Here is a 112,333-nt window from a genome sequence, read left to right on the forward strand (position 1 = left end):
GGTGCGGGCGAACGTCGGCATGCTCATGTTCGGCGCCTACGTGGCCTTCCAGTTCGTTCTGACGCTCTATTACGAGGGCACGCTGGGCTGGTCACCGCTACAGACGGCGCTGTCCTTCCTGCTCGGCGGCCTGCTCACCGGCACCACCGCCAGATACTGGGCGGCGGCGGTGACCAGGTTCGGCGCCTGGCCGGTCGCCACCGCCGGGCTGTTCCTGCTCGCCGCCGGCTACGCGGTCTGGGCCGTGCTGATCGGCCGAGCCGAACCGCTGGCGGTCCTGCTCATCCAGCAGGTGCTGGGCGGGCTCGGGTTCCCCGCCGCCTACTCGGCGCTCAACATCGCCGCCGTGGCGGGCGCGGGACAGCAGGAGCAGGGCCTGGCGTCGGGCCTGTTCAACGCCAGCGCCCAACTCGGTACCAGCCTGATCACCGCCGTCACCGCCACCATGCTGGTCGCCAATGGCGGCGCGATGGTGGGCGGCTACCGGGCCGGACTCTGGACAGTCGTCGCCGTGTCCCTGGCCATCACACTGCTGTCGGCCCTGGGCACGAGAACTCCACAACCATGAAGGGAAATCGCATGCGCATCTACACTGCCACCGCCACCTCGGAAGGCCGCGACGGCCGGGCGGTCTCCTCAGACGGCCGGCTGGACGTCCAGCTCGCCCTGCAGAAAGAGCTGGGCGGCGACGGCGCCGGCACCAACCCCGAGCAACTCTTCGCCGCCGGGTACGCCGCCTGTTTCGCCACGTCCATGAAACTCGTGGCGGGCAGTCAGGACCTCGACGTGTCCGATGCCTCGGTCACCGCGGAGGTCGGCCTGTCACCCAACGGCAAGGGCGGCTACGAGCTGGACGCCGTCCTGCGCGTGAAACTGCCCGACACCCTCACCGCGGAGCAGGCACGAACCCTCCTGGACGCCACCCACCAGGTGTGCCCCTACTCCAACGCCACCCGCGGCAACATGCCCGTCGAACTGCTCCTCGACTGACGAGTACGACGCCCACCCCAACACGCATGGTTGGGGTGGGCGGTTTCGGTACTTCAGCTTGCCTCGCGATCCACGAACCCAGCCGCGGCCGCGCAGACGGTCACCAGACCTGTAGCTTGGCGCCGAACTCCAGGTCCACGTCCCAGACGCGGGAGAAGATGATCACAGAGCCGCCGTCGGCGCCGCCGCAGTACACCTTCTTGCTGCGGGCCGAGGTGATGCCCTGGGCCGCGACCTCGTCGAACCAGTTGGTGTACGAATAGACCGGGCCGCCGCTGTCACCCGCCGCGGTGGCGCAGCCGCCTACGACGCTTTTGGCGCGGACCATGTGCTTGACGTACTGGCCGTTGGTGTACGTGCCGCTCCAGCCGGTTTCGGTCACCTTGATGAGGCAGTTCTCACCCAGGGTGGCCCCGGAGTTGCAGACGAAGTTGCCGACGTACGCCTTCCACAGCGCCACCACCTTGTTGCTGGTGGAGGCGGTGTTGCTGCCGTCGAAGACGTTGGCCGTCGCGTCGCCGAGCACGATCGCGGCGTCACGTTTGGCGACGCGCCAGGACAACTCGCCCATGTAGTTCGCCGGGTTGCCGACGCCGCCGCCGTCGTAGAACTGGTCCCAGACGTTGCCGCAGTGAGCGGCGGTGAGGAACCCGGGCGTGCCGTACTTGTCACGAACAGCGAAGCCCGAGCTACAGCCCGCCCCCGACTGCTGGTTCCAGGTCCGGCCACCCGCGTAGTAGCTGGGCACGTCGTCCTGCCTGCTCCAGGTGGGACTGAATTCCTCTCCCCTTTCCAGTGTGATGGGCGCGGTCGTGCCGCTGGGCCGCTGCAGCTGCTGCGGGTCGGTGTCCTCCCCGGAGACCGAGAGCCGGATGCCGCTGCCGTCCGGCTGCGGCACCGCGCCGCTCGCCTGGCCGGCCTCGGCCCACCGCTCGGCCTCCTGCAGGAGCTGCGCGTTGGTGTAGGCGGCCGGCAGTACGGCTACCGGAGCCGTCTGCCGTCCCTGGTCGATCGTGGTCTGTACGGCAGGCGGCACCGTGCCCCGCCAGTACAGGCGTACCTCGTGGTTCTCCGGAGCGACGACGATTCCCCCGAATCCTTCGGCGCTCTCGGCCGACTCGGTGATGCGGTCGGCCACCCCGTTCAGCCGAGTCTGCTCCGAAAACAGCGCCTTCCAGTCGGCGAACCCGCTGGGCACCGCCCCGCGTGGGCCGCTCTCGTCCCTGGTCGGCGTCTTGCCGCCCGGGTCGTCGATGGCCCGCACCGTACGGCCCGGGTCGTCGATGGCGGTCTGCGCTGTGGCTGCCCCCGCGCCCAGAAAGGGCAGCAGCGCACAGGCGGTCCCCAGGACTGTCAGGCGTAAGCGGACGTTCTTCTGCATTGGTTAACCCCCGTGTTTGGCAATTGCGGGAGTTATCACAGCATGTGAAGAGCGTCGCTTTCTGCGGCCAATTACGAGTACGGTCTGTGGCCTCGGACCTTGCGCCTACCTGGTCAGCCAACGGAGCCAGCCTCCGTGCATTGCGCTGAACGCGACCGGCTGTTGATCGAGCGCGAGGACGTTGGTGGAGGTGTGCGCCGGTGGCTGCTGGGGGAGGCGGGCGGCGATGCTCGGCAGGACGCCCGGCCCTTCTTGGGAGATCCAATGGGCGTCGAGCTGTTCGACCTGCCGTACGAAAGTGGTGCGGTCGGCGTCTGGCAGGTAGTAGAGCACCGCGGTGTGGAAGACGACGAGTGTGGCGTACGAGGGTGCCTGAGCGGCCACCTCGCCGAGGCGCGCGTTGAGGTCTCCGGGCACGATGCGGGGCGGATCGGCTTGTGCCAGGGCGATCGCGGTGTTCAGGCGCTCCAGCCGGTCATGTTGTTCGGGCCAGACCAGGGTCCGCAGCCACCGGATGTCGGCCGGATCGGTGACGTCGAGAGGATTGAGGTCGATGCCGGCCCGCCAGGCGACGGTCACCGTCCCCGGCTCGTCGAATCGCGGCTGCGGGTCGCCCTCGACGTGGCAGCGCAGCCTCAACGGGCTGTCCACCGCCCCGGCCAGGCTTCCGTCGTAGTCGTAGCCGTAGCGATCGGGTAGCAGGCACAGGCCGGCTGAGGCGCCGACCTCCAGCAGGGCCAGCGGCTGGGGAAGCGCGGCCAGCAGGGGATACAGCGCGGCGCACCGAGCCGGTTCGTTGGTCTGGGTGCGGTGGGTGAGCATCGTCGCGACGACCGCGTCGCGGTTGTCGAGGACGGACTGCCGGAACTGCTGGTAGTCGGCCGGTGTTCCGCTGACGTGCCGGGCGGCGGCGAGGAGCAGGTTGGGCTGCCGCCTGTCCGGGGGAAGGTCGGACAACAACTCGATCAGGTCGCGGTCAGCTGCCACTCCGAGGGCGAGCTGCTCGTACAACGGCGATCTGCCATGGGCCTCCATGGACGCGAAGCGCCGGTACTGCTCTGCGATCGGCATGATCGGACTCTAACGCCGGCCTGCGAGAGAGCGTGGCGGGACATTCCAGGTCTTTCTCGTCAACCTGGGGTGGGGCTCAGGGAGTGTCAGGGGTGGCTTTCACCGACGAGAGGAGACCGGGTGGACGCGGATTTCGTGGACTTCGTCCGGCACCGGGGAGACCACCATCTGAGAACGGCGGTCCTGCTCACCGGGGATTGGCACACGGCTGAGGATCTGGTGCAGTCCTGCCTCGGCAAGTTGTACCGCGTGTGGCATCGGCTGGACACCCGTAGTGAGCCCGACGCGTACCTGCGCCGCATCCTGGTCAACACCTATCGATCATGGTGGCGGGCCCGGTGGCGTCGTGAGATCCCCCGCGCCGAACTGCCCGATCTGCCAGGTCCCGCGGACCTGGGGGAGGCCCGGGCGGTGGCGGAGGACGTTCGGAAGGCGCTGGCGAAGCTGCCGGTCAGACAGCGGACCGCTTTGGTGCTGCGGTTCTTCGCGGACCTGCCCGAATCGGAGGTCGCCGATCTGATGGGCTGCTCGGCGGGGACGGTCAAAACCCATACGCATCGCGGTCTGCAGGCGATGCGGCGACTGATCTCGCCCGGCACGGTGGTCAACCGAAACGAGGCGGAGGGGAGTGGGATCCGGTGAGACACCAACACGAGGAGCCGTCCATGAACGAGAAAGAACTCCGCTCCCTGCTCGTCAAAGCCACCGAGGACCGGCCCGCGGGCATCGACCTCATGCCGACGCCGCCGAAGCGCGGGCTGGCCCGGGTTCTGGTCCCGATCGCCTCGCTGGCCGCCGCGGTTGTGCTGGGCGCGTTCGTGCTGATACTGCCTTCGAGCCAGTCTTCGGCGCAGGCCCAGGTGGCCGCCGCCGTCGAGAACACCGGCCAGGAGAGCTACCGTCTGCACTGCGTCAGCGGCGCCAAGACCTTCGATGGCGCCTTCGACCCCGTCCAGCGGGTGGGCGTGATCACGAGGGTTGGGGACGGGGCCGAGACCCGGTTCGTCGGCGATCTGATGTACAGCCGGGAGCCGGGCGAGGCGAAATGGATGGTCTCTCCGCGCGTCGACGAGGAGTTGAAGAAGGCGCCGGCGGCCGTCGGCCTGGTCAAGCTCGCTCCGCTGGACCCCCAGGCGGCTCTGCAGCGGCTTCGTTCGGCCACTGACATCCGTGAGAGCGGCTCCGCCGCCGGTCAGGGCTGGACGGGCCGGCGGTTCGCGTTCTCGCTGGGCGACGCCGAGGACCTCACCGGATCCGTGGACGTGGATGACCAGGGACGGGTCCGGCGGCTGGAGTTCGTCTTCGGCGACACCGGTCACCGGAACGTCATGGACTTCAACGACTTCGGCGCCTCGGTGACGGTCACGGCCCCGCCCGCCGACCAGGTGGAGCCGCTGCCGGCCGACAAGCAGATGGGCAAGCCGATCCACAAGCCGACCTGACCGATCAATCCAGCACCCCTCAACCGTGTGCCTGGGCCGGAGCGGATGTGGCTCCGGTCCAGGCACACCGCGTGTGACATTAACGACCGGTCGGTCTTATTTCTGCTAGAGTCATGGCTGTGGAAGATGGAAGGAAGGCTCGCGGGCAGCGCAGCCGGGAGGCGATCCTGACGCACGCCGTGTCCCTGGCCTCGATTGACGGGCTCGGCGGGCTGAGTCTCGGGCGGCTGGCTGAGGCAGCAGGTGTCAGTAAGTCCGGATTTTTCGCTCACTGGCGTGACAAGGAGCAACTCCAGCTCGACACCATCGACTGGGCCCGCCGCCAGTGGGTCGAACACGTGGTCACCCCGGCCTTTCAGCACCCTGCGGGCGTGCGGCGGCTGTACGCCCTGCACCAGAGCCGGCTGCGGTTCTACGCCGACGGGGTGCTGCCCGGTGGGTGCTTCTTCTTCGTCGCCCAGGTCGAGTTCGACGACCGGCCGGGGCCGGTCCAGGCCCAGGTGGCCAAGGCCATGGCCGACTGGCTCGCCGTGCTCCGTACCCAGGCGGAAAAGGCGATCGAGCTGGGCGAGCTGACCGGTGTCGACCCCGCGCAGCTCGCGTACGAGATCGAGGCGCTCGGTGAGGCGGCCGTCACCCATGCCCGGCTGCTGGACCACGACACCGCCTTCACCTACGCCCGCCGCGCGGTCCTGCAACGGCTGCGCGCGCACGCCACCGACCCCTCGCTGCTCCCGGAGGACTGACCGTTGACCCTTGCGCAAGGCTGCCGCTTGCCCGTCCAGGTGCACTTCGACGACCTCGACGCCATGGGCCTGCTGCACAACTCCCGCTACGCCCTGCTGGTCGAACGCGCCATCTCCGTCTACTGGACCGAGCTGGGCTGGAACTTCGACCCGGCGTTGTCGGCGTTCCAGGACGTGTTCATGGCCGTACGGGAATTCAAGATCACCTATCACACGCCGATCGTGGGTGCGTGCGAGCCCGTCGTGCACTTCTGGATGGAGCGGCTGGGCCGTACGAGCGGGGTGTACGGCTTCCGCGTGCTGTCGCCCGATGAGTCCGTGGTGCACGCCGAAGGGCACCGCGTGAACGTCAACCTCGATCCGGCGACCTTCCGCCCGACCCCGTTCAGTCCCGAGATCCGCCAGGCGGCGGGGCTCCTGCTCAGAGAGCCGGTGGCCAGTTGAGATCCCGTTGGATCGCCGGTCCGGAGCCGCGTGGCGACGATCCGGTGCTGGTCAGCCGTACCGACTTCCGGGTGAACCATCGGACCGACCTGCCGCGCGCGGCCTTCGCCGGCTGGCGGCTGGCCCGGCTGTGGCCGGAGTTGGACGGGGCGATCGGGCTGTGGTTGTGGACCGACGTGAAGGACCGCCGATGCGGGTCAGTGTCGGTCTGGCGGGATGAGGCCGCCTTGCGGGGGTTCGTACGGCTGGCCGCACACGTGCGCATCATGCGCGCCTACCGAGGCCGCGGCGTACTGACCTCGACCTCGATCCGAACCTCCGCCGAAGACCTGTGGACAGCGAGCTTCTCCCCGGTCGGGACTCCAGATTCCTGACTCGGTCACCGACTTCTTCACCCGCCCACGGTGATCACGGGGCGTGGATAAGCTCCGAGGCGTGAATCGAGTTTGCCTGGTCACCGGGGCCAATCGGGGCATTGGGCTGGAGGTCGCCCGCCGGCTCGCGCGGGCGGGCGACACCGTCGTCCTGACCGCCAGGGATCTGGGAAACGCCGAGAAGGCGGCGCGCGGGCTGCGGGGGACCGTGGTGCCGCGGCAACTGGATGTCGGTGATCCGGAGTCGGTGCGCCGGTTGGTCGAGGGGCTGGCTTACGACAGGCTGGATGTGCTGGTCAACAATGCCGCCATCCACTACGACACCTGGCAGCGGGCCGAGAACGCCGATCTCGACGTCGTGCGTGAGGCGCTGGAGACGAATTTGCTGGGGGCCTGGCGGGTGACGTTGGCGTTACTGCCGTTGTTGCGGGCCGGTGGCCATGGCCGGGTGGTGAACGTCTCCAGCGAGGCCGGGTCGCTGGCCGTCATGGGCGGTGGCACTCCGGCGTACACCGTGTCGAAGACCGCGCTCAACGCGCTGACCAAGATGCTGGCCGCGGAGCTGCGCGGTGATCGGATCCTGGTGAACGCCGTCTGTCCCGGGTGGGTGGCGACCGACATGGGCGGGCCCGGCGGGCGGCCGGTCGGCGAGGGGGCCCGTAGCGTGCTGTGGGCGGTGGATCTGCCTGATGGCGGGCCGACCGGGGGGTTCTTCCGTGACGGCAAGCCTCTGGCCTGGTGATCAGCCGGTGGCTCGGCGGCGGTGGGCCTTCTGCCTGCAGGCGCCTCCGCAGAAGCGGGCTGGGCGGCCGGTGCGGGAGGTGGGGATGGCGGCGCCGCACTCCTCACAGCGGGCGGTGGGACCGGGCTGCTCCTCGCCGCGAGCCGTGGAATCGGGCAGCTCCTCGCGGGTTTCGTTACGGTGGCCGGGTTTCGTGACAGGTTTCGTTACGGTGGGCAGCGGTGAATGTCCGGCGCGGAGGCCGTCCAGGACGAGGGTGGTGGCCCTGCCGGGGGTGGCGCTGTTGGCCTCCATCGCGACACATCCCGCCATAAGTGCCATGACATCTGTTATCTGGACATCCGGCCGTACGGCGCCGGCATGGTGGGCCTGGTCGAGCAGGGCGGCGAGGGCGATTCCGTAGCGTCGCCGTGCCTGCGGCGCCACCTCGGCCTTGGGGGTGGAGACGAAGGACTCGCAGAGCGCCTTGTTGAATCCGGCCTGTTCGACGGTCGAGGTGAAAGCGGTGAAGAACGCCGCTCCGGTCGCCGCTTCGGTGGTGGCCAGCAGGGCGGTGAGTTCGTCGGCCAGACGTTCGATCCGGTCGTGGACCACCGCCTCGAACAGGGCCTCCTTGCTGGGGAAGTGCCGGTAGACGGTGCCCGCGCCGACGCCCGCGCGCCGGGCGATCACGTCGAGCGGCACGGACAGGCCCTCCGCCGCGAACGCCTCCTGGGCGGCCTCCAGCACGCGGGCGCGGTTGTGCCGGGCGTCCGCGCGTGCGGCGATCGTCATGCGGCCTCCCATGTGCCTGGTTCGGTGCCCGGATTGACAACCGGAACGCTCGTTCCGTAGCGTCTAAGCGGGTTGGACGTTCCGATTCTACCGAACCTGGGAGTTCGCATGACCGTACCTACACAACCGACCGCCCGCGAGGTCGTCGAACAGTTCCTGCGGGCCTCCGTGGACGGCGGGCTGGCCGACCTGTACGCCCCCGACGTCGTGATCGAGATACCGTTCGCCCCGGCCGGCATCCCCCGGCGCTCGCAGGGGCGGGAGGAGCTGCGGGCCAGGTTCGAGGCCGCCGCCGGTGTGCTGCGCTGGGAGCGGACGGACAACGCGCTGGTCCACGAGACCGCTGACCCCGAGGTGGTCATCGTGGAGTACGACCTCCACGGCTCGCTCGTCGCCTCGGGGCGGCCCATCGTCATGTCCTACATCATGGTCGTCCAGGTGCGGGACGGCCTGATCGTCCACTCCCGGGACTACGGAAACCCCCAGGCCATGGACGATTACCGCGAGGAGTTGCTGAGCGCGATCAACTCCTAGCGCTCGTACGTCATGAGGACCGTGCCGTTGCCGAACGTGCGCGTCGCGGTCAGGTTGAACAGGGTCGGGCGGAACTCGCCGTCGAAGGCGGCGATGCCCGACCCCGCCACCACCGGATAGGCCTTGATGATCAGCTCGTCGATCTCCGGCAGCAGTGTGCCCGCCAGCTTGCCGCCGCCGCACAGCCAGATGTCGAGGCCGCCCTCCTCTTTCTTCAGGTGGCGGACCAGCGCGAGGGGATCGCTGGAGACGAGCTCCACGGCCGGGTCGGGGATCTCCGGGATCGTGGTGGAGACGACGTACTGCCGCAGGTGCGCATACGGGCTGGTCATGCCGACGTCGAGGCCCGGCTGGTAGGTGCCCCGGCCCATGAGCACAGTGTCGAAGCGCCTGTTGGGGGCGTCGAAGCCGAGCTGCTTCCGGATGTGGGTGGGGACGGTTTCGGGGACCTCCTCGTTCCAGTACGCGGCCAGCTCGTCGGACACGGGATAGAAGTCGAAGTCGCCGTTCGGGCCGGCGATGTAGCCGTCGATGGAAATCCCCACGTAGTAGGTGAGCTTTCGCATATGCACTCCAGATGTAGTACTTAGCTCGAAGTGATTTCACCGTAGTACTACAACTAGAGTGGTGTCAAGGCTGCGACCATGGAACGCATGAGGCTTGCGAAAGAGACGGACAGGGGCGCGGTCGAGGAGCTGGTACAGGCGGCCTACCAGCCATGGGTGGCGGTCATCGGCACGCGGCCCCTCCCCATGGAGGCCGACTACGCCGCGCTCATCGCCGAGGGCCGGGTGCACGTGACCGGCGATGACTTCGACGGGCTCATCGTGCTGATCCCCGAGGACGGCGTGCTCTACATCGACAACGTGGCGGTACGCCCCGGCCTGCACGGCAAGGGCATCGGCCGGAGCCTGATGGCCTATGCCGAGCAGGAGGCGCGGCGGCTCGGCCTGCCCGCCCTGCGCCTCTACACCAACGTCAAAATGGCCAGGAACATCGCCCTGTACGAGTCGCTCGGCTACGTCGTCACCGGGCACAAGGAGCTCGACGGCCGGTCGGCCGTGGCCATGCGCAAACAGCTCAGCCCGTGAGGACGCCCAGCAGGTGGGTCACCTCGCGGGCCACCGCGTCGCGGCCCGCCCGCAGGTACTTGCGCGAGTCGACCACCTTCGCGTCCCCGGCGAGGTAGTCGCGTACCGCGCCGGTGAACGCCTTGTTCAGGTGCGTAGCGATGTTGATCTTCTTCATGCCGTGCCGTACGGCCTCGCGCAGGATGTCGTCGGGCACCCCCGACGAGCCGTGCAGCACCAGCGGGACCGGTACGACGGCGCGCAGCTCGGTGATGAGGTCCAGGTCGAGCACGGCGTCCTTGGTGGTCATGGCGTGCGAGGTGCCCACGGCGACGGCCAGCGCGTCGACGCCGGTGCGCGCCACATACTCCACCGCCTCGTGCGGCTTGGTCCGCGCGCCGGGCGCGTGCACGCCGTCCTTGCCGCCCACCTCGCCCAGCTCGGCCTCCACCCACACACCGCGTTCGTGGCACCAGGCGGCCACGTCGGCGGTGGCGGCCACGTTCTCCTCGTCGGGCAGCGCCGACGCGTCGAACATCACCGAGCCGACCCCCAGCTCCACCGCCTCCTCGACCAGAGCGCGGCCGGTGGCGTGGTCGAGATGCACCGCCACCGGCACCGCGGCGCCCCTGGCGACCGCCAGGCAGGCGAGCGCGATGGGTTCCAGGGCGCCGTGGTAGCGGACGCAGTTCTCGCTGATCTGCAGGACCACCGGCAGGCCCAGGGCCTCGGCGCCCGCGACGATGGCGGTGGCGTGCTCCAGCTGGATCACATTGAACGCGCCCACCCCCGCGGGTGATTCGCGGACGATGTCGCCGATTCGGGCGAGGGGCATGACGACTCCTTGGACGATTCCTCAGACGATGACGATGCGTGGGTGGATGTCGGCGTAGACGTCGCGGTCGAAGTCGCCCGCCACGGGCGCCGCGACCGCCGCGGCGCCCAGCGCCGCCGCCCTGGTGAGCCGCTCGGGCCACGGGGACCGCTCCACGAGCCCCAGCGCCAGCCCCGCGACCAGCGAGTCACCGGCGCCGGTCGGGTTGCCTTCCACCTTGTACGGCATGCGCGCCCGGAAGATCCCCTCGGGCGTGACGGCCAGCAGCCCTTCGGCGCCCATCGACACGACCACCGACTCGGCCCCGCGACCGCGCAACGCCTGCGCGCCCTCCTCGGGACCGCCTTCCGGCACGGCCCGCGCGAGCTCCTGGGCGTTCGGCTTGACGATCGAGGGGCGGCCACCGGGGGCGTGCCGCAGCGGTTCGCCGTCGGCGTCCACGATGGCGGGCACGCCGTGCTCGGCGGCGATGGCGGCCAGCGTCGCGTACGCGTCGAGCGGCACGCCCCTGGGCAGGCTGCCGGAGATGACGACGGCCTCCGCCGTGGCCATCAGGTCGGTGAAACGGCCGGTCATGCGCCCGAACTCGGCCGCCGTGACCTCAGGCCCCGGCTCGTTGAACAGCGCTGTTCGCGGGGAAGCTGTTCGCGGGGAGTTCGCGACGCCCGGCTCGGTCCGGCCGGGGTCCGCGACGACCAGCGTGGTGCGCGAGTCGGCCGCGATCCCCACGAAGGCGTGCGGCAGTCCGGCCCGCTGGAGGTCGGCCTCGATGGCCTGGCCGGTCGGGCCGCCCGCGAGGCCGGTGACCAGCACGTCCTGGCCGAGCGCGGCCAGGACGCGGGCCACGTTGACGCCCTTGCCGCCGGCCCGCCGGTGTACGGTGGCGACCCGGTTGACCCCGTCCCAGTCGACGCAGGGCACCTGGTAGGTGACGTCGAGGGCGGCGTTGAGCGTCACGGTGAGGATCATCAGGGCTCCACGATCCAGGCCCCGCGCTTCATCACGCCCGCGACCTCCAACTCGTCGGACAGGACCACCAGATCGGCCGCCTTGCCCACGGCGATCGAGCCGGTGGTGTCGGCGACGCCCAGCACGCGGGCGGGCGTCAGGGAGGTGAGCTGGACCGCCTCGGGCAGCGTCAGGCCCACCTCCTGGACAGTGCGGCGGAAGGCCACGTCCATGGTGAGCGTGCTGCCCGCGATCGAGCCGCCCTCGGCCAGCCGGGCGACCCCGTCGGTGACGATCACGTCCATGGAGCCCAGCACGTACGTGCCGTCGCCCATGCCGGCGGCGGCCATCGCGTCCGTGATCAGCGCGGTCCTCGCGGGCCCGGCCACCTCGTAGGCCAGCCGCAGCATGGCCGGGTGCACGTGCACGCCGTCGTTGATGAGCTCGATCGTGATCCGCTCGTCCTCCAGCAGCGCGGCGACGGGGCCCGGGGTGCGGTGGCCGAGCGGCGGCAGAGCGTTGTAGAGGTGCGTGGCCACGGTCGCGCCGGCCTCGATGCCCGCCAGCGTCTGCTCGTAGGTGGCGTCGCTGTGGCCGAGCGCGGCGATCACGCCCTCGGCGGCGGCCGCGCGGATCGTGTCGAGGGCGCCGGGCAGCTCCGGGGCGATGGTCAGCATCCGTACGTGCCCGCGGCCGGCCGCGAGCAGCCCGGCGAACTCCTGCGGCGACGGATCGCGCAGCAGCCCGGGATTGTGGGCACCGCAACGGGCCCGGGAGATGTACGGGCCTTCGAAGTGGATGCCGGCCAGCAGACCGTCGTCGCAGAGCTCGGCCAGCGACGACGTGGCGCGGGCCAGGTCGTCCAGCGCACCGGTCACAAGGCTGGCCACCATCGTCGTGGTGCCGTGGCGTTCGTGCAGCGCCACCGCCTCACGCGCGCTGTCATGCTCGCCGGTCGGGAACGAGCCGCCGGCTCCGCCATGGTTGTGTATGTCGACGAAGCCGGGCACCACGTGCCGACCGCCCAGGCTGTGGCCCGCGCGGGGCGCGGCTCCGTGCCCGACATGCGTGATGCGGCCGTCTTCGATGGTCAACCACCCGTCGTGAACTCCCTCGGCGGTCACGATGCGGGCGTCGGCAAGAGTAAGGCTCATGAAGAAAGAATCACAGATCGAGTGAGGTGCAAGGGCTCGTCCGGGTCGAGGCCACGGGCGAACGCCCTGGCGACCGCCACCCGCTGCGCCCTGATCAGCTCGGCCATCGGGTCGAGACCGGTCTGGAAGAACGTGCCGCCGGTCTCCACGACCTGCTCGCGCAGGCCCTCGGGGGCGGTGCCGAGCATCCAGGTGACGCGACCGGGGCCGGCGATGCTGATCGGGCCGTGACGGTATTCCATCGCCGGGTACGCCTCGGTCCACGAGCGTGACGCCTCGCGCATCTTCAGCGCGGCCTCCTGGGCCAGGCCCACCGACCAGCCGGTGCCTAGGAAGCTGAACTGCTCGGCGGCGACGAGCTCGTCGGGGAGCGAGGCCGACACGGCCTGCTCGGCGTCGTCGATCGCCTGGGTGAGGTCCTCGCCGAGGCTGGCGCGGAGCATGGCGAGCTGGGTGGTGGCGAACCGGGTCTGCACGACCGACTGCTCGTCCGCGTAGTCGAGCACGATGACGTCGTCGGCGGCCGTCATGACCGGCGTGGTGGGGTCGGCGGTGATGGCCGTGGTCCTGGCGCCGGTTCTGCGCAGGAGCTCTAGCACCTCCGTCGTGGTGCCGGAGCGCGTCAGGGCCAGCACGCGGTCGTACGCGCGTCCGGCCGGGGCCTCGGAGGCGGCGAACGCGTCGGTCTCGCCCTGCCCCGCCTGCTCCCGCAGCGTGGCGTAGGCCATCGCGATGAACCACGACGTCCCGCAGCCGACCACGGCGACCCGCTCTCCGGGGCGGGGCAGCGCGTCGGCGGGCACGTTGTCGACGGCGCGACGCCAGCACTCGGGCTGGGAGCCGATCTCGGCCTCGGTGTGGGTGGTCACCACTTGCCTCCCCGGGATTGATTGTTTCTGCTTTTTTTATATCAGAACAGAGCATAAATGTGCACTGGTAGCCTGACCTGCCAGGTTGTGCAACGCTTGCTCCCGACGGATCTCAAAGGGGAGGCATCGTGTCCCGCTACGATCGTTGGAACGCGATTCTCGAGCTGCTCGCGCAGGAAGGACGGCTCTCCGTCGAGGAGGCCGCCCAGTCGCTCGACGTCTCCACCGCCACGATCCGCCGTGATTTCGACCAGCTCGCGCAGCAACAGATGCTCATGCGCACGCGGGGCGGCGCGGTCGCCCAGAGCGTCAGCTACGACCTCCCGCTGCGCTACAAGACGGCGCGGCACGCCGACGAGAAGCACCGCATCGCCTCCGCCGCGGCCGAACTCGTCTCGCCGGGCGCCGTGATCGGGCTCAACGGCGGCACCACGACCTCCGAGCTGGCCCGCACGCTGGCGACCAGCCCGGCGCTGGAGCCGGGCTTCACCATCGTCACGAACGCCCTGAACATCGCCTCCGAGCTCACCGTCCGGCAGCACGTCAAGATCGTGGTCACGGGCGGGGTGGCCCGGCCGCAGTCCTACGAGCTCATCGGGCCGCTGGCCTCGGGCGTGCTCGAACAGGTGACCCTGGACGTGGCCTTCCTCGGCGTGGACGCGCTCGACGTGGAGCTGGGCGCCTCGGCTCACCACGAGGGGGAGGCGAGCGTCAACTACCTGCTCATCAGCCGCGCCTCGCAGGTCGTGGTGGTGGCGGACTCCTCGAAGATCGGCAAGCGGGCGTTCTCCCGCATCTGTCCCACCAACCAGATCGACACCCTCGTCACCGACGCCCAGCTCTCCGACAGCCTTGCCAATGAGCTGACGGACGCGGGCGTCAAGGTCATCCGCGCCTGATCGGGTCCCGCCTCGGTCGCCGTCCTCGCCACTGGTGCCGGGTGGCGGGTAACCCATGCGTGCCGTACAAGAAGAGAGAGCGGTTTGTCGCACGACGGGCTGCGGCGGGTAAGAGGAGGGTCATGGCGGGAAGGGGAATCGCCCGGCTTGGGCCTGGAGAGCGGACCGCGGCGCTGGACCGGATGGCGGAGCGGGAGCTGGACCTGGTCGTGGTCGGCGGCGGCGTGGTCGGCGCGGGGGTCGCGCTCGACGCCGTCACCCGAGGGCTCGACGTGGGCCTGGTGGAGGCGCGCGACTTCGCCTCCGGTACGTCATCGCGTTCCTCCAAGCTGATCCACGGCGGCCTGCGTTACCTGGAGCAGCTCAACTTCGAGCTGGTCAGAGAGGCGCTCCAGGAGCGGGCGCTGCTGTTGCAGCGGCTCGCGCCGCATCTGGTGCGGCCCGTGCCGTTCCTGTTTCCGATGACCCACTTCGGGTGGGAGCGGCCGTACGTGGGGGCGGGGGTGGCCCTGTACGACGCGCTGGGGTTCGCCTCGGGGTTGACGCGCGGGGTGCCGGGGCATCGGCACCTGTCCAGGAGCAGGGCGTTGCGGCTGGCGCCGGCGTTGAAGCGGACCGCGTTCACCGGCGCGGTGCAGTACTGGGACGCGCAGGTCGATGACGCGCGCTACGTGATGATGATGCTGCGGACGGCCGCCACCTACGGCGCGCACGTGGCGCCGCGGGCGCAGGTCGTGGGGTTCCTGCGCGAGGGGGAGCGGGTCACCGGCGTACGGGTGCGCGACCTGGAGACCGGCGCCGAGCTGGAGGTACGCGCCCGGCAGGTGGTCAACGCCACGGGCGTGTGGACCGACGACATCCAGGAGCTGGTCGGCGGCCGGGGCCAGATCCACGTGCGCGCGTCGAAGGGGATCCACCTGCTGGTGCCGCGCGACCGGATCCACTCGCTCACCGGGATCATCCTTCGCACCGAAAAATCGGTACTTTTCGTGATTCCGTGGGGACGGCACTGGATCATCGGCACCACCGACACCGAGTGGAGGCTGGACAAGGCGCATCCCGTGGCGTCGAGGGTCGACATCGACTACCTGCTCGACCACGTCAACGCCGTGCTGTCCGTGCCGCTGACGCGTGACGACGTCGAGGGGGTCTACGCGGGGCTGCGCCCGCTGCTGTCGGGGGAGTCGGAGGAGACATCGAAGCTGTCGCGCGAGCACGTGGTGGCGCATCCGGTCCCCGGCCTGGTGATGATCGCCGGCGGAAAATATACGACTTATCGGGTTATGGCGAAGGATGCCGTCGATGCCGTCGCCCACGGGCTCGACCAGCGCGTGCCGCGGTCGTGCACGGACCGCATCCCGCTCGTGGGCGCCGAGGGCTACCAGGCCCGCTGGAACGCCCGCCACCGGCTCGCCGACACCTCCGGCCTGCACGTGGCCCGCATCGAGCACCTGCTCCAGCGCTACGGCTCGCTCGTCGACGAGGTCCTGGAGCTGATCGACCGCGACAGGTCGCTGGCCCGGCCGCTCGGCGGGGCCGACGACTACCTGCGCGCGGAGATCGTCTACGCGGCCACCCACGAGGGCGCCCGGCATCTCAACGACGTGCTGAGCAGGCGTACGCACATCTCGATCGAGACCTTCCACCGCGGCCTGGGCAGCGCCCGCGAGGCCGCCGAACTGCTCGCCGAGCCGCTCGGCTGGGACGGCGAGCAGGTCAAGCGCGAGGTCGAGTACTTCACCAAGCGGGTCGAGGCCGAACGCCTGTCCCAGGAGCAGGACACCGACCAGGAGGCCGACGCGATCCGGCTCGGCGCCCCCGAGATCGTGCCCGTCGCGACGCCGGAGCAATGATGGACGAGCCGTCCAAGGACCTCGCAGATCCGCGGGAACTGCTCGCGGGCTACCTCGACTACTACCGCGACGTCATCCTGCGCAAGCTCGACGGGCTGCCGGAGCCCGAGGTCAGCCGGGTGCCCTCCGGGTGGACGCCGGTGGCGCTGCTCAAGCACCTCGCCTACATGGAGCGACGCTGGTTCTGCTGGGACTTCGCGGGTCAGGAGATCGACGACCCCTACGGCGACGACGGCCCCGATGGACGCTGGTCGGCCACCGAGCCGTATGACGAGGTCAGGGCGTTCTTCCTGGAGCAGTGCGAGCGGTCCAGGCGCGTCGTGGCCGAGGCGGGTGAGCTGGCCGACCTGGCCGCGACGATCGGGCGCTTCCAGCCGCCCAGAAGGCCGCCGACGCTCGCCTGGATCATGTTCCACGTGCTGCAGGAGTACGCCAGGCACGCCGGGCACCTCGACATCGCCCGCGAACTGGCCGACGGCGCGACCGGTGAGTGAGCCGGGGCGCCGGCCGGGGTGGCCGGCGCCCCCTCCGCGGGAGGACTGGCTCAGTGGAGCGGGATGTAGGCCTGCTCGGCCAGCGTGTTCATGTCGTTGACCTGGACGCCGTCCGTGGAGACGGTCCAGATCGAGTCGCCGATGACCATGGCGCGCTGGATGCTCGGCTGGTACGTGGCGTCCTTCTGCTTCTGGACCGGATGCTTGATCATGCCGAGCTTCGTCACCGCGGTGTCGTCGATCTTCAGGACCATGGCGCCGATCTCCTCGTTCTTCTCCGAGTAGGTGTTCAGCGGGATCACCGACAGGCCGGTCTTGGGCCAGTACAGGAACGCGTGCGGGTCCCACTCGGCCTCGGAGCCCGAGTCCTTCTGGAACAGCTGCGACAGCCGACGCGGGCTCGCCGGGTTACTGACGTCGAAGAGCGAGATCTGCGTTCCGAGCGTCCGGCCCTTGTCGCTCGCCTCCTGCCCGATGCCGATCAGCCGGCCGTCGTTGCCGGGGTGCAGGTACGCGGAGTAGCCGGTGATCTTCAGCTCGCCGGTCACCTTGGGGGCGGCCGGGTCGCGCAGGTCGAGCGTGTAGAGCGGGTCCACCTGCTTGAACGTGACGCAGTAACCGACCGGGCCGATGAACCTGACCGAGTAGATGCGCTCACCCTCGCCCAGGCCGCCTACTTCGCCCACCTTGTCCAGGGTGTCGGCCTTGAGCACCGTCACGCTGCTGACACTGCTGTCGCTGGTCTTCTCGGTCTCGGAGGTGAGCGTGGTGGCGACGCGCAGGTTGCCCTCGTACTCCGACAGCGAGTACTGGTTCAGCAGCCGTCCCGGCACCTTGCCCGAGGCGACGTAGGAGGGCGGGCCCGGCTTGCCGATGTCGAACCGGTGTACCTCGGTCTCCTCGGGCGGGGCGGTCGGGGTGGGCTCGGGGCTCTCGGGGCTGAGGGTGACCTTGGCCGACGGGCTGGGCTCGGCCGGGTCGGGCTCGGTGGCGGGGGCCTGGGGCGTGTCCTCCACTGCCGCCATCGGGACCGGCCACCACCAGCGCGGGTTGCTGGTCACGTAGAGGCTCTGGCCGGTGCCGTAGACCGTGTCGCCGTCGGCCGCGAGGCTGATCGGGTCGGTGCCCGCCTCCGTGAGCCCCTGGGCCAGGTCGATGGTGTGCACGGTCAGCAGCGAGGTGCCGGTGTAGTCGGCCGGATGGCTGACCCGCGCACAGTCGACCGCCTTCTTGGTGACGGTCCCGGCCGCGTCGGTGATCTCGATCTTGGGCAGCCAGGCGTCGAGCGGCGCCCGGCGTACCGCCGCCTCGTTCGCCTGCTTCATCTCGGCCTCGGAGGCGTTCTCCTTCGGCTGCGGGAACGTGATCTCGGGCTGGCTGCGGGTGACGAGCCGCACGGTCGAGCCGACCATCCTGGCGTCCACGTACGTGCCCTGCGGCTTGATCGTGCCGAGCAGCTTGGGCTCCGCCCCGGCCAGGTCCACGAGCAGGTATCTGGTCTGGCCGACGGGGGCGAACGTCTTGTACATGATGTCGCCCCCTCTGAAGAGCACCAGCGCGCGGTCGCCCGAGACGAGCAGGTCGGCGGGGGCGTAGGCAGGCTCGTCGGCCTTGGTGAGCTTGAGGGACCCGGTGACCTTCCTGGTGGCCGTGTCGATGATCCGCAGCGTGCCGCCCGTGACCGTGATGACCCGGTTGCCGTCGGTCTTGACCAGGTCGGGCTCGTCCACACCCGCCTCGTGGGTGTTGGTCGTGGAGTGCTCCGGGGCGGCGTCGGCGGTCGCCGACTTCTCCCGGGTCATGAACATGGGCACCGCCCCGCCGAAGCCCCACTGGCTGACGTTGCTCGCCGCGTGCTCGCGGAGTCCGGCGAGCATGTCGTCGCAACCGTTGTAGGAGACCAGGCGTATGGCCGGCAGGCGCTGCTTCGTGGGCGCCGTGCCCCCCGGAGCGGAGGTGCAGGCGGAGATGGCCGTAGCGAGGGCCGCGCCGGCCACGACGGTACGGATCAGCGTCTTCATGACCTCATTGACGGATCCGCGGGCCGGGTGGTTCAGGATCATCCACCGGGATTGACGGTGAAGACAGGACTGAAGTCAAGGTTCTCGGGGATGTCGAGCAGCTTGCGGACCAGCTTGCCCTTGAAGTCCACCACCTGGATCTCGTCCCTGACGGAGTTGTCCTGTTCCCAGCAGTAGAGGTGGGTCTCGTCGTACCAGCCGAGGACCTTGTCGCAGTCGGAGGTGAACCGGCGGATCCGATCGCCGCTGCGCGCGTCCCAGACGCAGTGGTCGCCGTCGCCGCCCTTGGGGCAGTTCGTGATGAAGACTTTGCCGGAGGGGGAGAAGATGTCCTGCGTGCCGGAGGCCAGCGTGCCGATGTTCGCCAGGGTGCGGGTGGCCTTGCCCGTGGTGTCGAAGAAGCGCAGCCCCTGCCCGGTGGACATGTTGACCACGCCCTCCTCGTCGCCGTCCCAGCCGTAGGCGGTCTTGCGGACCGAGGTGTCGGCCACGGTGACCACCTTGGCGTCCTCCGCTTCCACGTCCACGATGACGAAGCCGAGGTAGAGCCAGTCCTTGCCGGTCTCCTTCTCGATGTTGAGCAGGATCTTCGAGCCGTCCTTCGACCAGGCGCGGATGCTGCTGATCAGCGGCTTGCGCACGGTCTTGATCGAGGTTTTCTCGCCCGACTGCCGGTCGGTGATGATCACCGAGTCGTAGTTGTCGGAGGTGTAGTTCCGGCCGCGGCCGGCCAGCGAGTGGCCGTCGGGGGAGACCAGCGACTCCCAGTTGCGGGAGTACTTCGTGAACGTGCCGCGTAGGGAGTTGCGGGCGTAGTCGATCCAGTCGTCGGCCTTCTTGTTGTAGACCTCGTACGAGGTCAGCGTGCTCGGGTCGGCCGCGTTCTCGTACACCGAGATGGAGCCGCCCGGCAGCTGTCTCTTCGTGCCCGTCCGCGGTACGCCCGTTGGTGTGGCGCTGGGTTTCCTGGCGGACGCCGAGGCCGCCACGCGGTCGGTGGGTGTGAGGGAGGCCGGGGGCCTGGTCTGGCTGATGATCACGGCGACACCGGCGAGTACGAGCAGTGCGACGGTCACGGTCGCGCCGATGACGATGGGGGCCCGGCTCTTCTTCGGGCCGTAGCGGGGGTCGTACGAGTTCGGGCGCGTCGAGCGGTGGTCGTTCGTGGGCGGGTGTCCACCCCCGAGGGGCTGGCCATGGTGACCAGGCATCGACGGCGGCCCGCCAGGCATCGAGGGTTGCCCGCCGCCCATGGACGGCGGTCCGTAGTGACCAGGCGCCGAAGGCGGTCCGCCGGGCATCGAGGAAGGCCCGCCGGGCATGGAGGGCTGGCTGTGATGGCTGCCCATGGCGGGCTGGCCCAGCGGAGAGGGCGGGCCGGACAGCTGACCGGTCACGGGCGGCTGGCTGTGCTGCGGGCGCCAGGGCTCCGCCGGGGCGGCCGCCGCCGCTGCCTGGGCGAGCATGCCGGAGTTGGGCACCGGGTGCTGCAGCAGGCGCATGATCACCTGCTCGGCAGTCGGCCGCTGCGCCGGATCCTTGGCCAGGCACGCCGCCACCACGTCGAGCAGCGGACCCTGCAGCACGCCGAGGTCCGGCTGGTGGTTCAGCACCCGGTTGATCACCGCGGGCATCGTGTCGCTGCCGAACGGTGACCGTCCGGAGGCGGCGAACACCATCGTGCTGCCCCACGAGAACAGGTCGGCGGCCGGCCCGACGGTGTGCCCCATCACCTGCTCGGGCGGCATGTACGAAGGCGTGCCCACCGGCATGCTGCTGATCGTCGAGGTGGCGTTGAGCGCCCGGGCGATGCCGAAGTCGATCACCCGCGGCCCGTCGGCCCCGATGATCACGTTGGCCGGTTTGAAGTCGCGGTGCACGATCCCGGCCTGGTGGATCGCGGCCAGCGCGGTCGCCGTGCCGATGGCCAGGCGGTGCAGGGACGTGCCGGTGCGCGGGCCCTCCTCCTGGACGACCTTCTGGAGGGAGGGGCCTTCGATGAACTCGCTGACGATGTACGGGCGGTCGTGCTCGATGCCCGTGCCGAGCACCGCGGCGGTACAGAACGGCGCGACCTGCTGGGCGACCTGGACCTCGCGCAGGAACCGGCCCACGCTCACCTCGTCGCCGGCCTGGTCGGGGCGCAGCCACTTGACGGCCACGTGCGTGCCCGCGGGGTCTCTGGCCAGGTAGACGACACCCTGGCCGCCTTCGCCCAGCCGGCCTAGGAGGGGCAGACCGCCCAGCCTCTCGGGGTCTCCCGGTCTGAGTGGCGCGAAGGTTGGCATGAAGGGATTCTGTCCCCATGCCACGGATTGGCAAAAACTACCCGCCAGTAGCGATCCGGAATACCCTGCTTCCTATGCACGTGACGTCCAGCGGCAAGACCACCGAGATCACCGCACCGTTCACCGGCGAACCCCTCGCTCAACTGCCCGTTTCCGGGCCGGATGACGTACGTGCGGCATATGAGAAGGCCAGGTCGGCACAGGCGGAGTGGGCCGCGCGGCCGATCGCGGAGCGGGCGCGGCCGTTCCTGCTCCTGCACGACGCGATCCTGGACCGCAGGGACGAGATCCTCGACATCGTCCAGAACGAGACCGGCAAGGCCCGTAAGCACGCCTTCGAAGAGGTGCTGGACGTGGCGGGCTGCAGCCTCTACTTCGCCCGGCGCGCCCCCGGCCTCCTCGCCCCGCGCCGGCGGGCCGGCATCTTCCCCGTGGCCACCCGGGTGATGGAGCTGCGCCAGCCCAAGGGCGTGGTCGCGCTGATCACGCCGTGGAACTACCCACTCTCCCTGGGCGTCACCGACGCCGTGCCCGCGCTGCTGGCGGGCAACGCCATCGTGCACAAGCCCGACACCCAGACCGCCCTGTCGACGCTGTGGACCATCGACCTGCTGGCCGAGCTGGGGCTGCCCCGCGAGGTCTGGCAGGTCGTGCTCGGCGAGCCCGCCGAGGTCGGCGACGCGCTGCTCGACGGCGCCGACTACGTGGCCTTCACCGGCTCCACCCGGGGCGGCAGGAAGATCGCCGAGGAGGCCGCCAAGCGGCTCATCGGCTGCTCGCTGGAGCTCGGCGGCAAGAACCCGATGGTGGTGCTCGACGACGCCGACCTGGACCTCGCCGTCCAGGGCGCGATCCGCGCCTGCTTCACCAACGCGGGCCAGCTCTGCCTGTCGATCGAGCGCCTGTACGTGCACACCGCCGTGTTCGACGCCTTCGCGGCGCGCTTCGCCGAGCAGACGGCCGGACTGAAGCTGGGCACGGGCCACGACTGGTCGGTCCAGATGGGCTCGCTCACCTCACAGCGTCAGCTGGACGCGGTCAGCGCGCATGTGGACGACGCCGTGGCCAACGGCGCCACGGTGCTGACCGGCGGCAAGGCCAGGCCCGACCTCGGCCCGCTGTTCTACGAGCCGACCGTGCTCACCGGGATCACCGAGGACATGCGGCTCTGCCGCAACGAGACGTTCGGGCCGGTGGTCGGCCTCTACCGGTTCTCCTCGGACGACGAGGCGGTCGCGCTGGCCAACGACACCATCTATGGGCTCAACGCCTCCGTCTGGACCTCCGACCTGGCGCGCGGGCGCGCGCTCGCCACCAGGATCAAGGCGGGCACGGTCAACATCAACGAGGGGTACGGCTCGGCGTACGCCTCCTATGACGCGCCCATGGGCGGCATGAAGGCGTCCGGGCTGGGCCGCAGGCACGGCGCCGAGGGTCTGCTGCGCTACACCGAGGCGCAGACCGTCGCCGCGCAGGCCACTTGGCTGGGCTTCGAGCCACCCTTCGCGATGACGTACGACAAATGGGCGAACGTCCTGGTCACCACCCTGAAGACCATGAAGAGGCTCCACCTGAAGTAGGTATACGTTGTATACGTGAAGGAGCAGGGAACGGCCGCCCGCATCGCGGACGTCGCGCGGCGGATCCTCGTCGAGCAGGGCGCCGAGGCGGTGAGCATGCGCCGGGTCGGCGAGGCCGTCGGCGTCACCGCGATGGCCATCTACCGCCACTACCCGAACCGCGAGGCGCTGCTGCGGGCCGTCGCCACCGCCAGCGGTCGCGAACTGGCCTCGGAATGGGCGCGACTCCCAAGGTCCGGCACCCTTGAGGAGCGGATCGACGTACTGCTCGACGGCTTCCTCGACTTCGCGCTCGGCCGGCCGCACCTGTACACGTTCCTGATGTCGGACGCCTGGGCGCAGGCGCGGCGTTTCCCCGAGGACTTCCGCGACGGGCAGGGGCCGCCGTTCACCGTGGTCGTCGAGTTCGTCGAGGAGGGGATGCGTACCGGCATGCTGCGTCGCGACGACCCGCTGGAGGTGGCGCTGGCCGTCACGTCGTGTGCGCAGGGGCTGGTCCAGCAGTACCTGAGCGGACGCGTCGCGATGGACGAGGCCGGGTTCCGCGCGCTCTGCCACCGGACCATGCGGCGGATCATCGACGGCCTGCGCGCGTGAGCGGAATATCGCGTCCGGCGCGGGTGTCGTGATCTCCATGGAGATTCGTTACGTGGGTGGCCCGACCGCGGTTCTGGAGATCGGTGGGGTGCGGCTGCTGACCGACCCCACATTCGACCCGCCGGGTGACTACCCGATCGGGAACCGGGCGCTGGTCAAGACGGCCGGACCGGCGTTCGGGCCCGGCGACGCCGGGACCGTGGACGCCGTGCTGCTCTCACACGACCAGCATCCCGACAATCTCGACAAGGCCGGACGCGCCTTCCTGCCCTCAGCGCCGGTGGTGCTGTCGACGGGGTCGGCGGCCGAGCGGATCGGCGAGCCGGTCCGGGCGCTGCCGAACTGGACGCACACCGATCTCGTACGTCCCGGCGGCGGTGCGCTGCGGGTGACCGGCGTGCCCGCGCAGCACGGGCCCGACGGGAGCGAGCACCTGGTGGGCGAGGTGACCGGGTTCGTGCTGAGCGGCGAGGGGCTGCCGACCGTGTACGTGAGCGGGGACAACGCCTCGCTGGACGTGGTCAGGGACATCGCGGGGCGCGTCGGGGCGGTGGATGTGGCGGTGCTGTTCGCCGGAGGCGCGCGGACGCCGCTGGTGGGTGACGCGTACCTCACGCTGACCAGCGACGACGTGGCGGAGGCGGCCGAGATCCTGGGCGCCCGTCACGTGGTGCCGCTGCACTTTGAGCATTGGGGGCATTTCACGCAGGGCCGGGACACGCTGGTCAAGTCCCTCGCCGCGCTCGGCGACCGCGCGCACCTGCTGGAGCCGGGCGAAGGGGTGACTCTCTCTTAGAGCGGATGGCTGACCCAGACGTTCGGCTCGACGTAGACGGCGTGGTCGTGCGCCACGTCGCAGTGCACGGGGTTGAGCGCGCCAGGGACCTCGACCGGACCGGGCCGGTCGAACGGCAGGCCGGTCCACCCGCGCCACTCGTCGAGCGTGCCCGGGATCACCATCGAGCGCGGCGCGACCTTGACGATCTTCGCCCCGGCCCGCACGTGCACGCGCAGCCAGGCGTCATGCGGCAGGCCGTCGTCCCGGGACCTGAAGGCGTACTCCGTCATGGGCGTGTGCGGTTCGAGGTGCTTCTGGTTCGGCCGGACTGGCGCCACCAGCTCGCCGAACCCCAGCCGCGCGGCCTGGTCGCGCATCGCGGCCAGCATCAGCGGTGACAGCCCCGAGCCCAGCAGGTCGCTCCTGACGGTGATCTCCAGCGCGGAGACGGCGTCCAGGGGGCGGTCCCGCTTGACGGCCAGCCATCCGTGGCGGATCACCCCGTCCCAGCCGTCGTCGGGCAGCTCGGCGCCCCTGGTCGCGAAGGGGATCATGCACGCTCTGGCCACCATCCGGCCGGGTTCGGCGTCGTCATCGGCCACCAGCACGTATTCGGCGTAGTCCGTCGCGGCGACCGGGTAGAACAGGTCGGCGATCGGGTCGTTGAGCATGAAGACGCGCCATGAGCTGTCCATCTCCCATAACGTGGGCGCGAACTCGGGACGCTCGGCGAGCGTGGTGATCCGGAGCGACATGCGGATCATTGTCACATCTCCCGCGACCGGCTCTCATCACATTTCCAACGGCCGCTGGACGGGCCTCGCTGTACTGCTCTCGCTGGACTCCTCAAGATCAAGTACGTGCGCTAGCGTCGGCGGCATGACGGAACTCGACCCCAGGCTCCGTGCCATCACAGATCTGAACGTGGCCGAAGCGCGCGAAACGGGCGGCAGGCACGAGTACGACGGCAGGATCCAGGACCTGTCGCCGGAAGGCGTACGGGCTGGACTGGCGCGGCTTGGCGAAGGCGCCGCACCGGCCGACCCGTACGACTCGGCGCATCTCCGGATCTTCGAGGACGGCCTGCGCACCCAGTTCGGCGAGCTGGAGCTGCATCGCAGCAACCCGCTGCCCCACCTGTCGAACCTCGACCTGGCCTGCTACGACCGCGACTACGCGCCGGAGGCCGAGCGCGCGGCCGCCAGGGCCGCGCACCTGGCGCTCTGGCCGGAGGCGGTGACGAACGCGATCGCCGCGCTCGACCGGGTCAGCGCGCCCGTCGCGAGATCGCTGGTCACAGTCGTCCAGGGGCTGTCCGCCGGTGTCACGGATGCGGCCGCGCTCGACGCGCACGGCCTGCTGGTCGCGCACGTCGAACGGGCGGCGGCGGTCGGCGATCCCGACGCGTCGCTCGGCGGTGACGCGCTGGCCCGGCTGATGGGCGCCACCGAGGGGCTCCCCGTCGACCTCGGCCGGCTGGCCGAGCGCGCCGACGCCGAGCGTGACCGGCTCATGGCCCTGCTCACCGAGTCCTGCGCCAAGCTGGGGCGCCGGGGCGAGCCGCCGCTCGACGTCGTACGCGAGCTGGTCAAGCAGCACCCCGACGCCGACGGCGTCATCGAGGCGGCCAGGATCGGCACCGAGAAGGCCATCGCGTTCACCCGCGAGAAGGACCTGGTGCCCTACCACGACGGTGAGTGCCTGGTCGGCCTGGCGCCCCCGTCGCGCCGCTGGGCGATGGCGATGATGTCGTGGAACTCTCCCGGCGAGCCGGAGGGCCCCTCCTACTACCACATCACCCCGCCCGACCCCTCCTGGCCCGCGCGGGACATCGAGGAGTGGCTGGAGGTCTTCAGCGACACCACGCTGCCCGCGATCAACGTGCACGAGGTCGCCCCCGGGCACTTCTCGCACGGCCGCGCCCTGCGTCGCGCCGGATCAGACGTCCGGCGGCTGCTGCAGTCGATGTCGTTCACCGAGGGCTGGGCGCACTACGCCGAGGAGCTGTGCGTCGAGGAGGGGTTCGAGGCCGAGGACCCGCGCTTCGAGATCGGCGTCTGGATGGAGGCGCTGATCCGCGTCACCCGGCTGGCCTGCGCCATCGGCGTGCACACCGGCCAGATGACGGTCGAGGACGGTGCCCGGCGCTTCGAGTCCGACACGAACCTGGCCGGACCGGCCGCGCTGTCGGAGGCGAGGCGGGCCACGTTCGACCCCACCTATGGCCGCTACACCTGGGGCAAGCTGCTCATCCTCGACCTACGCGAGCAGGCGCGCAAGGAGTGGGGCGCGGGCTTCACGCTGCAGCGCTTCCACAAGGCCCTGTTCGACCTGGGCTCGCCGCCGTTGGGGCTGATCGGCAGCATCCTCTAGGTTCACCCCCCGATACACTTGGAGCACCGCATTCGCCTTTGGGGGGTCCTCTCGGTGTCTGAGTTCGACACAGTGCTCGTCGTCGACTTCGGCGCGCAGTACGCGCAGCTGATCGCCAGGCGGGTGCGTGAGTGCCATGTCTACTCCGAGATCGTCCCCTCGACGATGCCGGTCGAGGAGATGCTGGCCAAGAAGCCCAAGGCGATCATCCTGTCCGGCGGGCCCTCCTCGGTCTACGCCGAGGGCGCGCCCGCCGTGCCCCACGGGCTGTTCTCGACGGGCGTGCCGACGTTCGGCATCTGCTACGGCTTCCAGGCCATGGCCCAGGCACTGGGCGGCGAGGTCGCCCAGACGGGCGTCGCCGAGTACGGCGGCACCGACCTCGACGTGCTCAGCGAGGGCGTGATCTTCGCCGGGCTGCCCATCGCGCAGAAGGTCTGGATGTCCCACGGCGACAGCGTGGCCGCCGCCCCCGACGGCTTCACCGTGACCGCCTCGACCAATCAGACCCCCGTCGCCGCCTTCGAGGACGCCGGGCGCGGGCTCTACGGCGTGCAGTTCCACCCTGAGGTGCTCCACTCCGAGCACGGCCAGGCGGTGCTCAAGCACTTCCTCGACGCGGCCGGCTGCCGACCCACCTGGACCATGCTCAACATCGTCGAAGACGCTGTCGAGGCGGTCCGCCAGCAGGTCGGCGACGGCCGCGCGATCTGCGCGCTGTCCGGCGGCGTCGACTCGGCGGTGGCCGCCGCGATGGTCCAGCGGGCCATCGGCGACCGGCTGACCTGCGTGTTCGTCGACCACGGCCTGCTGCGCAAGGGCGAGGCCGAGCAGGTCGAACGCGACTTCGTCCGCGCCACGGGCGTCAAGCTCCGCGTCGTCGACGCCGCCGACCGCTTCCTCAAGGCGCTCGACGGCGTCAGCGACCCGGAGGACAAGCGCAAGATCATCGGTCGCGAGTTCATCCGGGTCTTCGAGGACGAGCAGCGCGCGATCATGGCCGACGGTCCCGTCGACTTCCTGGTGCAGGGCACGCTCTACCCCGACGTGGTGGAGTCCGGCGGCGGCACGGGCACCGCCAACATCAAGTCGCACCACAATGTCGGCGGCCTGCCCGAGGACCTGCAGTTCAAGCTGGTGGAGCCGTTGCGGACGCTGTTCAAGGACGAGGTGCGGCGGGCGGGCGAGGAGCTCGGGCTGCCGGCGGCGATGGTGTGGCGCCAGCCGTTCCCCGGCCCGGGGCTGGGCATCCGCATCGTCGGCGAGGTCACGCGGGAGCGCCTCGACCTGCTGCGCGAGGCCGACGCGATCGCCCGCGAGGAGCTGTCGCGCGCTGGGCTCGACCGGGAGATCTGGCAGTGCCCGGTGGTGCTGCTGGCCGACGTGCGGTCGGTGGGGGTGCAGGGGGATGGGCGTACGTACGGGCATCCGGTGGTGCTGCGGCCGGTGACTTCCGAGGACGCGATGACGGCCGACTGGTCGCGGGTGCCCTATGACGTGCTGTCCCGGATCTCCACTCGCATCACCAACGAGGTCCGTGACGTGAACCGGGTGGTGCTCGATGTGACGAGCAAGCCGCCGGGCACCATCGAGTGGGAGTGACGTCCCGACGGTCAGATCCCAGGCCACAAGCTGGCACCCCAATCGCTTGTGTGCCTTGTTGACCTGAGAGCGTGGGTTGGGCACGACGGTGACCGGCCAAAACATGAAGGTTCCTCTGGTTGCGGTCGTCCAGTTTGCGGCTTCTTGACAAGTTTTTGTCATGTTCATGGTGACAGATGGTCAACTTGCGCTCATTCTTTGTTATGGTCGCTTCTTGTCCCGCTTTTGGGACAACCTTTACCTAAGGAGGACCATGAGGAACACTGCGCGGATCATCGCTGTCACCACGGCGCTCGCGGCTGCCACGGCTCCGTTGCTGGCGCTCTCGTCTCCGGCTCTCGCCGAGCGGTCCGCCAAGACCGTCCAGTCCGTCCAGAACCTGCCGCTGGACTGGCTCTCCCTCCAGGGACTCACCGAGACCGCGCACCTGCAGCGCATCAAGCAGTTGCTGGGGAAGGGCTACGTTCCCTCGGCGTTGAGCGTGACCAACGCGGCCAACCCGGAGTACACCTCCGTATGGGTCAAGGACGCCACCCGCAAGGTGAACGTCCTGCAGGACCTGTCGGTCACCGACCTGCCGAAGCGCGTCACCGAACAGCAGAAGCTGGGCTTCCAGCCCACGCTGATCACTGGTACGGGTACGGGCGCGGGCGCCGTCTTCGCGGCGGTCTTCGAGAAGACCACTCGCAAGCTCCAGTCCAGGACCGACCTGACCAAGGACACCTTGGCGACCGTCAATACCCAGCTCAGCGCCGCCGGTTACACCATTGCCTCGCTGGACGTGTACGGCACGGCCGAGAAGCCGCTCTACGCGGCCGTTTGGGCTGCCGGCGCCGTCGCGGGAACCGTCCAGGTGACCACCGGCCAGACCGTGGAGCAGCGCGGCAAGGAGCTCCTGGCGCGGGCGAAGCAGGGGCTGAGCCCCATCGCCATGGCCGTCGAGCCCGGCAAGCTCTACTCCACCGTGTGGGGCAAGGTCGGTTCGACCGGCCTGAAGGAGTACCTGCAGCTGTCCCGTGTGACCTACAAGCTCAAGTCCATCGAGTTGAAGGGGCTGGGTTACCACCCCACGGTGGTGAACGTCGAGGACAATGTCTACGCGGCGATCTGGAGCAAGAGCTAAGAGCTCGGATCGAGAATTTCGTCACCCGGGGTGCTTCCGCGTTCTGGGAGACGGCCGTAGCTCCTCGTCCGGAGGCATCGCCCGGACGCTGCCTCCGGACGCTGCGCCACGGTGGGGCGCCGCCTGACGGGATGTCGACCCGCAGTCTCTGAACGAGTGCCACCGCACGCCGGGAAACTCCGCGTGCAATGCGGTGATGTCCGTGTGCACCGGGCTGTCCTCGAAGCTCTGCAACATGTCGGCGATCTCGTCACCCGCCCACTGGCGTACCAGCGGGATGGGGATGCTCTCGTACGGCAGGTCCTTGCCGATGGCCTCGGCCAGAATCTCCGCGGCCTCCAGGCTGGTCACACTGTCGGAGACGATGTCGATCGAACGTCCGCCCAGCGCCTCGGGGTTCTCGATCGCGTGCACCGCCAGTCCGGCGATGTCGAGCACCGTGACCTGGTCGAGCTTGCGATGGGCGGAGAGTGGGAATGCGTAGACGCCCGCGTTCAGCCGGTTGAAGCCCACGTTGAGCGCGCTCTCCATGAAGTACACCGGCTGAAGACCGGTGAAATGCACACCCTGCTCGGTGATGTAGCGCTGGACGACCTGCTTCGCGGAGGCGTGGTCGACCGTGAAGTCCGCATCACTCGCGGCGCCCCTGACCGAGGAGTAGATCAGGTGCGCGCCTGCCTCGGCCGCCGCGTCGGTGAGGGCGCGACCCTGGGAGATCTCCTCGGCGGCGCCGTTCTCACCGATCGGAACGGTGATGCCGAAGACGGCGTCCATGCCCTTCGCCGCGCGGGTGAGAGCTCCGGTGTCGGCGAGGTCGCCGGTCGCGAGCCGGGCGCCCTTGGCGGCGAGTGCCTTCGCCGCCTCTGTGCCAGGGTCGCGGACATAGGCGACGTCGCTTCCCACAGGTTCGGCTGTACGCCCATCAACGAGAACAACTGCCTGCTCACCCGTTCCCGGTACTCGGCTGACAGCGGGTCCACCCCATAGATCGCGCGGCGCGAAGGCCAGGAGGAAGGAGAGCAACGCCAGGAACTCCGGCGCATTGCCCGGCTGACCATCGACCGGCATGGCGGATGCGGTGAACCCAGGCACGTTCCCGTTCCCGCATCTTGCGATCAAGTTGCGCGACAGGCAATTGGGTCGCCCAATGGGCCAAGAACGCTCGCAGGGCGGCGATGATCGCGCGATGATGGCCCCGTGAGCAGATCACCCTCCCGCTCGCGAGTCTTCCTGGCGGTGCTGGCCATCACCATGCTGGTGATGTCGATATCAGCATTGGCCCTGCTCTCGGTGGATTGGACACAGCAGGCTCATCCGCTTGACCTCTACGCAGGGATCCTGGCCACCGTTGGACTCATCGCCGCACTGGTGGGATGGGTCAAGGGTCGTACGCCTACGTCCGAGACCCCCCTCGTCCCCGACGTGAAGGCCGCCGCCGAGACTCTCGTCGCGCTCGTCAAAGACCAGTGGCACGACGAGGCCCGTCACCGCGGGACGGAGGGCCCGCATCCGATGCCGGTGCGATGGCAGTTCACTGCGAGCAAGGCGCTGATGGGCCCCCGTCACCTGATCGCCCCCGAGGGCTTCGTCTTCGACGGCCGCAGCGACCAGATCAAGGCCCTGGCCGACCAGTTCCGTGCGCTCAAGCGCCAACGCCTGATCATCAGCGGCGGACCCGGCACCGGCAAGACCACGCTGGCTGTCCATCTGCTGCAACACCTGCTATCCGTCTGGGCTGCCGACCAGGCTGCGGCGAGCCCCAGCGAGATCGTCCCAGTGCCGGTGCTGCTGCCGGTCAGCCGCTGGAATACCGATACCCATCCCAGACTCCAGCTCTGGCTTGCCGAGCAGCTCGAACAGGACTACCCGGCGCTGAAGGCACCGCAGTTCGGCCCCGGTGCCGCTGCCGCCCTGGCCCGCGGCGGGCACGTCCTGCCTGTCCTGGACGGCTTGGACGAGGTCGGCCATGACCAGCGCGCCCGCGTCATGGCCGCGCTCAACGCCTCGCTGGGCGAACGGCAGCAGTTCATCCTGACCAGCCGCAAGGAGGAACTGGAGCGGGCACAGGCCGGTCAACCGGTGTCCCGCACAGCCGTCATTGCCCCTAGCGCACTCACTTCAATCCAAGCAGCCAGCTACCTACGCGCCCGTTTGTCCGATCCGCCGCCCCATGCCTGGGGAAAGGTCCTGGACGCCCTGACCGGCGGCACGGCTCCTGGACTCGCCGCGGTGGCCGCCGTCCCGCTCGGGCTGTGGCTGATCCGCACCGTCTATCTCGACGCCCGAGCCGATCCCAGTCCGCTCGCGGGCCCATTGGGCACCGATGACGCCGCTCTACGCGCTCATCTGCTGGATCAAATCATCCCAGCCGTCATCAACAACGAAATGGCCGGTCGCTCCCGTTCTCGCCGCCGCTGGGATGCCGAGACCACCCGCCGCTACCTGGACTACTTGGCCCGCATCTTCCCGCCTGCCGAGGGCCGTGACATCTCCTGGTGGCGCATCGCAGCCGCCACCCCGCACATGCGACGCGACCTCAGGCTCATCGTCGGGCTCGTGGTCACACTTCTTGCCTCGCTCTCGGTCATATTCACGCTCGCGCTCACGGTCGTTCCCGAAATAGCGGTCGGGTTCGGAATTGCGTCCCTCTCGCTCGGGTTCATCGCCTGGCGCGAAAGCCGCACCTGGCCCGACAACGTTCCCGCCTATGCCGACTTCCGTCTGCACGGACGCGTGATCTCCCTCCTCAACTCCATCGCGCAAAGAATGAGCTATGGGTTCATGGCGGGGTTGTCGGTCATGGTCGGGGTCCAGTTCCTGCCCGGGCCCGGGCGCGAGCTCCGGGTCGCGCTTGCGATCGGGCTGTCTGTCGCGCTCGCGGTCGCGCTCGGGGCCGGTCTGACGGCGTGGGCGGAGTCGCCGAGTCTCATGTCGATCAGCACTCCCGGCTCCAGTTATCGCTCCGACAAGGCCCGTACCCTTGCTCGTGCGCTCGCCGTCGGGCTCCCGCTGGGACTCGCGATCGGGTTCGCTGTCGGAATCGGGCTCGGATTCGGGACCGCGGCCGGGATCGTGTGCGGGCTGGCGACGGGATTCACGGTATGGCTCACCGCTGGTTGGCATCATGCGTGGCTGGCCTGCATCATCGCGACCGGCAAGCTCGCCCTCGCGGGACAGCTTCCCTGGCAGCTCATGAAGTTCCTCGACGATGCCCACCGTCTGGAACTCCTACGCGCTGTCGGGCCAATCTACCAATTCCGTCACGCCGCTCTGCACGACCATCTCGCCGCCAAGCCGTCCCAGCGATCAGATTGACCTCGCAAGGAATGAACGAGTGCACCAATGGGCCCATTGGGTCGCCGCCCGTGCACTTGCGGCCCGCGCCGTCACCTGCAGCCATCTACATTCGGGACACGTTCGGTTGCGAGAAGTCCTCTGTCAGGGATTGTTCAGGTAGGTGAGAACGGCGAGCACGCGGCGGTTGTTGTTGTCGTCATCGGTGATGCCGAGCTTGCCGAACAGGGAGGTGGTGTACTTGCTGATGGCGCTCTCACTGAGGAAGAGCCGCTGGCCGATGGCCTGATTGGACAGTCCTTCCGCCATGAGGCTGAGCACGGAGTGTTCGCGTTCGGTGAGCTGTCCGAGTCGTCGGTTAGAGGAGCCGCTGGACAGCAGTTTGGCGATGACGGCCGGGTCCATGGCGGTCCCGCCACCGGCGACGCGTTCCAGGGCGTCGATGAACTGGTCGGCGTCGAACACGCTGTCCTTGAGGAAGTAGCCGATGCCACCGGAGCCGTCGGCCAGGAGTTCGCGGGCGTACAGCTGTTCGACGTGCTGAGAAAGGATCAGGATCGGCAGCCCGGGGACCTCGCCGCGGGCGGCGAGAGCGGCCCGCAGGCCCTCGTCCGACTGGGTCGGCGGCATGCGGACATCGACGATGGACACGTCCGGCCGCCACGTCAGCAGTGCGTCGAGCGTCTCGGGTCCGGTGGACGCGGTCGCCACCACCTGGTGTCCGTACGCCTGGAGGAGGCGGACCATCCCGTCACGCAGGAGGTAGAGGTCTTCGGCTACAACGATGCGCATGGCACCACCATTCTCGCGCGGGTCGGACCGCCTTCCGGACTGGTGACCTCCAGGGCACCGTCGAAGACCGCGAGGCGGTGGTGCAGCCCCGCGAGTCCGCCGCCGGGTAGCACGTCGGCCCCGCCCCGGCCGTTGTCTTCGACCTCGACGACGACGCCGGTGTCGTCCCGGGCGATGGAGATGCGGGCCCGGGTCGCGTGGGCGTGTTTGACCGCGTTGGTCAGCAGTTCGGCGACTCCGAAGTACAGGGCGGACTCGATCGGCGGGTCCAGTCGTAGCTGAACGTCGGTGCTGACAGCCGTTTCGAGCGGACTGTCCAGCGCGAGTGCGCGGACGGCGTCGACGAGCCCTCGTTCGGTCAGCACCGGCGGGTTGATTCCCTTGACCAGTTCGCGGAGCTCGGTCAGTGACGTGGTGGCGCCGGCTCGCGCTTCCCGCATAAGCGCCTTGGCCTGGTCGGGGTCGGTTTCCATCAGTTTCTCCGCGGTCGCCAGAGAGAGGCCGAGCGCGACCAGGCGGGCCTGCGCCCCGTCGTGCAGGTCCCGCTCGATCCGGCGGATCTCGGCGGCCTGCGCGATCGTGGTGTCGGCGCGCTGGGCCGTCAGCTCATCCACCCGGTCGGCCAGCGTCATCGCGTTCATCCCGGTCGACGGGCGCAGGAATCGGACGGCTACCGGCTCGACGGCCCGCCAGGCGTACGGGGCACTGGCGACGGCCACGACCGCGCCGGCAACAAAGATGGTGGGCGACGACTGAAACAGCCCGAAAACCGCTGCCGCGGCTCCGGCCGGCGGGACCGCGGCGATCACGCCCGCGGTGACCGGCGCGATCGCGGTGAATCGCAGGTCACGCCAGAGGGCGGGATCGCGCCACCGGGTTCGCCACTGCTGATCGAGGCGGGCGTCGCGGCTGGTGCGCTCGTAGGAGTAGCCGTTCCACCAGTACCCGGTCGACATCTGTGTCACCGGACCGGGCTGCCGGTATACGGCGGGAATGACGGTGCCCATCCACTTCGCGACGAGGGAGCGGATCATCCGGCACACCGGGCGGGACAGGGCGAACGTGCCGATACATGCCCACAAGAACGGCGCTATCCCCGACCACGGGTTCCCGCCCCACCACCAGATCCACAGCGCCACGGCACCGGCCCACACGGCCGGGATCAGCATGCTGACGACCATCACTACGCAAGCGCGCACGAACCCCACGGCGACACTAGCCACCCACTGTCGCATGACTCTTCCTTCTCGCTTCGGTGCTTTCACTGTGCACCGCACAGAGCCGTGTCCCCGCCAGATCGGCTGTGAAGTGGGTCTAGCCCCACCCACCTGTACGTCCAGCCGCATACCGCATCACCCGTCGCGCTTCCTAACGTCGACACCAGTCCAGACAACACGAGGAAGAATCCGACATGGAAACCCCCAACCGCACCACGGCCGAGGTCGGCCACGTCAACCACCCGCACACCCAACAGGCCTTCGGCAAGGTGAAGAGATTCGTCGCTGCCTACGGCGCGCTCAGTGTCGCCGTCCTCATCGTGGTCGTCGTCCTCTCGGTCCTGGGTCGCGAGGTGACTTCGTTCATGTGGGGCCGGACCGGTGGGATGTTCGCGAGCGCCGTGGTGACCTACTGGCTGACCGTCCTCGCCTCACGGGGAGCACGATGGGCTTACGTACGCGTGCGCATCATCTCCGTCATCGTGCCGATCGCGATCGTCGCGATCGACGGCATCCCTGGCGCCCTCCCGCTGTGGTTCGTCGCGATGCAGGTCGCAGGTGCGCTCGCCCTCGTACCAGCCGCGTTCATCGTCAACCGGTCCGAACTGCGCGCCGCCTTCCCCAAGGCGCACTGACCACCTCAGGAGCGGGTGGCGTAAGTAGCCTTCAGCTGTCGCTGGCCATCCTCCCAACTACAAGTCATTTTTAGTTTGGCGTACCAGATCTACGTCAAACTAAAAATTTCTGTTAGGACCTAAACTGGCACAGTGGAGTCACGTGAAGACACGCCTCGTATGCGGCTCTGGCGACGGGCAGCGCACCAACGCGGCTACTTCACCGCAAGCCAGGCCCTTGAGGACGGCTACTCCTACCAGTCGCAGTACTTTCAGGTCCGCCAGGGTCACTGGATGCGCATCGATCGCGGCCTCTATCGCTTCCGGGAGTTCGTTGATCTCCCTCCAGGCGAACATGATCATCTCGTACGCTGGGCGCTGTGGAGCCAGGGACGCGCGGTCGTCTCCCACGCCACCGCGCTCGCTGTTCACGATCTGGGCATCGCCAATCCTGCCCGGATCCATCTGACGGTCCCGCCCGATTTCCGTCGGCGAAATTCCTCGGTGGTCCTCCACCGAGGAGAGCTGACGAGTGACGAGGTGGAAGAGCACGAAGGATTTCGGGTGACCAGACCCGTACGCGCCATCGCGGAGTCCGCTGCGGACAGCGTGGATCAGGATGTGATCGACTCCGCGGTCGTCGAGCTGCTCGATCGTGGTGCCGCGACCAAGGGACAACTTCTGAGGGCTGCACAGCAAGCCGGATCGAGGGCCGAGCTGGCGGTAGAGCGAGCCATTCGCACGGAGCTCACATGAGCCGCTATTCGACCCCGGTGGATCTCCGACGCGCCTCGCCCAGTTCCCCGTGCCGACCGCCTGGCCGGAAGGTGGCGACGTGATGAACGAGCGTACCGATTCCGTGGAGATAATCAGCCCGAACAACGTGCTGGTGAACGCGATGCGAGCCCGCGAGATGAATCTCTACCGCCGCTACTTCGATCTGGTCGCCACCGGCCGCAAAACAATCGAGGTCCGCGTCCAGTGCCCCAACCTTCGCACCCTGACGGCCGGCGACCACATCCGCTTTGTCTGCGGCCGCGACGACGTCCTCACCCGCGTCAAACGCGTCGCTCGCTACGCCTCGTTCGAGGAGATGCTCGACACCGAAGGCCCCGCCAACGTCAACCCCGACAGCCCCCGCGACCAGCAACTCGTCAACATCCGCCGCATCTATGGCCCGGAGAAAGAAGCCCTCGGCGTTCTGGCCATCGAGATCGAACTCCTCGACCCACCCGCGAACCCCTAACACCGAAACCTCCAGCTATGGGAATCAATCCCAGGCGTCTGGGGAGGATCGTCGGGCTTCTTGATCTACATCTCGGGATCGGTTCCCGACGGTGTGGCAGGGGTCACCGAAGGCGCGGGCGCTCTTTCCCAGTAGGTCTTGTTGAGGGCGAGGCGTCAGCTCTATTTGAGGACAATAAATCGACGCTAGGCTAGATCGTCGAACTCGCCCGCCATAACTCCTCGACGGAAAGCTGCGAACTCGCTTCGAGTGAAGTACAGCTTGTGGCCATCGGGATCTTTGGAGTCCCGTAGCGCAATCAAAGATCCCATACCGGCTTTGTGCTGTGCACCGACGAGCGCTTCATTTCCGGCACCATCAAAGCCTTCGTCCACTAGCGCTACTTCGACGCAGTCTCCGCCCGTTCCATTGGAAAAACTGGACTTGCGCCATGTCGTGTCGGCAGACTGCTCCAGGTCTTCGTCTCTTCCATGGTTCACTAGGTCGCTCCTGCTGCCTGCTTGATCAGGCGTCGGGTCTGATCGGGCCCAAGTGCTCGTGCGCGAAGATGATCGAATAGGCGATTGTAGGCGTTTACGTCATCTGGGGCTTCGAGGTAGATACCGCCTCTCCAGTAATCAAGGTACACGATGTCTGGATCCGACAGCTTTGGGAACTTGAGGATACGGAACCCGCCGTTCATGGCTGGATGGGCTCCGCTGTCGAAGGCAAGTATCTGGATGTTGATGAAGTTCTGCGATGACAGCTCAAGGAGGCGCTCAAGCTGTCGACGCATGACGCCCTCGTCGCCTATCTCTCGTCGGATGACGGCCTCATTCAGCACCATCCACATCTCGGGCGGTTCCGCAGACGCTAGACGCTCTTGACGCTTCATCCGGATTGAGAGACCGCGTTCCAGCTCCTCCTCGGAGGGCAGGGTCGGCTCTGCTCCCATGATGGCCTGTGCGTACTCCTCCGTTTGGAATAGACCAGGTATGTACTCGCTCTCATATCCGGAGATGAGCGATGCGTCCTCTTCAAGCCCCACATAGCTCTGGAAGTGCTCGGGGATCGAGTCGGATATCTTGTCCCACCAGCCCCGTTTTCGTGCGTCACGGGCCAGTTGGAGAAGCACCTCTTTGCTGTGGGCCGGCACATCGTAGATCTCCAGCAACATGGTCACGTCGGCTATGCGGGCGCTGGTCTGGGCCGCTTCGATGCGGGTGATCGTTGGTGGCGAACAACCCAGCCGCTCTGCGACCATCTCGCGGGACATGCCTTTGTCCTTGCGCAAGTCGCGCAAGATGGCGGCCAGGCGTCGCTGGCGGGCTGACGGGCTGCGCTGGGCTGTCATTTCACCTCCGTGAGTACGGCAAGTCTCTTAGATTGATCTTGATTCCACAACTTGTACTAAGTTCACTCTGCGAAATCTGTTGCGCAGAGAGTAGCGGGCAATGCACACTCTGTGTGGAAGCGATGCAGCCTCTGGGTTATCTACCTGCATCGTTATGAATGGGTCAGCTCGGCTGTCGGTGTAACTGACGCGCTCATCAATCAGTGAACTAAGTACAGAGTGGCGTGTCTCTGTTCCGGTTCCAGCGCTTGAAAGGTGGTTCGAGCGATGCGTCGCACGCGGAAGCAAGATGAGTGGACACGATCGGATTCAACGGGGCCGACTCACGAGCAGGTGCAGTTCCTCCATCTGACCCGGCTGGCATGGGCTTTGCGGGTGCGGGGTTTGACCGTTTCGGTTCAGCTACCGCGGCGTGCCGAACCGTGTATCTGCGTCCGGCGGGCGTCGGGGCCGCTGCTCGTCCGGGCTGCGCTACAGGGCGAGCGGTGGGTCTTCACCTGGGGCCGGGGACGTGATCGGTGGGTGGATGCGCTTGACGAGCGCGCACTGCGGGGGGTCGCGCAGTGAGCGATCGGACATTGGTGAAGATGACATTTCCGGGGATTGCGCGCTCCGCCTCGCTGGCCCGTCGCTGGGTCGCGGATGTGCTGACCGCAGCCGGGCATCAGGATGTGGACGGTGCGCGGCTCATCACGAGCGAGCTGTTTGCGAACGCCGTGCTGCACACCGGCTCGGGACGAGCGGGCGGCCTGGTCACGATTGAGGTCTTCGAGATCGGTCACGCCCTGGCCAGGATCGAAGTGATCGACGAGGTTCCCCCTCTCCGTGAGCCCAGCAACGGCGACTGCGGCGGGCGCGGGTTGCGGCTGGTCCACGAGAGCTCGATACGGTGGGGGATTCGCGCCATGCCCCCGAGACGGAATTCGGTGTGGGTCGAGGTGTCCACGTTGATGGTCCTCGGCGCGTCGGAGTATTCGGGCTGGTCCGATGGCGCTGCGGCAAGCGCGCGCGAGGCGCCGTCGGCGAACGTCCACTCTTAACGGTCACGTCGGCTGCGTGCCGTGACGTTTAGTAACGAATAGTCCGCAGCCCGGTGCGGTGATCAGAGACCTTCGTTCTTGAGCGCCAGCCATGGCCTAGTTGCTCAACATGCCTTTTAGACCTCAGCTCCCAGCCCTTCCATCGGGAACGAGGAGGCATCGCACCATGACCGAACTGCCTGACTTCCACGGCCCTCACATCGGTTCCCCGCTGCCCGACGCTGAAGCTGTCGATTGGAGTGAGCAGGTGCCGCGCTTCACGCGCGTACGGGTCCTGCGGCACACCTGCGAGTGCAAACCGTACGTCTACGAGCTGTGTGCTGCTGGTGGACTCGCGTGGGTGCGAAGGACCAGCCGGCTCGGCTCTGCCCCGAGCGTCACTGAGAGCGACCCGGCTTCGTTCAGCAGGGCCGAAGCGCTATGGGAAAAGCTCTTGAACGGGGCGGCTGCATAGCGGAGTTATCGATCGCAGGTGAAGTGGCTGCGAAGTGCCCTGAACGCGACGAGAGTGGACCGGGTGCTCAGGATGAGCCCCGTGAGCCCCACGCCACCGCCACGAACAGCCAGGGATTCTTGGTTTCCAGGACCTGCGACAGGGCCAGACCGATGCCGGCGGGGACCGTGACGAGGGTGAACACGACGACGGCGCTGTGGACGTGCTGGTTCTCGTCGTCGCGGGCGAACTGGTTGAAGTCGCTGATCTCGGTGAGGAGCTGCTCGAAGCGTTCCTGGAGGACGTGCTGACGCTGATAGGCGGACAGGAGCCGGTCGGGGATCCCGTGTGAAGTCAGGTGCGGCGATTACGGCAGGTCGTACTGCCTGGTGAGGGCTATCGCCTGCTTCTCATCCACCTGCTGCGGTGTGCGGGCTATCTGCTCGCGCAGGTCTTGCAGGATGTTGTCGCCCGCGCGGGAGACGCGGGAGCGGAGGAGTTCCGGCTGCTGCGATCGGCGGGCGCGCAGCCGGGACAGCTCGCCCGGGCGGTGGGTTGGGAGTCCCTGATCGTGACGTGCGCGGGGGCGCTGCTCGGGACGGGAATCGCCGCCGCCTCACTGACCGCCATGGGCAAGGCGGTCACGGGCGAGCTGTGGTTCGCCTACTCGCTGCCGCAGTACCTGGGACTCGTGGCGGTCTGCGCCGTGAGCGGCCTGGTCGCCGGGCTGGTCTCGACGAGGAAGGCACGGAACGGACCGCTGGTCTCCTGACACAGACTCGTCCACTTCATCCGAGTTAAAGCAGGATGAAAAGCCCCATAGGGGATGTCTTGTAACAGTGGTCATGATGTGTGACCATCAAGGTCCTATGGAGGACGTTGTACCGCCGCGCGAGCTCCTCGACCGCATCGCCGGCAAGTGGGCGATCGAGATTCTGGTGGCGGCGTCTGACGGGCCGATCAGGTTCACCGAGTTGGAGCGGCTCGTCGAGGGCAGCCGCCGGATGCTCACCCTGACGCTGCGCAGCCTGGAACGTGACGGCCTGCTCCAGCGTACGGTCTACGCCACGGTCCCACCCAAGGTCGAGTACGCGGCCACGCCGATGGCGCTGGAGCTCCGCGAGGCGCTGCTGACGCTCACCGACTGGTCGGCCAGGCACGGGAAGTCCGTGGCGAAGTCCCGCGAGAGCTACGACGCCCGCCACGCGGCCGCGAGTTAGCCCGCACGCGGCCGCGAGTCAGACGGCCGCCTCCTCGCGCTCGGCCGACGCCGGTCCGCGCGGGGGCAGGCCGCGGACGAGCCGTACGACGGAGGCGACGAGCAGCGGCACCAGCAGGACGCTGATGAGGATCGGCGAGGCCATGTAGCGGAAGTCCTGGGCGGAGATGTTGGCCAGGATGGCGAGCTGTTGCCCGGCCACCGGCGCCGCCACGGCGATCACATAGCGGTTGCGCAGCGCCAGCGCGCCCACGGCCACGGCCAGGTAGGACAGATAGCACCAGAACGCCCCCCGCCACAGCACCCAGTCGTACTGCGGTTCCTCGGCGGTGGCCAGCCACGAGCTCGCCGCCTGGTAGAGGTTCTGCGACATGGGCCTGAGCGAGTAGACCCACCGGCCCTGGAAGTCGGGCACCTTGCCGGGGCCCACGTAGGTGTCGGCGTTCGGACGCAGCGAGAAGCGGTAGGTCCGCCCGCCGGGAGCCGTGTCGTCCCCGGACACCTTCCAGGCGATCGCGCCCCGGCACAGCCTGGCGTCGACCACCATCGCCGGCCGTTCGACCAGCAGGCGTTTCCAGAGGTCGAGCAGTTCGGTGGCGTGCGCGTCGGCCTGCGGCCAGTTGAAGTCACCCCGCCAGATCAACGGGTTGATCGTGTAGCAGGTGCCGCCCAAGGTCCACCTGTTCAGCGGCGCGACGGCTGACATGAGCGCCTTGTCCTGCTCGGTGAACAGCTCGGGATGGTCCCGGTAGGCGACGGCGATGTCGCCGAAGGCCGTGTGGTAGACGTACGTCTTCGACGGGGCCGCGATGCCGAGCTGGGGGAAGAGCAGGTTGCTGAGCAGTAACGGGATGGCCGCCGCCACCGTGCCGACCAGCGCCAGCCGTACCCGCATGACCGAGACGACCACGAGCAGCACGACGATGGCGACGCCCACCACGAGGAAGCCGTTCGCCCGGAACAGCCCCAGCGCGGTCATCAGCAGGCCCAGCCCGAGCAGCCTGCGGTTGGTGACGGTACGGTCGGCGGCCATCGCGGCGCAGGCGGCCGCGATCGCGACCGCGCAGATCGTGAACGGCACGTCCTTCCAGAGCGTGACCGTGAACGCCCCGGCCGTGGGCACCAGCGGCAGGAGCACCGCCACCACCGTCGTCGTCTTGCGCGGCGCGCCGAGCGCCTTGAGCGCTTCCGTCAGGTACGTGAGCGCGGCCGCCATCGCCGTGGTCTGCAGGAACGTGACGGTGCCGAGGTCACCGGTGGTCCTGAAGCTGAGCCACAGCAGCGAGTCGTAGAGAACCGAGTGGTCGCCCACCCACGGGCCGACGATGGTGTGACTCAGATAGAGGACCGAATCGCGGCTGAACAGGCCGGGATAGAAGGCCGCCCACCAGCAGGCGAGAACGGCCTGAATAGCAACGAATGTCCCGAGTGGCACCCATCGCCGGCGCTTGGCGATTTCGATCTGCATGGCTCCCGATCCAGGCGGTCTAGGGGTAGCTCACCCCGGCCTCCATCCCCTTACCGCGCAGCAGCGTCGGCACCGTGACGAGGTGGTAGCCGTGTTTTTTGAGCTCCTTGATGATCGCCGGCATGGCTTGTACGGTCTGCGGCACCACGTCGTGCATGAGGATCACGCCGTCGCGCTTGGCCAGCCTGAACACGGCCGCCTTGATCTTCTCTACATTACGCAGCTTCCAGTCGAGCGTCGTACCCGTCCATAACACCTGTGACATGTCCTGCGAGCCCGCCAAGCCCAGCACCCGGTCGTCGGTGGCCCCGTACGGTGGCCGGAACATCGTCGGCAGCTTGCCCGTCTGCTTCTGGATGAGCTCCTGGGTGGTGTGGATCTCGTCGAGGATCTCGTTGTCCAGCAGTGTGGGCAGCGACGGGTGCGAATAGGTGTGGTTGCCGATGGCGTGGCCCTCGGCGGCTTCCCGCCTGACGATGCTCGGATATTTCTCCACCTGCTCGCCCACCAGGAAGAAGGTGGCTTTGACACGTTCCTTCTTGAACAGGTCGAGCAGCTTCGGCGTGTAGACGCTCGGGCCGTCGTCGAAGGTCAGGGCCAGGCATTTGACCTGGCTGCAATTGATCTCCGCCGATGCCTGAACGTCGGTCGCGGGGAGCGCGGTCATCACCAATGACGCCGCCAGTAAGCCGTGAATCACCACAAGCGCTAGCCTATGGCCAAAGACGCCTGCGGAAGACTCTTAGATCGTTCCCATATATGACGCGGTGCGCCGTACGGGAGACCTCCAGGGCGAGCCGGTTCTCCGCGGCCCAGTTCTCGATCGTGGTGATCGGCACCGGCTGGATCCACTCGCGGGCGATGATCAGATCGTGGATCCGGCAGGCGGCGTTGCGCCACAGGGGCCGCGCGCTCATGTCCTTGTAGACGAGCAGGCCGCCGGGCCGTACCGCCGCGCAGGCCCGGTCGAACACGACCCGCTGCGCCGGAATCGGCACGTGGTGGATGACGTCCTGCATGTGGACCACGTCGTAGGAACGGTCCGGCCACGGCGAGCGGGCGTCGCGGTGCTCGAAGCGGAGCGTCGAGCCGCTGTCGCGGAGCCGGACGGCCATCCGCCCGGCCAGCCCGATCGCGACCGGGCACGGGTCGAAGCCGTGGCCCCGGACGCGCTTCCCGCGCGCCGCCATGAGACCGAGCGTCAGCCCTGAGCCGCACCCGATGTCGAGCACGCTCGCGCCCTCCGGCACGAACCCGATCGTCACCTCGAACGGGCAGGCCAGCACCCGCAGCCGCTGCTTGATCCGCAGGGTCCGGGGCGCGTCCGCGTACAGCCGCCACGCGTCGTCGAGCAGCACGCTCCGGTCGAGCGGCACGCGGGTCTCCTAACTCTCGCGGCGGGCGCACAGGAACAGCGTCACACCCCTGAGCGAACGGACCGGGAGACGCCGCTCCAGCATGACGACCGCGCTCAGTCCCGCGTTGATCAGCGGGTGCACCCGCTCCAGGTCACTGCCCATGGACGAACGCCGACGCCGGGCGACCAGCGGGCGAAGGAGCACGTTCCAGCTCCACAGCCGCTCGACCCGCAGGCCCGCCTTCTCGACCACGCCGGTCAGCGAATCGCGGCAGTAGCGGCGCACGTGGCCGACGGCCTCGTCGTGGGCGGACCACAGCGACATGTCGCAGGGGACCGCGATCAGCGCCCGCCCACCCGGCCGCAGCACCCGGGCGATCTGCTCGGTGGCCAGATAGTCCTCCTCGATGTGCTCCAGCACATCGAGGGCGGTGACCAGATCCACGCTCCCGGACTCGATCGGCAGGTCACGCGCGTCAGCCTGTACGGCCCGGAGCCCCCGATCTCTGGCCACCTCCACCGCGAACCCGGAGCAGTCGGTCGCGGTCGCGTCCCAGCCCTCCTCGACCAGCACCCGGGTGTTGCCCCCACCGCCCGCGCCGATGTCGAGCGCCCGGCCCGGCCGCAGACGGCGCAGCTCGGCGCGGAGGACGGCCCGGCGCTCCCGGTACCACCAGTGGCCGTCTTCGAGCGCGGTCATGCGGCGGATCTCTTGTGTGCGCATCTCTGTCATCTCTTGGGGACCCACCGATCCAGCGCGACGAAGCGCAGCAGGGTGAGCAGGCAGTACGTGCCGGCGGCGGTGGCCACCTCGGACAGGCGATCGCCCGGCGGCAGGCCGTGCAGCGCCATGGTGGTGATGGCGTAGTCGGTCAGGAAGACCAGCGCGGCCCGGGCCTGCGGGGTCCTGCGGTGGCCGCCGAGCAGGTTGACCGTCCAGCGGCGGGCCTCGGCGTTCGCGAAGCCGGTGAGCGCCAGCGCGACGAGGTTGGCCACGGCGGGCGACCAGAGGCCGCGCGACGAGAGATAGAGCAGCGCGTAGAGGACCGCTGAGGCCACGCCGAGCACGGCGAACGACGCGAACCTGGCCGGCGGGCGGGCGACGACCGCGTCCGGGTGCGTGGGTGTGAGTTCGGTCTCCTTCCGCACCTTGAGCGCGGCCGTGCCGGTGGACATCGACCGCGCGACCCTGGCCAGCCCCCGGAGGTCCTCGACCGCCGTCCTGACGATGCGGACGCGCGAGTCCAGGTCTTCGACCCAGTCAACGGGCACTTCGTGTACGCGCAGGCCGTTGTGCTCGGCCAGCAGGAGCAGCTCGGTGTCGAAGAACCAGCCGTCATCCTTGACGCGGTCCATGAGCGGCCGGATCACGTCCGTTCTGGCGGCCTTGAAGCCGCACTGGGCGTCGCTGAAGCCGGCGCCGAACCCGTACCGGAGCAGGGTGTTGTAGCCGCGCGAGACCAGCTCCCGCCGCAGTGACCGGCGGGTGCGGGCGCCGTGGGCGAGCCGGGTGCCGATCGCGAGCTCGGAATGGCCGCTGGCCAGCGAGGCCACCATCGGGAACAGCGCGCCGAGCCCGGTCGACAGGTCGACGTCCATGTACGCGACGATGTCGGCCGGGCTGTCGCGCCAGGCGGCCTTCAACGCCGCACCTCGGCCCCTGGTCTCCAGCCTGCGGGCGTACACCTGCGGGAACTCTCGGGACAGGCCCCTGGCGACCCGCCAGGTGCCGTCGATGCTGCCGTTGTCGACGATCGTGATGCGCCACGGCAGCGGGAAGGAATCGCCGAGGAACGCGTTGAGCGTCCTGATGCAGCCGGGCAGGGCCCGCTGCTCGTTGAGCACCGGAATGACGATGTCCACAGTCGCCAGGGTGACCGGTCCGTCGAGAACGGCCATGGCGGAACGCGTGTCCATACGGGAATGCTGCTGGGGCCGTCCATTGATGCGCGGGCTGTTTCTCCGCACCATTCTTCGGCTAGGGCAGACTTTTACCCCAGCTGATAGACGGAACACCGCCCGCTGCGGAAACGCAATGTCGCGAACCCATCAAGAGCCGTGCCATTCTCCGTGAACGCCCATTTGACGCCATATTCATGTACGAGCCGCGCGATGTTCTCCGCCGACGGCTGCCGGAACACCTCGTCGTTCGCCGCCAGCCGCGCCTGGTCCGCGAACGGCACGGCCAGGAACGACGTGCCGAACGGCTGGCTCCGCGACAGCGTGCTCTGGGCGTACGCCCAGCTCTCCACCAGCACCCGGCGCTCGCTGTAGCCGGACACCCAGAAGCGGCGGCTGTCGCACCTCTTCCCCGCGATGGGCCGGCAGTGCGCGTCGGTCGCCACGACGTCGCCCGGCGCCGAGTGGTCACGCAGCCATCGCGCGGCCTCCATCCCGCCCTGCGGCAGCACCCGCGTGGGCGGAACCCCGCCGCTCGAAGGTCCGATGCCGCTCGACGGCCCGATCCCCTTGTTCACGGTGGCCGGCAGCGCATACCCGGTGAGCAGCGCGACCACCGCGAGCGCCACGGGTCCGCGCCGCAGCGCGACCGCCGCCGCCACCCCCGCCGCCACCACCCCCAGCACGAGGTACGGCAGCGCGAGAGGGAACAGCCCCTGGACCGGCACGTCCGGCCCGAGCAGCGCCTGAACCCCCACAACCAGCCCGGCCCCCAGCGCCACCCACCACTTGGCGCCGGCGAATCCCCGCTCCCGGCCGAGGGCCGCCATCCCGGCCACGGACGCGATCGACAGGTACGGCCGAGCCCCCTCCAGGAAGTAGTACTGGCTGAGCGCCGGATGGCCCAGCAGCGTGACGCCCGCGACACCCGCCGCCCCGATCCCGAGCAACAGCAGCACTCCCGGATCCAGCCGCGCCGCCCGCCTGGCGACCACCCCCAGCAGTCCCGCCCACACGCACGCCAGGCACGCCAGGTGAATCACCGTCAGCCCGGCAATGGGCCACACAGGCGCCTCGGCGAGCCGCTCACCACCGAGGTACGTCACCGCTCCCCACACCCGCCGCATGCTCGCGAACGGCTCGAGCACCAACCCCTGCCGCTGGCCTCCGAAGACGACGAACTGCGCGAACGCCAGAGCCGGCACCGTGATCACGATTCCCACGAGAGCGGGCCGAGACCACCGCCTGACGCCTCCCACGAGAGCGGGCCGAGACCACCGCGTGACGACCAGGACGAGCACCAGCCCGCCCAGCAACAGCGGCAGGAACGTCGCCTTCGCCCCGGTCAGCGCGCCCAGCAGCACCGCGACCAGTACCCACCCGCCGACCCCGGCCCGCTCCCCGCGCAGACAGCCGACGAGCAGCAGCACCACAGGGACACAGAGCAACGCGCCGAACGTCTGCGTCGGACTGGTCCACACCGTGAACAGCGACCGCGACGTGAACAGATTGCCCGCTCCCCAGTAGAGCTCCGGGCAGACGGCGAAGTACGTCACCACGACCGCCGCCACACCTGCCCACCACTGCCCGGTCACCCGCCTGGCGAGCACCGCCACCAGCACGACCATCGCCACCATCATCGGCAGCATCGACAGCCGGTACAGCAGCGTCTGCGCTTCGATCCCGGTGACCCAGCTGGTGGCGGCCATCTCGGCGTAGACGTACCAGTGGTAGGTCAGCGGCTCGCCCAGGACCGTCGGGAGCGTCGGGGGCACGTGGTGCCTGAGCTCGCCGAGCAGGGCGAGGTGGTAGTGCATGTCGACGTACGGCGTCGCGTTGCCGGGCCAGGTCAGGCCGTGGCCGAGGTAGAACGACCGGGCACTCCAGACGACGAGATAGCAGCTGACCGCCGCGACGGCCCACGCACACCACAGGGGCATTCGCTCATAAGCCGCAGGCGTCCGCTCGCTCTCTGAGGGCTTGTGCTCGCGGGCCGACGCACCCGGCCGCCAGTGCCGTCGCAGTCGTGGTACGGCTGTGAACAGGGCGATCACCGTCACCGGCCAGACGAGCACCAGTTGCGGCACTCCCGCCGCGCGCGCCGGGATGTAGGCCAGCACTTCGACCGCGTAGCCCAGCGCCAAGCCCGCCGCCAGCTCCTCCGCGAGCGACCCCCCGGCCCGTCCCAGCGCCCGCCAGAGCAGCGTCCCGGGAACCAGCACCCCGACACCGACATAGGCCCCGAAGACCACCAGATCCCGAACCGGAACCCCGCGCCAGACCAGCGCCAGCACGGCCACCAGGCCCACCAGCGCCACCGGCGCCCAGCCGGACCACCGCCGCCGCCCCGACGCCGGCGACGTGACCACGCTCGTAACCGCCGTGATCGTCATCCCACCCCGTCCCCCTGGCCGCCGTGCCCGACGAGGCAACGGCGGTCGTGCTCGTCATGCGATAACTGTCACCAGGCGGGTGAACTCCGTGGTCAGCTCCACACCATCCCAAACCCGGTGAAAGCTCAGCGCGCTCCCGATCGGCACCATCCGATCGACCCCCCGCCCGCCCAGCGCCCCCGCCAGCAACTCCAGCTCGGCCGGGACGAACCCGAAGTGCGTCATCGTCTGATCCCGGCGCTCCACCAGCCGGGCCAACTCCCCGAGCCCTTCGATCCGGGCATGCGCGAACGTCCCCGTGCCCAGCCACCGCCGCGGCGCCGCCTCAGGCCCGGCCAGCGTGACGTTGGCCAGCGCGTTGCCGTGGAAGTCGATGGCACTGGCCTGGCCATCGGCGGCCAGCCCGTACGTCGCCACCCGCTTCTCGACCGCCATCGCGGCGTCCACGGACCACCCACGCTGCGCCACCGCCCGCGCCAGGCAGGCGGTGAAGCCGTCGCGCGCCGCGTCGCAGTCGGCGGGCGAGCCGACCCAGTAGACGGTGCGAGGGGAGGAGCACGCCGCCTGGTCGAACCAGTAGGCATCGTTGGCGAACCCGTCGGCGACCGCGCCCCGGGCGGCGGCCGACGCCGAGAGCCAGGCCGCCGCCCGGAGCACCGCGAACGACGTCCGATCGGGAAAGGTCAGGTCACGCGCGTGCGGGGCGAGCGGATGACGGCGGATCTCGTCGACCGTGGCGTCGCCGCCCCAGATGACCCGCAGATCGCAGGCCGCCGACAGGGCCGCGGTGACGGCGTCGGAACGGTCGTACGTGACGATGCGCTGCGTGGCGGCCACCACCGGATCGGCGTCGGCCAGCGACTCCTGCAGCGTCCGCGTGATCGTCGCGGCCACGGCGCCCGCGCGGGGTGACAGGCGTACCACGTTGCGGTTGCCCATCAACGCCGACAGCGCCCAGGAGTAGACGAAGACGGTGTCGACGTTCGCGGGCGGGACATGGAACACCAGACCGCGCGGCGCCCGCAGGTGATCGCCCCGCGGTCCGTCCAGAATCCGGGCGAGCTCGCTGGGCCGCAGGAAGAAGCCGAGCGAGGCCAGCTCCGGGTGGCGCCGCGCCAGCTCGGGGCTCAGCAACCGCCTCCCGACCCCAACGAGAAACCCGCGAATCCGCTCATCACCCACCGCGAGCGGCTCACCCTCGCGCACCTGCCCGACCAACGCCCCAACGGACACATCCGGCCCCTCGGGAAACCGAACCCCGACCCGCGCGGACTCGGCAGCGAGGCCGGCCCGCTCGACCGGCGCAGCAGAGGGCGTGGCGGCGGGGGAAATGTCGAGGGGCTCGGCCGGTCGCTCATCCATTACGCCGCCGCCCGTGCCGCCGTGTCGCTGCAGCCGCGTGCCTCTGCCCTCGGCAGCCGCCCGAGCACCGAGAACCGCTTGCCCGGCCACACTCCGTCGTCCACCCCGTGCACCACGCCGAGGTCCTCCGTCAGCAGGACGTGCCCCGGATACGAGGTGGGCAGCGTGCTGACCACCTCGATCAGCCCCGGCACGCCGACAGGCGCCTCCTGCCACGTCTCCGGGTCACGGATCACGACATCAGCGAAATCGGGGCAGTAAAGCCCACCCCCATCCGGCCCCTCCAGGAACACGGTGCCGATCTGCTCGACCATCCCGTAGAAGTCGTGGATCCGCCGCAGCCCGCAGTCCTCGCCCAGCCGCCCGCGGAAGGTGGCGTGGTCGACGGCCTGCTCGGCCAGCCGCTTCCAGCCCCCGGAGTGGATCAGCACCCCCTGCGACAGATCAAGCCCCAGCTCGCGCAGGTGCGACCACGCCATGAACGTGAACCCGAAGATCAGATAGGGCGCACCACCATGCCGTGCGAGGAAGCCCTTGACCGCCTCGGCATCCAGCCCGCCACCCTCGTCGAGGACGAAGGTGTGATCCCTGCCGAAGTTCATCATGCCGAGCACGCCCGCGCCGCGAGCGCTCAGCGTGGGATCGCGTACCACCGACCGGCTGTCGACGATCAGCATCGGCAGCCGCCGCCCGCCCAGCACCGCCCGGAGGGTCGCCGCCAGCATGCGCGGCTGCGCGGCCGCCGCCTCGCGGTCGAGGTAGACGCGGCTGGGCCGCTGCCCGGTCGTCCCGCTGGAGGTGAGCACCCTGAACACCGCACTCTCCGGCACACTGCGCAACTCGTGCGTCTTGAAGAGCCGCACCGGCAACCACGGCAGATCCGCCACCCGCTCGTACGGCCCCACCGCTCCGATCGCGTCGAGAATCCTCCGGTACGGCAGGCACGCCCGCCGATGCCGCTCGGTCAGCGCGACCAGCTCAGGCAGCAGCACCGCCTCCTTCGCGCCTTGGGCCAAGGTGAAGACACTCATGTACGGGCCTCCAGCGTGCTGTAGTCGATCTTTCCCGTGCCGAGCAGCGGCAGCCGGTCGACGCCGCGCACGTCGAACCCGCTCCAGTGGAGCCGCAGCTCGGACCCCAGCCGCCGGGCGAGAGTGGTGCAGCCGTCGGTGTCGAGGCCCTCGGCCCAGACCGTGATGCGGTCGTCGCCGATCGTGGCCGCGACGGGGCCGCGGTCGCGGAGCAGGTGTTCGATGTCGTCGAGGTTGACGCGTACGCCGAAGACCTTCGCGATGCGCCTCATCCGGCCGGTGATGTAGAGGAAGCCCTCGTCGTCGAGGTGGCCGAGGTCGCCCGTAGGCAGCACGCCGCCCAGGTCGTCGCCTCTGGCCAGGTCGTCGGCCGTTTCGGCGTAGCCCATCATCACGTTGGGGCCGTGGTAGACGACCTGGCCGTCGTCAATGGTCAGGCGGCCGCCGGGGACCGCCAGGCCGGCGGAGCCCGGTTTGGTGGCCAGGCGGTCGTGGGGGAGCACGGCGATGCGGGCGGTCGCCTCCGTCTGGCCGTACATGACGAAGAACCGCTTGGCGTTGGCGGCGAACTCGGTGACCAGCTCGGGGCGCAACCGCCCGCCCGCCTGGGTGAGGGTGGTGAGCGCGGGGTGTTCGGCCGGGTCGAAGCGGAGTTTGCGCAGCATCTCGTACTGGTAGGGGACCGCGGCGAGCGAGGTGCAGCGGTGCTCGTCGAGCATGGTCCAGAAGGACCGTTCGAGCAGGCCCGCGTCGGTCAGCACCACGGTGGCGCCCGCGGCGAGATGGCTGTTGAGCACCGACAGGCCGTAGCTGTAGTAGAGCGGGAGGCTGGTGGGCGCGGTCTCGTCGGGGCCGATGGCCAGGGCGGTGGCGATTGCTCGGGCGTTGGCCAGCACGGCGGAGCGTGACAGGCGTACGAGCTTGGGGTTGCCGGTGGAACCCGAGGTGGCGAGCAGGACGGCCAGGTCCGGGTGGGGCTCGGGGGTGCCGCCCCGGGCGCGCCGCAGACCGTCGGCGGCCCGCGTGAAGCCCAGCAGGGCGGCGGGCTTGAACCTGGCGGCCAGCTCGGCCAGCGTGCGGGGCGGCAGGTCGGGGTCCAGCAACGCGATGGGCCGGCCCGCCCGCAACGCCGCGAGGTATCTCAGGACGGACGGCAGATCGTTGCGCATGCCGCAGAACACCGGGCCGGGTGGTAGGGCGGCCAGGGACTGCGTGGCGCTCCCGATCCGGGCGGCCAGCTCGTCGCCGGTAAGCACACCCGGCTCCCCGGCGACGACGATCCGCGCATCGGGGTGCGGAAAGCACTCCGTGGGTCGTACCTCCTGCCGCGCAGAGCCCCCGATCCCGCCGTCAGTGGCGTCCGCGGTGTGGGGCGCGCCGGGGTGGGGGGAACGAGACAGTGACCCCATCGCCTCGCCGTCAGTGTGCACGCCGGGGTGTGGGGAAGGGGGCATGGAAGCTCGCCCGTCGCCCGCGGTCCCGCCGTTGGTGTGTGGCGGGGAACCGTCGGTGGGGTGAAGTGAAGCGTTCATAGAAGACCGCCCGTCCATCGTGTCGGAGGCTTACAGCACCAGCCCGCCGTCCACCCCGATGACCTGGCCGGTGATGAAACCGGCGTCGGTGGAGAGCAGGAAGGCGGCCGCGGCGGCCACGTCGCTAGCGGTGCCCAGGCGGCCGAGCGGGGTCGCGGCGATGGTTTCGGCGCGTGCCCGGTCGTCGAGTGTGGAGAGCATGTCGGTCTGGATGTAACCGGGTGCCACCGCGTTGACCCGGATGCCCTGAGGCCCCAGCTCCTTGGCGGCGGCCAGGGTGAGGCCGAGCACGGCGGCCTTGGTGGCGGAGTAGACGGCCTGGCCGGGCGCTCCCTTGCGGCCCATGACCGAGGAGACCAGGACCACGGCCGGATCCGTGCCCCTGCGCAGCAGCTTGACCGCGGCCTGCAGGGTGTGGGTGGCGCCAATCGCGTTGACGTGGAAGAGCCTGCTCACCACGTCGCTGTGCATCATGCCGAGCAGGCTGGCCGCGTGCCCGCCCGCGTTGATCACCAGGGCGTCGAGCCGCCCGTGTCGCCGGTGGATCTCCCGCAGCATCGCGGACACCGCGGCGGGGTCGGCCACGTCGCCGTGGACCGCGTCGGTGTGGCCGCCGGTCTCGGCGGCCACCTCGGCCGCCGCCTTGGCGGCTCGCTCACGGTCTCGCCCATGGACCACGACTTCGTGGCCGGTCCGGGCCAGCCGGACGGCGACGGCCCGGCCGATGCCCAGCGTGGAGCCGGTGACGAGCGCGACGCGAAGGTCAGGTGACGGCGTCGGCACCGTGCTTCTCCAGCAGCTCTGCGGCCTTGGCGAACGAGCTCATGTCGATCATCTCATCCGTGTCGATCATGACGGCGAACTCGTCCTCCATCGCGGCGACGAGGGCCATGTGGGCCAGCGAGTCCCACTGCGGGATCGCGCGGTAGTGGAGCCCGTCGACGTCCGTGTCGGCCGGCAGGCTCAGCGAGGCGCGGAAGACGCCGCGCAGGCGGTCGAGCTGGCTCATGTCTGCTCACTTTCTGTCGCCGGACAACGACTCAGTGTAGCCATGATCGTCCGTCAACAGAAACCAAGCCCCCGTCGTGAGTAATGGAACCGTATAACGGCGAGTGCCCGCTGTGCCGGGCTGGGAATGTCGCATGGCGCGCGTCAACCGCTACAGGGGGAATGATGGACGAATCCAATCACTGGTACGGGCACTCCCGCATACTCGGCCGATACTGTGAAGTGGCGGAAGACACTCCCCGGCGAATACAGGGTTTCTTGCAGCACGGCTGGAACTATCTCCACGGATTCCCGCCCAACGACCACTGGTGCAGCCCCGGCTACCCCCGTTTCGTCTGGTCCGACGTGCTCAGACGCCGTGGCTGGTCCATGGGCCGCCGAGGTCACTATGTCATCGGCGCGCCGTGGATCTACCTGCTTGATATGGAGCCCCGAACGGCCGCTGCTCCCGAAAGAGAGGGTACGATCTGGTACCCCTTCCACGGTTGGGAAAAGCATTCGGTCATCGGGGACCATGCCCGACTCGCCGCCGAAATCGCCGAAGTGGAGACAGGGTCGGTGACAATCTGTCTTTACTGGTTGGAATTCGCTAATCCGGACATCCGGCGTGCTTATCGGTCGGCGGGTTTCCGGGTCATCTGCCATGGCGAACGTGGTTCGCGGTGGGACGGCAAGGGGCGGGACTTCCTGCCTGGCCAGCTCGCCCAGCTGCGGCGGCATCGCCGGGTGGCCTCCAACCGGCTCGGCAGCGCGCTGTTCTACGGGGCCTCCGTGGGCTGCGAGGTCGCCGTCTACGGGGACCCGATGCAGTTCGAGGACGAGCGGCCCGAGTACGGCGGCACCGCCCGCCGGATGCGGCTCTGGCCCGAGCTGCATGGCGAGCGCGTCGATCCCGAGGCGGCCAGGGAGGCGGCGCGGCAGGAGCTGGGATTCGAGTATCAGGCGACACCGGAGGAGCTACGGCGAATGTTCGGCTGGAAGCGGGCGCGATGCGCATGAACGAGGCACTCGAGAACGTCCGGCTGATCGGCGGCGAGATGCTGCTGTGGTCAGACTCATCCCATACGTCCGGCGTCACGGACTGGCGGGGCGTGGCCCTCGAACTGGTCAGGCGCCTGCTCCCCGTCGAAACCGACAAGCCTTCCAGGGCCGACGAGGAGGCCGGCGCCGAAGAGGGGACCAGATGCCACGAATGGGTCAGGGCCGAGGAGCGAGTGAGGGCCGAGGAGCGGGCCCGGCGCGACGAGTGGACCAGGGCCGAGGAGCGGGCCTGGGGTGATGGGGCGGCCAGGGCCGAGGAGCGGGCCTGCGGTGATGGGCTGGCCAGGGAGCGGGCCTGGGGTGGCGAGCGGGCCAGGGTGTTGCTGGTCGGGCCGCATCCGCGCGGTCTGGTGGACGAGGTGGTGGCGCGGGCCTCGTCGGTGGCCGTGCTGCTGCGTTCCTATCCCGACGCGTGCGCCCTCGCCGAGCGTCATCCCGGTATGGCGGTGCACTGCGGCCGCCTGTCGGCGTTGCCGGCGGAGGAGACGTACGACCTGGTTCTGGCGCTCGACGGGGTGCGGCGTACGCACTCGGCCGAGGAGGTCGCGCCGCCCTGGCGTGAGTCGCTGGGCATGCTCGCCGCGCGTGTCGCGCCGGGCGGGCGGTTTGTCCTTAGCGTCAGTAATGACTTGGGGATCGACCGGTTCGTCGAGGCCAGGCCCGCCGACAGGGCGGGAGCCGACGAGCACTGGGAGCCGCACGGCTTCGACCAGGGCTATCCGGACGGCTCCGGCGCCCTCGACGATGAGCTGGTGGCGGCCGGACTGGTCCCCGAGAGGTGTTACGCGGCCTATCCCGGCCGTGCGGCGCCGCGCGGGCTGCTCGCCCGCGAACTGCTCGGGCGCGGCCTGCCCGACGCGCTCACGGTTCCGCTGAGCGCCCGTGGCGGCGACAGGATGCTGGTAACCGACCCGCTGCGGCTGACCCGGCTGGTGTTCAGACACGGCCTCGGTGAGCAACTCGCCCCGATATGGGTGGCGATCGCAACCCGACCCCCGACCACGACCACCGCTCCGAGCGCGACCGCGACCACCGCGTCCACCGCCCCGGCCGCGACCAGCGCTCTGACCGCGTCCGGCGTCGCGGCCGAGTCCGGTGCTTCTGCCGCGTGCAGCGCCCTGGCCGCGTCCGGCGTCGCGGCTGAGTCCAGCGCCCCGGTCCCGCCGGTTGCGCCGGTCGTGGTGAGTTTGCCGCTCGGGCTCGTCGAGGAGGGGCACGCCGTACACGAGGTCACCCGGAGCACCACCCGCCAGTTGCCCGACGGCGTGGAGCGGGCCATCCCCGGTGGACGGGTCGTGGAGGAGGTCCTGGTCGAGGCGTGTGCGCGGGAGGACGTGCGGGCAGTGCGCGATCTGCTCGCCGCGCTCGGCGGCTGGGTCGAGATGGGTGGTGACGCCGCGGCCGACAACCTGGTCTGGGACGGCGAGAGGTTCGCCGCGATCCATCCCGTGCCTGTGCCACCCGATCGGCCGGCCGGCCGTGTGGTGCTGTGCCGGGTGTTGTGGCGGTTCGCGGTACGTCTGCTGGCCGCCGGTCACCACCATCCGTGGCCGTGGCCGCGGCAGGCCGAGCAACTGGCGTTGACGCTCTGCGGCATGGCGGGCCGGCCGTGTGACCAGGCCGACCTCGATCTGGCCCGCAAGCTGGACGCCGAGCTGGGGCAGCCGGCCGAGCTGAGCGAGGCCGCCCCGACGTACCGTGACCTGCTCGGCGCGCGGGACCGGCTGGCGGACCAGCTGACCGCCGCGCTGGCCAGGGTGTCCCGTCTGGAGACCAAGCTCACCTACCGCGAGCGCGAGCTGCTGCGGGCCAGGGGCCGGTTGAGAAAGAGCCAGCGGAAGTCAGCCGCCTACCGCAGGACGCTCGGCTACCGGCTCTCCCGCCGCCTGGCTCGCCCGCGCAAGGTCGCCCGCAGGGTCCTGCGCCTCCTGTCCGGCTGACGAATCCGGCTGACGAAGAGGAGTTCTTGTGCCGGTTCTTTCGGTGATCGTCCCGTTCTACAACGTCGAGAAGTACATCGGTTCCTGCCTGGATTCGCTGGCCGCGCAGAAGCTCCAGGACCTTGAGATGATCTGCGTGGACGACGGCAGCACCGACGCCGGCGCCGCCGTGGTCGAGGCCCGGATGGCGACCGACGAGCGGATCAGTCTCATCCGGCAGGCCAATCAGGGCGTCGGGCGGGCCCGCAACATCGGCGTACGGCGGGCGACGGGCCGTTACCTCGCCTTCGTCGACGGCGACGACATGGTGCCGCCCCGCGCGTTCCAGCGGCTGGTCTCCTCCCTGGAGGCCACCGGCTCCGATCTGGCCTGCGGCAACGTCATGCGGATCTACCGCAACCTGCTCGTACCCTCGTGGGCGCACAAGCGGGCGTTCGCCGAGCCGCTCAAGCGCACCCACATCACCCGCCACCCGCTGCTGATCCGCGACCGCATGCTGTGGAACAAGGTCTACCGGCGCGACTTCTGGGACGCCCTCGGCCTGACCTTCCCCGAGCGCATGTACGAGGACCAGCCGGTCGCCATGGCCGCGCACGTGGGCGCCTCGTCGGTCGACGTGATCAAGGGCATCGTCTATCACTGGCGGCAGCGTGACGAGGAGGGCTCCTCGATCACCCAGCGCTGCCTGGAGCCGGCCAACCTGCGTGACCGCCTGCTGTCGGTGCTGCAGACGGCCGCGCTGCTGGACGACCGCGCGCCCGCGCTCAGACCGCACTTCGACCGCGACACGCTCGACATCGACATGACCGTGGCGGTGGCGGCCATGGCCGGGATGGGCGCCGCGGCCGCCCCCGACCTCGTCGACCTGATCGTCCGCTATCTCGACGGCGTCGCGCCGGAGGCCTGGGAGAGCATCCCGTTCGCGCAGCGGCTGCAGGCGCACCTGCTCCACGGGCGCCGCCTGGACGAGCTGGCGCGCGTCTTCGAGCAGGACCGCGAAGGCCTCCTGCAACCGCGCATCAGCCCCGTGGGACTCCTGCGCAAGCGCTGGCACGGTCGGCACCCGGCCATGCCCAGGCATCTGTCGGAGGTGTCGGCCGAGCTCAGCCTATCGGCCCGTCTGCTCGAACTGGAGTGGCGCGACGGCCTGCTCAGAGGTACGGGCCGGGTGAGCGTGGACCGGTTCGACGCGTCGGAGCTGCGCAGGACGAGCGTGCAGGTGTGGCTGGAGGAGCGCAGGACCGGCGACGTCATCCCGCTGTCCGACCAGCCTGTCTCGTCGACCTGGGCGAACGTCGAGCAGGAGGAGGGCGGTGCGGTGCCCGAGCACGGCTTCTCCTTCGAGTTCGCGTTCGACCCGGCGGCTCTGACGGGCCCGCGGCTCGCCCGCCGGGGGCACTGGAACCTGAAGGTGCGGCTGCGCGCTCACCGGCTGACGCTGGAGGCGAAGGTCGCGGGACCGCGCTGGCTGCCGCCGCTGGTGCCCGCCCCGAGGCGTACGGCGGGGGTGTGGTTGGTGCCGGTACGCGGCGGCGGCGGGGCCTGGGGGCTGCGGCTGCGCCGGGCCCAGGCGCTGATCGGCGAGTGCCGGGTCGACGGTGACGACCTGGTCTTCTCCGGCCAGCTCGCCGACCCGGGCGACGGCGATCCGGTGCTGCGGCTGGTACGCAGGAGCGACGGCGAGGAGATGTACTTCCCCGTCACGCTGGCCGGGCACGACTTCCGGGCCCGGGTGCCGCTGGTGGACATCGACGAGGTCGTCGGCCATGAGTCGCGCTGGGACTTCGTCATCGACCAGGGCCGGATGATCCGGCCGCTGGCGCGTACCCAGGCGCGGCCGATCGTGACCGTCGCCGAGCGGCGCTTCCTGGTCGACCGGGGCGACGACGGCAACCTCATGCTCGCCGAACGCTGAGCCGAGGCACCGACACGTCAGCGAGCCGACGCACCGACCCACCAGCGAGCCGGCGAGTCGGCAAGCCGCGGATCACTCCAGGATGGCGCGCAGCCGGTCGACGACCTCGTCCTGCTGGTGGTCGGTGAGGTCGGGGAAGAGCGGCAGAGAGAGCTGCTCGGCGTAATAGGCCTCGGCCTCGGGGCAGATCCCGCGCCGGTAGCCGAGGTCCGCGAAGACCGGATGCCAGTAGGCCGGGAGGTAGTTGACCTGCACCCCGATGCCTTCGGCCCGCATGCGGTCGTACACCTCCCGCCGGCGCCCGTCGCGGATCCTGACCGGATAGAGGTGCCAGCTCGGGGTGGTGTTGGGGCGCTGGGCGGGAAGTGTCAGCCCCGTCAGGTCACCGAGCAGCGCGTTGTAGCGGGCGACCAGGTCGGTTCGGCGCGCGCGGAAGTGTTCGAGCCGCCGCAGCTGGCTGATGCCGAGCGCGCAGAGCACGTCGGGCAGCCGGTAGTTGAGGCCGAAGTCGTGGACCTCCTGGTGCCAGCCACCGTGGTCGGGGTCGCGCTGCTCGGCCGGGTCGCGGACCAGGCCGTGGTTGCGGAACCGGGCGGCGCGGGCGTAGCGGTCGCGGTCGCGTACGGCGACGGCGCCGCCCTCGGCGGTGGTCACGGTCTTGGTCGGGAAGAACGAGAACGTGGTGAGGTCGGCCGGCTCCCCGACCGGCCGGTCCTTGTAGAACGAGCCGATGGAGTGGGCGGCGTCGCCGATCAGCAGGGCGCCGGTCCGGTCGGCGATCACGCGCAGCTCGTCGTAGTCGGCGGGATGGCCCGCGTAGTCGACCGCGGTGATCGCCTTGGTGCCGTCGCCCGCCAGCGACTCGACCGACGCGGGATCGAGGTTGCCCGTGTCGGGCTGCACGTCGGCGAAGACCACCCGGGCGCCGCGCATGGCGGCGGTGGCGGCCGTCGCCACGAACGTCAGCGGCGAGGTGATCACCTCGTCCCCCGGCCCGACCCCGGCCGCGACGTACGCGACGTGCAGGGCCGCCGTGCCCGACGTGACCGCCAGGCACGGCACGCCGCCCGTCCAGCGGGCCAGCTCGGCCTCGAACGAGGCGACCGTGGGCCCGGTCGTCAGCCACTCGCCGCGCAGCACCTCGGTCACGGCCTCGACATCGGCGTCGGCGATCGACTGCCGTCCGTAGGGCAGCATCAGAGGCCGACCGCGGCCATGGCGCGCAGGTCGTCGACCGACAGCCAGCGGTCATTGGTGTCGGAGCGGTAGGCGAAGCCCTCCGGCAGCAGCTCGCCGCCCTGCGGGGGCACGTAGCCCCAGGTGGCGATCGTCGGTTGCACGACATAGCGGTCACTCAGCCGCAGTGTCCTGCGGCCGTCGTCGGGGCCGATCATCTCCTCGTGCAGCTTCTCGCCGGGCCGGACGCCGATCTCGTAGACCGGGCACTGCGGTGCCAGCGCCTGGGCCAGGTCGGGCAGGCGCATGCTGGGGATGCGCGGCACGTACAGCTCGCCGCCCTGCATCAGGTCGAAGGAGTCGACCACGAACCGGACGGCCTGGTCGAGCGTGATCCAGAACCGGGTCATCCGCTTGTCGGTGATCGGCACGCTGCCGCCCTCCTCGGCCAGCCGCAGGAAGAACGGCACCACCGAACCCCTGCTGCCCACCACGTTGCCGTAGCGCACCACGGCGAAGCGGGTCACGTGGCTGGCGGCGTAGTGGTTGGCCGAGACGAACAGCTTGTCGGCGACCAGCTTCGTCGCGCCGTACAGGTTGATCGGGCTGGACGCCTTGTCGGTGGAGAGCGCGACGACCTTGCGCACACCGCAGTCGATGGCGGCCTCCACCACGTTCTGGGAGCCGGAGACGTTGGTCACGACGTACTCGAACGGGTTGTACTCGGCCGTGTCGACCTGCTTCAGCGCCGCCGCGTGCACCACGTAGTCGATGCGGTGCATGGCCCTGGTCAGGCGGCCCCTGTCGCGCACGTCGCCGATGAACCAGCGCAGCCGCGGGTCGTCGTTGAACAGGTGACGCGCCTCGTACTGCTTGAGCTCGTCGCGCGAGAAGATCACCAGGCGGCGCACGTCGAGGTGGTCCAGCGCGTGACGGACGAAAGCCTTGCCGAAGGACCCCGTGCCTCCGGTGATCAGAATCGACGATCCACTGAGAATGCTCACGCGGCCCCCCGCCGTAGACATCCGAGCTGCCCGGTAGCATAGCGCGATCGTTAAATCACACACGGTCACATAGGGGAATGGGGCTTCGGTTGAGGATTGTCGGAATCATTCAGGCGCGCATGGGCTCGACCCGCCTGCCGGGCAAGGTCCTGCGCGAGCTCGGCGGCCGCTCCGTGCTGGGCTGGGTGGTCCGTGCGGTACGCGAGGCGGCCGCGATCGACGACCTGGTGGTGGCGACCACCACGGAGGCGGCCGACGACCTGGTGGTGGCGGAGTGCCGCAGGCTCGGCGTGTTCTGGCACCGGGGGCCGGTCGACGACGTGCTCACCCGGTTCACGCAGGTGCTGCGGGGACACCCGGGCGACGCCGTCATGCGGTTCACGGCGGACTGCCCGCTGCTCGATCCGGTGGTGATCCGCGAGGCCGCGCTGGTCTTCCGCGCGGTGCCCGGCCTCGACTATCTGAGCACGAGCCTGGCGCGCACGCTGCCGCGCGGGCTCGACGTGGAGATCGCGGGGCTGGCCGCGCTGAAACGGGCCGATCTGGAGGCCACCGCGCATCACCGTACGCACGTCACGTCCTACATCTACTCGCATCCGGGCGAGTCGCGGCTGCTCGGCCTCGCCTACACGCCGGCGGCGGCCGACCTGCGGGTCACGCTCGACACGGAGGACGACTGGCGGCTCATCTCGCGCGTCGTCGCGGAGCTGGGCGACGGGTGCGTGCCGGTCCGGTCGCTGGTCGGCTGGCTGCGGGACCGGCCCGAGGTGTGCGAGCTCAACGCGCACGTGGCACAGAAGGCGCTGCAGGAGGCGTGACGCACCGGGTGGGGTTCCGTTGCGACGCGGGCGTGGCGAGCGGGGTCGGTCATCTGATGCGCTGCGTGGCGCTGGCCGAGGAGCTGTGCGGGCGGGGTGCCGAGGTGCTGTTCCTGGGGGAGGTGGCGGGGTCCGAGTGGGCGGCGTCGCAGTTGCGGCAGCGCGGGTTCCCGCTGTGCGCCGCGCCTGCCGAGCCGGAGGCGCTGGTCGAGCTGGTGCGGGTGTTCGGGCTGGACGCGGTGGTGCTGGACTCGTACGTGCTGGCCGCCGGTACGGGGGCGGCGCTGCGGGCGGCGGGCACGGCCGTGCTGGCGATCATCGACGGCGACCCGCTGGGCCAGGATGCGGACCTCTACCTCGACCAGAACCTCGGCGCCGAGCTGCGCCCCTTCCAACCGCCCCGAGAGCGCGCGGCCGAGGGCGGTCCCCGGGGCGAAAGGCCCGCCGGGCCCTGGGCCGGGAGGCCCGCCGGGCCCTGGGGCGAAAGGCCCGCTGGGCCCTGGGGCGAGGGGCTCGCCGGTCACCGGGACGAGGGACCAGCCGGTCCTCGGGGCGCGCGGTTGGCTGGGGCGCGTTACGCGTTGCTGCGGGACAGCGTCCTGCTGATGCGAGGGACCGCCCGACGCCGCCCGGCCCGGTCGGAGGGGCCGCTGGTGCTCTGTTTCTTCGGCGGCACCGACAGCGCCGGTGTGGCGCCGGCCTGGGCCGGGGCGCTGTGTGCCACCGGGCTGCCGTTCCGGGCGACCGTGGTCAGCCCGGTGCCGTTCGAGGTGGACGGGCCCGTCACGGTCATCCCGCCGACGGACCGGCTGCCCGGCCTGATGGCCGAGGCCAACCTGGTGGTCACCGCAGCCGGCTCGACCGTCTGGGAGCTGCTCCACCTGGGTGTGCCGACCGCGCTGAGCTGGGTGGCCGACAACCAGCTGATCGGCTACGAGGCGCTGGTCGGCGGCGGCATCGCGGCGGGTCTGGGCCCCGCCCCGGACGCGGTGGCCGTCGGCGTCCTCGCCCGCCTGCTCGCCGACCCCGCGGCCCGCGACGCGTACGGCAGGCGCGGCGCCAAGCTGATCGACGGCCGGGGCAGGGAGCGCGTCGCCGACGCGCTCCTCGCCCTCCTGTGAAGCCCTCCTGTGCAGCTCTCCTGTGAAAAGGCCGCCGTCAGACCAGGTCCCAGGTCAGTGGCGTGCCGACCGTGGCGTCTCTGGCGAAGCGGCGGCCCATCACCTGCGCCGCCGCCGCCGGAGGCAGCCCGCCGGCCGGCCGGATGGAGCGGACGTTCTGCTCCGTCACCGGCTCGCCCGCCCGCACATCCCGTACGACATACAGCGACCGCCGGAACCGCAGCCCCTCGCTCTCGGAGGCCCGCGGCCCGATGACCGCGCTGCCCAGCGACTGCCAGGCCCGCTCGCTCTCCACCACGAGCGCCGCGAGCTCGGTGGGCTCCAGCGAGAACGCCGAGTCGACACCCCCGTCGCCCCGGTCCACGGTGACGTGCTTCTCGATCAGGCACGCGCCGAGCGCGACCGCCGCCAGCGCGGCGCCGAGCCCGGGTGTGTGGTCGGAGATGCCGACGACCGCGCCGGTGAGCCCGGCGAGCAGCGGCAGCGAGCGCAGATTGCTCTCGCTGGGCGCGGCGGGGTAGGTCGCGGTGCAGGTCAGCACGGCGAGCTGGGTGCAGCCCGCGTCACGGGCGGCCGCCACGGCGGCGTGAATCTCGCCGATCGACGCCATGCCGGTGGACAGGATCAGTGGCTTCCCCGTGGCGGCGGCGAGCCTGATCAGGGGGAGGTCCACGATCTCCGAGGAGGCGATCTTGTAGGCCGGGGCGTCCAGGCTCTCCAGCAGCTCGACGGCCGTCGGGTCGAAGGGCGAGGAGAACGGGATGAGCCCCCGGCGGCGAGCCTTGGCGAAGATCGGCTCGTGCCACTCCCACGGCGTGTGGGCCCGCTCGTAGAGCTGGTAGAGGCGTTCGCCGCCCCACAGCTCGTGCTCGTCGGCCAGGCGGAAGGCGGGGCCGTCGGCGTCGATGGTGATCGTGTCGGGGCGGTAGGTCTGCAGCTTCAGCGCGTGGGCGCCGCTGTCGGCCACCGCGTCGACGATGGCGAGCGCCTGTTCGAGGCGGCCGTTGTGGTTGCCCGACATCTCGGCGATGACGAAGGGCGGCTGGTCCGCCCCGATCGCGCGCCCGGCGATGGAGATCATGCGCTGTCGTCCTTCCTGGTGAGTTCCACGGTGACCACGTCCCGGCGGACGCCGTCGATGTCGCGCTGGTGGACGGCGACCTCGGCGAAGCCGAAGCGCCGGTGCAGCCCCCTCGCCGCCTCGTTGCCGGCGAGCACCTCGCCGCGCAGCGTGGTCAGCCCCAGCGGGCCGAACGCGTGGTCGATGGCCGACCGCTCCAGCCCGATCCAGGCCGGCAGCAGCGCGCCCGACCGCTCCAGCCCCGCCAGATCGAGGTAGAAACCCCAGTCGCCGCTGCGTGAGACGGGGTCGAGGCCGGAGAACGTCACCACCCCCGCGGCGGTCCCGTCGTGCACGTAGATCAGCACACAGATGGCCGGGTCGTCCTTTACCGAGGCCCACCACCGGGCGTGCTCGTCCTCGGCGATGACGTGGGTGGTGAAGCTGGCCGCCCGCACCTTCGGGTGGTTGCGCCATCGGCGGATGGCGGGCAGCTCATGGTCGTGTACGGCTCTCAGCACGGCGTCTCCCTACTCAGCGCGCTCGACTGACTGCACAACGTAGCGGATCGGTCCGGCAAAGAGCTGATCAGGGGGCGGTAGCGAAGGTCCTGCCGCGGTGATGACCGAGGCATGCTGCCCTCGACCCCAACCCCGACCCAAGGGAGCTTCTTGGTATGACGCCCATGCTCAGCGTCGTCGTCCCGATCTACAACGTGGAGCCCTACCTCGCCGAATGCCTGGAGTCCCTGGCGGCGCAGACGCTGGAGGACATCGAGGTCATCCTGGTCGACGACGGCTCCGAGGACGGAAGCGTGCGGGTGGCGCGGGAGTTCGTGAAGCGCGATCCCCGCTTCGTCCTGTTCGACCAGCCGAACCAGGGCCCGGGTCCGGCGCGCAACGCGGGGATCCGCCGGGCCCGCGGCACCTATCTGGCCTTCGCCGACGGCGACGACGTCGTGCCGCCCACGGCGTACGAGCTGCTGGTCGCGTCGTTGCGGGAGAGCGGCTCGGACTTCGCGTGCGGCGGGGTGCTGCGCATGAAGGAGGGCGGGCTGACCGTGTCGACGCTGCACGAGAAGGTGTTCAGGCGGCACGCGCCGCGCACGCACATCCTGGACCGGCAGGTCCTGATCAGGGACCGCACGGTGTGGAACAAGGTCTACCGGAAGGACTTCTGGCACGAGCACGGGCTGGAGTTCCCGGCGGGGATCTATGAGGACGTGCCGCTCAGCATGCGGGCGCACGTGCTGGCGACCGGCGTCGATGTGCTGACCGACATCGTCTACCACTGGCGTCAGCGCGAGGAGGGGGAGAGCTCCATCACGCAGCGGCGGGCGGAGCTGTCGAACCTGGCTGAACGGCTGGCCGCCATCCGGGCGGTCCGGGCTTTCCTCACGGAGAAGGCGCCCCAGCTCATCGACGCCTTCGACGGCCTGGTGCTGGAGAAGGACCTCCTGTTCCTGTTCCAGGCCTTGGAGTACTGCGAGGACGACGAGATCGGGCCGCTGCTCGAACTCTCGGAGCAGTGGATGGCCGGGATGAGCCCCGTCGCGCTCGGCTCGGTGGCGTCGCTGCGCAGGCTCGAACTCCATCTGCTGAGCCGCGGCCTGGTCAAGGAGCTGCGGGAGGTGCGCGGGTTCAGGCGCGACTCGGTCAACGGCACCCCGATCCTGCCGCGCGAGGTCGGCTGGTACGGCGACTACCCCTACTTCCGCGACCGGACCCTCAACATCCCCGACGCGGTCTTCGAGGCGAGCGAGGAGCTCAAGCTGGTGGCCATGGTCGACGCGTGCGACTGGGTGGAGGGCCGGTTCGAGGTGCGCGGCGAGGCGTACATCCACCGGGTGCCGCGGCAGCCGACCCGGGTCGACATGTGGCTGACCGACGGCGAGCGCCGCGTGATGCTGGACGTGGAGCGTACGGGCGAGCGGGGTGTCCAGGTGGCGATCGACCCGGCGCTGCTCGAAAAGGGCGGCCCGAGCTGGCGGCTGCATGCCCGGGTGGAATTGTGCGGCCTGGTGGTGAAGGGGTGCTTCCGCGAAGGGGAGGCGCAGAAGGTCTGGCGGCTGTCGGTGCCAGGATGGTCAAGAACCGGCATGGACATCACCCAGTAGTTCCAGAGAGTAATTGGAACACGACAGCGCGTCGCCATGCTTGGAAGCCATGAGGACCTATTCGCTCGATGACGTCTACTCGACACGCAAGCGGAGAGACTCCTGGTGGACCGTGTACTTCGTGGACCCGGTCGCCTGCCGGGCCGCTCTGCTGGTGGCCAACCGCACGCGGTTGACGCCCAACCAGCTCACGGTCCTGTCGCTGGTCCTCGGCATGGTGTCGGCCACATTTTTCGCGATGGACCGGCTGGCCGCGGGGGCGGCCATGTTCTACCTGAGCTTCATGGTGGACTGCCTGGACGGCAAGATCGCGCGGCTCAAGGGCTCGGGGACGCCCTTCGGTCTGTGGCTCGACTACCTGGGTGACCGGATCAGGGTGGTGTTCTGCGCCGCCGGGCTCGCCTACGGACAGTACGCGATCACCGGCGACGTCGGATACGTCGTCATGGGCGCGGCGGTGGCCGTGGTCGACCTGTTCAGGTACGTCAACGCGCCACAAATGAGGCGGGTCCGCGAGACCGTCCGGGCCGAGGCTGAAGCCGGGGCCGACGCGGAGACAGAGGCGGAGGCGGACGGCGCGGACCGGGCGGAGGACGACGAGGTCGAGGTGCGGATTCCGCGCCAGAGGCCGCCGCTCAGCCGCAGACGTCGTCTCGCCCGGCGGCTCAACAAGGCCATGGCCCGTCGCCGTATCCGTACTCACCTGATCAGCGGCATCGAGTTCCACGCCGCTGTGTTCGTGGTCGCGCCGCTCCTGGGCACCGTGGCGCTGATTCCGATCTCCGCGGTCGCCAGCGTCCTGCTGCTGGCCAACGAGGTCGTCCTCGTCCGCCGGATGTGGCTCTTCACACGCAAGCACCGCGTGCCCTCCAAGGGGAGCCGAGAGCACGTTCTCGTCTAAGTTTTCGGGGGTTTTTCATGTCTGACCGGCCCATCTTCGTTGTCGGGTGTCCGCGCTCCGGCACCACGATGCTGCAGCTCATGCTCCACTCGCACCCGCGGATCGCGGTGGCACCGGAGACCAGGTTCCTGGTGCCGGCCTACCATCGGCGCCGGACGTTCGGCGACCTGCGCGTGGAGGAGCGCCGCCGCTCGCTCGCGCAGTGGATCTCCAGCGACCGCAGCACCAAGTTCCACGAGCTCAAGCTCGCCAAGGACGACTACGTCCGGCAGGTCGTCGAGGGGCCCGGGTCGCTCGGCTCGGTGATCGGCACCACCTTCCGCATGTACGCCGACCGTTTCGACAAGCCCCGCTGGGGGGACAAGCGGCCGAGCTACGTCAAGCAGGTCGACATGCTGCTCAGGCTCTTCCCCGACGCCCAGTTCATCCACCTGATCAGGGACGGCCGCGACTGCGTCTCGTCGCTGAAGGAGATGCCCTGGTACAACCTGGACTCCTTCCACGCGGTCTCCACCTGGGCCGAGGCCATCGACGCGGGCAACAAGCTGAGGCGGACGATGCCCGAGGACTCCTACTACGAGCTGCGGTACGAGGACCTCACCGACGACCCGTCGACCGAGATGAAGAAGCTCTGCCACTTCCTCGACGAGGACTTCGACCCGATGATGGTCTCCCCGCGCGAGGCGGCCCAGGTGGCGGTCCCGCCGCACAAGGTCTGGCACCGCAACACGCACGGCGAGGTCACCCGCAGCAGGGTGGGCAGCTGGACCACCCGCCTGGACGGCTGGGAGATCGCGCTGTGCGAGCAGGTGCTCGGCGCCCGGCTCCAGGCCAACGGATACGAGCTGACCGGCGCGCCGGCGGCGGCCAAGGAGCACGTGCTGACCCTCCAGAAGACGATGCAGAAGCGCCGCGCCAGCCGGATGCGCAAGGCGATGCGCGACCGCATCAACCGGCTGCGCGAGCCGAGCCCGGTCGCCGCGCTGCTCACCTCGAAGCAGCAGGTGCTCGCCGGGGTGCCGCAGCCGCGCAACGAATCGCCCGAGCTGGCCCAGCGCGCGGGATAGACCCTCACCTGGCCAGGTGAGCGAACAGGGATTCCCAGCGGTCCAGGACGTGGTCGAGCCGGAAGGCGCCGGCCCGTGCCCGAGCGGCGGCGCCCAGGCGCCGCCGCTCCCGCACCGAGCCCATCAGCCGGGCCAGCTCCACGGCGAACGCGGCCACGTCCCCGGCCGGGACGAGCACCGGCCCGGCCGATCGCACCCCGCCCGACACGTCGAACGCCACCGCGGGCACCCCGTGCGCCGCCGACTCCAGCAGCACGACGGGCAGCCCCTCGTGCTCGCTGGTCATCCCCACGATCGCCGCCTTCAGGTACTCGCCCGGCATGTCGGCGGCGGGCACCCGGCCTCTGAACACCACCCGGTCCCCGACGCCCTCGCGGACGGCGTGCGCGCGCAGCCGCTCCAGCTCGGCGCCGTCGCCGATCAGGTGCAGCTCCCACGGCGGCTCCGGCGCGGCTCTGGCGAACGCGCTGATGAGCCGGTCGAACCGTTTGATCCCCTCCAGTCGCCCCACTCCCAGCACCCTGGGCGTGTCCAGCTCGGAGACCTCCAGCGGCCAGCGCGCCAGCGGGTTCGGCAGGGTCCAGGTGTTGGGCAGCAGCGCGTCCTCGGAGAAGCGCCAGGCGTCGTCCTCGCTGAGGAAGATCGCCTGGTCGAGCTTGGGGTAGTGCCGCCTGATCGAGCCGAGGTGCCAGCAGCCGCGGGCATGCTCGTACGAGCCGTGGTACTGCCCGACCGGACGCAGCGAGCGGGGCAGCAGGGACGTCAGCCGGGTCACCACCCCCGGCGAGGTCAGCACCGCGAAACCGGTCCGCATCGGGCCGAGCAGGGCGGCCAGCCGTTCGTCGGCCCGCCGGCGGGCCCGCGGGCTCTGCGGTCCCACGGGCTCGGGGCTGATCACATGGTGCCGGTAGCGCGGCGCCTCGACGTAGCGGAACGGTGCCGCCGCCCGGTGCAGCCCGACCACGTGCACGTCGTAGCCGCGTCCGGCCAGCCCCTGCGCCAGCGTGTGCGTCACCTGCTGGATGCCGCCCAGCGTGTCGGCGTCCATGCACGCGAAGAGCACGGTCATGACGCCTCCCGGCGCTCGAAGAAGGCGTCCACGACGCGCGCGGCGGCGTCCCCCCGCTCGTCGGCGCACCACAACCGGTGGAAGGCCGCGTACCGCTCGGCATAGGCCGCGTGTACGGCCGGCAGCTCCCGCAACGCCGCCACCACCTCCTCGGTCGTCGTGACGCACGGCCCGGGGGCGATGGCGGGCAGGTCGTGGTAGACGCCCCGCTCGGTCAGCCGGTACTCGTCCCAGTCGTCGATCAGGAACACCATGGGCTTGCCGGTCAGCGCGTAGTCGCACATCACCGACGAGTAGTCCGTGAGCAGCGCGTCCGAGGCCAGGATCAGGTCGTTGATCTCCGGGTACGACCCGGCGGGCCGGACGAAGTGCCTGAGGTGCTGAGGGGTGCTGAAACGTTCCACCGGGTGCGTCCGCAGGATCAGCACCCACTCGCCGGACAGCTCCTCGGCCATCAGCTCCAGGTCCGCCCGCACCGACTGGCCGCTGTTCTTGGCCCGGTCGCGATAGGTGGGCGCGTACAGCAGGATCTTCGTGCCGGGCGGTATCTCCAGTCGCTCCATGACGTCGTGCCGGGTCTCCCGGCGCACCAGCGCGTCGCAGCGCGGCGTGCCGTACCTGAGGACCCAGCCCTGGTAGCCGTTGGACGGCAGGAAGATCCGCGAGAACTCGGCGCTCGGCGAGATGAGCGCGTCCCAGCGCGCGACGGCGGCGCGCCACTCGTCGCGCGGCCGGTCGAAGTCGGCGCGCAGGTCGGGCGCGTCGAAGCCGACCGACTTGATGCCCTGGCCATGCCAGGTCTGGAGATAGCGGGTTCCGGGTGGTTTCGGGTAGTTGAGCGGGAAGCCGTGGCTGTCGACCCAGATGCCCGCGCGGGCCAGCAGCCACACGTAGTGCCAGCCGCCGCGGCGGACGAGGCGGGCGTCGCCGGGGAAGTTCGCCCGGTCCCTGGCCACGGACCAGACGACGTCGATCGGCAGGTTGCGCCGCCGCAACTCCTCGTAGATGGCGCGCGGGCTGCCGGTGTAGCCCTTGCCCACGTCGGCCTCGAACAGGGCAAGATTGCGGCGCGGTGGGAGCAGGCGGATCACCGCCTTGTAGAAGCGCAGTTTCATCGCCGGCGTGCTGAGCCGCCTCATCAACCGGCGCTTGATCCGCTGGAGCGGCGAGGTGACCGATGGCGCGCGCACGCGCAGGTACGCGGCGTTGCCCTCGGCCGTGACCGTGCGCCCCCGCAGCGCGATCGGCTCCATGGTGGGCGGGGCCATCAGCCGGTCGGTCGTGGTGCGGCCGTCGGAGAGCCTGGTGAAGCCGATGCGTGGATCGCACGAGTCCGCGGGCGTGAAGGTGATCTTACTTACGTACCCGCCGTCACCGGACGGGACCGGCTTGATGGGGACGCGTTCGCCGCCGAGCTGGAGGAAGGCTGTCCATTCGCTGGGCAGCATCCCAAAAGGGTCGTAGGTATGCACGACCATCCGGATCCGCTCTCCGTCGGCGGCGATCTCGGTCACCTCGTGCCGCAGCCGGGCCGCGGTGTAGGGCAGCTCGGCCATCCGCAGCCTGGTGATGTCCATGCCGGGCGTGACCGTCGTGCCCCAGTACGTACGGCCCGCATGCCGTACCGCGACCCGCGGGGCGGCGCACGGGTACGACAGTGAACGGGCGGCCACCATCAGGTCGTCGACCCGGTCGTCGAGGATGAGCCGGCAGCAGACCCGGGCCATCGGCTCGATCCGCTCGAACGCCTCGGACGGCACCTCCTCCAGATACGGCCGGACGATCGAGGCGAACTCCTCGACCCACACCCGATCGCGCCTGGGCAGCGGGTTGAGGTACACCCGCAGGTCCTGCCTGAGGAAGCGGTCCTGCCGGGCGGGCACCAGGTCCCCGGCGTCGTGGGCCCGCAGCACGTCGTCGCTCAGCCGGGCCGCCGCCACGCGGTGCCGTACGTTGTCCAGCTCCTTGATGTTGAGCGAGATGGAGCTGTCGTCGGGCGCGCGGTGCCAGTGGTAGACCACCCAGGGCACGATCGCGAACCGGCGCGACACGGCGTACAGCCCGGCGGCGAAGACGTGGTCCTCGTAGTGGATGTCCTCCGGGAAGCGCAGCCCGTTCTCGCGCAGGAACCGCACGTTGTAGAGCTTGTTGGTGCTGAAGGAGTCGAGGAACAGCTCGGGCTCCTCGCGGATGCCCGCCACGACCCGCCGCCTGGCGAACAGCGACGGGTAGTAGGGCGCCAGCCGCCCGCTCCGCTCGTGCAGCCGCGAGATCTGCCCGGCCACGAAGTCGGCGCCGGTCCGCTCGATCTCGCCGAGCAGGCTCTTGCAGGCGTGCCTGGGCAGCTCGTCGTCGCTGTCGAGGAACATCACGTACGGCGCCGCCGCCGCGTCGAGGCCGTCGTTGCGCGGCGCGCCGCAGCCGCCGCTGTTGGTCTGCCTGCGCAGGTAGTGGACGCGTGGATCGGTCCGTGCGAGCTCGCCCGCAACCCGGGCCGTGTCGTCGTTGCTCGCGTCGTCGGCGATGATCACTTCGAGATCGCGCAACGACTGGCCGAGTACGGAGCGCACGGCCCTGGGAAGGCGGGCCGCGTCGTTGTAGGTGATGACGACAACGGTGCAGTCCGGCATGTCATCTCCCCCGAAATGAGACATCTGGGGAGCATCTTCCCTGGCTCTGAGTGAAGTGTCCGGACTTGATGGTGTTTTTGCTGAATCAGCGCATGAGGCGTCTGATCAACCAGCCGATGAGCAGCAGCGCCGCGAGCGCCCCGACGACGGGCGCGACCCGCTTCAGCAGCGGCGTCCCGGCGATCTCCAGCAGGTCGAGCGCCTCCTCGTCCGGCGTGAGCGACGTACGCAGCGTCCCGGCGGGCCGGACGTCCTCTTCAGGGCTCGGCACCGCGCTCAGCCGCGGCCCGTCCTCCTGGGGCTCCTCGGGTACGGCGGCCGCCTCGTGGGCGGGCTCGGCCAGCAGTTGCGCGAGGTTGGCCGCGAACCTGTCGATGAGCTTCGCGCCCACCTCGGCCATGACCCCGCGCCCGAACTGGGCGGGCCGGCCGGTCACGTTGAACGACGTCTCGACGGAGACCGTGGTGGACCCGTCGCCGGGCGTCAGCGTGGCCTTGACGGTCGCCGAGGCCGTGCCGGAGCCGCGGGCCTCCTTGCCCGACGCCTGGAGGGTAAGCGTGTGAGCGTCCTTGTCCACGTTCTCGAACCTGGCCGAGCCGCGGTAGGTCACGGTGATCGGACCGACCTTGACCTTCATCCGGCCGGTGAACTCGTCGCCCTCGAAGATGTCGAGCGAGGCACCCGGCAGGCAGGGGGCGACCCGTTCGACATCGAGCAGCACGGCCCACGCCTGCTCGACCGGCACCGGAACGCTGAACTCGTGCTCGAACCGCATCGCCATCGATCCGCTCCTCTCGTGTCGTTGCGCCCCGTCTGATTGCGACATTACGTCTGAGAGGGGGCACCCCGGAAGAGGTGCCCCCTCGAACCGGTCAGGGGGATCCGGCGGCGTTCAGAATCGCGCGATGGGTCAGCACCTTGGCCAGATGCCGCCGATAGTCGGGCTGGGCGTGCAGGTCGGAGGGCGGCGAGGTGCCGGCCGCAGCCTCCTCGCACGCCTGCCGTACCTGATCGCCCAGCGGCATCCCCCGCAGGGCGGTCTCGACCGCGTGGGCCCGCACGGGCGTCGGGCCCATGTTGGTCAGGCCGATCCTCGCCTCCTCGATCACTCCGTTGGAACGCTTGACCGCCGCGGCCACGCCGACGATGGCCCACGACTGCGCGGTCCGGTGGAACTTCTCGTAGTGATAGCCCCAGCCCGCGCCGAGCTTCGGGATCCGCACCCCGACCAGGATCTCTCCCGGCCGCAGCGCCGACTCCAGGTAGTCGACGAAGAACTCGGCGGCGGGTATCTCCCGCTCGCCCTCGGGCGAGCTGGTCACGAAGACGCCCTCCAGCGCCAGGACCACCGCGGGCAGGTCGCCCGCCGGGTCGCAGTGCGCCAGCGAGCCGCCGAACGTGCCGCGATGCCGCACCGCGGGATCGGCGACCTTCGTGGTGGCCAGCGCCACGAGCGGGCAGTCGGCGTTGACCACGCCGGAGCGCATCACCTCGTCGTGCGTGGCCATCGCGCCGATGAAGACGTGGTCGCCACGGTCGTGCACGCCCGTCAGCTCGGGCAGGCGGCCCACGTCGACCAGCTTCGACGGGTAGGCCAGCCGGAGCCGGAGCAGCGGGAGGAGCGACTGCCCACCGGCGAGGACCTTGGCGTCCTCGTCGGCGGCGAGCTCCTGGACGGCCTCGCCGAGCGAGCCGGCGCGGACGTAGTCGAACTGGGCCGGGATCATCGCAGCGCCCTCCAGATCCGCTCGGGTGTACATGGCATCTGGATGTCGTGCACGCCGCGCGGGCGCAGCGCGTCGACGATGGCGTTGACGACGGCCGGGGTCGAGGCGATCGTGCCCGCCTCGCCGACGCCCTTGGCGCCCAGCGGGTTGCTGGTGGCCGGGGTCTCGGTCCTGTCGGTGACGAAGTCCGGCAGGTCCATCGCCGTCGGCAGCAGATAGTCGGCCATCGTGGTGGTGAGCAGGTTGCCCTCCGCGTCGTAGACGGCCTCCTCGTACAGCGCCTGCGCGATGCCCTGCGCGATGCCGCCGTGGATCTGGCCCTCGACGATCAGCGGGTTGACCACCTTGCCCACGTCGTCGACCGCCACGTACGAGCGGATCTTCGCCATGCCGGTCTCGGTGTCCACCTCCACGGCGCACAGGTGGGTGCCGTGCGGGAAGGAGTAGTTCTCCGGGTCGAAGGTGGCGTCGGAGTCGAGCCGCGCCTCGACGCCCTCGGGCAGGTCGTGCGCGGTGAACGCGGCGTAGGCCAGCTCCTGGATGGTCTTCTGGGAGTCGGTGCCCTTCACCTTGAACACGCCCTCGGCGAACTCCAGGTCCTCGGGCGAGCATTCGAGCATGTGCGAGGCGAGCTTCCTGGCCTTGTCCCTGACCTTGTCGCACGCCTTGAGCACGGCGATGCCGCCGACGGTCAGCGAACGCGAGCCGTAGGTGTCCATGCCCTTGTGCGAGATCGCCGTGTCGCCGTGAAGCACCGTGATGTCCTCGAACGGCACGCCGAGCGCGTCGGAGGTGATCTGGCTCCACGCCGTCACGTGTCCCTGGCCGTGCGGGGAACTGCCGGTGATGACCTCGACCTTGCCGGTCGGCAGCATGCGCACCGAGCCGTGCTCCCAGCCGCCCGCGCCGTAGTTGGCCGCGCCGAGCATCCTGGACGGGGCCAGCCCGCACATCTCGGTGAACGTGCTGACACCGATCCCGAGCTGGACCGGGTCGCCCCGGTCACGCCGGTCGGCCTGTTCGGCGCGCAGCTTGTCGTAGCCGAACAGCGCCATCGCCTTGTCCGTCGCCGCCTCGTAGTTGCCCGAGTCGTAGGTCAGCCCGGAGATGGTGGTGAACGGGAACTCCTCGTGCTTGATCCAGTTGCGCCGCCGCACCTCCAGCGGGTCCAGGCGCAGCTCGGCGGCCAGCTCGTCCATCATCCGCTCGATGCCGTACGTCGCCTCGGGGCGGCCCGCGCCGCGGTAGGCGTCGGTCGGCATCTTCGTGGTGAAGACACCCGTGCAGCCGAACTCGTAGGCGTCCATCTTGTAGATGGCGTTGAACATCGACGCGCCGAGCAGCGGCACGCCGGGCGTGACCAGCATCAGGTAGGCGCCCATGTCGGCCAGCAGCTCCACCTGGAGCCCGCGGATCCGCCCGTCGGCCTCGGCCGCCAGCCTGAGGTGCTGGATCTGGTCGCGGCCGTGGTGCACGGTCAGGTTGCCCTCGGAGCGGGACTCCGTCCACTTGACCGGCTTGCCCAGCCGCTTGGTGAGCAGCAGGCACAGCACCTCTTCGGCGGTGACCTGCAGCTTGGAGCCGAACCCGCCGCCGACGTCGGGCGCGATCACCCGGATCTTGTGCTCGGGGATGCCGGTCACCACGGCCAGCATGACGCGCAGGACGTGCGGGATCTGCGTGGCCGACCAGAGCGTGAAGGAGTCGCCGTCGGTGGTCGCGAGCACCGCCCGCGGCTCCATCGCGCTCGGGATCAACCGCTGCTGGATGTAGGTCCGGTCGATGACCACCGGCGCGTCCCTGAAGGCCGCCTCGACGTCACCCGAGGTGATCTTCACGGTGAACGCCTGGTTTCCCGCCTCGTGCACCTTGGGGCTGTCCGGGGCGAGCGCCTCGTTCATGTCGAGTACGGCCGGCAGCGGCTCGTAGTCGACCTCGATCGCCTCCAGCGCGTCCGCGGCCAGGTAGCGGTCGGTGGCGACCACGCAGGCGACGGCCTCGCCCACGTAACGCACCTCCGACACGGCCATCGGCGGGTGATCGGGGATCACGATGTCCTCGCTCACCGGCCAGGCGCACGGCAGGCTGCCCTGTTCGGCGGCGAAGTCCTGGCCGCTGAACGCCGCCACGACACCCGGCAGGTCGCGCGCCGCCGAGACGTCGACGCCGATGATCCGCGCGTGCGCCATCGGGCTGCGCAGGAACGTGACGTACAGCATCCCCGGCTGCCGCAGGTTGTCGGTCCACTGGGTGCGCCCGGTCAGGAGCCGCGCGTCCTCCTTGCGCTTCCTCGCCTTGCCGACCTCGGTCATGGCGTCTTCACCGCCTGGCCCATCTCCTGCGCGCCCCGCCGCACCGCGCGGACGATGTTGCAGTAGCCGGTGCACCGGCAGAGGTTGCCTTCCAGGCCCTCTCTGATGGCGTCCTCCGACGGGTCCGGATTCTCCCTGAGCAGGTCGATCGCGGCCATGACCATGCCGGGTGTGCAGTAGCCGCACTGCAGGGCGTGTTCCTCGTGGAAGGCCTGCTGCATCGGGTGCATCGACCCGTTGGCGCCCAGGCCCTCGATGGTGACGATGTCGCAGTCGTCAGCCTGTACGGCGAGCACCGAGCAGCTCTTGACGCTCTTGCCGTCGAGCATCACGGTGCAGGCGCCGCAGTTGCTGGTGTCGCACCCGATCGGGGTGCCGGTCTTGCCCAGGCGTTCTCGTAGCAGATGGACGAGAAGGAGCCGCGGCTCGACTTCCTCCTCGTACTTGACTCCGTCGACAGTGACGGCGATCCGAGGCATACGTCCTCCCTGAGGCGCGCGGGAAACGCGGACACAGCCCAACGTACGCTCGTGTTTTTCCCGGTCAAGGGTTACTTGCCGCGGATCACCCGCGCGATGACCGCCACGAGCCCCGCGAAGCCCAGTCCCACGATCACGAGAGACACCAGGACCAGGGGATCCGTGATCGCCCGGGTCAGGAGCAGGATGCCGAGCACCACGAAGAGCGTGCCGCTCAGCAGCGCCATCCAGTCGGTCCTGTGCACCCTGCGCGGCTTGTCGACCTCACGCTGCACGCCGCACCTCCATGTCGCCGATGCCGCCCCTCAGGTTCAGCACGATGGTCGAGACGGCGCCCTTCGGGCGCGTGTCGGGCTCCAGCACCTTGTCGAACTTGACGTCGACGCCGCCTCTGAGCGACTGGTCCACCTTGATGTCGCCGACCTTGTTGGTGGCGTGCACCTCGACCCTGGCGGTCGGCGGCACGATCACCGTCAGCTCGCCGATCGAGACCTTGGCGTTGAACGTCAGGCTGGTGCCCGGAGTGAGCTTGAGCTCCGACAGATCGAGCCGGCCGTCCCCGACACCCACGTCGTAGACCTTGCTCGCCTCCGCCACGGTGGTCGGCCGCCAGACGAAGTCGCCGAGGTTCCGCGGCAGGTCCCCGACCATCAGGCCGAGGCCGATCAGCAGCGCGACCACGGTGCCGATCGCGACCAGGCCGGCGCCGCGGCCCCACCAGGCCGCGATGAGCAGCCCGGCGCCGATGGTGACGAGTACGGCGCCGCCGACCAGGGTGGGACTGACCCCCGCGGCGGACCTGGTTTGGACCGCCACGACGATCCCTCCAATGATGATGGCCAGCAACATGGTGATGGCGCCGATGAACGATCTGGGCCGCTTCTGGCGGGGTGGACGCGGGGGCGCCAGCCGGCCGTACAGGGCGGGGTCGTACGGTGAGTAGCCGCCGGACCGCCTGCGCGGGTCGAGCGGCTGGTAGGGGCCCCTCGGCGCGAACGGCTCGCCGTAGGTGACGGCGGTCCTCGGGTCGGTACGGTAACGCGGCGCGGCGGGCGGCGTCGTCTCGCCGACGGACGTCTGGAACGACGCCCTGGACGGTTCGTGAGGCGCCTCCTGGGACGGTTCGTGACGCGTCTCGTTCGACGGCTCGTGACGGCGCGGCTCGGACGGCTCCTGACGCGCCTGCTGAGAAGATTCCCGAGACGGCTCCTGGTGCGGCTTCTCATACGGCTCAGCCCGGGCGGCGGCCGGCTCGTCGAGCGGTGCTTCGGCGGCGACGGGGTTGACGCGCGTCGGGGCGGTCGGTGGCACGGGGGCGGTCGGCGGCTCGGGGGCGGGGGGCGGCACGGTCTCCGTCACCGGCTCGCGCGCGTACGAGGCGGCCGGGCGGGGCCGGGGATAGCCCGCTGGGGGAGCGGTGGGGCTCGGGATGGGCGAGTGGGAGAAGTCGTACAGGAACGGGTCGGGCTCGCCCTGCGGGGGGCGGTGGTTGAGCCGCTCGGGCATCGACCGGACCAGGCCGAGCAGGTCCACGCCGCTGGTGTGCGCCGCGAGCAGCCCGATGGCCAGCATCATGCCGACCACCAGCGTGCCGGTGCCGAGCCAGACCGACGCCAGGTTGATGCCGAGCCCGGCCGCGAGCACCGCCGCGAGCAGCGCCATCACGGTGTCGGCGGCGAAGTCGCGCCGGGTCCACTGCTCGATGTAACCGGGCCGCCCGTTCGGCTCCTTCATCAGCAGGAACGCCGCGATGTACAGGAACAGCCCCACCCCGGAGCCGAACAGCAGCACCGCGAACCCCGCGCGGAACACCACCGGGTCGATCCCGGTGTGCCGACCGAGCCCGGCGCAGACTCCCATGAGGAAGCGCCCCTCGCTGCTGCGTCGCAGCGCGCTGGGCGGAGCGGCCGGTCTCTTCGGCGGTGCTTCTGTCATGTCACTATCGTGGCCCCACCCGGCGGCGATCTGCATCCGGGAGACCCCTGACCCGACCCGGGGGTTGTTCCCTGATGTCCCCAACGCACGCGACATGTGACGATGGCGATGTTATGGCTGACCAGAAGACTCTTGCCGAACCCGGTGGCGAAGCGCCGTACCGCCGGATGATGCGCCCCATGGAGGGCCGGCTGCTCGGCGGCGTCGCACAAGGGCTCGCGGCTCAGCTGAAGCTTGATCCGGTAGTGATCAGGTTGATGTTCGTGCTGCTCAGCGTGGTTGACGGAGTCGGCGTGGTGGCCTACGCGGTGCTCTGGATGATCACGCCCCGCAAGCCGTACGAGGGGCAGCAGTCGCCACAGCGCGACTGGAGCCAGCTCGCGGCGTTCAGCGCGATCGGTGTTGCGCTGTTCGCCGCGAGCTGGCTGACCGGTGCCTCCAAGGGGGGCATCGGCATGTTGCCGTTCGCTGTGGGCGGCATCGGCGCGATCATCCTGTGGCAGCAGGCCGATCCCGAACGCCGCCGGAACTGGGTGAGCGGGGCGACCAAGAGCATCAGGAAGAACCGGGTGCGCACGCTGCTCGGCATCGTGCTCGTCGTCATCGGCGCGGCGGGCTTCCTGGCCGCCCAGGGAGAGCTGTCCAAGGCCAGGCCCGGCCTGATGTTCACCATCGTGGTGGTCGGCGGGCTGGCGGTGATCGCCGCGCCCTGGCTCGCGGGGCTGTGGAAGGAACTGCAGCTGGAGCGGCGCGAACGCATCAGGTCGGAGGAGCGGGCCGAGGTCGCGGCCATGGTGCACGACTCGGTTCTGCACACGCTCACGCTGATCCAGCGCGTCGCGCACGACCCGTTCGAGGTCACCAGGCTGGCCCGCGCGCAGGAGCGCGACCTGCGCAACTGGCTCTACCAGCCCGCCCAGGACGCCGACGCGACGCTGGCCGCGGCCGTACGGAGGATCGCCGCGGAAGAGGAGGACGCGCACGGCGTGCCGATCGAGGTGGTCTGCGTGGGCGACATCGACCTCGACTCGGCCGGCAAGCTCGCCGCCATGCTGAAGGCGTCGAGGCAGTCGATGGTCAACGCCGCCAAGTACTCTGGAAGTCCTTCTATTGCCGTCTATGCAGAGGTAGAGGGCGAAGAAGTCACGATTTTCGTGAGAGATCGTGGCAAGGGATTCGACCTCGACGCGGTGCCTCTCGACAGAATGGGGATCAGGGAGTCCATCATCGGGAGAATGGAACGTCACGGCGGTGCCGCCAGACTGCGCACCACGCCCGGTGAGGGGACAGAAGTGATGTTGACGATGAAGGTGGAGAAGCAATGACCAGGGTGCTGATCGTCGACGATCACCGGCTGTTCCGTTCCGGTGTACGGGCCGAGCTGGGCGACTCCATCCAGGTCGTCGGCGAGGCCGAGGACGTCGAGACGGCGGTCAAGGCGATCGCCGAGCTCACCCCTGACGTGGTCCTGCTCGACGTGCACATGCCCGGCGGCGGCGGGCAGGAGGTGCTGCGCAGGGTGCTCGGCGCCGGTTCGCAGGTACGTTTCCTGGCGCTGTCGGTGTCCGACGCGGCCGAGGACGTGATCGGCGTCATCCGCGGCGGCGCCCGCGGCTACGTCACCAAGAACATCAGTGGCAACGAGCTGACCGACGCCATCCGCCGGGTGGCCGACGGCGACGCGGTCTTCTCGCCGCGGCTGGCCGGGTTCGTGCTCGACGCGTTCGCCTCGTCGGAGGCTCCGTCCATCGATCCCGAGCTCGACTCGCTGACGCAGCGCGAGCGCGAGGTGCTCCGGCTGATCGCCCGTGGCTACGCCTACAAGGAGATCGCCAAGGAGCTGTTCATCTCGGTCAAGACGGTCGAGACGCACGTGTCGTCGGTGCTGCGCAAGCTCCAGCTGTCCAACCGGCACGAGCTGTCCCGCTGGGCCACCGCCAGGCGGCTCGTCTAACGGCTTTGCCCGTTTCTGGCATGTAAAGGCCGGGGCGCTGGCTTAGTTGGCTCTGGCATGCGACATTTCCAGAATGGGCAGGGATGTGCCGGTAGTCGTATTCAGCCGAGACGATCGACGGAAATATCGGGAAAAGGTGCGGCGATGCCTTGATGTCTTCGCCCAGATGCTCCGCGAGGCCCGCTTCGAGGCCGACCGGCCCCTCGCCGGGCTGGAGATCGAGCTCAACATCGTGGACGCGGCGGGCGAGGCGGCCATGTGCAACGCCGCGGTGCTCGCCGCGATCGAGCAGCCTGACTGGGCCACCGAGCTGGGCCAGTTCAACATCGAGATCAACATCGATCCCCAGGAGCTGGGCGGCGACGGGCCACTCAGACTGGAGAACGACATCAGGGCCCGGCTCAACCACGCCGAGGAGCGCGCCCAGACCGAGAGCGGCCACCTGGTCCTGATCGGCATCCTGCCCACGCTGCGCGAGCAGGAGATCCACGAGGGCACGCTGTCGGCCAACCCGCGCTACCGGCTGCTCAACGAGCAGATCTTCGCCGCGCGCGGTGAGGACCTGCACCTGTCGATCGAGGGCGTGGAACGCCTCGACACCCACGCCGACAGCATCACCCCCGAGGCCGCGTGCACCAGCGTCCAGCTCCACCTGCAGGTCAGCCCGGAGCAGTTCGCCGCGCACTGGAACGCCGCCCAGGCCATCGCCGGGGCACAGGTGGCCGTCGCCGCGAACTCGCCGTACCTGTTCGGCAAGGAGCTGCACCGCGAGACCAGGATCACGCTGTTCGAGCAGGCCACGGACACCCGTCCCGCCGAGCTGAAGGCGCAGGGCGTACGGCCGCGCGTCTGGTTCGGCGAGCGGTGGATCACCAGCGTGTTCGACCTGTTCGAGGAGAACGTCCAGTACTACCCGGCGCTGCTGCCGCTCTGCGAGGAGGAGGACCCGCGGGCCGAGCTGGAACAGGGCCGCATCCCGCAACTGCACGAGCTGACCCTGCACAACGGCACGGTCTACCGGTGGAACCGGCCGGTGTACGCGGTGGCCGGCGGCGCCCCGCACCTGCGCATAGAGAACCGGGTGCTGCCCGCCGGGCCGTCCGTGGTCGACATCACGGCCAACGCCGCCTTCTACTACGGGCTGATGGCCGTACTCCCGCATGCCGAACGGCCGATCTGGAGTCAGATGTCGTTCGCCGCCGCCGAGGACAACCTGAACAGCGCGGCCAGGCACGGCCTCGACGCGCGCCTCTACTGGCCGGGCCTGGGCGAGGTGTCCGCCGGGGAGCTGATCCTGCGCCGCCTGCTCCCGATGGCCCACGAGGGGCTCAGCAAGTGGGGCGTGGACCGGCCGGTGGCCGACCGGCTGCTCGGGGTCATCGAGGGCCGGTGCCTGTCCGGACGTACCGGATCGACCTGGCAGGTGGAACGCGTACAGGCGTACGGCGGCGACCGGCACGAGGCGCTGCGGGCGATGACCCTTGAGTACATAGAGCGCATGCACGGCAACGAACCGGTGCACACTTGGGACCTGTGATGCCTGTGCGAGGATCCTTGGCCGTTGTCCTGGTGCTCCTGCTGGCCGCGTGCGGGTTGTCCCGGCCGGCTTCCCTGGACGCTTCGGGGGCCGACACGTTCGAGGGTGACGTACGGACGGCGCGGGAGCTGACGGAGGCGTTCTGGAAGCAGCAGTTCAGCACCCTCGGCCGGACTTACCGCCCTATTGCCGATTTTGTCCCCTATTCCGGGACGTCCGGACCGAGCTGCGGCGGCGAGCCCGCCGTACCGAACAACGCCTTCTACTGCCCTGCCGGCCATTTCATCGCCTATGACCAGGACTGGATGGAATCGCTCTGGACCGACATGGGGGACGGCTCGGTCTACCTGATCATTCCCCATGAGTTCGGGCATTCGGTGCAGGCGCAGCTGCGGGCCGGCTTCGAGCTGAACATACAGGCGGAGCTGCAGGCCGACTGCTACGCGGGCGGCACGCTCGCCTCGCTGGTCAACGCGGGCGCGCTGCGGGTGGAACCGGGGGACGAGGACGAACTGTTCCGCAACCTGGAGGCGGCCGGCGACCCCACGGACGACTGGCTCAACCCCAGCGCCCACGGCACGGCCGAACAACGCCAGCAGTCCTTCGCCAACGGCGTCCAAGGCGGCGTGGCCGCCTGCTGAGAGCTGCGGCTGGGGATGTACTCGCGTGTCAACCCAAAGGATGATGCGGCCGATCATGACGTCGGCATACCGTTGCCCCATGCCATTGGGAGAGATCGGCTGGCTGCGCGGGGGCGCCTGCAGATCCAGCGATCCTGAGCTGTTCTTCCCGCTCGCGCCCTCCGCCACACAGGAGGCGCGAGCCAAAGCGATCTGCGCCACGTGCCAGGTCCTGACCGACTGCCGCTCCTACGCGCTGAGCGCGGGGGAGGCGGACGGCATCTGGGGCGGCCTGACCCCGGAGGAACGCCGCCGCTCCCGCTTCCCCTCAGGGTGGCGCAGCCCAGCCGCCACATAGCCGCGAACAGCGTGAGCCACGACCTGGCCCGCGTAGACGGGGCACGCCCTGATCGTGTCGGCTCGGATGGCGTGGGCTCGGATCCGTGTGGGCTCGGATCCGTGTGGGCCCGGACCCTGTCGGTCCGGATGCGTCGGTCTGGACGTCACGGTCCGATCATGACGTTTGTCGATCCGATCGCATCCGATCGCAATGGTCTTGACTCCGATGGGCCCGAACCACGACATCCCTGCGCCTGTGCCCACGTCTGTGCTCGTGCCCAGCCCAAGCCCACGGGCGGCGTAGCCTGCAGGGGTGCTACTTCGCTCGATCGCCGTCCTGGCCGTGGCCAACGTCCTGAACAACCGGGTGGCGCCCCGGCTCGCGCCCCTGACCTCCGCCGCCGCGACCGCCGCCCTGGTGGCCATGGCGCGGCGGTCCGGGGTGTCGTGGCAGGAGCTCGGGTTCGAACACGGGCGAAGGGGCGCGGCGATCGGCGGCGCCCTGGCGGCGGGTGTCGCCGCCGTCTACACGGCCGGTGTCGCGATGCCGCGCACCCGCCCGCTGTTCCAGGACGACCGAGCCCTGTCGCTGTCGCGCGCACGCGTCCTGGAGGAGGCGCTGGTCCAGGTGCCCCTGGGCACGGTCCTCCTGGAGGAGGTGGGCTTCCGCGGCGTCCTGCACGGCACACTCCGCCGCACCCACGGAACCGTCATGGCAACGGCGGTGTCGTCGGCCCTGTTCGGGCTGTGGCACATCCTCCCGGCAATCGACATGGCCCGCGCCAACCCGGCGCTCGGCGCCCTGACGGCCGGCGAGACACCGGGCCACCTGGACACGGCACGGGTGGTGGCGGGCAGCGTCATGTCGACGGCCGCAGCAGGCGTCTTCTTCTGCGAACTACGCCGCCGAGGCGGACTGACAGCCCCAACCATGCTGCACCTGGCAACCAACTCCCTCGGCTACCTCTTCGCCCGAATAGCCGGAAAACAGCCTCCACCCAGCAAATGAGATCGCCCGCCACAAGAACGCCCCAGGACACCAGCTCCCGCCCTCCGCAACGACCACCCCGATTCCCGGCCAGCCCAGCCCTCAGAGAGCCTTAGGACGCTGCAGAGCGACCTGACGCGACGGTCCAGGGGCAACCCCGGCACCCACTCCGACAGCCCACTTCCCTCGGGACGCCCCAGCACGGCGGCTCAGACCGCCGGCCCACCTGCTTGGACGCCCCGCCCGCCTGGGTGGCCTGTCCGCGAGGATCGCCCGCCCGCCTGGACGACCCGCTCGTCAGGGCGACCTGCCCGTCAGGGCGGTCCGGTCGGCTGGCCCCGCAAGGTGGTCCTCGCGGGACGGCCCAGAGGGGTCAGAGGGGTGGTCAGGCCGTGGTTACGGTTTGGAAGGCCTCCGCGTAGTGGCCTTCGCCGAAGCCGGCCTGTTCGGCCCACGCGGCGAAGCGGCTTTTGACGAAGTCGGCGAAGCCCTCCACGTGGGCCACCTGGCTGACGTGCGACTGCAAGGCCGCCAGCTTGCGGTCGATGGACTCCGTGATGTCCACCCAGTGGTTGGGTGTGGAGCCGCCGTTGAGCCAGACCTCGCGGACCGTCCAGGCCTCCAGGCCTTCTTCCTTGAGCAGCTCGGGGAAGGCGTACGGGTTGCGGGCGTCGGGGTAGACGGCGTCGAGCGTGGAACCACCAACCGCGCGGTGGTCGGGGTGGCTGGGGGCGATGAACTGGTAGTTGCGCTCGGGGTGGTGGGTGATCACCAGGTCGGGGCGTACCTGGCGGATGACCCTGGCGATGTCCTTGCGCAGTGCCAGCGACGGCACCACGGTGCCGTCCGCGTGGCCGAGGAAGCGGACGTCCGTGACGCCCACCGCCTTGGCGGCCGCCGTCTGTTCGGTCCTGCGTAGTTCGGCCATGCCGGTGTTGTCGAGCGTACGTTCGTTGCCGCCCGCGTCGCCGTCCGTGACCAGCAGATAGGTGACCTCGACACCCCGATCGACGAAGAGTGCCACCGTTCCCGCGGCGCCGAAGTCGGCGTCGTCGGGGTGTGCGGTCACGACAAGTACCCGGTTGATCTCGTTGTCGGCGAGCATCTTCTCCCTTTCGGATTGTCCATTGACGACAACCAGCAGCTCGTAGCAGGCATTCCGGACGCCGGTCGATGGGGTCGCAGTTCCCCGCGAGGTGGGGATTCCAGGCGTCGGGGCGCCGATTGTCGGTGGAGAGTCTTAACCTAGGTGCGTGCCGACCCAAGTCTCTGTTGACCACCCCTTGCTCGATGGCCTCAACCCGCAGCAGCGGGAGGCCGTGATCCATCACGGCGGTCCGCTGCTGATCGTGGCGGGGGCGGGTTCAGGAAAGACGCGGGTGCTCACCCATCGCATCGCCTACCTGCTCGCCGAGCGTGAGGTGCATCCGGGCGAGATCCTGGCGATCACCTTCACCAACAAGGCCGCGCGCGAGATGAAGGAGCGCATCGACCGGCTCGTCGGGCCCAGGTCCAAGGCGATGTGGGTGATGACGTTCCACAGCGCCTGCATGCGCATCCTGCGCCGCGAGGCCAAGCGGCTCGGGTTCCCCTCCAGCTTCTCCATCTACGACCAGGCCGACTCGCAGCGGCTGATGGCGATGGTGTGCAGGGAGATGGACCTCGATCCGAAGCGCTACCCGCCGCGGTCGTTCTCCGCCCAGGTGAGCAACTTCAAGAACGAGCTGGTCGACTACGAGACCGCGCTCGACAAGGCGGGCTCCCACCTGGAGAAGGTGCTCGCGGAGGCCTACAAGAGCTACCAGCGCAAGCTCACCGAGGCCGGCGCGATGGACTTCGACGACATCATCATGAACACGGTGACGCTGTTCCAGCTCTTCCCCGACGTCGCCGAGCACTACCGGATGCGGTTCAGGCACGTGCTCGTCGACGAATACCAGGACACCAACCACGCCCAATACATCCTGATCAGGGAGCTGGTGGGCCGCCCCGACCTGCGCACGACCGACGGCGAGCTGGTCCGTTCTGGCGCCGACCAGTCGGAGCTGTGCGTGGTCGGCGACGCCGACCAGTCGATCTACGCCTTCCGCGGCGCGACGATCCGCAACATCCTGGAGTTCGAGCGCGACTACCCCGACGCGCGCACGATCCTGCTGGAGCAGAACTACCGCTCCACCCAGAACATCCTGGCCGCCGCCAACGCCGTCATCTCCCGCAACGAGTCGCGCAAGCCGAAGAACCTCTGGTCCGACCAGGGCGACGGTCCCAAGATCGTCGGCTATGTGGCCGACAACGAGCATGACGAGGCCATGTTCGTGGCCCAGGAGGTCGATCGGCTCAGCGACGAGGAGGGCGTCAAGGCCGGCGACGTCGCCGTTTTCTACCGCACCAACGCGGCCTCCCGGGTGTTCGAGGAGATCTTCATCCGCACCGGCCTGCCGTACAAGGTGGTCGGGGGCGTGCGCTTCTACGAGCGCAAGGAGGTCAAGGACCTGCTGGCCTACCTGCGCGTGCTGGCCAACCCCGCCGACGTGGTGTCGATGCGCCGCATCCTCAACGTGCCCAAGCGCGGCATCGGCGACCGGGCCGAGGCGATGCTCGAGGCGCTCTCGTCGCGCGAGCGCATCTCCTTCTGGGACGCGCTGCGCAGGGCCGACGAGGCGTACGGCATGGCGACGCGGTCGCTCAACGCGGTGCGCGAGTTCGTCGCGATGATCGAGGAGCTGATCGGCAAGGCCGAGGGCGTGCCGCCGTCGGCGCTCGCCGAGGAGGTCCTGGTCGCCACCGGCTACCGCGCCGAGCTGGAGGCTTCGGAGGATCCGCAGGACGAGTCCCGGCTGGAAAACCTCAACGAGCTCATCTCGGTGGCCTCGGAGTTCGAGGAGGCCAATCCCGAGGGCACGCTGGTGGAGTTCCTGGAGCAGGTGTCCCTGGTGGCCGACGCTGACCAGATCCCCGAAGCCGACGGCGGGCAGGGCGTGGTCACGCTGATGACCCTGCACACCGCCAAGGGGCTGGAGTTCCCGGTCGTCTTCCTGACGGCGATGGAAGACGGCGTCTTCCCGCACGTCCGCTCGCTGGGTGAGCCGAAGGAGTTGGAGGAGGAGCGCCGGCTGGCCTACGTCGGCATCACCAGGGCCCAGAAGCGCCTCTACATCACCCGGGCCGCGGTACGCAGTTCGTGGGGTTCACCGTCGTTCAACCCGGCCTCGCGGTTCGTCAGCGAGGTGCCGGTGCAGCTGCTCGACTGGCGCACGCCGCCGGAGAAGTCGGCGTGGAGCGCGGCGACCCGGCGCGAGCCCGCCCAGACGGCGGCGCCGAAGAAGGGCGCCCGCGTGGTGCCCACGCTGGCGCCGGGAGACCGGGTCACGCACGACGCGTTCGGGCTGGGCACCGTCGTCGCGGTGGACGGGGTGGCGGAGAAGACCAAGGTCAAGATCGACTTCGGGAGCGGAGGCGAGAAGACGCTGCTCCTCGCCTACGCTCCGCTGGAGAAGCTCTAGCTCTTGGCGACGGTGCCCTTGGTGAGGGCGCTGCCCTTCTTCCACTCGGTCCAGTTGAGCTGCCAGTAGCTCCAGCCGTTGCGCCAGTCGAGCTTGCGCTTGGTGCCGGTGATCTTGACAACGTCACCGCGCTGGGCGATGCCGTAGAACCACTTGGCGCCGGCCGGAGTGGCGCGGACGCAGCCGTGGCTCTGGTTGGAACGGCCCAGATACTGGTAGTAGCCCGCGCTCTGGTGCACGTACTCGCCGCTGTCGGAAATGCGCACCGCCCACGGGATCTCCTCCTTGTAGTAGCGAGGGTCCTTGGGGTCGGTGACGCCCATCCATGCCGAGGTCATGGTCTCCAGCGGCTTCTTGTTCATCGTGAGATGGGTGCCGCTGGTGGTCAGATAGACGTCCACGCCGTTCTTGGGCATGCCGCCGCGGCCCGCGCTGATCGGGATCGACTTGACCAGCTTGCCGTCGCGCCTGACCTTCATCACATGGCTACGGGTGTTGACCACCGAGATGTTGGAGTAGCCGACGGCGAAGCGGCGGCTGACGTCCTTGGCGGCCTCGTTGCCGGGAATCTGGCTCAGCCGGGCGTTGAGCTGAACCTTCTGGTGCGGGCGCCAGTACGTCTTGGTCCGGTAGACGACCTTGCGGTCGGTCACCCAGCGCCAGGCGCCGTCGACCGGCCGGTCCGCCTGCACCTGCAGTACGGTCTCGGCCGCCGCCCGGTCGGTCACCTCGCGGTCGAACGTCACGATGATGGGGAAACCGACACCGACCTTCTCCTTGGCTTCACCTTCGGGGGTGATGTCGGCGATCTCCAACTTGGCCTTCTTCGCCGCGACCTTCTGCACCGGGCTCCTCGGTACAGCCTGCTTCGGTACAGCCTGCTTCGGTGCGGCCGCACCGGCTGCGTGCACAGGGGTCGCGGCGGCCTGAGCCACCGGGGCAGGCGTTCCTTCCGTGGTACAGGCCGCCACTGTGGTGATCAGGGCGACCAGAGCCAGCATCCGGGGGAGGGGATTCAAGGGTTACTCCAGGACTATGTGCTACTCATGAGGCGTCTCATAAGTGAGACAACCAAAACCCGCCGTACGTGGACGCTTGGCTGTAACGATCACATAACACCTCCTGACGTGCGGGTTTACGGCTCAGTCCTTGAGCTCGGTGGTGACCTGGTTCGCGGGCGGGGACTTGATCGAGACCTTGGTGCCCCAGCCGGTGTAGCGGGTGTCGGTCGTGACCGCCTTCCCCTCCCACCAGGAGACGTCCAGGAAGTCCGTGGCCTGCCACGTGGTGGTCAACCGGCTCGGGAGCCCCTTGCCGTCGACCTTGAGGGTGTACGTGACGGTGGCCTCGGTGTCGCTCCGCATCGGGATCGAGCCGTTGAACCAGGGGGAGATCTTGAAGAGCTGACTGAAGGTGATCTGGCCGCGGTAGGTGGACCCGCTGAGCTTGCCGTTCTTCACCAGGGCCGCGAGCGTCGCCGGCTCGGCCGGGTTAACCACCTGGCCGAACCAGCTGCTCATGGCGGTGTTCATCCTGCTGGACGTCTTGAACCAGGTCTTGCCCTTCGGCATGTCCTCGCTCAGGACGCCGCCGCTCGCCCAGGCGACGTCACCGATCGCGATCGTCCGCTCGGGCGTGGTGTTGTGCCCGTCGTACAGCGGGCTGGAGAACTTGCCGGTGATGTCCCAGCCGGTGAGCCCCTTCTTGCCGAACCGGAGCTTGCCGGTCCGCACGACCAGCGGATCCTTGTTGATGCTGCCGACGAACGCGCTGGTGTCCGTGAAACGGACCCCATGGCCGGCCACGAGCTGGGCTTTCAACGCCGCGACGGGGTTCTTGGCCGCTGCCTGGGCGGGGGCGGATGAGATGAGCATGGCGACGGCGGCCGTAAGTGTGGTGATCATGATTTTCATGAGGCGCCATCCTGCCGACAAATGATCACGGTTGCACCTCATTACTTGTCCGAGAAAGCGGCACTCGTCCGGCCGGACATCGGCGTCGGACTTCGCGGTTGACGGTGGGCTTAGTGGGAGACCCAATAGGGTGCCGGGATGCGGGTACTGATTTCAGGTGGGGCGGGGTTCATCGGGAGCACGGTCGCGTCGGCGTGCCTGGACGCGGGGATCACGCCGGTGATTCTCGACAACCTGGTCACGGGGCGGCGGGAGTTCGCCGAGGGCCGGACTTTCTACGAGGGTGATATCGCCGACGGGGCACTGGTCGACAAGATATTCGCCGAGCAGCCCGGCATCGAGGCGGTCGTTCATTGCGCGGCGCTGATCGTGGTGCCGGATTCGGTGGCCGATCCGGTCGGCTACTACCGGGCGAATGTCACCAAGAGCCTGGAGTTCGTCGATCACCTGCTGCGCAACGGGTGCCGGCGGATGATTTTCAGCTCGTCGGCGTCGATTTACCGGACCGGGGACGATCATACGGTCGACGAGGGGTCGGCCCTCGACCCGCAGAGTCCGTACGCGCGGACCAAGGCGGTGTGCGAGGCGATGTTCGCCGATATCGCGGCGACGCGGCCGATCAGAGTGCTCTCCCTACGTTACTTCAATCCGATCGGGGCGGATCCGGCGATGCGCACCGGGCTGCAGTTGCGGCGGCCCAGCCATGCGCTGGGCAAGATGATCGGCGCGCACGAGGAAGGCGTGCCGTTCGAGATCACCGGCACCGACTACTCGACGCGGGACGGGTCCGGGATCCGTGACTACGTGCACGTCTGGGATCTGGCGGCGGCGCATGTGGCCGCTCTGCAGCGGTTCGACGCGCTGTCTGACGCGGAAGCGGTCATCAACCTGGGCACCGGGTCGGGGACGACCGTCCGGGAGCTGGTCGACGCGTTCAACCGGGTGGTGGCGCGGCCGGTCGAGGTGGTGGAGACCGAGCGGCGGCCCGGCGACGTGGCGGGCGCCTACACGCGGAGCGATCGCGCGGACCGGCTGCTGGGGTGGCGGCCGCGTTACTCGATCGAGGACGGGATCAGGCACTCGCTCGAATGGGCCGCCCTACGGGACTCGCGCCTCGCCGAATGACCTCTGGACCAAGAGGTTCGTTCGGCGGTACGATTCGTACACGAACTGTTCGTATGCGAAAGGAACGATGGACGAGGCGGAGGCGGCACGTGAGGTCGCGCGGCTCTACCCGGCCGTCTACCGGCGGTTCAAGGCGTCCAGGCGGCCCATCGCGGCCGGGCTGACCGCGCGGATGCATGCCGTGCTCGGTCACCTCATGGACGCCGGGCCGTTGACGCTCGGTGAGCTGACCGAGCACCTGCAGCTGTCCAAGGCGGCCACCACCGAGCTGGTCGACCGGGTCGAGGAGCGCGGGCTCGTGGCCAGGATCAGGGATGAGCGTGATCGGCGGCGGGTGTTCGTCTGGGTCACGGACGAGGGGCGGGCCGCTGCCGCCACGGCCTCGCCGCGCGTGCTGGCGGACGATCTGCTGGCGCGTGCCGTACGCGACATGACACCGGAGGAACGCGAGGGGCTCATCACCGGGCTCCGCGCGCTGCTGAGGCAGGAGGGCCATGATGTCCGCTGACGAGAACGCGAGCTGTGAGAGCTGCGGGATGCCGATGAACTCGGCCGAGGATCACGCGCCCGGACATCCGGAGAGCACGTGGTGCCGGTTGTGCAGCAAGCCCGACGGGGCGCTGCAGGACTTCGACGAGCGGTTCGAGCGCATGGTCCAGTGGCAGACGCAGCGCACCGGCCAGCCCAGGGCCGAGGCGGAGGAGGCCACCAGGGCCTATATGCGGACGATGCCCGCCTGGCAGGGGCACCCGAGGCTCGTTCCGTGAACATCCTCGGTGTGGACAACATCCTGGTCGGCGTGGGCGACCTGGCGCGGGCCAAGGAGTTCTACGGCGGCGTGCTGGGGCTGCGGGAGAAGTTCTCGACGGAGGAGCTGGCGCTGTTCGCCATCGGTTCCGAGACCCCCGGGCTGCTCGTACGGGTGCGGGAGGGGCGGCCGGGCTCGATGCGGGTGTGGCTTGAGGTGTCCGACGCCCGCGCGGTGGCGAAGGAGGTCGGCGGGGAGGCGTTCGAGGTGTTCACCGGGTGGACGGTCGAGGTCGCCGACCCGTGGGGGAACGTCATCGGGCTGACCGACTACACCAAACGACCAAGCCTCTCCCGCCTGACGACGGGAGAGGCTTGAGGCCTGGATACTCGGTTATTTCACGATCCGGCTGAACGGGATGTCCAGCGAGGGAATCGTCTCATCCTCCGTGCCGGACTTGGGCGTGTCCGTCACCTGGTCGGCCGGCGGCGCCGTGATCTTCGCCGCGATGCCCCAGCCGCTGTAAAGGGTCTCGATGCTGAGGCCCTCCTTCTTGCTCGCGCCCGGGGACAGCGCGGTCAGCGGGAACGTCGTGACCAGCCGGGAAGGCAGGCCCTTGGCGTCGACGGTGAGCTTCCAGGAGATGGCGACCTTCGCGCTCTTGCTGCTGGGCGTGCCGAGCAGCAGGTTGCCGCGGAAGGACGGGGAGACCCTGCGCAGGTCACCCACGGTGATCTTGCCCGTGTAGCCGCCGTTGGCCGCCTTGGCGCCCTTGAACAGGGTCTTGAGCGTGGCCGCCTCAGTGAGGTTGAGCGGCTGGCCGTAGATCCCGGTCATGCCGGTGAACGGCGTGTTCGGCGCCTTGAGCCAGGTCTTGTCCTCGGGCAGCACTTCGCCCCAGAGGCCGCCGGACAGGTACGACGTCTTGCCGATCGTGATCGTCCGCTCTGGCGAGGACAGGGCCTTGTAGAGCTTGGCGTCGTCCTCATCGGTGGGTTCCGGTGCCAGCGCCTTGATGTTGAACTTGCCGGTGATGTCCGACGCGGCGAGGCCCGTGTTGCTGAACTGGTAGGTCCCCGACCGGCGGGTGATGATGAAGCGCCTGTTGCCCGCGATGGCGGTGGAGCGCTCGGTGAACTTCACACCCTTACCGGCGACGAACTGCTTCTTCACCGCGGCGACCGGGTCCTTGGCGGCCGGTGCCGCCTGTGCCGGTCCGGCCGTGATGAGCGTGGCGGCTGACGCTAAAGCCAGCCCCGCGATGATGCGCTTCATATCAATGCCCTCGTCTCTGATTTACGGAAGCGGGAGGATCTTGCCAAACAAAGATCACAACGATATCTCAGACGATTGTCTGCAGAGGGGAAAATATGTGGATTTTTCGTGCAGAAGGGCCCGGACGCGGTCCGGGCCCTTCTGTGGAAATCTCTGACTATTCGGTGTTGCCCTCGTCATCGGGCGGAACGCTGACGTAGTTCCGGTCGATGGCGGCCGGCGGTTCTGGAGCCTTCTTCATCAGCTCCTTGAAGTCCACGACCTGGTCGGCGGGCGGCGCGGTCACGTTCACCGCGGTGCCCCACTCGGTGTATCGGCTTTCGGTCGAGGCGCTGAGGGTGACCTTCTTGGTGACCTTCATGGACCACGAGATGGCCAGTCGCTTGACCAGTTTCTGCGCGTCGAGTGTGAGCCGCCAGGAGATGACGGTTTTAGCCGGCTTACCCGTCGGCTTCGTGGCGATCTGCTCGCGGAACGTAGGCGACAGCTTGTACAGCTCGGCAAAAGTGACCGAACCGCGATACTGGGCGCCGCTCACCGTCTTGGTCTTCGACAGGAGGTATTTGAGCGTCGCCGGTTCGAAGACGTTGATGAGCTGGTCGCCGTAAGCGGCTGAGGACGGGCTGCCGTTCATGCCGATCCAGGTCTTGTTCTCCGGCAGGAGCGTGCTGTAAAGACCGCCGTTGACGTACACGTGCTTGCCGGCGCTGACCAGATAGATCCGCTCGGTGAGCAGGTCGACGGAGTCGGAGATGGAGGCGTCCTTCGCGGCCATCTTCTCCAGTCGCGCCCGCTCCTTCTGGGTGAGGATTGGAGTACGGGTGTTCTCGGCGCCCGCGATGCCCTTGGCGTCGAAGCCGATCACGCCCTGTCTGTCGGCTCGGGTGTAGGACTCACGGCCGACCGTGATACTGGTGTGCTCGGTGAGCTTGACTCCCTGCCCCGCGACGAACTGCTTCTTCAGCGCCGCCACCGGGTCCGCCGGTTTGGCCTGCGCGAACGCGGGGCCGGCCACGGCCAGCGCGGAAACTGCCACCGCGCCGGCGATCCATCGCCTCATAGATGTGGGTGCCCTTCTTCAGATGTCCCGAAATATCGTGCTGAAGTGAGATCACTGTCACATAACGGGATAACCGAGACCCGATGACCTGGTCAGGTCAAGCTTGGGGCTAGGCTTCACTGGCGGAAACGCCCGGCACGCACGCACGGGGTGGCCCGGGCCGTCGAACATTCAGTCGGACAAGCGTCGAACATCAGTCGGATAAGCAAGGACGGACCCTCGTGGACCTGTTCGAACATCAGGCGAAGGAGCTCTTCGCTGACTACGGCATTCCGGTGCCACGCGGCATCGTCGCCCACACCGTCGAGGAGGCACGGGCGGCGGCGGAGCAGCTGACCGGCCGCGTCGTCGTCAAGGCCCAGGTGAAGACCGGTGGCCGTGGCAAGGCCGGTGGCGTGAAGGTGGCCGATGACGCCGCCGATGCCGTTGAGAAGGCCAAGGCCATTCTGGGCATGGACATCAAGGGCCACACGGTCCACAAGGTGCTCGTGGAGGAGGCCAGCGCGATCGCGGAGGAGTACTACTTCTCCTTCCTGCTCGACCGCGCGAACCGTACATTCCTCGCGATCTGCTCCGCCGCCGGCGGCATGGACATCGAAGAGGTCGCGCACTCCGCGCCCGAAAAGGTGGCCAAGGTGCCGGTCTCCGCGCTGGACGGTATCGACCGCGCCAAGGCGCGTGAGATCGCGCTCGCGGGCGGGCTGCCCGAGGTGGCGCTCGACGGCGCCGCCGAGCTCATCGAGAAGCTCTGGTGCGCCTTCGTCGACGAGGACGCCACGCTGGTCGAGGTCAACCCGATGATCCTGTCGGCGGACGGCCAGGTGAAGGCGCTCGACGGCAAGGTCACGCTCGACGACAACGCCGTCTTCCGCCAGCCGGAGCACGAGGCGTACGCCGACAAGGCCGCCGAGGACCCCCTTGAGGCCAAGGCCAAGGAGAAGGACCTCAACTACGTCAAGCTCGACGGCGACGTGGGCATCATCGGCAACGGCGCGGGCCTGGTCATGTCGACGCTCGACGTGGTCGCCTACGCCGGCGAGGGGCTCCCCGGCAAGCCGTCGCCCGCCAACTTCCTCGACATCGGCGGCGGCGCCTCGGCCGAGGTCATGGCCGCGGGCCTGGAGATCATCCTCTCCGACCCGAGCGTGAAGTCGATCTTCGTGAACGTCTTCGGCGGCATCACCTCCTGCGACGCGGTGGCCAACGGCATCATCTCGGCCTTCAAGCTGCTGGAGAGCCGTGGCGAAGCGGTGACCCACCCGCTGGTGGTCCGGCTTGACGGCAACAACGCCCTACTCGGGCGGCAGATCCTGGCCGACGCCGCACTCCCGCGGGTCGAGCTGGTCGACACGATGGACGACGCGGCCAAGCGGGTCGCCGAGCTCGCTGCGGTAGGTGCGTAACTCATGGCTATCTGGCTGACCGAGAACAGCAAGATCATCGTTCAGGGCATGACCGGCGGTGAGGGCACCAAGCACACCCGCCGCATGCTGGCCTCCGGTGCCCGCGTGGTCGGTGGCGTCAACGCCCGCAAGGCGGGCACGACGCACGAGGGCCTGCCGGTGTTCGGCACGGTGAAGGAGGCCATGGAGCAGACGGGCGCCGACGTGTCGGTCGCCTTCGTGCCCCCGGCCTTCACCAAGGACGCCGTCAAGGAGGCCATCGACGCGGAGATCCCGCTCTGCGTGGTGATCACCGAGGGCGTGCCGGTCCACGACTCGACCGAGTTCTGGGCGTACGCGATCGCCAAGGGCAACAAGACCCGCATCATCGGCCCGAACTGCCCCGGCATCGCCTCGCCAGGCGCCTCCAACGCCGGCATCATCCCCGCCGACATCACCACGGCCGGCCGCATCGGCCTGGTGTCCAAGTCGGGCACGCTGACGTACCAGCTCATGTACGAGCTGCGCGACTTCGGCTTCTCGACCGCGGTGGGCATCGGCGGTGACCCGGTCATCGGCACCACGCACATCGACGCGCTCCAGGCCTTCCAGGAGGACCCGGGCACCGACGCGATCGTGATGATCGGTGAGATCGGCGGCGACGCCGAGGAGCGGGCCGCCGCCTACATCGAGCAGCACGTGACCAAGCCGGTGGTGGCTTACGTCGCGGGCTTCACCGCCCCGGAGGGCAAGACGATGGGCCACGCCGGTGCCATCGTCTCGGGCTCCGCCGGCACCGCTCAGGCGAAGAAGGAGGCCCTCGAAAAGGTGGGCGTCCGCGTCGGCAAGACCCCGTCCGAGACCGCGCGCCTCATGCGCGAGATCATGCAGTCGCGCTGACTTCCCGGCTTCAGCATCATCGCCCCGCCCGTTCGTGGCGGGGCGTTTTGCTGCCCGCACCCGCCTGATCCGCGCCCGTCTGATCCGCGTCACGGCCGGCGAATGACCACGCGGGTGGTCTCACCGTCTCGTAGCGGTGCCCGGCCCCGCATCACCGGAGGAGCGTATCCCTGGACGGAGCCCGGCCATGGTCGGCGGGTGGGGCCTGCCGTGCCTGCCGTGCCTGCCGTAAAAAAGCAAAACCCCCGAATTGGGAGAGGGCGCGCGGCGCGTCAACCAAGCGCGGGTTGGGAAACCTTGAGAAAATAACTACTTGTGACGGCGCTCCTCGAATCGGTCCTTGGCCGGCTGCCCGGTGTCTCGAGTGATGACGACGAGACGCGCCGGCCGCTACCCGTGTCCGGGATGCTCGCCGCCGCCATCACGCTCGGCGTCGGCCTGGCCGTCCTCACCACGCTGACCCTGGTCGGCTGGATCGCCGCGCCGCGCGGCGCGCTGGGCGCGGGGCTGCCGGGAGTGTTCCGTACGGCGGCGCAGGTCTGGCTGGCCGCGCACCACGCCGGGTTCGCGATCCCCGGCGGCAAGGTGGGGCTGCTGCCGCTCGGCCTGACGATCCTGCCCGCCGTGCTGCTCTACCGCGCCGGGCGATGGATGGCCCGCGACGCCGACCTGCGGCTGCGCCTGCCCGCGCGGCTGCCCAAGAACAGCCCGCGCGAGCAGGCCAACGCGCGCCGCCGGGCGCAGCTCGTGCTGGTCGCCCAGGCCGGAGTCTCGCTGGCCGCTCCCTACGCCCTGCTGGCCGGGCTCATCGCGCTCGTCGCCCGCAACGAGATCACGCAGCCGTTCATCGGCGAGGCGCTGATCAGCCACTTCGCGCTGGCGTTCCTGGCCGGGGCGCTGGCCACCGCACGGACGATCGGCCCGTGGCGGGCGATGCTGCGCCTGCTGCCCGAGCGGGTGCGCGCGCTGACCGTCGGCACGGCCGTCGCCATCACGGTGCTGCTCGTCGCCGGGCTCGCCCTCGTGCTGCTGGCCCTGATCATGAACTTCGGCCAGGTGCGCGAGCTGACGAACGTGCTCTCGCCCGGCTTCGTGGGCGGCCTGCTGCTCCTGCTGGTCCAGGCCCTCTACCTGCTCAACACCGTCATCTGGGCCGCCTCCTACATCGCCGGGCCCGGGTTCGCCGTCGGCGCCGGCACCCTGGTCGCGCCCACGGGCGTGCAGCTGGGCACGGTGCCGAGCCTGCCGCTGCTCGGCGCGCTGCCCGAGAGCGGTCCCGTGCCGGGCTGGACGATGGCGGTGATCGCGTTGCCGTTCGCCGCCGGGACCGTGGCGGGCATCGTGGTGGCCCGGATGGCGCCGTCGCCGTCGTACGAGGCCGCGCCGTTGTGGGGGTTCTTCACCGGGATCACCACCGGGCTGGTCGCCGCGCTGCTCGCCGCCCTGTCCGGCGGCCCCATCGGCGGCGGGCGGCTGGCCACGGTCGGACCGTCGCCATGGGAGGTGGCGCTGTCGGTGGGCCTGGAGGTGGGCGTCGCCGCCGGCATCTCCGCGGGGGTGGCCAACCTGCTGCTGCTGAACCGGAAGGCCCGTGCCCCGCTCGACAAGGCCGCCGTTCCGGTACGGAAGGCGGGCGCCGCGATCGCCAGGGCGGCGAGCAAGGTCGGCCTGGCCGAGGCCGACGCCCGGCCGCTGCCCGGTCACTGGATGGACGCCACCGAGGCCGACACCCAGGCCATCCCGGTCATCCGCGACGACTGGCAGGACGAGCACGCCTCGGCCGCGGCGGAGACGCTGGCCCAGGCCCTGCCCACGCTGACCGATCGGGATCGCCCACCGCGTAAGGACATCATCGACGAGTCCGACGACCGGGGCGGCCACGTCATCTACGTCGACCCGTACGCCTGGGACCGCGACTAGGGCTGCACCGCACCCAGGAGTTCGAGCACGTCGGGCGGGAGCTTCTTCTGGGCCGCGTCCCTGAACTGGGTGAAGCACTCGCCCTGCGACGAGACGGTGCCCGCGCCCTTCATGCACTCCTGGTAGGCGGAGTATTCGTCCATCAGGTAGAGCTGCATCCCTGTGGCCATGGCCGACAGCGCGAGCGCGATCGAGGAGACGACGATGCCGCCCACGGCCATGCCCAGTGGCTTTTCCGCGCTCTTCAGCTGCGGGAGCGCGCGAATGCCCGCCATCAGCGCGAACACTGCCATGACCAGCCCCGCCAGCGGCAGCATGAACGTCATGGCCAGCGCTGCGATGGCCAACCAGATCGCGCGGCGGCCCGCGGAATCCGCGGGCTGCTGACCCGCCGGTGCCTGCACCGGTGTCGACACCTGACCTCCTCTGCGTCGCCGGACGAAGAGCGGATACGCTTGCAGCCCCACCCTGTTTCTCATTGGAGTGCGTGTGTCAAAGGCTGGGCGGCTCGTCGTCCTCGTCTCCGGCTCTGGAACAAACCTACAGGCCCTGCTGGACGCTTCCGCCGACCCGGCTTACGGCGCCCGCGTGGTGGCCGTCGGCGCGGACAGGGACGACATCGAGGGATTGGCCAGGGCGTCGCGGGCTGACGTTCCTACTTTCGTTGAAAAGCTGGGTGATTACGAGAAGCGTACGGAATGGGATGTGGCGATCGCGGGCCGCATCGCCTCGTACGAGCCCGATCTGGTGGTGTCCGCGGGCTTCATGAAGATACTCGGCGCCCCGACGCTCGACGCGTTCCCGCTGCTCAACACCCATCCCGCGCTGCTGCCCGCGTTCCCGGGCGCGCACGGGGTGCGCGACGCGCTCGCCTACGGCGTCAAGGTGACGGGCTGCACGGTCATGCTGGCCGACTCCGGCGTCGACAGCGGGCCGATCGTCGCCCAGGAGGCCGTGGCCGTGCTGCCGGGTGACGACGAGGCGGTTCTGCACGAGCGCATCAAGACCGTCGAGCGCCGCCTGCTCGTCGAGATCGTCGGCCGGATGGTCCGCGAGGGCTGGACGGTCAGCGGACGGACCGTCCGCATCGGTAACCAACCAGAAGGGGAATCGAAGTGACTCGCATCGCCATCCGGCGCGCGCTGATCGCGGTGTACGACAAATCCGGGCTGGAGGAGCTGGCCAGGGCTCTCGACGGCGCGGGGGTGGAGATCGTGTCAACGGGCGGCACCGCCGCCGCCATCGCGTCCTACGGCATCCCCGTCACCAAGGTCGAGCAGTTGACCGGCTTCCCCGAGTGCCTCGACGGCCGGGTCAAGACGCTGCATCCGCGCGTGCACGCCGGGCTGCTGGCCGACCTGACCAAGCCCCACCACGTGGCCCAGCTCGACGAGCTGGAGATCGACCCGTTCCAGCTGGTGGTGGTCAACCTCTACCCGTTCGAGCAGACGGTGGCCTCCGGCGCGTCCGACGAGGAGTGCGTCGAGCAGATCGACATCGGCGGGCCCGCGATGATCCGCGGCGCCGCCAAGAACCACAGCACCTGCGCCGTCGTGGTCGACCCGCGTTTCTACGGTGACGTGCTGGGCGCGCTCGCCGAAGGCGGCTTCACGCTGACCGAACGGAAGCGGCTGGCGGGCATCGCCTACGCCCAGACGGCCTCCTACGACGTGGCCGTGGCGTCCTGGTTCGCCAACGCCTACCGGGTCGACGACGACTGGCCCTCGTTCATGGGCGTCACCTGGAAGCGCAAGTCCACCCTGCGCTACGGGGAGAACCCGCACCAGTCCGCCGCCCTCTACAGCGGCGGCCTCGACGGCCTGGCCAACGCCGAGCAGGTGCACGGCAAGGAGATGTCGTACAACAACTACCTCGACGCCGACGCCGCCTGGCGGGCGGCCTGGGACTTCGCCGACCCCTGCGTCGCGATCATCAAGCACCAGAACCCGTGCGGCATCGCCGTCGGTTCCGACGTCGCCGACGCGCACCGCAAGGCGCACGCGTGTGACCCGGTCTCGGCGTACGGGGGCGTCATCGCGGTCAACGGGGCCGTCACGGCCGAGTTGGCCGGGCAGATCGCCGAGGTGTTCACCGAGGTCGTCGTCGCGCCGTCGTACGATCCCGAGGCGCTGGCCGTGCTGACGCAGAAGAAGAACGTCCGCCTGCTGATCTGCCCCTCGGGCCCGGCCAACGTCGCCGAGTTCCGCCGGATCGACGGCGGGCTGCTCGTCCAGCAGACCGACCGGGTCAACGCGCCCGGTGACGCGCCGGAGAGCTGGCAGCTCAAGGCGGGCGAGCCGGTCTCGGACGCGATGCTGGCCGACCTGGCGTTCGCGTGGCGGGCCAGCCGCTCGGTCAAGTCCAACGCCATCCTGCTGGCGTCCGGCGGGGCGACCGTCGGCGTCGGCATGGGGCAGGTCAACCGGGTCGACTCGTGCCGGCTGGCGGTGGCCCGCGCCGGTGAGCGGGCCGCGGGGTCGGTGGCGGCGTCGGACGCCTTCTTCCCGTTCCCCGACGGGCTGGAGGTGCTGATCGAGGCGGGCGTCAAGGCCGTAGTGGAGCCCGGCGGGTCCGTACGCGACCAGCTCGTCATCGAGGCGGCGGAGGAGGCGGGCGTGGCGCTCTATTTCACCGGGACACGCCACTTCTTCCACTGATATCGGCTGATTCATCTGATTCGGCAAAGGTAAAAGGGCGGCACAAGGCCGCCCTTTTGCGCACAAGCATAGGTAATGTCCGGTTACGCTGTGGGCCTTGCCGGTCTTTCCACGGGAGTTTCCCTTATGGCGCTGCTCGACTCAGCTCTGTATGCCTTCGTGACCGTGAACGGGTTCGCCACCAGCCCGGTCGTGCTGGTCGTGCTCGCCTTCATCGGTGCCTACCTCGGCAGCCGCGTCGTGGAGGTCATCCCGTTCACCCGTCGCATCATCGAGCGCCGCGAGGCGCAGGCGGCCGAGCGCGAGTAACCCACTCGGCCGTCCGCACCTCAGACGACTGAACGGGAATGGTCCCAGGCCAGCTTGGCGGCTCCGGCGAGTGCGGCTCGTACGCCTAGGGTGGTCGGCTCCACCTCCACCGCCCTGACGAACGCCAGCCCGGCCACGTCGTCCAGCGCCCGCGCCAGCGGGTCGAACAGCACCGGCCCCGCCGCTGAGACACCGCCGCCGATGACCACCTTGGTGAGTTCGACCGCGGCCGCGGTGGAGGCGATCATGCCGGCGAGCGCCCTGGCACCCCGTTCGAACGCCGCCACTGCCACGGGATCCCCGGCCGCCGCGTCCCGCGCCAGCGTCCGCGCGTCAGCCGCCGTGTCCGGCGCCAGTGCCCGGGCGTCGGCCGTACCGTCTCGCGTATCAGTCGTACCGTCCCGTGCATTGGCTGGACCATGCGCGCCTGGGGTCCAGCCGTTGGCCAGGGCCCAGCGCGCCAGGTTCGGGCCGCTGGAGTAGCGCTCGACGCAGCCGCGCCCGCCGCACTCGCAGCGTTCGCCGTACGGGTCGATGGACATGTGACCGACATGTCCAGCATTTCCGTTGGGGCCGAGCAGCGGGACGCCGTCGATCACCAGCCCGCCGCCGATCCCGGTGGACACCACGATCCCGAGCAGCGCCGAACTCCCGCGCCCCGCGCCCAGCCAGTGCTCTCCCAGCGCCATGCACTGCGCGTCACCCGCCAGCATGGTCGGCAGCCCGGTCAGCTTGCGGACCTCGTCACGCAGCGGGAAGCCGCGCCAACTGGGCATGTTCACCGGGCTGACGGTCCCGGCGGCCAGGTCCAGCGGCCCGGCGCACCCGATCCCGACCGCCTCCGGCGCGGGCCCGCCCCCGGTCACCTCCTCGACCAGGGCCGCCAGAGCGACCATGACCTCCGCCCGCGGCGTGGGCCGGGTGGCGGAACGCAGCATGGAACCAGCCTCGTCCACCAGCGCGGCGGCGAGCTTGGTTCCCCCGATATCAATGGCAAGTACGAAAGTCATCAGTGTTTGTGGTGGTTGTCGGGCTGGCGGGGATCGCCAGGGTGTTCCAGTCCGGGCACGAGTTCGACCTTGGCGGCCCGCAGCTCGTCGAGCCACCGCGCGAACATCCGGCGCCGCGCGGCATCTCTCCGCGAGACCGTACCGGGGTTCGAGGGAGAGCCGGTCGGCGGGGTGGGTTCCGGGCGGGCCACCGCGACGTGCCAGCCCAGGGCGTCTTCGACCGGGCCCACGAGCATCCCGTACGGTCGGCGCGAGATGGCGTCCGCGATCGCCACGGGCAGGGAGCCCAGTGCCACCGCGCCCAGCGGTTCCAGGTCGTCGGCCGTGGCGGCGGCCGCGTCGGCGCGGTCGGCGAACACCCGATGGCGTACGTCATGCCGAGCCACACCCTGCGCGGGCACCGGCGACCGCCACTCCGGCGGCACCTCGACCGTGGCCGTCACATGCTCGAACAGCGCGCGTACCCACGGGCTGCCGTTGTAGGCGGCGGCATTGATCGACCCCAGCTCCACGGCGCCCAGCGGGTCGAGCGGCCGGGTCTCCACGGTGGTCTTCGGGTCGAGCAGCCGGGTCTCCACGGGGGTCAGCCCCCGGGCGGCGGCCTCGTCCTCGCAGAGCGCCTCGGTGAGGATCACCTGCGTCAGCCACCTGGCGAGCTGCCGGTCCTCGGAAGTCCCAGGGACAGGCAGTGCCGCGTTGAGCGGGCCGTCGCGCAGTTCGCGTACTCGCCGTTCCAGCGGCTCGCGGGAGATCGGCCGGCCGCCCACCCAGCCGATCACCGCTCCGACACCGGGCGCGGTAGCTGCCCCGGTCGCGGCGGGCCGTTCCCGCACCGGCCCGGCCGGCGGATCACCGTGCCGGTGTCCGCCCACGCTGGGCGACCCATCACGGTCATGGTGGTGTCCCGCCAGCGGTGCGTGGCCGTCATGGTGGTGTTCCGCCGGCGGCGTGTGGCCGTCGTGGTGGTGTCCGGCCGGGCTGGGCACCGCGTGGCCGTCGTGCCGGTGTCCGAACGGGTCGGTGAGCGTGTGGTTCATCGGGCGACCTCCAGGCGGACGGCGGGTGCGTACTGGCAGCGGCCGAACCACATGACCTTGGCCAGAGCCCAGGAGTGTCCGGCCGCCATGTCGTACGGCACCTCCACGGGGAACGACACGTCGACCGTCTCGCCCGGTGCCACGGTGAAGCCTTGGATGACCGTGGGCAGCAGTTCCCACGAGCCCCACGGCGCCGCGAGCTGGGACTCGCCGTGGATCTCGTCCGAGGTGGTGTTCGCCAGCCGTACCACGAGGGACGTGCGGTCGCCCGGGTGGAGGGAGAGCGAGTCCGTGAGGGTGATGACGGAGAGGCCGGTCGGACGGCCCTCGGTGGCCTGGGTGCCCTGGAACGCGTCGCTCATCTTCGGGACGGCGCCCTCGACGGGCAGTTCGGGCACCTCGCCCAGCGCGACGGTGGCCACGTCCTCCACCAGTTGATCGCCCACTTTGGTCCGGGCCGCGACGAAGTACAGGCCCTGGCCGGGGGCGGGTGTGACGGTGACGGGGAAGCGGAGGTGGCCGCCGGGTTCGAGGCGGAAGGCGCGCTGGGCGGGTGTGGCGCTCCAGCCGTCCGGGACGCGGAGGTCCACCACGCCCTCGTGCGGCGCGTCGACGAGGTGGGACGACACCACGACCTCCACCTCGACCGCCCCCTGCGCCGCCGCGATGAGACCGGGCGTGACGGCGATCGACACCGGGAGGTAGCCGAGGGGCGCGGGTCCCTTGTTGTGCAGCCAGTAGCGGCTGTAGACGGGTTGGGCCTGTTCGGCCGTGGCGCCCAGTTCGGGCTGGGCCTGTCCGGCGGTAGTGCTCAGCTCGGGCTGGGCCTGTCCGGCGGTGGTGCTCAGCTCGTGTTGGGCCTGCCCGGCGGTGGTGCTCAGCTCGTGTTGGGCCTGCCCGGCAGTGGTGCTCAGCTCGTGTTGGGCCTGCCCGGCAGTGGCGTCCAGGTCGGAGCGGTTGGGCCGTGGCGGGGTGGGGGCGAGATAGGTGGCGACCTCGGCCCCGGCCAGGTCGAGCGCGGTCACCGGATCACCGGGCCGTTCCAGCAGGTCGGCGTGGACGAGGCCGTCGAGGTCCAGCACCGGCGACTCGATCGTGGCCCGCGAGCCGAGCCCGGTCGACTCCACAAGCCGGATCGTGACACCACCAACGCCGCCACTAACGCCGCCAGCCCCGCCGTCGCCATCAGCCGTACCACCGGGGCCAACCTCAGCAGCGCCGGCCCCGCCACTGACGGACAGGCCGTGGGCGTGTGGGTTGCCGGTGGCCTTGAGGGTGCCGAGCAGGACGTCCCGGGCGGGCTCCACCCGCAGGAGGGAGTGGACCTGGGGCAACACGCCGTCAGCAGCAGGCGAGACCTCCCGCGCCAGCAGCGGCGTGATGAACTCCTGCCCCGCCGCCGGAAGCCGCAACGCCCGCCAGTCCCCGTCCCCGCCGGCCAGCGCGTACGAGAACTCATGCGTCCAGTGCTGCACCTGGAACCCGGCGCCATCAGGCCCGGTACGCCGAGGCGGATCCAACCAGACCCCCGACGGCCACCCGGTACACGACCGCATGAGCGACAGATGCAACGCCCCCGACGAATCCACCGCGAACCCCGGCAACCCATACGTGAGCAGCGCGACCGTCCGAGACTCCAGCACCTCCCCGCCGACCGGGCACACGGCGGAGATCACGGCATCCGCCAGATCCTCCACCAACTCCTCTACCGGCCCCGCGACGATGAGCGCGGGCAGCGCGCGCACGTCACGCAGGTCGGCGCTCGGCTGCCACACCTCGGCCAGCGGCCGCTCCGCCGGCACCCACACCAGCGGCGCCCCCGACTTGAGCGCGTCGAGGAAGGCCGGGTCGCTGCAGGACAGGAGTTCGGCGGCCAGCGGGTTCACGTCCGGGCCGCCCAGGATGATCCGGAAGTCCGGCAGGTTCGAGTCGACGTCCAGCCAGCCGTACCGGGATCCGGAGGCGGACGAGGTCGTGGCGGTCACGCCCGCGCGGGCCAGCGCCACCACCAGCGAACGGGCCCCGGGCGCGTCCTCCAGAGCGGGCACCACCACCTCGGCGACCCCCAGCGCCCGCGCGCCCGCCTCGCCCAGGTCCACCCTGGCTGTGGCGGACAGCCCGAACCAGGTGTTGGCCGGGTTGTCCAGCGTCCACGGGTGCTCGGCGACGTCGACGTCCGGCTGCGCGAACCCGCGCCCCACCACGGCGCCCGCCACATCGGAGACCGGCAGCGCGCCCGCCACCCGCGCGGGGAAGCGGACCCGCAGCAGCCGGTCGGCGCCCGTGTAGTCGAGCACGCGGGTGGTGAACTCGACCCGGTCCGAACCCGTCCACAGCGTGATGATCTGCTCGTAGGAGACCTCGCCCACCTGGCCGGTGATGGTCAGGCGCTCTCCGAGGGGACTCCGCACGGCCTGTACGGCCAGCGCGGCGGCCTCGCCGGAGCCGGTGGCGTGCCCGTTCGGCAGCAGATGCCACGGCCCCTCACCCATGTCAGGGTGGGTCGGATATTCGTCATACAGCCGCAGCTCGTTCCCGAGCCCCGACAGCAGCTCGCGGCCCGCCGCGCGGTCGAACACCGACTCCAGGCCGCCGCCCCGCGCCGGATCGGCGACGACGCGCCACCGCTCGTTCGAGATCGAGGTGGCCTCGGGCAGCGGCTGCCAGGTATCGGGCGTCCCCTCGACGATCCGGTACGTACGCCAGCCCATCGAGGGCACGTCCTCGGCCAGGAAGACCAGCGTGCCGTCCTCGTCGATGGCCGGGACCGAGTCGACCCGCTCGCCCGGCGCGAGCCGTACCCGCACCAGGCCGTCACGCGCGAACGGCAGCGTGTTGGTCACCACGACGCTGCGGCCGTCGAGCGAGATCTGGCCGACCAGCGCGTCCAGCGCGCGGTCGCGGGCGTCGGCGGCCAGGTCGTGCGCCTCGCGCCAGCCCGTCAGCAGGTCGATGTAGACCTGGTCGGACTCGGAGCCGGTGATCCCGTCGTGGTGCGCGCCGTACGCGAGCTGCCGCCACACCTTGTCCAGCGCGGTGTGCGGGTAGCCGCCCAGCCCCAGCAGCGACGCGAACGCCGACAGCCGCTCGGCGTCGAGCGCCGCCACCTCGGCCGCGCGCTGGGCCTGCTTGGTGTCGATGTACGAGACGTCCTTGCCGGTGTAGATGGGGTTCATGTCCCGGGTCTGCGGGCTGAACGCTGATATTTCCCCGCGCACCGCGTCGAGGAAGTCCCGTGGGGTGCCGCAGACGAACCGGGGCCAGACGTACCGGGTCGCCCAGGTTCGGTGGATGTCGGTCACCCACTTGTTCGGCGGGGTGTAGTCGGTGCCGACGGGCAGCAGGATGTTCCTGGTCGCGGCCACCGGCTTCAGCGACCGGTAGAGCTCGTACGTCGCCCGCGTCGCCTCCTCCAGCGACGGCGAGGAGTCCATCCACCAGCCCGCCGAGTAGTGGGCGGGCATGTAGTGCGTCAGCACGCCCCGCCCCGACGGCGAGATCCACTCGAACTCGCTCGGGAACTGCATCAGGGAGGCGTCGTTCTTGGCCTCCTTGAAGTTCTTGCTGATCGGTCCCCACTGGTGGAACGGCCCCCGGGCCCACGCGCTGCCGGTCAGCCCGGCCGCCGCCAGGTAGCCGGGGAACTGCGGGTCGTGCCCGAACACGTCGAGCTGCCAGGCGGTACGCGGATCGCCGCCGAGAATGTCGCGCTGGTAGCCGATGCCGTAGACGATGTTGCGGATCGTGCTCTCGGCACCGGTCAGGTTCGTGTTCGGCTCGTTGTACGTTCCGCCGAGGAGCTCCACCCGGCCCTCGGCGAGCAGCGCGCGCAGGTCGGCGCGGCGCTCGGGGTGGGTGTCGAAGAACGGCTTGAGATAGTCGACCTCGGCCAGCACGAACCGGTAGTCGGGATCACGCAGCGCCAGCTCGATATGCGCCTCGACCAGCGCGAACGCGTTGTGCTCCCACAGCGGCCTGGTCGTCGCGTCGACCGAGAGCAGCTCCCAGGGGCTGGTGTAGGCGGCCTGCGTGTTCCACCAGACCGGGTCGTAGTGGAAGTGCGACACCATGTACATCGTCCAGCCCGGCTCTTCGGCCGTGACCTCCACGTCGAGCGACGCGTCGCCGAGCGTGACTGTGCAGGGCACCACGGTCCCGTGCGGCACGGTGACGTCCAGCGGCACCTCGACGGTGACTTGGCCCACTCCCGACGGCACGCTCACCGGCGCCGCGCAGGACACCCCGGGTCCGCGGACGTCGAGCGGCGTCTCCTGCCCGCTCAGCTCCAGCGTGACCTTGAGCACCTGGTACGGCCGCTCCACCGAGCCGACGAACAGGTCAGTCGACTCCGCTGACAGCAAGTGAGCAGGCAAGACGACTCCTTAAAGGACATATAGGCGGCGACGTCACCATATGCTGTTCCAAGATCCATGACAACGATGTCATCGCTGCCTCCTGCGAACTCGTGGAAGGATTGCGAGACATGAGCGCAGTGAAACTCGACGGCAAGGCGACCGCAGCCAGGATCAAGGCCGACCTCACGACGCGGGTGGCCGCGCTCAGGGAGCGTGGCATCACCCCCGGTCTCGGCACCGTGCTGGTCGGCGACGACCCCGGCAGCCAGATCTACGTGGCGGGCAAGCACCGCGACTGCGCCGAGGTCGGCATCTCCTCCATCCGCGTGGACCTCCCCGAGGACGCGACCCAGGCCGAGGTCGAGGCGGCCATCGACGAGCTCAACGCCTCGCCGGAGTGCACCGGCTACATCGTCCAGCTCCCGCTGCCCCGCCACCTCGACACGATGGCGCTGCTGGAGCGCATGGACCCGGCCAAGGACGCCGACGGCCTCCACCCGGTCAACCTGGGCCGGCTGGTCCACATGGTCGACGCGCCGCTGCCTTGCACGCCGCACGGCATCGTGCTGCTCCTCCAGGAGTACGGCGTGCCGATCAAGGGCGCCGAGGTGGCCGTGGTCGGCCGCGGCATCACGGTGGGCCGCTCACTCGGCCTGCTGCTGACCCGGCGCAGCGAGAACGCCACGGTGACCCTCTGCCACACCGGCACCCGCGACCTGGCCGCCCACGTCCGCCACGCCGACATCGTGGTGGCCGCCGCCGGAGTGCCCGGCCTCATCACTCCGGCCATGGTCAAGCCGGGCGCGGCCGTGCTCGACGTGGGCGTCTCACGGGTGGACGGCAAGATCGCCGGTGACGTGGCCGCCGAGGTGGCGGAGGTGGCGGGCTTCCTGACCCCCAACCCCGGCGGCGTCGGCCCGATGACCCGCGCCCTCCTGCTCTCGAACGTGGTCGAAGCCGCCGAACGCGCCTGACCCACATGCGTTACGGCTGGAAGTCCGCGTCCACGCCGACGGTCACATCGAGCAGCAGAGGCTCCTCGCGGGCCGCGAGCGTGGGCACCACCTCGTCGAGCACCGCCGCGAGCTCCTCCGCCGTGTCCACCCGCCTGGCCTCGCAGCCCAGCGACCGGGCCATCCCACCCATGCTGACCTCGGTGAACGCGGGCCACGGCGCCTTGCCGCCCGCCTTGTCGGCCAGCCGGTCCATGACCGCGTACCGGCCGTTGGCGAGCACCACGAACAGCGCGCCCACCCGGTAGTGCGCCGCGCTCCACAGCGCCTGCACGCCGTACAGCGCCGAGCCGTCGCCCACCACCGCGACCACCGGCCGGTCGGGCAGCGACATCCGCAGGCCGACCGCCGCCGGTAGGCCGAACCCCAGCCCGCCCATGGCCGCCGACACGAAGCCGAGCGGATTGCGGGCCGGGACCAGCCGGTGCAGGTCAGGGCGCGACGACGGGGTCTCCTCGACGAGCACCGCATCGGCCGGGAGCCGCCTGGCGAGCTCGTGCAGCACGTATGCGGCGCGCAAGCTGTCCCCTGCCAGGGGCAGCACGTGCGTGGCTTGCGACCCGTCGCCTGTCAGGGGTTGCCCGTGCGTGGCTTGCGACTCGTTGCCTGTCAGGGGCGGCGCGTGGGCGGCGGGCGTGGGCCGTACCGGGGCCGGTCTGGCCGGGACGAGCGCGGCCAGGCGCTCGCAGACGGTGGACGGGGCGGCGAGGTAGGCCAGGTCGGCGGGGCTGCGGTGCGCCTCGGCCGGGTCGTCGGTGACCAGCGCGACCGTGGTGCCGGGCTCGACCAGCGGCCCGGTGTCGAACGGGTACTGGCGGAAGACCGGGGCTCCCACGGCGAGCACCACGTCGTGCCCGGCCAGCGCCGCGCGCAGCCGGGTGCGATCGGCGGGCAGCACCCCGGCGTACTGCGGATGGTCCTGCGGGAACCCTGCCATCGCCCCGAACGACTCCTGCCAGACCGGACACCCCAGCCGCTCGGCGAGCGCCACCACCGCCGCCCAGCCGACGTCCCGACCACCTGAGTCCGCGAAGGGAGCTCTCCCACCGGACGCGCCTGTAGGGCTCGCGCCCAAAGTGCCCGCACCTGAGAGGCCCGCGCCTGACGGGCCCGCGCCTGACGGGCCCGCGCCCAAAGTGCCCGCGCCCGAGAGGCCCGCACCTGACGGGCCCGCGTCAGCGGTGCCCGCGCCCGCGACGATCGCCGGCGAGCGGGCCCCGGACAGCAGTTCGACCAGGGGTGCGAGTGACTCGTCCGGTACGGCGGCAGGCCGCAGCAGGCGTGCCGGCGCCGCGATCGTCTCGGCCTCGAACGGCGCCGCCCAGTCGTCCATCGGCACCACCACCAGCGCGGGCCCCCGGAAGGTGATCGCCTCGTGGTAGGCCCGCGCCACGGCCCCCGGCACGTCCTGGGGCCGCGCCGGTTCGTCGACCCGCACCGGATAGTCCCCGGCCAGCCCGGCCAGCCGCCCGGTCAGGAACGGTTCCAGCGCCAGATGGCGGCGGTCCTGCTGCCCGACCAGGATCACCAGCGGCACCCGGTTGGCCCGCGCGGTGGCGATCGCGCCGATCGCGTTGCCCAGACCCGCCGCGGTGTGCAGGACGGCCAGCGCCGGAGCCCGGTGCCCGATCGCCCACCCGGTGGCCATGCCGACCACCGACCCTTCGTGCAGGGCGAGCACGAACCGCAGGTCATCGGGCAGCCCGGTCAGCAGCGCGACCTCGGTCGAGCCCGGGTTGCAGAAGATCGTGGTCAGCCCGAAACGCCTGAGCACGTCGAACGTGGCGTCCCGAACCGTGCTCATCGGGCCTCCCTGGCGCGCTGGATCCGCTCGTAGATGTGCCCGCGCAGTTCGCCGAAGCGCGGCAGCGACCGCGTGGTGAGCTGGTCGCGCTGGGCGGGCAGGTCGATCTTCAGATCTTCCATGATCACTGTCGGTGACGACGATAACACGATCACGCGTTGTCCCAGGTAAACGGCCTCGTCGATGTCATGCGTGACGAACAGTATGGTCACCCCGAGGTCCCGCCAGAGCGCCAGGATCAGGTCCTCCAGATCGGCCCTGGTCTGCGCGTCCACGGCGGCGAACGGCTCGTCCATCAGCAGCACCTGCGGCTCGTACGCCACCGCCCTGGCGATCGCGACCCGCTGCTGCATGCCGCCGGACAGCTGCCATGGGTGCGCGTCCGCGGCGTCCGTGAGGCCCACCGCCTCCAGCGACCTGTGGACCAGCTCCAGGCGGCGCGGTGTGGGTATCCGTTTCTCCTTCAGCGGCAGCTCGACGTTCTGGCGCACGGTCATCCAGGGGAACAGGCTCCGTGCGTACTCCTGGAAGACCACGGCCATGCGCGGCGGCGGTCCGGTGACCGGCACTCCGGCCACCCGCACCTGGCCGCCGGTGATCGGCAGCAGCCCGGCGACGGACCGTAGCAGCGTGGTCTTGCCGCAGCCGGAGGGCCCGACCACGCACACCAGCTCGCCCGCGCCGACGCTGAAGGTCAGCGAGCGGATCGCCTCGACGCTGCGGTTCGGGCTCTCGTAGACCTTGCGCAGCTCCGCAATCTCAAGCACGGGCGGCTCCAGCGCCGTAGTACCAGGAAAGGACCCGCCGCTCCACGAAGCGGAAGAGCAGCGACAGCGTCAGCCCGATCAGCCCGAGCAGCAGGATGCCGCTCCACATCTCGGCGATCTGGAACTGCCGCTGGAACAGCACGATCGTGAACCCGAGCCCGCTGGAGCTGGCGAACATCTCGCTGATGACCATGAGGATGATCCCGATGGACAGCGCCTGCCGCAGCCCGGCCATGATCTGCGGGCTGGCCCCGCGCAGCACGAAGCGGCGCAGCCGGGTGGCGCCGTGCACGCCGTACATCCGGCAGGTGTCGGCGAGCACCGCGTCCAGCGCCCGTACGCCTTCCACGGTGTTGAGCAGGATCGGCCAGACGCAGCCCGAGACGATGACCAGCACCTTCATCGGCGTGTCGATCCCGGCCAGCAGCATGAGCAGCGGCACGAGCACGGGCGGCGGGATCGCCCGGAAGAACTCCAGCACCGGCTCCAGCGTCGCGCGCAGCCGCGGCGACAGCCCGATCGGCACCCCGAGCCCCACGCCCAGCACGGTCGCGAGCGCGTACCCGGCGAGCAGCCGCCCGATGCTGGGCAGCACGTCGTCGAACACCCGCGCCGAGAACCAGGTCTGCCCGAACGCCCGCGCCACCCGTAGGGGATCTGGCAGGTAGAACGATCCCCCGCTGACCAGCCACCAGCCCAGCACCAGCAGCACGGGTAACCCGAACAACCTGGCCACCTTCACGGGCCGGCCTCCGATCGCATGGCGGGATGCCACGACAGCACCCGGCGCTCCAGGAGCCGCACCGCGGCGTTGACCCCGATCCCGACGAGCCCGGCGAGCACGATGAGTGCGTACACCGTGGGCACGGCCCCGCTGTTCTGCGCGACCTGGATCTCCGCCCCGAGCCCCGGACTGCCGATCACCAGCTCCGCCGTGACCGCCAGGATGAACGCCACCGCCGCCGCCAGCCGCAACCCGGTCATGACGTACGGCAGCGCGGTCGGCCAGACCAGATGCCGGACCCGCGACCAGGACGACAGCCCGTAGGACCGGGCGGTGTCGTCGGCGACCGAGTCGACCGCCGCCACGCCGTACAGGACCTGGATGAGCACCTGCCAGAACGAGGCATAGACGACCAGCAGCAGCGTCGAGCCGAGCGAGGGACCATAGAGCAGCGTGGCCAGCGGGACCAGCGCCACCGAGGGGATCGGCCGCAGGAACTCGACCGTGGAGCGGGTCGCGGCCCGCAGCCCGGGGACGATCCCGATGACCACCCCGGCCACCACCGCCAGGCAGAACGCGATCGTGAGGCCGAGCGCCCAGCCGAGCACGGTCTCGCCCAGCGCGAACCACAGCTCGGCCGTGACCAGCTGGCCGCCCAGCGTGCCGAGGATGCGCGAGGCGGGCGGCAGGAACCGCTCGTCCACCAGCCCGAGCCGGGGCACCGCCTCAAGCAGCACCAGCAGGCCGCCAAGCCCCGCGAGCCCGTACAGAAGCCGCCTCACCGCACCAGCGCCGAGACGTCGACCTTGTCCTTGAGGATGCCGTCGGCCAGCGCGAGGTCGGCGATGGTCTGCACGGACGCCTTGTTCACCTCGGCGGGCCACTTGGGCAGATAGATCTTCGCGATCACCTCAGGGGAGATCTTGGTGTAGGTCTTGAGCACGTCCCTGACCTCGTCGGGGTGGCTGTCGGCGTACTCCAGCGACTTGCGGATGGCCGCGGTGAACCGCTTGGTCAGGTCCGCGTCGGTCTTGCCGGTGGTGAAGTACATCGCCACGGTCAGGTCGGGGGCGGCGTCGGCGAAGTTCCAGGCCACGGCGCGGGCGCCCTGGCTCAGCGCCTGGCTGACGAAGGGCTCGACCACCCAGATGGCGTCCACGCGGCCGGCCTGCAGCGCGGCGGGCGCGTCGGGGAAGGCCAGCTCGACGAACTGGATGCCCGACGGGTCGCCACCGGCCTTGCGTACTGAGGCCCGTACAGTCGTGTCGCCGATGTTCTTGAGCTGGTTGACCGAGATCTTCTTGCCCGCCAGTTCCTTGGCCGACCTGATCGGGCTGTCGTTCTTCACCAGCACCGCGCTGAAGTCCTTGCCCTGCTGACCGGTCGAGGAGACGCCGTTGGCGACCACCCGCACGTCGAGCCCCTGCTGCTTGGCGGTCAGCAGCGAGGTGGTGTTGGCGAAGGCGAACTGGAACTGCCCGCTGACCGCGCCGGAGATCGCGGCGGCGCCGCCCTGGACGGGAGTGATCGTCAGGTCGATGTTCTGCTCGTCGAAGAAGCCCTTGGCCTTGCCCAGGTGGATGGGCGCGGTGTCGACGATCGCGATCACGCCGGCGGTGACCTTCGTCTTGCCCTGGTTCGTCGTCGCCGGCTGAGAGGAGCCGCCGCACGCGGCTGTGAGGAGGAGGACGGCTAAGACCACGAGAGTGCGAGACACGTTGTCTCCAGTTGTTCGCTATGCGCACAGATATTCTCTGAACGAACACCCCGTATCGTGGAAGCTACGCCTTTGATGACCTATGTTCAAGGATCGTCATGGTTGATCACGTACAGTCGCTGGCCCGCGGTCTCGCGGTGATCCGCGCGTTCAGCGCCACGGCGCCCGAGCTGACGCTGAGCGAGGTCGCCCGCGCGACGGACCTCAGCAGGGCGGCGGCCAGGCGGTTCCTGCTCACGCTCGCCGACCTCGGGTACGTGCGCTCGGACGGGCGGCTGTTCTCGCTCACGCCCAGGGTCCTGGAGCTCGGCTACGCCTACCTGTCCAGCCTCTCGCTGCCCGAGGTGGCCGATCCGCACCTCGAACGGCTGGCCGCCGAAGTGCACGAGTCGGCCTCGGTCGCCGTGCTCGACGGCGCGGACGTCGTGTACGTGGCGCGGGTGGCCACCGCGAGGATCATGCGAGTCACGATCAACATCGGCACCCGGTTCCCCGCGTACTGCACGTCCATGGGCCGGGTGCTGCTGGCAGCGCTCTCCCCGGAGCGGCTCGACGCCTACCTCGGCTCGGCCGAGCTGCGCGGGCTCACCGCGCGGACGATCACCCAGCCGGCGGCGCTGCGGGCCGAGCTCGACCGGGTGCGCGCGCGGGGGTGGGCGATGGTCGACCAGGAGCTGGAGGAGGGGCTGCGGTCCATCGCCGTGCCGATCCGCGACCGTTCCGGGCGGGCGGTGGCGGCGGTGAACGTCTCGACCCACGCAAGCCGTACGACGTCGCAGCAGGTCAGGCGGGACCTGCTGCCGCCGCTGCTGGCCACGGCCGCCCGGATCGAAGCGGACCTGGCGGGCGTAGCGCGGAGCACCGTGGACTGATCAGCGGCGACGGTAGCGGTCCGTGGCCTCCTTCGTGGCGCGGATCGCGGCGTCGGCCGTGTCGTACGTGCGCTGGGCCAGCCCGACGAAGATGCAGTCGACGATCAGGAGCTGGCTGATCCGGCTGGCCAGCGCCCCCGGCCGGAAGGCGGTCTCCCGCCCCGCCGACACCAGCGTGTAGTCGGCCAGCCCGGCCAGCGACGACCGCGGATTGTTGGTGATCGCGACCAGCAGCGCCCCCGCCTCCGCGGCCGTGCGGGCCGGGTCCAGCAC

At 69.8% G+C, this 112,333-nt stretch carries 108 protein-coding genes (2 of these 108 cut by a window edge); 54 read left to right on the forward strand and 54 right to left on the reverse strand.

Going from position 1 to position 112,333, the window contains the following annotated elements; all coding sequences use genetic code 11:
• Positions 1 to 568, forward strand: partial view of an MFS transporter gene (locus tag ACGFNP_RS16935; protein ID WP_393319348.1) — the 3' end only. 812 nt of this gene lie to the left of the window's left edge; 568 of the gene's 1,380 nt are visible here — the last part of the coding sequence; the start codon falls outside the window, past its left edge; the stop codon is at positions 566 to 568.
• Positions 569 to 579: 11 nt separating this feature from the next.
• Entirely contained in the window at positions 580 to 990 is a 411-nt protein-coding gene (locus ACGFNP_RS16940) for an organic hydroperoxide resistance protein (RefSeq protein WP_358330442.1), read from the forward strand.
• A 100-nt stretch (positions 991 to 1,090) separates the two neighbouring features.
• Here ACGFNP_RS16940 and ACGFNP_RS16945 read toward each other — a convergent pair whose 3' ends face one another.
• Positions 1,091 to 2,371: a S1 family peptidase gene (locus ACGFNP_RS16945; RefSeq protein WP_393319351.1), complete on the reverse strand. Its 1,281-nt coding sequence runs from the start codon at positions 2,369 to 2,371 to the stop codon at positions 1,091 to 1,093.
• A gap of 105 nt (positions 2,372 to 2,476) precedes the next feature.
• A complete protein-coding gene (locus ACGFNP_RS16950) occupies positions 2,477 to 3,442 on the reverse strand; it encodes a DUF2332 domain-containing protein (RefSeq protein WP_393319354.1) in 966 nt (321 codons plus the stop codon).
• 120 nt (positions 3,443 to 3,562) lie between these two features.
• Between ACGFNP_RS16950 and ACGFNP_RS16955 the strand changes: the two genes are divergently transcribed.
• The 6 genes from ACGFNP_RS16955 to ACGFNP_RS16980 all read left to right on the forward strand — a co-directional run bounded on the left by ACGFNP_RS16955 (position 3,563) and on the right by ACGFNP_RS16980 (position 7,190).
• Entirely contained in the window at positions 3,563 to 4,084 is a 522-nt protein-coding gene (locus ACGFNP_RS16955) for a SigE family RNA polymerase sigma factor (protein WP_358330433.1), read from the forward strand.
• A gap of 23 nt (positions 4,085 to 4,107) precedes the next feature.
• Positions 4,108 to 4,884, forward strand: a complete 777-nt coding sequence (locus tag ACGFNP_RS16960) for a hypothetical protein (RefSeq protein WP_358330431.1) — start codon at positions 4,108 to 4,110, stop codon at positions 4,882 to 4,884.
• 113 nt (positions 4,885 to 4,997) lie between these two features.
• On the forward strand, positions 4,998 to 5,630 hold the full coding sequence (locus ACGFNP_RS16965) for a TetR/AcrR family transcriptional regulator (protein WP_393319358.1): 633 nt from the start codon (positions 4,998 to 5,000) through the stop codon (positions 5,628 to 5,630).
• A 3-nt stretch (positions 5,631 to 5,633) separates the two neighbouring features.
• The gene (locus ACGFNP_RS16970; protein WP_358330425.1) at positions 5,634 to 6,074 is read left to right on the forward strand and encodes a thioesterase family protein; all 441 of its coding nucleotides are present in this window, start codon (positions 5,634 to 5,636) and stop codon (positions 6,072 to 6,074) included.
• Positions 6,071 to 6,448 (forward strand): hypothetical protein, encoded by a 378-nt coding sequence (locus tag ACGFNP_RS16975; protein ID WP_358330422.1) that lies wholly within the window; start codon positions 6,071 to 6,073, stop codon positions 6,446 to 6,448. The genes ACGFNP_RS16970 and ACGFNP_RS16975 overlap by 4 nt, the downstream gene beginning before the upstream one ends.
• 61 nt (positions 6,449 to 6,509) lie before the next feature.
• Positions 6,510 to 7,190, forward strand: a complete 681-nt coding sequence (locus tag ACGFNP_RS16980; protein WP_358330419.1) for an SDR family oxidoreductase — start codon at positions 6,510 to 6,512, stop codon at positions 7,188 to 7,190.
• Here ACGFNP_RS16980 and ACGFNP_RS16985 read toward each other — a convergent pair whose 3' ends face one another.
• On the reverse strand, positions 7,191 to 7,964 hold the full coding sequence (locus tag ACGFNP_RS16985; protein WP_393319363.1) for a TetR/AcrR family transcriptional regulator: 774 nt from the start codon (positions 7,962 to 7,964) through the stop codon (positions 7,191 to 7,193).
• A 108-nt stretch (positions 7,965 to 8,072) separates the two neighbouring features.
• On the opposite strand from ACGFNP_RS16985, the gene ACGFNP_RS16990 reads away from it, so the two are divergent.
• Positions 8,073 to 8,498: a nuclear transport factor 2 family protein gene (locus ACGFNP_RS16990; protein WP_393319366.1), complete on the forward strand. Its 426-nt coding sequence runs from the start codon at positions 8,073 to 8,075 to the stop codon at positions 8,496 to 8,498.
• Here the strand turns inward: ACGFNP_RS16990 and ACGFNP_RS16995 are convergent.
• Complete coding sequence (locus ACGFNP_RS16995) at positions 8,495 to 9,064, reverse strand: dihydrofolate reductase family protein (RefSeq protein WP_393319369.1); 570 nt, start codon at positions 9,062 to 9,064, stop codon at positions 8,495 to 8,497. The two genes, ACGFNP_RS16990 and ACGFNP_RS16995, sit on opposite strands and share 4 nt — an antisense overlap.
• An 87-nt stretch (positions 9,065 to 9,151) precedes the next feature.
• On the opposite strand from ACGFNP_RS16995, the gene ACGFNP_RS17000 reads away from it, so the two are divergent.
• Complete coding sequence (locus ACGFNP_RS17000; protein WP_358330407.1) at positions 9,152 to 9,589, forward strand: GNAT family N-acetyltransferase; 438 nt, start codon at positions 9,152 to 9,154, stop codon at positions 9,587 to 9,589.
• Here the strand turns inward: ACGFNP_RS17000 and ACGFNP_RS17005 are convergent.
• Genes ACGFNP_RS17005 through ACGFNP_RS17020 form a run of 4 tightly spaced genes read right to left on the reverse strand, consistent with a single transcriptional unit; the run spans position 9,579 to position 13,374 of the window.
• On the reverse strand, positions 9,579 to 10,403 hold the full coding sequence (locus ACGFNP_RS17005; RefSeq protein ID WP_358330405.1) for a class II fructose-bisphosphate aldolase: 825 nt from the start codon (positions 10,401 to 10,403) through the stop codon (positions 9,579 to 9,581). The genes ACGFNP_RS17000 and ACGFNP_RS17005 overlap by 11 nt on opposite strands.
• 21 nt (positions 10,404 to 10,424) lie before the next feature.
• Positions 10,425 to 11,372: a 1-phosphofructokinase family hexose kinase gene (locus ACGFNP_RS17010; RefSeq protein ID WP_393319373.1), complete on the reverse strand. Its 948-nt coding sequence runs from the start codon at positions 11,370 to 11,372 to the stop codon at positions 10,425 to 10,427.
• Positions 11,372 to 12,505, reverse strand: coding sequence for an N-acetylglucosamine-6-phosphate deacetylase (gene nagA, locus ACGFNP_RS17015; protein ID WP_358330399.1), 1,134 nt, complete (start codon positions 12,503 to 12,505; stop codon positions 11,372 to 11,374). The genes ACGFNP_RS17010 and nagA overlap by 1 nt, the downstream gene beginning before the upstream one ends.
• Complete coding sequence (locus tag ACGFNP_RS17020) at positions 12,502 to 13,374, reverse strand: SIS domain-containing protein (protein WP_358330396.1); 873 nt, start codon at positions 13,372 to 13,374, stop codon at positions 12,502 to 12,504. Before ACGFNP_RS17020 ends, nagA begins: the two co-directional genes overlap by 4 nt.
• Positions 13,375 to 13,502: 128 nt before the next feature.
• Between ACGFNP_RS17020 and ACGFNP_RS17025 the strand changes: the two genes are divergently transcribed.
• The 3 genes from ACGFNP_RS17025 to ACGFNP_RS17035 all read left to right on the forward strand — a co-directional run bounded on the left by ACGFNP_RS17025 (position 13,503) and on the right by ACGFNP_RS17035 (position 16,620).
• Positions 13,503 to 14,273, forward strand: a complete 771-nt coding sequence (locus ACGFNP_RS17025; protein ID WP_358330393.1) for a DeoR/GlpR family DNA-binding transcription regulator — start codon at positions 13,503 to 13,505, stop codon at positions 14,271 to 14,273.
• 122 nt (positions 14,274 to 14,395) lie between these two features.
• Positions 14,396 to 16,126 (forward strand): glycerol-3-phosphate dehydrogenase/oxidase, encoded by a 1,731-nt coding sequence (locus tag ACGFNP_RS17030; RefSeq protein ID WP_358330390.1) that lies wholly within the window; start codon positions 14,396 to 14,398, stop codon positions 16,124 to 16,126.
• Positions 16,126 to 16,620, forward strand: a complete 495-nt coding sequence (locus tag ACGFNP_RS17035) for a DinB family protein (protein ID WP_358330387.1) — start codon at positions 16,126 to 16,128, stop codon at positions 16,618 to 16,620. Before ACGFNP_RS17030 ends, ACGFNP_RS17035 begins: the two co-directional genes overlap by 1 nt.
• 50 nt (positions 16,621 to 16,670) lie before the next feature.
• Here the strand turns inward: ACGFNP_RS17035 and ACGFNP_RS17040 are convergent, their stop codons facing one another.
• Positions 16,671 to 18,641 (reverse strand): beta-propeller domain-containing protein, encoded by a 1,971-nt coding sequence (locus tag ACGFNP_RS17040; protein ID WP_393319378.1) that lies wholly within the window; start codon positions 18,639 to 18,641, stop codon positions 16,671 to 16,673.
• Between the two features lie 38 nt (positions 18,642 to 18,679).
• Complete coding sequence (locus ACGFNP_RS17045; RefSeq protein WP_393319381.1) at positions 18,680 to 20,929, reverse strand: protein kinase; 2,250 nt, start codon at positions 20,927 to 20,929, stop codon at positions 18,680 to 18,682.
• Positions 20,930 to 21,003: 74 nt separating this feature from the next.
• On the opposite strand from ACGFNP_RS17045, the gene ACGFNP_RS17050 reads away from it, so the two are divergent.
• The 3 genes from ACGFNP_RS17050 to ACGFNP_RS17060 are packed head-to-tail and all read left to right on the forward strand — an operon-like array spanning position 21,004 to position 23,902.
• Positions 21,004 to 22,509 carry a succinic semialdehyde dehydrogenase gene (locus ACGFNP_RS17050; protein ID WP_393319384.1) on the forward strand — a complete coding sequence of 502 codons (1,506 nt, stop codon included), beginning with the start codon at positions 21,004 to 21,006 and terminating at the stop codon, positions 22,507 to 22,509.
• A 15-nt stretch (positions 22,510 to 22,524) separates the two neighbouring features.
• On the forward strand, positions 22,525 to 23,106 hold the full coding sequence (locus ACGFNP_RS17055; RefSeq protein WP_393319387.1) for a TetR/AcrR family transcriptional regulator: 582 nt from the start codon (positions 22,525 to 22,527) through the stop codon (positions 23,104 to 23,106).
• A gap of 37 nt (positions 23,107 to 23,143) precedes the next feature.
• Positions 23,144 to 23,902, forward strand: coding sequence for an MBL fold metallo-hydrolase (locus tag ACGFNP_RS17060; protein ID WP_358330372.1), 759 nt, complete (start codon positions 23,144 to 23,146; stop codon positions 23,900 to 23,902).
• On the opposite strand, the gene ACGFNP_RS17065 is transcribed toward ACGFNP_RS17060, so the two are convergent.
• Positions 23,899 to 24,639 carry an N-acetyltransferase gene (locus ACGFNP_RS17065; protein ID WP_358330369.1) on the reverse strand — a complete coding sequence of 247 codons (741 nt, stop codon included), beginning with the start codon at positions 24,637 to 24,639 and terminating at the stop codon, positions 23,899 to 23,901. The genes ACGFNP_RS17060 and ACGFNP_RS17065 overlap by 4 nt on opposite strands.
• A 124-nt stretch (positions 24,640 to 24,763) precedes the next feature.
• Between ACGFNP_RS17065 and ACGFNP_RS17070 the strand changes: the two genes are divergently transcribed.
• The 3 genes from ACGFNP_RS17070 (at position 24,764) to ACGFNP_RS17080 (ending at position 28,982) form a co-directional block, all read left to right on the forward strand.
• A complete protein-coding gene (locus tag ACGFNP_RS17070) occupies positions 24,764 to 26,257 on the forward strand; it encodes a DUF885 family protein (protein WP_358330366.1) in 1,494 nt (497 codons plus the stop codon).
• Positions 26,258 to 26,311: 54 nt separating this feature from the next.
• The gene (guaA, locus tag ACGFNP_RS17075; RefSeq protein ID WP_358330363.1) at positions 26,312 to 27,859 is read left to right on the forward strand and encodes a glutamine-hydrolyzing GMP synthase; all 1,548 of its coding nucleotides are present in this window, start codon (positions 26,312 to 26,314) and stop codon (positions 27,857 to 27,859) included.
• A 253-nt stretch (positions 27,860 to 28,112) separates the two neighbouring features.
• A complete protein-coding gene (locus ACGFNP_RS17080) occupies positions 28,113 to 28,982 on the forward strand; it encodes a hypothetical protein (protein WP_393319392.1) in 870 nt (289 codons plus the stop codon).
• Between the two features lie 21 nt (positions 28,983 to 29,003).
• Here the strand turns inward: ACGFNP_RS17080 and ACGFNP_RS17085 are convergent, their stop codons facing one another.
• Positions 29,004 to 30,050 (reverse strand): NmrA family NAD(P)-binding protein, encoded by a 1,047-nt coding sequence (locus ACGFNP_RS17085; RefSeq protein ID WP_393319395.1) that lies wholly within the window; start codon positions 30,048 to 30,050, stop codon positions 29,004 to 29,006.
• 129 nt (positions 30,051 to 30,179) lie between these two features.
• Between ACGFNP_RS17085 and ACGFNP_RS17090 the strand changes: the two genes are divergently transcribed.
• Entirely contained in the window at positions 30,180 to 32,297 is a 2,118-nt protein-coding gene (locus ACGFNP_RS17090) for an NACHT domain-containing protein (RefSeq protein ID WP_393319398.1), read from the forward strand.
• 123 nt (positions 32,298 to 32,420) lie between these two features.
• Here ACGFNP_RS17090 and ACGFNP_RS17095 read toward each other — a convergent pair whose 3' ends face one another.
• Positions 32,421 to 33,068 carry a LuxR C-terminal-related transcriptional regulator gene (locus ACGFNP_RS17095; protein ID WP_393319401.1) on the reverse strand — a complete coding sequence of 216 codons (648 nt, stop codon included), beginning with the start codon at positions 33,066 to 33,068 and terminating at the stop codon, positions 32,421 to 32,423.
• Complete coding sequence (locus tag ACGFNP_RS17100) at positions 33,053 to 34,303, reverse strand: sensor histidine kinase (RefSeq protein WP_393319404.1); 1,251 nt, start codon at positions 34,301 to 34,303, stop codon at positions 33,053 to 33,055. The genes ACGFNP_RS17095 and ACGFNP_RS17100 overlap by 16 nt, the downstream gene beginning before the upstream one ends.
• Positions 34,304 to 34,479: 176 nt before the next feature.
• Here ACGFNP_RS17100 and ACGFNP_RS17105 point away from each other — a divergent pair, with 176 nt between their 5' ends.
• The 3 genes from ACGFNP_RS17105 (at position 34,480) to ACGFNP_RS17115 (ending at position 36,145) form a co-directional block, all read left to right on the forward strand.
• The gene (locus tag ACGFNP_RS17105) at positions 34,480 to 34,920 is read left to right on the forward strand and encodes a hypothetical protein (protein WP_393319407.1); all 441 of its coding nucleotides are present in this window, start codon (positions 34,480 to 34,482) and stop codon (positions 34,918 to 34,920) included.
• Between the two features lie 132 nt (positions 34,921 to 35,052).
• Entirely contained in the window at positions 35,053 to 35,655 is a 603-nt protein-coding gene (locus tag ACGFNP_RS17110; RefSeq protein ID WP_393319409.1) for a hypothetical protein, read from the forward strand.
• 49 nt (positions 35,656 to 35,704) lie between these two features.
• Positions 35,705 to 36,145, forward strand: a complete 441-nt coding sequence (locus ACGFNP_RS17115; protein WP_393319412.1) for an ASCH domain-containing protein — start codon at positions 35,705 to 35,707, stop codon at positions 36,143 to 36,145.
• A 185-nt stretch (positions 36,146 to 36,330) separates the two neighbouring features.
• On the opposite strand, the gene ACGFNP_RS17120 is transcribed toward ACGFNP_RS17115, so the two are convergent.
• Positions 36,331 to 36,624 (reverse strand): DUF397 domain-containing protein, encoded by a 294-nt coding sequence (locus ACGFNP_RS17120; RefSeq protein WP_358330338.1) that lies wholly within the window; start codon positions 36,622 to 36,624, stop codon positions 36,331 to 36,333.
• Positions 36,624 to 37,478 (reverse strand): helix-turn-helix domain-containing protein, encoded by an 855-nt coding sequence (locus ACGFNP_RS17125; RefSeq protein ID WP_393319415.1) that lies wholly within the window; start codon positions 37,476 to 37,478, stop codon positions 36,624 to 36,626. Before ACGFNP_RS17125 ends, ACGFNP_RS17120 begins: the two co-directional genes overlap by 1 nt.
• A gap of 563 nt (positions 37,479 to 38,041) precedes the next feature.
• Between ACGFNP_RS17125 and ACGFNP_RS17130 the strand changes: the two genes are divergently transcribed.
• The 4 genes from ACGFNP_RS17130 to ACGFNP_RS17145 all read left to right on the forward strand — a co-directional run bounded on the left by ACGFNP_RS17130 (position 38,042) and on the right by ACGFNP_RS17145 (position 40,171).
• The gene (locus ACGFNP_RS17130; RefSeq protein WP_393319418.1) at positions 38,042 to 38,518 is read left to right on the forward strand and encodes an ATP-binding protein; all 477 of its coding nucleotides are present in this window, start codon (positions 38,042 to 38,044) and stop codon (positions 38,516 to 38,518) included.
• A gap of 650 nt (positions 38,519 to 39,168) precedes the next feature.
• Positions 39,169 to 39,303, forward strand: a complete 135-nt coding sequence (locus ACGFNP_RS17135) for a hypothetical protein (protein ID WP_358330332.1) — start codon at positions 39,169 to 39,171, stop codon at positions 39,301 to 39,303.
• 6 nt (positions 39,304 to 39,309) lie between these two features.
• The gene (locus tag ACGFNP_RS17140; RefSeq protein ID WP_393319422.1) at positions 39,310 to 39,723 is read left to right on the forward strand and encodes an FtsX-like permease family protein; all 414 of its coding nucleotides are present in this window, start codon (positions 39,310 to 39,312) and stop codon (positions 39,721 to 39,723) included.
• 97 nt (positions 39,724 to 39,820) lie between these two features.
• Positions 39,821 to 40,171 carry a helix-turn-helix domain-containing protein gene (locus ACGFNP_RS17145; protein WP_358330327.1) on the forward strand — a complete coding sequence of 117 codons (351 nt, stop codon included), beginning with the start codon at positions 39,821 to 39,823 and terminating at the stop codon, positions 40,169 to 40,171.
• Positions 40,172 to 40,189: 18 nt separating this feature from the next.
• Here ACGFNP_RS17145 and ACGFNP_RS17150 read toward each other — a convergent pair whose 3' ends face one another.
• The 11 genes from ACGFNP_RS17150 to ACGFNP_RS17200 form a co-directional block, all read right to left on the reverse strand.
• Complete coding sequence (locus ACGFNP_RS17150) at positions 40,190 to 41,638, reverse strand: hypothetical protein (protein ID WP_358330324.1); 1,449 nt, start codon at positions 41,636 to 41,638, stop codon at positions 40,190 to 40,192.
• Positions 41,639 to 41,657: 19 nt separating this feature from the next.
• Positions 41,658 to 42,341, reverse strand: coding sequence for a polysaccharide deacetylase family protein (locus ACGFNP_RS17155; protein WP_393319426.1), 684 nt, complete (start codon positions 42,339 to 42,341; stop codon positions 41,658 to 41,660).
• Between the two features lie 10 nt (positions 42,342 to 42,351).
• Entirely contained in the window at positions 42,352 to 43,014 is a 663-nt protein-coding gene (locus tag ACGFNP_RS17160; RefSeq protein WP_358330318.1) for a class I SAM-dependent methyltransferase, read from the reverse strand.
• A gap of 9 nt (positions 43,015 to 43,023) precedes the next feature.
• Positions 43,024 to 43,719, reverse strand: coding sequence for a class I SAM-dependent methyltransferase (locus ACGFNP_RS17165; RefSeq protein WP_393319430.1), 696 nt, complete (start codon positions 43,717 to 43,719; stop codon positions 43,024 to 43,026).
• Positions 43,720 to 43,724: 5 nt separating this feature from the next.
• Positions 43,725 to 44,912: a glycosyltransferase gene (locus tag ACGFNP_RS17170; RefSeq protein WP_393319433.1), complete on the reverse strand. Its 1,188-nt coding sequence runs from the start codon at positions 44,910 to 44,912 to the stop codon at positions 43,725 to 43,727.
• A gap of 74 nt (positions 44,913 to 44,986) precedes the next feature.
• Complete coding sequence (locus ACGFNP_RS17175; protein ID WP_358330309.1) at positions 44,987 to 47,287, reverse strand: hypothetical protein; 2,301 nt, start codon at positions 47,285 to 47,287, stop codon at positions 44,987 to 44,989.
• A 54-nt stretch (positions 47,288 to 47,341) separates the two neighbouring features.
• A complete protein-coding gene (locus ACGFNP_RS17180; protein WP_393319436.1) occupies positions 47,342 to 48,649 on the reverse strand; it encodes an acyl-CoA reductase in 1,308 nt (435 codons plus the stop codon).
• Positions 48,649 to 49,680: an acyl-protein synthetase gene (locus ACGFNP_RS17185; protein WP_393319439.1), complete on the reverse strand. Its 1,032-nt coding sequence runs from the start codon at positions 49,678 to 49,680 to the stop codon at positions 48,649 to 48,651. The genes ACGFNP_RS17180 and ACGFNP_RS17185 overlap by 1 nt, the downstream gene beginning before the upstream one ends.
• Positions 49,677 to 51,134 carry an AMP-binding protein gene (locus ACGFNP_RS17190; RefSeq protein WP_393319442.1) on the reverse strand — a complete coding sequence of 486 codons (1,458 nt, stop codon included), beginning with the start codon at positions 51,132 to 51,134 and terminating at the stop codon, positions 49,677 to 49,679. The genes ACGFNP_RS17185 and ACGFNP_RS17190 overlap by 4 nt, the downstream gene beginning before the upstream one ends.
• A 108-nt stretch (positions 51,135 to 51,242) precedes the next feature.
• Positions 51,243 to 51,995: an SDR family NAD(P)-dependent oxidoreductase gene (locus tag ACGFNP_RS17195; RefSeq protein ID WP_393319445.1), complete on the reverse strand. Its 753-nt coding sequence runs from the start codon at positions 51,993 to 51,995 to the stop codon at positions 51,243 to 51,245.
• On the reverse strand, positions 51,976 to 52,221 hold the full coding sequence (locus ACGFNP_RS17200) for an acyl carrier protein (protein ID WP_393319446.1): 246 nt from the start codon (positions 52,219 to 52,221) through the stop codon (positions 51,976 to 51,978). The genes ACGFNP_RS17195 and ACGFNP_RS17200 overlap by 20 nt, the downstream gene beginning before the upstream one ends.
• Before the next feature lie 164 nt (positions 52,222 to 52,385).
• Between ACGFNP_RS17200 and ACGFNP_RS17205 the strand changes: the two genes are divergently transcribed.
• Genes ACGFNP_RS17205 through ACGFNP_RS17215 form a run of 3 tightly spaced genes read left to right on the forward strand, consistent with a single transcriptional unit; the run spans position 52,386 to position 57,116 of the window.
• Positions 52,386 to 53,219 (forward strand): hypothetical protein, encoded by an 834-nt coding sequence (locus ACGFNP_RS17205; protein ID WP_393319448.1) that lies wholly within the window; start codon positions 52,386 to 52,388, stop codon positions 53,217 to 53,219.
• The gene (locus ACGFNP_RS17210) at positions 53,216 to 55,201 is read left to right on the forward strand and encodes a hypothetical protein (protein ID WP_393319451.1); all 1,986 of its coding nucleotides are present in this window, start codon (positions 53,216 to 53,218) and stop codon (positions 55,199 to 55,201) included. The genes ACGFNP_RS17205 and ACGFNP_RS17210 overlap by 4 nt, the downstream gene beginning before the upstream one ends.
• A 28-nt stretch (positions 55,202 to 55,229) precedes the next feature.
• Entirely contained in the window at positions 55,230 to 57,116 is a 1,887-nt protein-coding gene (locus tag ACGFNP_RS17215) for a glycosyltransferase family 2 protein (RefSeq protein WP_393319454.1), read from the forward strand.
• Positions 57,117 to 57,188: 72 nt separating this feature from the next.
• Here the strand turns inward: ACGFNP_RS17215 and ACGFNP_RS17220 are convergent, their stop codons facing one another.
• On the reverse strand, positions 57,189 to 58,313 hold the full coding sequence (locus ACGFNP_RS17220; RefSeq protein ID WP_393319457.1) for a DegT/DnrJ/EryC1/StrS family aminotransferase: 1,125 nt from the start codon (positions 58,311 to 58,313) through the stop codon (positions 57,189 to 57,191).
• Positions 58,313 to 59,296, reverse strand: coding sequence for a UDP-N-acetylglucosamine 4,6-dehydratase (inverting) (pseB, locus tag ACGFNP_RS17225; protein WP_393319460.1), 984 nt, complete (start codon positions 59,294 to 59,296; stop codon positions 58,313 to 58,315). Before pseB ends, ACGFNP_RS17220 begins: the two co-directional genes overlap by 1 nt.
• Before the next feature lie 77 nt (positions 59,297 to 59,373).
• Here pseB and ACGFNP_RS17230 point away from each other — a divergent pair, with 77 nt between their 5' ends.
• The gene (locus tag ACGFNP_RS17230) at positions 59,374 to 60,114 is read left to right on the forward strand and encodes a cytidylyltransferase domain-containing protein (RefSeq protein WP_393319463.1); all 741 of its coding nucleotides are present in this window, start codon (positions 59,374 to 59,376) and stop codon (positions 60,112 to 60,114) included.
• The gene (locus ACGFNP_RS17235) at positions 60,111 to 61,235 is read left to right on the forward strand and encodes a PseG/SpsG family protein (RefSeq protein WP_393319466.1); all 1,125 of its coding nucleotides are present in this window, start codon (positions 60,111 to 60,113) and stop codon (positions 61,233 to 61,235) included. Before ACGFNP_RS17230 ends, ACGFNP_RS17235 begins: the two co-directional genes overlap by 4 nt.
• A gap of 37 nt (positions 61,236 to 61,272) precedes the next feature.
• Here the strand turns inward: ACGFNP_RS17235 and pseI are convergent, their stop codons facing one another.
• Complete coding sequence (pseI, locus tag ACGFNP_RS17240; protein WP_393319469.1) at positions 61,273 to 62,316, reverse strand: pseudaminic acid synthase; 1,044 nt, start codon at positions 62,314 to 62,316, stop codon at positions 61,273 to 61,275.
• A complete protein-coding gene (locus ACGFNP_RS17245) occupies positions 62,313 to 62,816 on the reverse strand; it encodes a GNAT family N-acetyltransferase (protein WP_393319472.1) in 504 nt (167 codons plus the stop codon). Before ACGFNP_RS17245 ends, pseI begins: the two co-directional genes overlap by 4 nt.
• A gap of 155 nt (positions 62,817 to 62,971) precedes the next feature.
• Here ACGFNP_RS17245 and ACGFNP_RS17250 point away from each other — a divergent pair, with 155 nt between their 5' ends.
• From ACGFNP_RS17250 to ACGFNP_RS17260, 3 genes are read left to right on the forward strand one after another with little or no spacing between them, the layout of a single operon-like run.
• A complete protein-coding gene (locus tag ACGFNP_RS17250; protein ID WP_358330267.1) occupies positions 62,972 to 64,411 on the forward strand; it encodes a glycosyltransferase in 1,440 nt (479 codons plus the stop codon).
• 49 nt (positions 64,412 to 64,460) lie between these two features.
• Positions 64,461 to 65,312 (forward strand): CDP-alcohol phosphatidyltransferase family protein, encoded by an 852-nt coding sequence (locus ACGFNP_RS17255; protein ID WP_358330264.1) that lies wholly within the window; start codon positions 64,461 to 64,463, stop codon positions 65,310 to 65,312.
• 17 nt (positions 65,313 to 65,329) lie between these two features.
• Positions 65,330 to 66,379, forward strand: a complete 1,050-nt coding sequence (locus tag ACGFNP_RS17260; protein ID WP_393319476.1) for a sulfotransferase family protein — start codon at positions 65,330 to 65,332, stop codon at positions 66,377 to 66,379.
• Between the two features lie 4 nt (positions 66,380 to 66,383).
• On the opposite strand, the gene ACGFNP_RS17265 is transcribed toward ACGFNP_RS17260, so the two are convergent.
• The 8 genes from ACGFNP_RS17265 to ACGFNP_RS17300 all read right to left on the reverse strand — a co-directional run bounded on the left by ACGFNP_RS17265 (position 66,384) and on the right by ACGFNP_RS17300 (position 76,531).
• Positions 66,384 to 67,448: a glycosyltransferase gene (locus tag ACGFNP_RS17265; RefSeq protein ID WP_393319479.1), complete on the reverse strand. Its 1,065-nt coding sequence runs from the start codon at positions 67,446 to 67,448 to the stop codon at positions 66,384 to 66,386.
• Entirely contained in the window at positions 67,445 to 70,078 is a 2,634-nt protein-coding gene (locus ACGFNP_RS17270; protein WP_393319482.1) for a CDP-glycerol glycerophosphotransferase family protein, read from the reverse strand. The genes ACGFNP_RS17265 and ACGFNP_RS17270 overlap by 4 nt, the downstream gene beginning before the upstream one ends.
• Positions 70,079 to 70,163: 85 nt before the next feature.
• Positions 70,164 to 70,859 carry an SRPBCC family protein gene (locus ACGFNP_RS17275; protein ID WP_358330255.1) on the reverse strand — a complete coding sequence of 232 codons (696 nt, stop codon included), beginning with the start codon at positions 70,857 to 70,859 and terminating at the stop codon, positions 70,164 to 70,166.
• Between the two features lie 91 nt (positions 70,860 to 70,950).
• Positions 70,951 to 71,805 (reverse strand): xanthine dehydrogenase family protein subunit M, encoded by an 855-nt coding sequence (locus ACGFNP_RS17280; RefSeq protein ID WP_358330653.1) that lies wholly within the window; start codon positions 71,803 to 71,805, stop codon positions 70,951 to 70,953.
• Positions 71,802 to 74,117 carry a xanthine dehydrogenase family protein molybdopterin-binding subunit gene (locus ACGFNP_RS17285; protein ID WP_358330252.1) on the reverse strand — a complete coding sequence of 772 codons (2,316 nt, stop codon included), beginning with the start codon at positions 74,115 to 74,117 and terminating at the stop codon, positions 71,802 to 71,804. The genes ACGFNP_RS17280 and ACGFNP_RS17285 overlap by 4 nt, the downstream gene beginning before the upstream one ends.
• A complete protein-coding gene (locus tag ACGFNP_RS17290) occupies positions 74,114 to 74,596 on the reverse strand; it encodes a (2Fe-2S)-binding protein (protein WP_358330250.1) in 483 nt (160 codons plus the stop codon). Before ACGFNP_RS17290 ends, ACGFNP_RS17285 begins: the two co-directional genes overlap by 4 nt.
• 71 nt (positions 74,597 to 74,667) lie before the next feature.
• Positions 74,668 to 74,871 carry a hypothetical protein gene (locus tag ACGFNP_RS17295; protein WP_358330247.1) on the reverse strand — a complete coding sequence of 68 codons (204 nt, stop codon included), beginning with the start codon at positions 74,869 to 74,871 and terminating at the stop codon, positions 74,668 to 74,670.
• On the reverse strand, positions 74,861 to 76,531 hold the full coding sequence (locus ACGFNP_RS17300; protein ID WP_393319486.1) for a PspC domain-containing protein: 1,671 nt from the start codon (positions 76,529 to 76,531) through the stop codon (positions 74,861 to 74,863). Before ACGFNP_RS17300 ends, ACGFNP_RS17295 begins: the two co-directional genes overlap by 11 nt.
• A 113-nt stretch (positions 76,532 to 76,644) precedes the next feature.
• Between ACGFNP_RS17300 and ACGFNP_RS17305 the strand changes: the two genes are divergently transcribed.
• The 6 genes from ACGFNP_RS17305 to ACGFNP_RS17330 all read left to right on the forward strand — a co-directional run bounded on the left by ACGFNP_RS17305 (position 76,645) and on the right by ACGFNP_RS17330 (position 81,990).
• Entirely contained in the window at positions 76,645 to 77,856 is a 1,212-nt protein-coding gene (locus tag ACGFNP_RS17305) for a PspC domain-containing protein (RefSeq protein WP_358330241.1), read from the forward strand.
• Complete coding sequence (locus ACGFNP_RS17310; RefSeq protein WP_358330238.1) at positions 77,853 to 78,485, forward strand: response regulator transcription factor; 633 nt, start codon at positions 77,853 to 77,855, stop codon at positions 78,483 to 78,485. The genes ACGFNP_RS17305 and ACGFNP_RS17310 overlap by 4 nt, the downstream gene beginning before the upstream one ends.
• Before the next feature lie 136 nt (positions 78,486 to 78,621).
• Positions 78,622 to 80,022, forward strand: a complete 1,401-nt coding sequence (locus ACGFNP_RS17315) for a glutamate--cysteine ligase (protein WP_393319489.1) — start codon at positions 78,622 to 78,624, stop codon at positions 80,020 to 80,022.
• 17 nt (positions 80,023 to 80,039) lie between these two features.
• Positions 80,040 to 80,663, forward strand: coding sequence for a neutral zinc metallopeptidase (locus ACGFNP_RS17320; protein WP_358330232.1), 624 nt, complete (start codon positions 80,040 to 80,042; stop codon positions 80,661 to 80,663).
• A gap of 79 nt (positions 80,664 to 80,742) precedes the next feature.
• On the forward strand, positions 80,743 to 81,000 hold the full coding sequence (locus tag ACGFNP_RS17325; protein ID WP_358038811.1) for a WhiB family transcriptional regulator: 258 nt from the start codon (positions 80,743 to 80,745) through the stop codon (positions 80,998 to 81,000).
• A 294-nt stretch (positions 81,001 to 81,294) separates the two neighbouring features.
• Entirely contained in the window at positions 81,295 to 81,990 is a 696-nt protein-coding gene (locus ACGFNP_RS17330) for a CPBP family intramembrane glutamic endopeptidase (protein WP_393319493.1), read from the forward strand.
• A gap of 364 nt (positions 81,991 to 82,354) precedes the next feature.
• Here the strand turns inward: ACGFNP_RS17330 and ACGFNP_RS17335 are convergent, their stop codons facing one another.
• Positions 82,355 to 83,074: a PIG-L deacetylase family protein gene (locus tag ACGFNP_RS17335; RefSeq protein ID WP_358330226.1), complete on the reverse strand. Its 720-nt coding sequence runs from the start codon at positions 83,072 to 83,074 to the stop codon at positions 82,355 to 82,357.
• Positions 83,075 to 83,252: 178 nt separating this feature from the next.
• Between ACGFNP_RS17335 and pcrA the strand changes: the two genes are divergently transcribed.
• On the forward strand, positions 83,253 to 85,472 hold the full coding sequence (gene pcrA / locus ACGFNP_RS17340; protein ID WP_358330650.1) for a DNA helicase PcrA: 2,220 nt from the start codon (positions 83,253 to 83,255) through the stop codon (positions 85,470 to 85,472).
• Here pcrA and ACGFNP_RS17345 read toward each other — a convergent pair.
• On the reverse strand, positions 85,469 to 86,317 hold the full coding sequence (locus ACGFNP_RS17345; RefSeq protein WP_393319496.1) for a L,D-transpeptidase: 849 nt from the start codon (positions 86,315 to 86,317) through the stop codon (positions 85,469 to 85,471). The two genes, pcrA and ACGFNP_RS17345, sit on opposite strands and share 4 nt — an antisense overlap.
• A 297-nt stretch (positions 86,318 to 86,614) precedes the next feature.
• Complete coding sequence (locus ACGFNP_RS17350) at positions 86,615 to 87,376, reverse strand: hypothetical protein (protein ID WP_358330221.1); 762 nt, start codon at positions 87,374 to 87,376, stop codon at positions 86,615 to 86,617.
• Between the two features lie 147 nt (positions 87,377 to 87,523).
• Here ACGFNP_RS17350 and galE point away from each other — a divergent pair, with 147 nt between their 5' ends.
• From galE to ACGFNP_RS17370, 4 genes are all read left to right on the forward strand, one after another.
• Entirely contained in the window at positions 87,524 to 88,510 is a 987-nt protein-coding gene (galE, locus tag ACGFNP_RS17355; RefSeq protein WP_358330218.1) for a UDP-glucose 4-epimerase GalE, read from the forward strand.
• 67 nt (positions 88,511 to 88,577) lie between these two features.
• Complete coding sequence (locus tag ACGFNP_RS17360) at positions 88,578 to 89,018, forward strand: MarR family winged helix-turn-helix transcriptional regulator (protein WP_393319500.1); 441 nt, start codon at positions 88,578 to 88,580, stop codon at positions 89,016 to 89,018.
• The gene (locus ACGFNP_RS17365) at positions 89,008 to 89,277 is read left to right on the forward strand and encodes a zinc ribbon domain-containing protein (RefSeq protein ID WP_393319503.1); all 270 of its coding nucleotides are present in this window, start codon (positions 89,008 to 89,010) and stop codon (positions 89,275 to 89,277) included. The genes ACGFNP_RS17360 and ACGFNP_RS17365 overlap by 11 nt, the downstream gene beginning before the upstream one ends.
• The gene (locus ACGFNP_RS17370) at positions 89,274 to 89,636 is read left to right on the forward strand and encodes a VOC family protein (protein ID WP_393319505.1); all 363 of its coding nucleotides are present in this window, start codon (positions 89,274 to 89,276) and stop codon (positions 89,634 to 89,636) included. The genes ACGFNP_RS17365 and ACGFNP_RS17370 overlap by 4 nt, the downstream gene beginning before the upstream one ends.
• A gap of 15 nt (positions 89,637 to 89,651) precedes the next feature.
• Here the strand turns inward: ACGFNP_RS17370 and ACGFNP_RS17375 are convergent, their stop codons facing one another.
• Complete coding sequence (locus ACGFNP_RS17375) at positions 89,652 to 90,533, reverse strand: hypothetical protein (RefSeq protein WP_358330207.1); 882 nt, start codon at positions 90,531 to 90,533, stop codon at positions 89,652 to 89,654.
• A gap of 157 nt (positions 90,534 to 90,690) precedes the next feature.
• Complete coding sequence (locus tag ACGFNP_RS17380; RefSeq protein WP_358330204.1) at positions 90,691 to 91,593, reverse strand: hypothetical protein; 903 nt, start codon at positions 91,591 to 91,593, stop codon at positions 90,691 to 90,693.
• Positions 91,594 to 91,814: 221 nt separating this feature from the next.
• Here ACGFNP_RS17380 and sucC point away from each other — a divergent pair, with 221 nt between their 5' ends.
• From sucC to ACGFNP_RS17395, 3 genes are all read left to right on the forward strand, one after another.
• Positions 91,815 to 92,996, forward strand: a complete 1,182-nt coding sequence (sucC, locus tag ACGFNP_RS17385; protein ID WP_393319509.1) for an ADP-forming succinate--CoA ligase subunit beta — start codon at positions 91,815 to 91,817, stop codon at positions 92,994 to 92,996.
• A gap of 3 nt (positions 92,997 to 92,999) precedes the next feature.
• Complete coding sequence (sucD, locus tag ACGFNP_RS17390) at positions 93,000 to 93,875, forward strand: succinate--CoA ligase subunit alpha (protein WP_214633327.1); 876 nt, start codon at positions 93,000 to 93,002, stop codon at positions 93,873 to 93,875.
• A gap of 315 nt (positions 93,876 to 94,190) precedes the next feature.
• The gene (locus ACGFNP_RS17395) at positions 94,191 to 95,795 is read left to right on the forward strand and encodes a DUF6350 family protein (protein WP_358330198.1); all 1,605 of its coding nucleotides are present in this window, start codon (positions 94,191 to 94,193) and stop codon (positions 95,793 to 95,795) included.
• Here the strand turns inward: ACGFNP_RS17395 and ACGFNP_RS17400 are convergent.
• Positions 95,792 to 96,211: a hypothetical protein gene (locus tag ACGFNP_RS17400; RefSeq protein ID WP_358330195.1), complete on the reverse strand. Its 420-nt coding sequence runs from the start codon at positions 96,209 to 96,211 to the stop codon at positions 95,792 to 95,794. The genes ACGFNP_RS17395 and ACGFNP_RS17400 overlap by 4 nt on opposite strands.
• Positions 96,212 to 96,284: 73 nt before the next feature.
• Here ACGFNP_RS17400 and purN point away from each other — a divergent pair, with 73 nt between their 5' ends.
• The 3 genes from purN to ACGFNP_RS17415 all read left to right on the forward strand — a co-directional run bounded on the left by purN (position 96,285) and on the right by ACGFNP_RS17415 (position 98,761).
• On the forward strand, positions 96,285 to 96,914 hold the full coding sequence (purN, locus tag ACGFNP_RS17405; protein WP_358330192.1) for a phosphoribosylglycinamide formyltransferase: 630 nt from the start codon (positions 96,285 to 96,287) through the stop codon (positions 96,912 to 96,914).
• A complete protein-coding gene (gene purH / locus ACGFNP_RS17410; RefSeq protein ID WP_393319514.1) occupies positions 96,911 to 98,452 on the forward strand; it encodes a bifunctional phosphoribosylaminoimidazolecarboxamide formyltransferase/IMP cyclohydrolase in 1,542 nt (513 codons plus the stop codon). Before purN ends, purH begins: the two co-directional genes overlap by 4 nt.
• Positions 98,453 to 98,578: 126 nt before the next feature.
• Positions 98,579 to 98,761 (forward strand): hypothetical protein, encoded by a 183-nt coding sequence (locus ACGFNP_RS17415; RefSeq protein ID WP_358330186.1) that lies wholly within the window; start codon positions 98,579 to 98,581, stop codon positions 98,759 to 98,761.
• Between the two features lie 20 nt (positions 98,762 to 98,781).
• On the opposite strand, the gene ACGFNP_RS17420 is transcribed toward ACGFNP_RS17415, so the two are convergent.
• The 3 genes from ACGFNP_RS17420 to ACGFNP_RS17430 are packed head-to-tail and all read right to left on the reverse strand — an operon-like array spanning position 98,782 to position 105,181.
• Positions 98,782 to 99,771: an ROK family protein gene (locus ACGFNP_RS17420; protein ID WP_358330183.1), complete on the reverse strand. Its 990-nt coding sequence runs from the start codon at positions 99,769 to 99,771 to the stop codon at positions 98,782 to 98,784.
• Positions 99,771 to 100,808 carry a hypothetical protein gene (locus ACGFNP_RS17425; protein ID WP_393319518.1) on the reverse strand — a complete coding sequence of 346 codons (1,038 nt, stop codon included), beginning with the start codon at positions 100,806 to 100,808 and terminating at the stop codon, positions 99,771 to 99,773. Before ACGFNP_RS17425 ends, ACGFNP_RS17420 begins: the two co-directional genes overlap by 1 nt.
• Positions 100,805 to 105,181, reverse strand: a complete 4,377-nt coding sequence (locus ACGFNP_RS17430; RefSeq protein ID WP_393319521.1) for a glycoside hydrolase family 38 C-terminal domain-containing protein — start codon at positions 105,179 to 105,181, stop codon at positions 100,805 to 100,807. Before ACGFNP_RS17430 ends, ACGFNP_RS17425 begins: the two co-directional genes overlap by 4 nt.
• Positions 105,182 to 105,291: 110 nt before the next feature.
• Between ACGFNP_RS17430 and ACGFNP_RS17435 the strand changes: the two genes are divergently transcribed.
• Positions 105,292 to 106,137, forward strand: a complete 846-nt coding sequence (locus ACGFNP_RS17435) for a bifunctional methylenetetrahydrofolate dehydrogenase/methenyltetrahydrofolate cyclohydrolase (protein ID WP_358330174.1) — start codon at positions 105,292 to 105,294, stop codon at positions 106,135 to 106,137.
• Between the two features lie 10 nt (positions 106,138 to 106,147).
• Here ACGFNP_RS17435 and ACGFNP_RS17440 read toward each other — a convergent pair whose 3' ends face one another.
• Genes ACGFNP_RS17440 through ACGFNP_RS17460 form a run of 5 tightly spaced genes read right to left on the reverse strand, consistent with a single transcriptional unit; the run spans position 106,148 to position 111,188 of the window.
• Positions 106,148 to 107,980, reverse strand: coding sequence for a thiamine pyrophosphate-dependent enzyme (locus ACGFNP_RS17440; RefSeq protein ID WP_393319524.1), 1,833 nt, complete (start codon positions 107,978 to 107,980; stop codon positions 106,148 to 106,150).
• Positions 107,977 to 108,747: an ABC transporter ATP-binding protein gene (locus tag ACGFNP_RS17445; protein WP_393319527.1), complete on the reverse strand. Its 771-nt coding sequence runs from the start codon at positions 108,745 to 108,747 to the stop codon at positions 107,977 to 107,979. Before ACGFNP_RS17445 ends, ACGFNP_RS17440 begins: the two co-directional genes overlap by 4 nt.
• Positions 108,740 to 109,522, reverse strand: coding sequence for an ABC transporter permease (locus ACGFNP_RS17450; protein ID WP_393319530.1), 783 nt, complete (start codon positions 109,520 to 109,522; stop codon positions 108,740 to 108,742). The genes ACGFNP_RS17445 and ACGFNP_RS17450 overlap by 8 nt, the downstream gene beginning before the upstream one ends.
• Positions 109,486 to 110,253 (reverse strand): ABC transporter permease, encoded by a 768-nt coding sequence (locus ACGFNP_RS17455; protein ID WP_393319532.1) that lies wholly within the window; start codon positions 110,251 to 110,253, stop codon positions 109,486 to 109,488. The genes ACGFNP_RS17450 and ACGFNP_RS17455 overlap by 37 nt, the downstream gene beginning before the upstream one ends.
• On the reverse strand, positions 110,250 to 111,188 hold the full coding sequence (locus ACGFNP_RS17460; protein ID WP_393319535.1) for an ABC transporter substrate-binding protein: 939 nt from the start codon (positions 111,186 to 111,188) through the stop codon (positions 110,250 to 110,252). Before ACGFNP_RS17460 ends, ACGFNP_RS17455 begins: the two co-directional genes overlap by 4 nt.
• A 98-nt stretch (positions 111,189 to 111,286) precedes the next feature.
• On the opposite strand from ACGFNP_RS17460, the gene ACGFNP_RS17465 reads away from it, so the two are divergent.
• Entirely contained in the window at positions 111,287 to 112,060 is a 774-nt protein-coding gene (locus tag ACGFNP_RS17465; protein ID WP_358330157.1) for an IclR family transcriptional regulator C-terminal domain-containing protein, read from the forward strand.
• On the opposite strand, the gene ACGFNP_RS17470 is transcribed toward ACGFNP_RS17465, so the two are convergent.
• Positions 112,061 to 112,333 carry the end of a MurR/RpiR family transcriptional regulator gene (locus ACGFNP_RS17470; protein ID WP_358330154.1) on the reverse strand. Its footprint extends 633 nt past the window's final position, so 273 of the gene's 906 nt are visible here — the last part of the coding sequence; its start codon lies beyond the right edge, outside the window — the gene reads right to left on this strand; it ends in the stop codon at positions 112,061 to 112,063.

It is taken from the genome of Nonomuraea sp. NPDC049269 (genome assembly GCF_043197155.1).
GTDB lineage: Bacteria > Actinomycetota > Actinomycetes > Streptosporangiales > Streptosporangiaceae > Nonomuraea.

Bases quoted from the DNA above. Each gene is read 5' to 3' on its own strand.
- ACGFNP_RS16940 (WP_358330442.1), top strand. From the start codon at position 580: ATGCGCATCTACACTGCCACCGCCACCTCGGAAGGCCGCGACGGCCGG.
- ACGFNP_RS16945 (WP_393319351.1), bottom strand. From the start codon at position 2,371: ATGCAGAAGAACGTCCGCTTACGCCTGACAGTCCTGGGGACCGCCTGT.
- ACGFNP_RS16950 (WP_393319354.1), bottom strand. From the start codon at position 3,442: ATGCCGATCGCAGAGCAGTACCGGCGCTTCGCGTCCATGGAGGCCCAT.
- ACGFNP_RS16960 (WP_358330431.1), top strand. From the start codon at position 4,108: ATGAACGAGAAAGAACTCCGCTCCCTGCTCGTCAAAGCCACCGAGGAC.
- ACGFNP_RS16965 (WP_393319358.1), top strand. From the start codon at position 4,998: ATGGCTGTGGAAGATGGAAGGAAGGCTCGCGGGCAGCGCAGCCGGGAG.
- ACGFNP_RS16985 (WP_393319363.1), bottom strand. From the start codon at position 7,964: ATGACGATCGCCGCACGCGCGGACGCCCGGCACAACCGCGCCCGCGTG.
- ACGFNP_RS16990 (WP_393319366.1), top strand. From the start codon at position 8,073: ATGACCGTACCTACACAACCGACCGCCCGCGAGGTCGTCGAACAGTTC.
- ACGFNP_RS16995 (WP_393319369.1), bottom strand. From the start codon at position 9,064: ATGCGAAAGCTCACCTACTACGTGGGGATTTCCATCGACGGCTACATC.
- ACGFNP_RS17000 (WP_358330407.1), top strand. From the start codon at position 9,152: ATGAGGCTTGCGAAAGAGACGGACAGGGGCGCGGTCGAGGAGCTGGTA.
- ACGFNP_RS17005 (WP_358330405.1), bottom strand. From the start codon at position 10,403: ATGCCCCTCGCCCGAATCGGCGACATCGTCCGCGAATCACCCGCGGGG.
- ACGFNP_RS17010 (WP_393319373.1), bottom strand. From the start codon at position 11,372: ATGATCCTCACCGTGACGCTCAACGCCGCCCTCGACGTCACCTACCAG.
- nagA (WP_358330399.1), bottom strand. From the start codon at position 12,505: ATGAGCCTTACTCTTGCCGACGCCCGCATCGTGACCGCCGAGGGAGTT.
- ACGFNP_RS17030 (WP_358330390.1), top strand. From the start codon at position 14,396: ATGGCGGGAAGGGGAATCGCCCGGCTTGGGCCTGGAGAGCGGACCGCG.
- ACGFNP_RS17035 (WP_358330387.1), top strand. From the start codon at position 16,126: ATGGACGAGCCGTCCAAGGACCTCGCAGATCCGCGGGAACTGCTCGCG.
- ACGFNP_RS17040 (WP_393319378.1), bottom strand. From the start codon at position 18,641: ATGAAGACGCTGATCCGTACCGTCGTGGCCGGCGCGGCCCTCGCTACG.
- ACGFNP_RS17045 (WP_393319381.1), bottom strand. From the start codon at position 20,929: ATGCCAACCTTCGCGCCACTCAGACCGGGAGACCCCGAGAGGCTGGGC.
- ACGFNP_RS17050 (WP_393319384.1), top strand. From the start codon at position 21,004: ATGCACGTGACGTCCAGCGGCAAGACCACCGAGATCACCGCACCGTTC.
- ACGFNP_RS17060 (WP_358330372.1), top strand. From the start codon at position 23,144: ATGGAGATTCGTTACGTGGGTGGCCCGACCGCGGTTCTGGAGATCGGT.
- ACGFNP_RS17065 (WP_358330369.1), bottom strand. From the start codon at position 24,639: ATGTCGCTCCGGATCACCACGCTCGCCGAGCGTCCCGAGTTCGCGCCC.
- ACGFNP_RS17070 (WP_358330366.1), top strand. From the start codon at position 24,764: ATGACGGAACTCGACCCCAGGCTCCGTGCCATCACAGATCTGAACGTG.
- ACGFNP_RS17080 (WP_393319392.1), top strand. From the start codon at position 28,113: ATGAGGAACACTGCGCGGATCATCGCTGTCACCACGGCGCTCGCGGCT.
- ACGFNP_RS17085 (WP_393319395.1), bottom strand. From the start codon at position 30,050: ATGCCGGTCGATGGTCAGCCGGGCAATGCGCCGGAGTTCCTGGCGTTG.
- ACGFNP_RS17095 (WP_393319401.1), bottom strand. From the start codon at position 33,068: ATGCGCATCGTTGTAGCCGAAGACCTCTACCTCCTGCGTGACGGGATG.
- ACGFNP_RS17100 (WP_393319404.1), bottom strand. From the start codon at position 34,303: ATGCGACAGTGGGTGGCTAGTGTCGCCGTGGGGTTCGTGCGCGCTTGC.
- ACGFNP_RS17105 (WP_393319407.1), top strand. From the start codon at position 34,480: ATGGAAACCCCCAACCGCACCACGGCCGAGGTCGGCCACGTCAACCAC.
- ACGFNP_RS17125 (WP_393319415.1), bottom strand. From the start codon at position 37,478: ATGACAGCCCAGCGCAGCCCGTCAGCCCGCCAGCGACGCCTGGCCGCC.
- ACGFNP_RS17145 (WP_358330327.1), top strand. From the start codon at position 39,821: ATGGAGGACGTTGTACCGCCGCGCGAGCTCCTCGACCGCATCGCCGGC.
- ACGFNP_RS17150 (WP_358330324.1), bottom strand. From the start codon at position 41,638: ATGCAGATCGAAATCGCCAAGCGCCGGCGATGGGTGCCACTCGGGACA.
- ACGFNP_RS17165 (WP_393319430.1), bottom strand. From the start codon at position 43,719: ATGCGCACACAAGAGATCCGCCGCATGACCGCGCTCGAAGACGGCCAC.
- ACGFNP_RS17170 (WP_393319433.1), bottom strand. From the start codon at position 44,912: ATGGACACGCGTTCCGCCATGGCCGTTCTCGACGGACCGGTCACCCTG.
- ACGFNP_RS17175 (WP_358330309.1), bottom strand. From the start codon at position 47,287: ATGACGATCACGGCGGTTACGAGCGTGGTCACGTCGCCGGCGTCGGGG.
- ACGFNP_RS17180 (WP_393319436.1), bottom strand. From the start codon at position 48,649: ATGGATGAGCGACCGGCCGAGCCCCTCGACATTTCCCCCGCCGCCACG.
- ACGFNP_RS17185 (WP_393319439.1), bottom strand. From the start codon at position 49,680: ATGAGTGTCTTCACCTTGGCCCAAGGCGCGAAGGAGGCGGTGCTGCTG.
- ACGFNP_RS17190 (WP_393319442.1), bottom strand. From the start codon at position 51,134: ATGCCCCCTTCCCCACACCCCGGCGTGCACACTGACGGCGAGGCGATG.
- ACGFNP_RS17200 (WP_393319446.1), bottom strand. From the start codon at position 52,221: ATGAGCCAGCTCGACCGCCTGCGCGGCGTCTTCCGCGCCTCGCTGAGC.
- ACGFNP_RS17205 (WP_393319448.1), top strand. From the start codon at position 52,386: ATGGACGAATCCAATCACTGGTACGGGCACTCCCGCATACTCGGCCGA.
- ACGFNP_RS17210 (WP_393319451.1), top strand. From the start codon at position 53,216: ATGAACGAGGCACTCGAGAACGTCCGGCTGATCGGCGGCGAGATGCTG.
- ACGFNP_RS17220 (WP_393319457.1), bottom strand. From the start codon at position 58,313: ATGCTGCCCTACGGACGGCAGTCGATCGCCGACGCCGATGTCGAGGCC.
- ACGFNP_RS17230 (WP_393319463.1), top strand. From the start codon at position 59,374: ATGGGGCTTCGGTTGAGGATTGTCGGAATCATTCAGGCGCGCATGGGC.
- pseI (WP_393319469.1), bottom strand. From the start codon at position 62,316: ATGATCTCCATCGCCGGGCGCGCGATCGGGGCGGACCAGCCGCCCTTC.
- ACGFNP_RS17250 (WP_358330267.1), top strand. From the start codon at position 62,972: ATGACGCCCATGCTCAGCGTCGTCGTCCCGATCTACAACGTGGAGCCC.
- ACGFNP_RS17255 (WP_358330264.1), top strand. From the start codon at position 64,461: ATGAGGACCTATTCGCTCGATGACGTCTACTCGACACGCAAGCGGAGA.
- ACGFNP_RS17260 (WP_393319476.1), top strand. From the start codon at position 65,330: ATGTCTGACCGGCCCATCTTCGTTGTCGGGTGTCCGCGCTCCGGCACC.
- ACGFNP_RS17265 (WP_393319479.1), bottom strand. From the start codon at position 67,448: ATGACCGTGCTCTTCGCGTGCATGGACGCCGACACGCTGGGCGGCATC.
- ACGFNP_RS17270 (WP_393319482.1), bottom strand. From the start codon at position 70,078: ATGCCGGACTGCACCGTTGTCGTCATCACCTACAACGACGCGGCCCGC.
- ACGFNP_RS17275 (WP_358330255.1), bottom strand. From the start codon at position 70,859: ATGGCGATGCGGTTCGAGCACGAGTTCAGCGTTCCGGTGCCGGTCGAG.
- ACGFNP_RS17280 (WP_358330653.1), bottom strand. From the start codon at position 71,805: ATGATCCCGGCCCAGTTCGACTACGTCCGCGCCGGCTCGCTCGGCGAG.
- ACGFNP_RS17285 (WP_358330252.1), bottom strand. From the start codon at position 74,117: ATGACCGAGGTCGGCAAGGCGAGGAAGCGCAAGGAGGACGCGCGGCTC.
- ACGFNP_RS17290 (WP_358330250.1), bottom strand. From the start codon at position 74,596: ATGCCTCGGATCGCCGTCACTGTCGACGGAGTCAAGTACGAGGAGGAA.
- ACGFNP_RS17300 (WP_393319486.1), bottom strand. From the start codon at position 76,531: ATGACAGAAGCACCGCCGAAGAGACCGGCCGCTCCGCCCAGCGCGCTG.
- ACGFNP_RS17305 (WP_358330241.1), top strand. From the start codon at position 76,645: ATGGCTGACCAGAAGACTCTTGCCGAACCCGGTGGCGAAGCGCCGTAC.
- ACGFNP_RS17310 (WP_358330238.1), top strand. From the start codon at position 77,853: ATGACCAGGGTGCTGATCGTCGACGATCACCGGCTGTTCCGTTCCGGT.
- ACGFNP_RS17325 (WP_358038811.1), top strand. From the start codon at position 80,743: ATGCCATTGGGAGAGATCGGCTGGCTGCGCGGGGGCGCCTGCAGATCC.
- ACGFNP_RS17335 (WP_358330226.1), bottom strand. From the start codon at position 83,074: ATGCTCGCCGACAACGAGATCAACCGGGTACTTGTCGTGACCGCACAC.
- ACGFNP_RS17350 (WP_358330221.1), bottom strand. From the start codon at position 87,376: ATGATCACCACACTTACGGCCGCCGTCGCCATGCTCATCTCATCCGCC.
- galE (WP_358330218.1), top strand. From the start codon at position 87,524: ATGCGGGTACTGATTTCAGGTGGGGCGGGGTTCATCGGGAGCACGGTC.
- ACGFNP_RS17360 (WP_393319500.1), top strand. From the start codon at position 88,578: ATGGACGAGGCGGAGGCGGCACGTGAGGTCGCGCGGCTCTACCCGGCC.
- ACGFNP_RS17365 (WP_393319503.1), top strand. From the start codon at position 89,008: ATGTCCGCTGACGAGAACGCGAGCTGTGAGAGCTGCGGGATGCCGATG.
- ACGFNP_RS17375 (WP_358330207.1), bottom strand. From the start codon at position 90,533: ATGAAGCGCATCATCGCGGGGCTGGCTTTAGCGTCAGCCGCCACGCTC.
- ACGFNP_RS17380 (WP_358330204.1), bottom strand. From the start codon at position 91,593: ATGAGGCGATGGATCGCCGGCGCGGTGGCAGTTTCCGCGCTGGCCGTG.
- sucD (WP_214633327.1), top strand. From the start codon at position 93,000: ATGGCTATCTGGCTGACCGAGAACAGCAAGATCATCGTTCAGGGCATG.
- ACGFNP_RS17415 (WP_358330186.1), top strand. From the start codon at position 98,579: ATGGCGCTGCTCGACTCAGCTCTGTATGCCTTCGTGACCGTGAACGGG.
- ACGFNP_RS17420 (WP_358330183.1), bottom strand. From the start codon at position 99,771: ATGACTTTCGTACTTGCCATTGATATCGGGGGAACCAAGCTCGCCGCC.
- ACGFNP_RS17425 (WP_393319518.1), bottom strand. From the start codon at position 100,808: ATGAACCACACGCTCACCGACCCGTTCGGACACCGGCACGACGGCCAC.
- ACGFNP_RS17435 (WP_358330174.1), top strand. From the start codon at position 105,292: ATGAGCGCAGTGAAACTCGACGGCAAGGCGACCGCAGCCAGGATCAAG.
- ACGFNP_RS17440 (WP_393319524.1), bottom strand. From the start codon at position 107,980: ATGAGCACGGTTCGGGACGCCACGTTCGACGTGCTCAGGCGTTTCGGG.
- ACGFNP_RS17465 (WP_358330157.1), top strand. From the start codon at position 111,287: ATGGTTGATCACGTACAGTCGCTGGCCCGCGGTCTCGCGGTGATCCGC.